The organism is Nocardioides sp. InS609-2, from assembly GCF_023208195.1.
In the GTDB taxonomy this organism is placed as follows: Bacteria; Actinomycetota; Actinomycetes; order Propionibacteriales; family Nocardioidaceae; genus Nocardioides.
In genome coordinates this window covers 3,300,449-3,412,759 of sequence record NZ_CP060034.1, presented here as the reverse complement: position 1 = coordinate 3,412,759, position 112,311 = coordinate 3,300,449, and the positions used below count along the sequence as shown (strand labels likewise).

112 protein-coding genes and 1 tRNA gene (2 of these 113 only partly in view) are annotated in these 112,311 nt (G+C 69.3%); 54 read left to right on the top strand and 59 right to left on the bottom strand.

Annotated elements, in window-relative coordinates:
- Positions 1 to 291, top strand: the 3' end of a protein-coding gene (locus H4Q84_RS17655) for an MFS transporter (protein ID WP_248580384.1). The gene continues 1,170 nt to the left of window position 1, outside the view; only the last 291 of its 1,461 coding nucleotides appear in the window; its start codon lies off the left edge, out of view; its stop codon occupies positions 289 to 291.
- Between the two features lie 319 nt (positions 292 to 610).
- Here H4Q84_RS17655 and H4Q84_RS17650 read toward each other — a convergent pair whose 3' ends face one another.
- The 6 genes from H4Q84_RS17650 to H4Q84_RS17625 form a co-directional block, all read right to left on the bottom strand.
- Positions 611 to 1,423 (bottom strand): hypothetical protein, encoded by an 813-nt coding sequence (locus tag H4Q84_RS17650; RefSeq protein WP_248580383.1) that lies wholly within the window; start codon positions 1,421 to 1,423, stop codon positions 611 to 613.
- A 157-nt stretch (positions 1,424 to 1,580) separates the two neighbouring features.
- A complete protein-coding gene (locus H4Q84_RS17645; protein ID WP_248580382.1) occupies positions 1,581 to 2,177 on the bottom strand; it encodes a GNAT family protein in 597 nt (198 codons plus the stop codon).
- Positions 2,178 to 2,180: 3 nt separating this feature from the next.
- Positions 2,181 to 2,669, bottom strand: coding sequence for a MogA/MoaB family molybdenum cofactor biosynthesis protein (locus H4Q84_RS17640; RefSeq protein ID WP_248580381.1), 489 nt, complete (start codon positions 2,667 to 2,669; stop codon positions 2,181 to 2,183).
- Positions 2,666 to 3,136: a cyclic pyranopterin monophosphate synthase MoaC gene (gene moaC, locus H4Q84_RS17635; protein ID WP_248580380.1), complete on the bottom strand. Its 471-nt coding sequence runs from the start codon at positions 3,134 to 3,136 to the stop codon at positions 2,666 to 2,668. The genes H4Q84_RS17640 and moaC overlap by 4 nt, the downstream gene beginning before the upstream one ends.
- Positions 3,136 to 4,365, bottom strand: coding sequence for a gephyrin-like molybdotransferase Glp (gene glp / locus H4Q84_RS17630; RefSeq protein WP_248580379.1), 1,230 nt, complete (start codon positions 4,363 to 4,365; stop codon positions 3,136 to 3,138). Before glp ends, moaC begins: the two co-directional genes overlap by 1 nt.
- Before the next feature lie 5 nt (positions 4,366 to 4,370).
- Positions 4,371 to 5,756 (bottom strand): UTP--glucose-1-phosphate uridylyltransferase, encoded by a 1,386-nt coding sequence (locus H4Q84_RS17625; protein ID WP_248580378.1) that lies wholly within the window; start codon positions 5,754 to 5,756, stop codon positions 4,371 to 4,373.
- Between the two features lie 23 nt (positions 5,757 to 5,779).
- Here H4Q84_RS17625 and H4Q84_RS17620 point away from each other — a divergent pair, with 23 nt between their 5' ends.
- A complete protein-coding gene (locus H4Q84_RS17620; protein WP_248580377.1) occupies positions 5,780 to 6,370 on the top strand; it encodes a 5-formyltetrahydrofolate cyclo-ligase in 591 nt (196 codons plus the stop codon).
- A gap of 10 nt (positions 6,371 to 6,380) precedes the next feature.
- Here the strand turns inward: H4Q84_RS17620 and H4Q84_RS17615 are convergent, their stop codons facing one another.
- Together H4Q84_RS17615 and H4Q84_RS17610 are read right to left on the bottom strand one after the other, a co-directional pair.
- Positions 6,381 to 6,779: a hypothetical protein gene (locus H4Q84_RS17615; RefSeq protein ID WP_248580376.1), complete on the bottom strand. Its 399-nt coding sequence runs from the start codon at positions 6,777 to 6,779 to the stop codon at positions 6,381 to 6,383.
- A 235-nt stretch (positions 6,780 to 7,014) separates the two neighbouring features.
- Complete coding sequence (locus tag H4Q84_RS17610; RefSeq protein WP_248583721.1) at positions 7,015 to 7,281, bottom strand: hypothetical protein; 267 nt, start codon at positions 7,279 to 7,281, stop codon at positions 7,015 to 7,017.
- Between H4Q84_RS17610 and H4Q84_RS17605 the strand changes: the two genes are divergently transcribed.
- Positions 7,195 to 7,437 carry a hypothetical protein gene (locus H4Q84_RS17605; RefSeq protein WP_248583679.1) on the top strand — a complete coding sequence of 81 codons (243 nt, stop codon included), beginning with the start codon at positions 7,195 to 7,197 and terminating at the stop codon, positions 7,435 to 7,437. The genes H4Q84_RS17610 and H4Q84_RS17605 overlap by 87 nt on opposite strands.
- On the opposite strand, the gene H4Q84_RS17600 is transcribed toward H4Q84_RS17605, so the two are convergent.
- A complete protein-coding gene (locus tag H4Q84_RS17600) occupies positions 7,343 to 7,807 on the bottom strand; it encodes a hypothetical protein (RefSeq protein WP_248580375.1) in 465 nt (154 codons plus the stop codon). The two genes, H4Q84_RS17605 and H4Q84_RS17600, sit on opposite strands and share 95 nt — an antisense overlap.
- Before the next feature lie 219 nt (positions 7,808 to 8,026).
- Between H4Q84_RS17600 and H4Q84_RS17595 the strand changes: the two genes are divergently transcribed.
- The gene (locus H4Q84_RS17595) at positions 8,027 to 8,452 is read left to right on the top strand and encodes a hypothetical protein (protein WP_248580374.1); all 426 of its coding nucleotides are present in this window, start codon (positions 8,027 to 8,029) and stop codon (positions 8,450 to 8,452) included.
- Between the two features lie 4 nt (positions 8,453 to 8,456).
- A complete protein-coding gene (locus H4Q84_RS17590; protein WP_248583720.1) occupies positions 8,457 to 9,812 on the top strand; it encodes a hypothetical protein in 1,356 nt (451 codons plus the stop codon).
- 12 nt (positions 9,813 to 9,824) lie between these two features.
- On the opposite strand, the gene H4Q84_RS17585 is transcribed toward H4Q84_RS17590, so the two are convergent.
- Positions 9,825 to 12,467 (bottom strand): penicillin acylase family protein, encoded by a 2,643-nt coding sequence (locus tag H4Q84_RS17585; protein WP_248580373.1) that lies wholly within the window; start codon positions 12,465 to 12,467, stop codon positions 9,825 to 9,827.
- A gap of 56 nt (positions 12,468 to 12,523) precedes the next feature.
- Between H4Q84_RS17585 and H4Q84_RS17580 the strand changes: the two genes are divergently transcribed.
- The 3 genes from H4Q84_RS17580 to H4Q84_RS17570 are packed head-to-tail and all read left to right on the top strand — an operon-like array spanning position 12,524 to position 13,934.
- Entirely contained in the window at positions 12,524 to 12,865 is a 342-nt protein-coding gene (locus H4Q84_RS17580) for an FmdB family zinc ribbon protein (protein WP_248580372.1), read from the top strand.
- Positions 12,866 to 12,917: 52 nt separating this feature from the next.
- Entirely contained in the window at positions 12,918 to 13,574 is a 657-nt protein-coding gene (locus H4Q84_RS17575) for an SAF domain-containing protein (RefSeq protein ID WP_248580371.1), read from the top strand.
- A gap of 9 nt (positions 13,575 to 13,583) precedes the next feature.
- Positions 13,584 to 13,934, top strand: a complete 351-nt coding sequence (locus H4Q84_RS17570) for an MscL family protein (protein ID WP_248580370.1) — start codon at positions 13,584 to 13,586, stop codon at positions 13,932 to 13,934.
- Between the two features lie 68 nt (positions 13,935 to 14,002).
- Here H4Q84_RS17570 and H4Q84_RS17565 read toward each other — a convergent pair whose 3' ends face one another.
- From H4Q84_RS17565 to H4Q84_RS17550, 4 genes are all read right to left on the bottom strand, one after another.
- Complete coding sequence (locus tag H4Q84_RS17565) at positions 14,003 to 14,176, bottom strand: hypothetical protein (RefSeq protein ID WP_248580369.1); 174 nt, start codon at positions 14,174 to 14,176, stop codon at positions 14,003 to 14,005.
- 10 nt (positions 14,177 to 14,186) lie between these two features.
- On the bottom strand, positions 14,187 to 15,428 hold the full coding sequence (locus H4Q84_RS17560) for an LCP family protein (protein ID WP_248580368.1): 1,242 nt from the start codon (positions 15,426 to 15,428) through the stop codon (positions 14,187 to 14,189).
- Positions 15,429 to 15,581: 153 nt separating this feature from the next.
- Positions 15,582 to 15,654 (bottom strand) — tRNA-Arg (locus H4Q84_RS17555).
- A 54-nt stretch (positions 15,655 to 15,708) separates the two neighbouring features.
- The gene (locus H4Q84_RS17550; RefSeq protein ID WP_248580367.1) at positions 15,709 to 16,881 is read right to left on the bottom strand and encodes a saccharopine dehydrogenase NADP-binding domain-containing protein; all 1,173 of its coding nucleotides are present in this window, start codon (positions 16,879 to 16,881) and stop codon (positions 15,709 to 15,711) included.
- Positions 16,882 to 16,936: 55 nt separating this feature from the next.
- On the opposite strand from H4Q84_RS17550, the gene H4Q84_RS17545 reads away from it, so the two are divergent.
- Genes H4Q84_RS17545 through H4Q84_RS17535 form a run of 3 tightly spaced genes read left to right on the top strand, consistent with a single transcriptional unit; the run spans position 16,937 to position 19,968 of the window.
- Positions 16,937 to 18,829 (top strand): beta-propeller domain-containing protein, encoded by a 1,893-nt coding sequence (locus H4Q84_RS17545; protein WP_248580366.1) that lies wholly within the window; start codon positions 16,937 to 16,939, stop codon positions 18,827 to 18,829.
- Between the two features lie 39 nt (positions 18,830 to 18,868).
- Positions 18,869 to 19,138 (top strand): DUF2277 domain-containing protein, encoded by a 270-nt coding sequence (locus H4Q84_RS17540; protein WP_248580365.1) that lies wholly within the window; start codon positions 18,869 to 18,871, stop codon positions 19,136 to 19,138.
- Entirely contained in the window at positions 19,135 to 19,968 is an 834-nt protein-coding gene (locus H4Q84_RS17535; RefSeq protein ID WP_248580364.1) for an NAD-dependent protein deacetylase, read from the top strand. Before H4Q84_RS17540 ends, H4Q84_RS17535 begins: the two co-directional genes overlap by 4 nt.
- A gap of 97 nt (positions 19,969 to 20,065) precedes the next feature.
- On the opposite strand, the gene H4Q84_RS17530 is transcribed toward H4Q84_RS17535, so the two are convergent.
- A complete protein-coding gene (locus H4Q84_RS17530) occupies positions 20,066 to 20,752 on the bottom strand; it encodes a metal-dependent transcriptional regulator (protein ID WP_248580363.1) in 687 nt (228 codons plus the stop codon).
- 60 nt (positions 20,753 to 20,812) lie between these two features.
- On the opposite strand from H4Q84_RS17530, the gene H4Q84_RS17525 reads away from it, so the two are divergent.
- Positions 20,813 to 21,586, top strand: a complete 774-nt coding sequence (locus H4Q84_RS17525; RefSeq protein ID WP_248580362.1) for a hypothetical protein — start codon at positions 20,813 to 20,815, stop codon at positions 21,584 to 21,586.
- On the top strand, positions 21,583 to 23,187 hold the full coding sequence (locus tag H4Q84_RS17520; protein WP_248580361.1) for a glycoside hydrolase family 13 protein: 1,605 nt from the start codon (positions 21,583 to 21,585) through the stop codon (positions 23,185 to 23,187). The genes H4Q84_RS17525 and H4Q84_RS17520 overlap by 4 nt, the downstream gene beginning before the upstream one ends.
- Here H4Q84_RS17520 and H4Q84_RS17515 read toward each other — a convergent pair.
- Positions 23,155 to 23,637, bottom strand: a complete 483-nt coding sequence (locus H4Q84_RS17515) for a MarR family transcriptional regulator (RefSeq protein WP_248580360.1) — start codon at positions 23,635 to 23,637, stop codon at positions 23,155 to 23,157. The two genes, H4Q84_RS17520 and H4Q84_RS17515, sit on opposite strands and share 33 nt — an antisense overlap.
- Complete coding sequence (locus tag H4Q84_RS17510; RefSeq protein WP_248580359.1) at positions 23,634 to 25,169, bottom strand: MDR family MFS transporter; 1,536 nt, start codon at positions 25,167 to 25,169, stop codon at positions 23,634 to 23,636. The genes H4Q84_RS17515 and H4Q84_RS17510 overlap by 4 nt, the downstream gene beginning before the upstream one ends.
- A gap of 155 nt (positions 25,170 to 25,324) precedes the next feature.
- Between H4Q84_RS17510 and H4Q84_RS17505 the strand changes: the two genes are divergently transcribed.
- Complete coding sequence (locus H4Q84_RS17505) at positions 25,325 to 25,981, top strand: response regulator transcription factor (RefSeq protein ID WP_248580358.1); 657 nt, start codon at positions 25,325 to 25,327, stop codon at positions 25,979 to 25,981.
- Between the two features lie 122 nt (positions 25,982 to 26,103).
- On the opposite strand, the gene csrA is transcribed toward H4Q84_RS17505, so the two are convergent.
- From csrA to flgN, 5 genes are read right to left on the bottom strand one after another with little or no spacing between them, the layout of a single operon-like run.
- Complete coding sequence (csrA, locus tag H4Q84_RS17500; RefSeq protein ID WP_248580357.1) at positions 26,104 to 26,343, bottom strand: carbon storage regulator CsrA; 240 nt, start codon at positions 26,341 to 26,343, stop codon at positions 26,104 to 26,106.
- 9 nt (positions 26,344 to 26,352) lie between these two features.
- Positions 26,353 to 26,796: a flagellar assembly protein FliW gene (locus tag H4Q84_RS17495; RefSeq protein WP_248580356.1), complete on the bottom strand. Its 444-nt coding sequence runs from the start codon at positions 26,794 to 26,796 to the stop codon at positions 26,353 to 26,355.
- An 11-nt stretch (positions 26,797 to 26,807) separates the two neighbouring features.
- Positions 26,808 to 27,683 (bottom strand): flagellar hook-associated protein FlgL, encoded by an 876-nt coding sequence (flgL, locus tag H4Q84_RS17490; RefSeq protein WP_248580355.1) that lies wholly within the window; start codon positions 27,681 to 27,683, stop codon positions 26,808 to 26,810.
- A gap of 8 nt (positions 27,684 to 27,691) precedes the next feature.
- A complete protein-coding gene (gene flgK, locus H4Q84_RS17485; protein ID WP_248580354.1) occupies positions 27,692 to 29,089 on the bottom strand; it encodes a flagellar hook-associated protein FlgK in 1,398 nt (465 codons plus the stop codon).
- 1 nt (position 29,090) lies between these two features.
- The gene (gene flgN / locus H4Q84_RS17480; protein ID WP_248580353.1) at positions 29,091 to 29,567 is read right to left on the bottom strand and encodes a flagellar export chaperone FlgN; all 477 of its coding nucleotides are present in this window, start codon (positions 29,565 to 29,567) and stop codon (positions 29,091 to 29,093) included.
- A 215-nt stretch (positions 29,568 to 29,782) separates the two neighbouring features.
- Between flgN and H4Q84_RS17475 the strand changes: the two genes are divergently transcribed.
- The 31 genes from H4Q84_RS17475 to H4Q84_RS17325 all read left to right on the top strand — a co-directional run bounded on the left by H4Q84_RS17475 (position 29,783) and on the right by H4Q84_RS17325 (position 54,623).
- Positions 29,783 to 30,655, top strand: coding sequence for a sigma-70 family RNA polymerase sigma factor (locus H4Q84_RS17475; protein ID WP_248580352.1), 873 nt, complete (start codon positions 29,783 to 29,785; stop codon positions 30,653 to 30,655).
- A 167-nt stretch (positions 30,656 to 30,822) separates the two neighbouring features.
- Complete coding sequence (locus H4Q84_RS17470; protein WP_248580351.1) at positions 30,823 to 31,605, top strand: flagellin; 783 nt, start codon at positions 30,823 to 30,825, stop codon at positions 31,603 to 31,605.
- 194 nt (positions 31,606 to 31,799) lie between these two features.
- On the top strand, positions 31,800 to 33,119 hold the full coding sequence (fliD, locus tag H4Q84_RS17465) for a flagellar filament capping protein FliD (RefSeq protein WP_248580350.1): 1,320 nt from the start codon (positions 31,800 to 31,802) through the stop codon (positions 33,117 to 33,119).
- Positions 33,120 to 33,132: 13 nt separating this feature from the next.
- Positions 33,133 to 33,516 carry a flagellar export chaperone FliS gene (fliS, locus tag H4Q84_RS17460; RefSeq protein ID WP_248580349.1) on the top strand — a complete coding sequence of 128 codons (384 nt, stop codon included), beginning with the start codon at positions 33,133 to 33,135 and terminating at the stop codon, positions 33,514 to 33,516.
- A complete protein-coding gene (locus H4Q84_RS17455; protein WP_248580348.1) occupies positions 33,513 to 33,854 on the top strand; it encodes a hypothetical protein in 342 nt (113 codons plus the stop codon). Before fliS ends, H4Q84_RS17455 begins: the two co-directional genes overlap by 4 nt.
- Positions 33,855 to 33,879: 25 nt before the next feature.
- Entirely contained in the window at positions 33,880 to 34,356 is a 477-nt protein-coding gene (locus H4Q84_RS17450; protein WP_248580347.1) for a hypothetical protein, read from the top strand.
- Between the two features lie 175 nt (positions 34,357 to 34,531).
- The gene (locus tag H4Q84_RS17445; protein ID WP_248580346.1) at positions 34,532 to 34,888 is read left to right on the top strand and encodes a flagellar basal body protein; all 357 of its coding nucleotides are present in this window, start codon (positions 34,532 to 34,534) and stop codon (positions 34,886 to 34,888) included.
- Positions 34,888 to 35,280: a flagellar basal body rod C-terminal domain-containing protein gene (locus tag H4Q84_RS17440; RefSeq protein WP_248583678.1), complete on the top strand. Its 393-nt coding sequence runs from the start codon at positions 34,888 to 34,890 to the stop codon at positions 35,278 to 35,280. The genes H4Q84_RS17445 and H4Q84_RS17440 overlap by 1 nt, the downstream gene beginning before the upstream one ends.
- A complete protein-coding gene (gene fliE / locus H4Q84_RS17435) occupies positions 35,280 to 35,609 on the top strand; it encodes a flagellar hook-basal body complex protein FliE (RefSeq protein WP_248580345.1) in 330 nt (109 codons plus the stop codon). The genes H4Q84_RS17440 and fliE overlap by 1 nt, the downstream gene beginning before the upstream one ends.
- Positions 35,609 to 37,201 carry a flagellar basal-body MS-ring/collar protein FliF gene (gene fliF / locus H4Q84_RS17430; protein WP_248580344.1) on the top strand — a complete coding sequence of 531 codons (1,593 nt, stop codon included), beginning with the start codon at positions 35,609 to 35,611 and terminating at the stop codon, positions 37,199 to 37,201. The genes fliE and fliF overlap by 1 nt, the downstream gene beginning before the upstream one ends.
- The gene (fliG, locus tag H4Q84_RS17425) at positions 37,201 to 38,223 is read left to right on the top strand and encodes a flagellar motor switch protein FliG (protein WP_248580343.1); all 1,023 of its coding nucleotides are present in this window, start codon (positions 37,201 to 37,203) and stop codon (positions 38,221 to 38,223) included. Before fliF ends, fliG begins: the two co-directional genes overlap by 1 nt.
- Positions 38,216 to 38,941 (top strand): FliH/SctL family protein, encoded by a 726-nt coding sequence (locus H4Q84_RS17420; RefSeq protein WP_248580342.1) that lies wholly within the window; start codon positions 38,216 to 38,218, stop codon positions 38,939 to 38,941. The genes fliG and H4Q84_RS17420 overlap by 8 nt, the downstream gene beginning before the upstream one ends.
- Positions 38,938 to 40,260, top strand: coding sequence for a FliI/YscN family ATPase (locus H4Q84_RS17415; protein WP_248580341.1), 1,323 nt, complete (start codon positions 38,938 to 38,940; stop codon positions 40,258 to 40,260). Before H4Q84_RS17420 ends, H4Q84_RS17415 begins: the two co-directional genes overlap by 4 nt.
- On the top strand, positions 40,257 to 40,712 hold the full coding sequence (locus H4Q84_RS17410) for a flagellar FliJ family protein (RefSeq protein WP_248580340.1): 456 nt from the start codon (positions 40,257 to 40,259) through the stop codon (positions 40,710 to 40,712). Before H4Q84_RS17415 ends, H4Q84_RS17410 begins: the two co-directional genes overlap by 4 nt.
- On the top strand, positions 40,709 to 41,689 hold the full coding sequence (locus tag H4Q84_RS17405) for a transglycosylase SLT domain-containing protein (protein ID WP_248580339.1): 981 nt from the start codon (positions 40,709 to 40,711) through the stop codon (positions 41,687 to 41,689). The genes H4Q84_RS17410 and H4Q84_RS17405 overlap by 4 nt, the downstream gene beginning before the upstream one ends.
- Positions 41,686 to 42,909 carry a flagellar hook-length control protein FliK gene (locus H4Q84_RS17400; protein ID WP_248580338.1) on the top strand — a complete coding sequence of 408 codons (1,224 nt, stop codon included), beginning with the start codon at positions 41,686 to 41,688 and terminating at the stop codon, positions 42,907 to 42,909. The genes H4Q84_RS17405 and H4Q84_RS17400 overlap by 4 nt, the downstream gene beginning before the upstream one ends.
- A gap of 9 nt (positions 42,910 to 42,918) precedes the next feature.
- Entirely contained in the window at positions 42,919 to 43,392 is a 474-nt protein-coding gene (locus H4Q84_RS17395) for a flagellar hook capping FlgD N-terminal domain-containing protein (RefSeq protein WP_248580337.1), read from the top strand.
- A gap of 21 nt (positions 43,393 to 43,413) precedes the next feature.
- Positions 43,414 to 44,268 carry a flagellar hook-basal body complex protein gene (locus H4Q84_RS17390; RefSeq protein ID WP_248580336.1) on the top strand — a complete coding sequence of 285 codons (855 nt, stop codon included), beginning with the start codon at positions 43,414 to 43,416 and terminating at the stop codon, positions 44,266 to 44,268.
- Positions 44,269 to 44,538: 270 nt separating this feature from the next.
- Positions 44,539 to 44,856, top strand: a complete 318-nt coding sequence (locus tag H4Q84_RS17385) for a flagellar FlbD family protein (RefSeq protein ID WP_248580335.1) — start codon at positions 44,539 to 44,541, stop codon at positions 44,854 to 44,856.
- Entirely contained in the window at positions 44,856 to 45,644 is a 789-nt protein-coding gene (locus tag H4Q84_RS17380) for a flagellar motor protein (RefSeq protein WP_248580334.1), read from the top strand. Before H4Q84_RS17385 ends, H4Q84_RS17380 begins: the two co-directional genes overlap by 1 nt.
- A 1-nt stretch (position 45,645) precedes the next feature.
- Positions 45,646 to 46,551, top strand: a complete 906-nt coding sequence (locus H4Q84_RS17375; protein ID WP_248580333.1) for a flagellar motor protein MotB — start codon at positions 45,646 to 45,648, stop codon at positions 46,549 to 46,551.
- Entirely contained in the window at positions 46,548 to 47,012 is a 465-nt protein-coding gene (locus H4Q84_RS17370) for a flagellar basal body-associated FliL family protein (protein ID WP_248580332.1), read from the top strand. Before H4Q84_RS17375 ends, H4Q84_RS17370 begins: the two co-directional genes overlap by 4 nt.
- Positions 47,013 to 47,037: 25 nt before the next feature.
- Positions 47,038 to 48,009 carry a flagellar motor switch protein FliM gene (locus tag H4Q84_RS17365; protein WP_248580331.1) on the top strand — a complete coding sequence of 324 codons (972 nt, stop codon included), beginning with the start codon at positions 47,038 to 47,040 and terminating at the stop codon, positions 48,007 to 48,009.
- Positions 48,009 to 48,749 (top strand): flagellar motor switch protein FliN, encoded by a 741-nt coding sequence (fliN, locus tag H4Q84_RS17360; RefSeq protein ID WP_248580330.1) that lies wholly within the window; start codon positions 48,009 to 48,011, stop codon positions 48,747 to 48,749. Before H4Q84_RS17365 ends, fliN begins: the two co-directional genes overlap by 1 nt.
- 3 nt (positions 48,750 to 48,752) lie before the next feature.
- Complete coding sequence (gene fliO, locus H4Q84_RS17355; protein WP_248580329.1) at positions 48,753 to 49,157, top strand: flagellar biosynthetic protein FliO; 405 nt, start codon at positions 48,753 to 48,755, stop codon at positions 49,155 to 49,157.
- A complete protein-coding gene (fliP, locus tag H4Q84_RS17350) occupies positions 49,154 to 50,029 on the top strand; it encodes a flagellar type III secretion system pore protein FliP (RefSeq protein ID WP_248580328.1) in 876 nt (291 codons plus the stop codon). Before fliO ends, fliP begins: the two co-directional genes overlap by 4 nt.
- An 8-nt stretch (positions 50,030 to 50,037) precedes the next feature.
- Positions 50,038 to 50,307, top strand: a complete 270-nt coding sequence (locus H4Q84_RS17345; RefSeq protein WP_248580327.1) for a flagellar biosynthetic protein FliQ — start codon at positions 50,038 to 50,040, stop codon at positions 50,305 to 50,307.
- A gap of 13 nt (positions 50,308 to 50,320) precedes the next feature.
- Positions 50,321 to 51,088 carry a flagellar biosynthetic protein FliR gene (locus H4Q84_RS17340; protein ID WP_248580326.1) on the top strand — a complete coding sequence of 256 codons (768 nt, stop codon included), beginning with the start codon at positions 50,321 to 50,323 and terminating at the stop codon, positions 51,086 to 51,088.
- Positions 51,088 to 52,236 carry an EscU/YscU/HrcU family type III secretion system export apparatus switch protein gene (locus H4Q84_RS17335; RefSeq protein ID WP_248580325.1) on the top strand — a complete coding sequence of 383 codons (1,149 nt, stop codon included), beginning with the start codon at positions 51,088 to 51,090 and terminating at the stop codon, positions 52,234 to 52,236. Before H4Q84_RS17340 ends, H4Q84_RS17335 begins: the two co-directional genes overlap by 1 nt.
- Positions 52,237 to 52,272: 36 nt before the next feature.
- Positions 52,273 to 54,363, top strand: a complete 2,091-nt coding sequence (gene flhA, locus H4Q84_RS17330; RefSeq protein ID WP_248580324.1) for a flagellar biosynthesis protein FlhA — start codon at positions 52,273 to 52,275, stop codon at positions 54,361 to 54,363.
- Positions 54,360 to 54,623, top strand: coding sequence for a hypothetical protein (locus H4Q84_RS17325; RefSeq protein WP_248580323.1), 264 nt, complete (start codon positions 54,360 to 54,362; stop codon positions 54,621 to 54,623). The genes flhA and H4Q84_RS17325 overlap by 4 nt, the downstream gene beginning before the upstream one ends.
- Positions 54,624 to 54,970: 347 nt before the next feature.
- On the opposite strand, the gene H4Q84_RS17320 is transcribed toward H4Q84_RS17325, so the two are convergent.
- The 4 genes from H4Q84_RS17320 to pdxH all read right to left on the bottom strand — a co-directional run bounded on the left by H4Q84_RS17320 (position 54,971) and on the right by pdxH (position 60,023).
- The gene (locus H4Q84_RS17320) at positions 54,971 to 56,950 is read right to left on the bottom strand and encodes an ABC transporter ATP-binding protein (RefSeq protein WP_282580256.1); all 1,980 of its coding nucleotides are present in this window, start codon (positions 56,948 to 56,950) and stop codon (positions 54,971 to 54,973) included.
- Positions 56,947 to 58,680 carry an ABC transporter ATP-binding protein gene (locus tag H4Q84_RS17315; RefSeq protein ID WP_248580322.1) on the bottom strand — a complete coding sequence of 578 codons (1,734 nt, stop codon included), beginning with the start codon at positions 58,678 to 58,680 and terminating at the stop codon, positions 56,947 to 56,949. The genes H4Q84_RS17320 and H4Q84_RS17315 overlap by 4 nt, the downstream gene beginning before the upstream one ends.
- 1 nt (position 58,681) lies before the next feature.
- A complete protein-coding gene (locus H4Q84_RS17310; RefSeq protein ID WP_248580321.1) occupies positions 58,682 to 59,260 on the bottom strand; it encodes a TetR/AcrR family transcriptional regulator in 579 nt (192 codons plus the stop codon).
- Between the two features lie 112 nt (positions 59,261 to 59,372).
- On the bottom strand, positions 59,373 to 60,023 hold the full coding sequence (pdxH, locus tag H4Q84_RS17305) for a pyridoxamine 5'-phosphate oxidase (protein WP_248580320.1): 651 nt from the start codon (positions 60,021 to 60,023) through the stop codon (positions 59,373 to 59,375).
- A gap of 22 nt (positions 60,024 to 60,045) precedes the next feature.
- On the opposite strand from pdxH, the gene H4Q84_RS17300 reads away from it, so the two are divergent.
- Both H4Q84_RS17300 and H4Q84_RS17295 read left to right on the top strand, forming a co-directional pair.
- Complete coding sequence (locus H4Q84_RS17300; RefSeq protein ID WP_248580319.1) at positions 60,046 to 61,155, top strand: citrate synthase 2; 1,110 nt, start codon at positions 60,046 to 60,048, stop codon at positions 61,153 to 61,155.
- A complete protein-coding gene (locus tag H4Q84_RS17295) occupies positions 61,152 to 61,742 on the top strand; it encodes a class I SAM-dependent methyltransferase (RefSeq protein WP_248580318.1) in 591 nt (196 codons plus the stop codon). Before H4Q84_RS17300 ends, H4Q84_RS17295 begins: the two co-directional genes overlap by 4 nt.
- Here the strand turns inward: H4Q84_RS17295 and H4Q84_RS17290 are convergent.
- Complete coding sequence (locus H4Q84_RS17290; RefSeq protein ID WP_248580317.1) at positions 61,723 to 62,304, bottom strand: hypothetical protein; 582 nt, start codon at positions 62,302 to 62,304, stop codon at positions 61,723 to 61,725. The two genes, H4Q84_RS17295 and H4Q84_RS17290, sit on opposite strands and share 20 nt — an antisense overlap.
- A 178-nt stretch (positions 62,305 to 62,482) precedes the next feature.
- On the opposite strand from H4Q84_RS17290, the gene serC reads away from it, so the two are divergent.
- Positions 62,483 to 63,613, top strand: a complete 1,131-nt coding sequence (serC, locus tag H4Q84_RS17285; protein ID WP_248580316.1) for a phosphoserine transaminase — start codon at positions 62,483 to 62,485, stop codon at positions 63,611 to 63,613.
- Here the strand turns inward: serC and H4Q84_RS17280 are convergent.
- The 8 genes from H4Q84_RS17280 to H4Q84_RS17245 form a co-directional block, all read right to left on the bottom strand.
- On the bottom strand, positions 63,583 to 64,077 hold the full coding sequence (locus tag H4Q84_RS17280) for an O-acetyl-ADP-ribose deacetylase (RefSeq protein ID WP_248580315.1): 495 nt from the start codon (positions 64,075 to 64,077) through the stop codon (positions 63,583 to 63,585). The genes serC and H4Q84_RS17280 overlap by 31 nt on opposite strands.
- Positions 64,074 to 65,075, bottom strand: a complete 1,002-nt coding sequence (locus H4Q84_RS17275) for a DNA topoisomerase IB (RefSeq protein WP_248580314.1) — start codon at positions 65,073 to 65,075, stop codon at positions 64,074 to 64,076. The genes H4Q84_RS17280 and H4Q84_RS17275 overlap by 4 nt, the downstream gene beginning before the upstream one ends.
- A 16-nt stretch (positions 65,076 to 65,091) precedes the next feature.
- A complete protein-coding gene (locus H4Q84_RS17270) occupies positions 65,092 to 66,066 on the bottom strand; it encodes an esterase-like activity of phytase family protein (protein ID WP_248580313.1) in 975 nt (324 codons plus the stop codon).
- On the bottom strand, positions 66,053 to 67,264 hold the full coding sequence (locus H4Q84_RS17265) for an SAM-dependent methyltransferase (protein WP_248580312.1): 1,212 nt from the start codon (positions 67,262 to 67,264) through the stop codon (positions 66,053 to 66,055). The genes H4Q84_RS17270 and H4Q84_RS17265 overlap by 14 nt, the downstream gene beginning before the upstream one ends.
- A gap of 399 nt (positions 67,265 to 67,663) precedes the next feature.
- Entirely contained in the window at positions 67,664 to 70,384 is a 2,721-nt protein-coding gene (locus H4Q84_RS17260; protein ID WP_248580311.1) for an FAD-binding and (Fe-S)-binding domain-containing protein, read from the bottom strand.
- Positions 70,381 to 70,875: a DUF1648 domain-containing protein gene (locus H4Q84_RS17255; protein WP_248580310.1), complete on the bottom strand. Its 495-nt coding sequence runs from the start codon at positions 70,873 to 70,875 to the stop codon at positions 70,381 to 70,383. Before H4Q84_RS17255 ends, H4Q84_RS17260 begins: the two co-directional genes overlap by 4 nt.
- Positions 70,872 to 72,143: a hydroxyacid-oxoacid transhydrogenase gene (locus H4Q84_RS17250; RefSeq protein ID WP_248580309.1), complete on the bottom strand. Its 1,272-nt coding sequence runs from the start codon at positions 72,141 to 72,143 to the stop codon at positions 70,872 to 70,874. Before H4Q84_RS17250 ends, H4Q84_RS17255 begins: the two co-directional genes overlap by 4 nt.
- Positions 72,140 to 73,039 (bottom strand): NUDIX domain-containing protein, encoded by a 900-nt coding sequence (locus tag H4Q84_RS17245; protein ID WP_248580308.1) that lies wholly within the window; start codon positions 73,037 to 73,039, stop codon positions 72,140 to 72,142. The genes H4Q84_RS17250 and H4Q84_RS17245 overlap by 4 nt, the downstream gene beginning before the upstream one ends.
- 34 nt (positions 73,040 to 73,073) lie before the next feature.
- On the opposite strand from H4Q84_RS17245, the gene H4Q84_RS17240 reads away from it, so the two are divergent.
- The gene (locus H4Q84_RS17240; RefSeq protein WP_248580307.1) at positions 73,074 to 74,156 is read left to right on the top strand and encodes an acyltransferase family protein; all 1,083 of its coding nucleotides are present in this window, start codon (positions 73,074 to 73,076) and stop codon (positions 74,154 to 74,156) included.
- Here H4Q84_RS17240 and H4Q84_RS17235 read toward each other — a convergent pair.
- Both H4Q84_RS17235 and H4Q84_RS17230 read right to left on the bottom strand, forming a co-directional pair.
- Complete coding sequence (locus H4Q84_RS17235) at positions 74,065 to 75,306, bottom strand: geranylgeranyl reductase family protein (RefSeq protein WP_248580306.1); 1,242 nt, start codon at positions 75,304 to 75,306, stop codon at positions 74,065 to 74,067. The two genes, H4Q84_RS17240 and H4Q84_RS17235, sit on opposite strands and share 92 nt — an antisense overlap.
- 93 nt (positions 75,307 to 75,399) lie before the next feature.
- Positions 75,400 to 76,005 (bottom strand): GrpB family protein, encoded by a 606-nt coding sequence (locus H4Q84_RS17230; protein WP_248580305.1) that lies wholly within the window; start codon positions 76,003 to 76,005, stop codon positions 75,400 to 75,402.
- Between the two features lie 95 nt (positions 76,006 to 76,100).
- On the opposite strand from H4Q84_RS17230, the gene H4Q84_RS17225 reads away from it, so the two are divergent.
- From H4Q84_RS17225 to H4Q84_RS17210, 4 genes are read left to right on the top strand one after another with little or no spacing between them, the layout of a single operon-like run.
- On the top strand, positions 76,101 to 77,042 hold the full coding sequence (locus H4Q84_RS17225) for an ABC transporter ATP-binding protein (protein ID WP_248580304.1): 942 nt from the start codon (positions 76,101 to 76,103) through the stop codon (positions 77,040 to 77,042).
- Entirely contained in the window at positions 77,039 to 77,800 is a 762-nt protein-coding gene (locus tag H4Q84_RS17220) for an ABC transporter permease (RefSeq protein ID WP_248580303.1), read from the top strand. Before H4Q84_RS17225 ends, H4Q84_RS17220 begins: the two co-directional genes overlap by 4 nt.
- Complete coding sequence (locus tag H4Q84_RS17215) at positions 77,793 to 78,959, top strand: histidine kinase (RefSeq protein WP_248580302.1); 1,167 nt, start codon at positions 77,793 to 77,795, stop codon at positions 78,957 to 78,959. Before H4Q84_RS17220 ends, H4Q84_RS17215 begins: the two co-directional genes overlap by 8 nt.
- A complete protein-coding gene (locus tag H4Q84_RS17210) occupies positions 78,956 to 79,561 on the top strand; it encodes a response regulator transcription factor (RefSeq protein WP_282580255.1) in 606 nt (201 codons plus the stop codon). The genes H4Q84_RS17215 and H4Q84_RS17210 overlap by 4 nt, the downstream gene beginning before the upstream one ends.
- A 263-nt stretch (positions 79,562 to 79,824) precedes the next feature.
- Here the strand turns inward: H4Q84_RS17210 and H4Q84_RS17205 are convergent, their stop codons facing one another.
- From H4Q84_RS17205 to H4Q84_RS17100, 22 genes are all read right to left on the bottom strand, one after another.
- On the bottom strand, positions 79,825 to 83,703 hold the full coding sequence (locus H4Q84_RS17205) for a DNA-directed RNA polymerase subunit beta' (RefSeq protein ID WP_282580254.1): 3,879 nt from the start codon (positions 83,701 to 83,703) through the stop codon (positions 79,825 to 79,827).
- Between the two features lie 81 nt (positions 83,704 to 83,784).
- Positions 83,785 to 87,291, bottom strand: coding sequence for a DNA-directed RNA polymerase subunit beta (gene rpoB / locus H4Q84_RS17200; RefSeq protein WP_248580301.1), 3,507 nt, complete (start codon positions 87,289 to 87,291; stop codon positions 83,785 to 83,787).
- A gap of 302 nt (positions 87,292 to 87,593) precedes the next feature.
- Positions 87,594 to 88,433 carry a DnaJ domain-containing protein gene (locus H4Q84_RS17195; protein ID WP_248580300.1) on the bottom strand — a complete coding sequence of 280 codons (840 nt, stop codon included), beginning with the start codon at positions 88,431 to 88,433 and terminating at the stop codon, positions 87,594 to 87,596.
- Complete coding sequence (locus H4Q84_RS17190) at positions 88,430 to 89,068, bottom strand: hypothetical protein (RefSeq protein WP_248580299.1); 639 nt, start codon at positions 89,066 to 89,068, stop codon at positions 88,430 to 88,432. The genes H4Q84_RS17195 and H4Q84_RS17190 overlap by 4 nt, the downstream gene beginning before the upstream one ends.
- The gene (locus H4Q84_RS17185; protein ID WP_248580298.1) at positions 89,032 to 90,318 is read right to left on the bottom strand and encodes an MlaD family protein; all 1,287 of its coding nucleotides are present in this window, start codon (positions 90,316 to 90,318) and stop codon (positions 89,032 to 89,034) included. Before H4Q84_RS17185 ends, H4Q84_RS17190 begins: the two co-directional genes overlap by 37 nt.
- Complete coding sequence (locus H4Q84_RS17180) at positions 90,315 to 91,760, bottom strand: MCE family protein (RefSeq protein ID WP_248580297.1); 1,446 nt, start codon at positions 91,758 to 91,760, stop codon at positions 90,315 to 90,317. Before H4Q84_RS17180 ends, H4Q84_RS17185 begins: the two co-directional genes overlap by 4 nt.
- Complete coding sequence (locus H4Q84_RS17175; protein ID WP_248580296.1) at positions 91,757 to 92,890, bottom strand: MCE family protein; 1,134 nt, start codon at positions 92,888 to 92,890, stop codon at positions 91,757 to 91,759. Before H4Q84_RS17175 ends, H4Q84_RS17180 begins: the two co-directional genes overlap by 4 nt.
- Before the next feature lies 1 nt (position 92,891).
- Positions 92,892 to 93,854: an MCE family protein gene (locus H4Q84_RS17170; RefSeq protein WP_248580295.1), complete on the bottom strand. Its 963-nt coding sequence runs from the start codon at positions 93,852 to 93,854 to the stop codon at positions 92,892 to 92,894.
- Positions 93,851 to 94,885 (bottom strand): MCE family protein, encoded by a 1,035-nt coding sequence (locus H4Q84_RS17165; protein ID WP_248580294.1) that lies wholly within the window; start codon positions 94,883 to 94,885, stop codon positions 93,851 to 93,853. The genes H4Q84_RS17170 and H4Q84_RS17165 overlap by 4 nt, the downstream gene beginning before the upstream one ends.
- Positions 94,885 to 96,186, bottom strand: coding sequence for an MCE family protein (locus tag H4Q84_RS17160; protein WP_248583674.1), 1,302 nt, complete (start codon positions 96,184 to 96,186; stop codon positions 94,885 to 94,887). The genes H4Q84_RS17165 and H4Q84_RS17160 overlap by 1 nt, the downstream gene beginning before the upstream one ends.
- A gap of 5 nt (positions 96,187 to 96,191) precedes the next feature.
- A complete protein-coding gene (locus tag H4Q84_RS17155; protein ID WP_248580293.1) occupies positions 96,192 to 97,019 on the bottom strand; it encodes an ABC transporter permease in 828 nt (275 codons plus the stop codon).
- A gap of 4 nt (positions 97,020 to 97,023) precedes the next feature.
- A complete protein-coding gene (locus H4Q84_RS17150) occupies positions 97,024 to 97,809 on the bottom strand; it encodes an ABC transporter permease (protein ID WP_248580292.1) in 786 nt (261 codons plus the stop codon).
- Positions 97,810 to 97,816: 7 nt separating this feature from the next.
- On the bottom strand, positions 97,817 to 98,773 hold the full coding sequence (locus tag H4Q84_RS17145; protein WP_248580291.1) for an ABC transporter ATP-binding protein: 957 nt from the start codon (positions 98,771 to 98,773) through the stop codon (positions 97,817 to 97,819).
- A gap of 196 nt (positions 98,774 to 98,969) precedes the next feature.
- The gene (locus H4Q84_RS17140) at positions 98,970 to 99,953 is read right to left on the bottom strand and encodes an FAD-binding protein (protein WP_248580290.1); all 984 of its coding nucleotides are present in this window, start codon (positions 99,951 to 99,953) and stop codon (positions 98,970 to 98,972) included.
- Entirely contained in the window at positions 99,950 to 100,726 is a 777-nt protein-coding gene (locus tag H4Q84_RS17135) for a hypothetical protein (protein ID WP_248580289.1), read from the bottom strand. Before H4Q84_RS17135 ends, H4Q84_RS17140 begins: the two co-directional genes overlap by 4 nt.
- Positions 100,723 to 103,260 (bottom strand): FAD-dependent oxidoreductase, encoded by a 2,538-nt coding sequence (locus H4Q84_RS17130; RefSeq protein WP_248580288.1) that lies wholly within the window; start codon positions 103,258 to 103,260, stop codon positions 100,723 to 100,725. The genes H4Q84_RS17135 and H4Q84_RS17130 overlap by 4 nt, the downstream gene beginning before the upstream one ends.
- A gap of 229 nt (positions 103,261 to 103,489) precedes the next feature.
- Entirely contained in the window at positions 103,490 to 104,473 is a 984-nt protein-coding gene (locus H4Q84_RS17125; RefSeq protein WP_248580287.1) for an ABC transporter substrate-binding protein, read from the bottom strand.
- A gap of 58 nt (positions 104,474 to 104,531) precedes the next feature.
- The gene (locus H4Q84_RS17120; RefSeq protein WP_248580286.1) at positions 104,532 to 106,568 is read right to left on the bottom strand and encodes an ABC transporter permease subunit; all 2,037 of its coding nucleotides are present in this window, start codon (positions 106,566 to 106,568) and stop codon (positions 104,532 to 104,534) included.
- A complete protein-coding gene (locus tag H4Q84_RS17115; protein WP_248580285.1) occupies positions 106,565 to 107,641 on the bottom strand; it encodes a betaine/proline/choline family ABC transporter ATP-binding protein in 1,077 nt (358 codons plus the stop codon). The genes H4Q84_RS17120 and H4Q84_RS17115 overlap by 4 nt, the downstream gene beginning before the upstream one ends.
- Positions 107,638 to 109,365, bottom strand: coding sequence for a choline dehydrogenase (gene betA / locus H4Q84_RS17110; RefSeq protein WP_248580284.1), 1,728 nt, complete (start codon positions 109,363 to 109,365; stop codon positions 107,638 to 107,640). Before betA ends, H4Q84_RS17115 begins: the two co-directional genes overlap by 4 nt.
- Before the next feature lie 9 nt (positions 109,366 to 109,374).
- Positions 109,375 to 110,844 carry an aldehyde dehydrogenase family protein gene (locus H4Q84_RS17105; RefSeq protein WP_248580283.1) on the bottom strand — a complete coding sequence of 490 codons (1,470 nt, stop codon included), beginning with the start codon at positions 110,842 to 110,844 and terminating at the stop codon, positions 109,375 to 109,377.
- Between the two features lie 130 nt (positions 110,845 to 110,974).
- Positions 110,975 to 111,781 (bottom strand): IclR family transcriptional regulator, encoded by an 807-nt coding sequence (locus H4Q84_RS17100; RefSeq protein WP_248580282.1) that lies wholly within the window; start codon positions 111,779 to 111,781, stop codon positions 110,975 to 110,977.
- A 99-nt stretch (positions 111,782 to 111,880) separates the two neighbouring features.
- Here H4Q84_RS17100 and purU point away from each other — a divergent pair, with 99 nt between their 5' ends.
- Positions 111,881 to 112,311, top strand: the start of a protein-coding gene (gene purU, locus H4Q84_RS17095; protein WP_248580281.1) for a formyltetrahydrofolate deformylase. 460 nt of this gene lie beyond the right edge of the window; 431 of the gene's 891 nt are visible here — the first part of the coding sequence; the start codon lies at positions 111,881 to 111,883; its stop codon lies off the right edge, out of view.

The window sequence follows — 112,311 nt, the reverse complement described above, 5'->3', positions numbered from 1 at the left end:
GCACTGTCCACGGTCGACGCCGAGGACGCCGGAGCGGCCTCCGGGACGTACAGCACCTTCCAGCAGCTCGGCGCCGCGCTGGGCATCGCTGTCATCGGCTTCGTGTTCTTCGACACCGTCGGCGACACCTTCACGTCGTCGGCGTTGCGCTCCGGATTCGGGGCGGCGGCCCGGTGGGCGGTCGGCGGCTACCTGATGTGCGCCGTCTCGACACTGTTCCTGCCTGACCGCAATGCGGTGCAGGAGCACGCTCGTGAGCAGGCCCAGCTGCTGGAGACAGAGACGGTCTGAGCCGAGGGCAGGGGTTCGAATCCTCCCTAGAGCAGTGGCATGCCGGTGCGCACGCTCGCTGGCAGTGCCGAAACAGCCACCAGTGCGATGACTCCACTGAGGACCTTGTCGGCCGACGAGATCAGCATGTTCGAGAAGCCGGACGGCAACGAACAGGGTGTTCGTCGAGCGGCTGCCCTGGGTCGAGGACTTCTCCGACGGCACGGAGGTTCATCGGCGTCGCGGAGAAACTCGGCGCCGTCGGCCTGATCCTGCCCACGTCACCGGCATCGCCGTGGTGCTGGCGCCTCTGGCCGGCACGGCACGGCCGTCCGCAGCTCTAGGAGCCGACGGCGCGCTGATCGTCGCCGGCAGCCTTCTCGCCCTCGGCCTGCTGCTCGGCGGAGCGGGCCAGGGCGGAGTCGATCTCGGAGCGCCCCGAGCTCCAGACTCCCGTCGACTCGAGGTCGATCGTCTGCACGCTGCGGCGTACGGCGGCGGGCTTGGACACATAGGTCGGCAGCGTCACCGGCACCATGTCCCACATCGAGGGGTCGGTGGCGACGAGCGCGGAGGCAGTGACGGCCTCCGCGGCGATGTCGGCGATGTCGGCAACCAGGTCGTCGGTGACCGGCGGAATGCCGGTGGAGGTGTCGTCGTCCTCGTCAGCGATCTCGGGCGAGCGTCGCGTTGCAGGCACGAAGGTGGCGCGCTCCTTCTTGACCATCAGCCGGCAGGCGACCAGCCAGGCCACGAGCAGGCCGGCGGGGATCGCGACGTACGCCCAGGCAATCACCGACGATGCGGCGCCAGCGATCACGGCGACGTTGGCGAGCAGGATCAGGCTGAGCACGTTGCGGCGACGACGGGCAGCACCATTGGCGGCCGCCCGTTGGGCGGCGACGGTGGCGACCTTCGGAGCCGGGCCCTTGGTCTCGACGACGGGCGCCGAGGTCGAGCGGCCCGGGCTGACCACCAGTCGGGCGTCGCGGCGGCTGACAGGCTCACGTCGCGCAAGTACGCGCATGGTCTTGGAGAAGCGGTCAACCGAACGGCTGCGCTGCACCTCGTCGTGATGCCGGAGCGCCTTGGGGACGAGATAGACGGCCCACGCAACGGCGAGTGCCACGAAGATCAGTGCGCTGAGGTCCACGGTCTGAGGTTATGAGCGCTAGCGCAGGATGGGACGGATGTCCACAGGTGTGTCGCAAGGGAACCTGTGTGACTGGTGTGATCGAGCACCGTTTTGCTGGGGTAGTCCGGGCCAAAATGTACGTTCCGGTGCGGTTCTAGGTGCGGATTGCCCCGGACTACCCCGCAGAGAGGCGCGTGAGAAGACCGTGCGGCACGTCCTCGACAGTGACGGCGTAGATGCGGTGGTCGCGCCAGTCGCCGTCGATGTGGAGGAACCGCGGCGCGTAGCCGACCTCGTGCATCTCGAGCTTCTCGACGACCCGCAGCGAGTTGGTGTTCTCGGGCCGGATGCAGATCTCGATGCGGTGCAGCCCGGCGGCGGAGAAACAGTGGTCGATCACCATCGCCACGGCCTGCGGCATCAGCCCACGGCCGGCAACGGCCTGGTCGATCCAGTAGCCGATCGACCCGAACTGCGCCGACCCGTGCACGATGTTGTTGACCGTCACCTGTCCCACGAACCGGCCTTCGACCTCGATCGCGAACGGCATCGCCTGCCCGTCACGGGCGAGCGTGCGCAGCCGCCGCACCAGCGCCCTGTACGACGACGGCCGGGCGCCGGTGACCGGGCCCGGTGGCACGGTGGCCTCCCAGTGCCTCAGCCAGTCGGCGTTGCGTTCGCGCACCTCGCGCCAGGCACTGCGGTCGCGGTTGGTCAGCGGCCGCAGGGTGATCGCGCCGTGCGTCAGCCGCGCCGGCCAGCCGGGAGCCACCGCTCACGCACCAGCTGCGTGGTCGCTGCCGACGACCTGCTCGGCGGCGTGCACCAGCACCGGCTCGAGCACGGCGAGGCCGTCCTTCACCCCGCCACGCGAGCCGGGCAGGTTCACCACGAGGCACTCCCCCGCGACACCGGCGAGGCCGCGCGACAGCATCGCCGTCGGCACCCCCGCCGCCTGCCCGTGCGCCCGGATCGCCTCAGCCATGCCGGGCACCTCGCGGTCGAGCAACGGCCGGGTGACCTCGGGCGTGCGGTCGGTGGGCGTGAGTCCGGTGCCGCCAGTGGTGAGTACGACGCGGGCGCCGCCTTCGATCGCGGCACGGATCGCGGCAGCCACCGGCTCACCGTCGGGCACGACCGCCGGGTCACCGCACGAGAAGCCGGCTGCCCGGAGGAAGTCGACGATCAGCGGCCCGGTCTCGTCGGCGTACACGCCGGCCGCGGCGCGGTTGGAGGCGACGATGACGGCAGCGGGCAGGCTCATCGCGACCAGTCTCCGGACTTCCCACCGGTCTTGGTCTCGACGCGCACGTCGGTGATGACCGCGCCCTTGTCGACGGCCTTGACCATGTCGATGACCGTGAGTGCGGAGACGGCGACGGCGGTGAGCGCCTCCATCTCCACGCCCGTCCGGTCAGTGGTCGAGACCGTGGCCACGATGTCGACCGACTCGTCGGTGACGACCAGGTCGACGCCGACCGACGACAGCGCCAGCGGGTGGCAGAGCGGGATCAGCGACGGGGTCTGCTTGGCGCCCATGATGCCGGCGAGCCGGGCCACCGCCAGGGTGTCGCCCTTGGGCACTCCGGCGCCGCGCAACAGCTCGATGACCGCGGCCGAGACGAGCACGCGTCCCGACGCCGAGGCCGTGCGGGCAGTGACGTGCTTGGCCGAAACGTCGACCATGTGAGCCGCGCCGGACTCGTCGATGTGGGTCAGCCGCTCAGCCATCAGAACTCCTCGTCGAGACGCAGGACCTGCACCATCTCACCGGCGGACATCGACGTGGTCTCCTCGGGTACGACGATCAGCGCGTTGCTCGCGGCCAGGTCACCGAGCAGGTGCGACCCGTGTCCGCCGACCGGGCTCACGAACGGGCCACCCCGATCGACGTCGTACGCCCCGCGAACGAACTGGCGGCGACCCGCCGGCGACGAGAACGGATGGGTGAGCCGGGCCCGGGTCGTCGGCCGCACGTAGGGGAGCTTGCCCATCATCCGGCGCAGTGCGGGCAGCACGAACGTCTCGAAGGAGATGTACGCCGACACGGGGTTGCCGGGCAGCGTGAAGATCGGCGTCCGGTCGTCGCCGATGACGCCGAAGCCCTGCGGCTTGCCGGGCTGCATGGCGACGCCGCCGAACCACACGGTGCCCAGCGACGACAGCGCCTCCTTGACGACGTCGAAGTCGCCCTCGCTGACCCCGCCGGAGGTCACCACCAGGTCGGCGCGCACCAGCTGGTCGGTGAGCGCATCGGTGAAGGTGCGCGGGTCGTCGGGCACGATGCCGACGCGGTAGGCGATCGCTCCCTCACGGCGCACGGCCGCGGCCAGCAGGTAGGAGTTTCCGTCGTAGATCGAGTCGTGGCCGAGCTGGGTGCCGGGCTCGCGCAGCTCGGAACCGGTGGAGATGACGACGACGCGGGGTCTCGGCCGCGAACGGACCGAGGACCGACCGACGGCGGCGAGCAGGCCGAGGTGACGCGGGCCGAGCACCGTGCCGTGCTCGACGAGTACGTCGCCCTCGGCGACATCCTCGCCGACCCGGCGGACGTGCTGCCCGAGCTTCGGCGCCTTGTTGATGACGACCCGGGCGACGCCTCGGTCGGTCCACTCGTAGGGCACCACGGTGTCGGCGCCGGCCGGCATGGGAGCGCCGGTCATGATCTTGACGGTCGTGCCGGGCGACATCGCCATCAGCTTGGCCTGGCCGGCGCCGATCTCGCCGACGACCGGCAGGTGCACCGGGCTCTCTGCGCTGGCCGTCGCGACATCCTGCAGGCACACGGCGTAGCCGTCCATGCCCGAGTTGTCGAAGCTCGGCAGCGAGATCCCCGCCACGACGTCCTCGGCAACCGCGAGGCCGAGCGCCTCCATCAACGGCTGCTGGAGGTCGGGCAGCGGCGAGACCGTGGACAGGATGCGCTCGAGGAACTCGGGGACCGGCGTGAGGTCAGCCATTGGGGTCACGTCGCGCCCTGTCGCAGCTGGGTGTCCGCGGCAATGCGCTGGGCAGACGTCGCATCGAGGCTGACGTCGCCGACCACCGTGACCCCGTGGCCGAACGTGAAGTCCCCGTCGACGGTGAACGACGAGGCCCGACGCAGCGACGGCGCGCCCTCGGGGAAGCGCTTGTCAAAGTCGCCGACCAGCTTGTAGAAGGCGCCGTCGAGCTCGACGTACGGCACGGCTTCGCTGGCCTGGTCGAGCACGAAGTCGCGGCCGATGTCGTAGATGTCGGAGCGCAGCACCAGCAGGTCGTTCGTCGTCTTCACCGGCACGAAGCGGTCGCGGCCGACCTCGATCGTGCGGGCGCCGTCGAAAACCTCGATCGCTGCGCCCATGGCGGTCTCGATCTGCACGACCTCGGGGGTGCGCGGGTCACCCGGGTCGAGGTGCTTCACGTTGCGGATCAGCGGCAGCCCGAGGATGCCGTCGCGCGCGTCGAGCGTCTCCTGCATGGCTTGAAGGTCGAACCACAGGTTGTTGGTCGACGTGTACTTGTGGCGGTCGAGGTCGGCCAACGCCTTCCGGTCACCCGGCGGGGTCTGTGCGCTCTCGCGGAGCACTACGCGACCGTCGCTGCGCCGCTTGGCGAAGTGACCGCCCTTGCGGTCCGAGGGAGTACGACGCACCGCCTCGATCGCGAACGGTGCACCCGACTGGGCGAACCACCCGGCCACCCGGGCGTCGGGCACCGCGCCGAGGTTGTCGGAGTTGGAGACGAAGACGTGCCGGTAGCCGGCATCGACGAGGCGACCGAGCAGGCCGGTGCCGCGCAGCGCGGTGTAAAGGTCGCCGTGCCCGGGCGGACACCACTCGAGGTCGGGATTCTTCGGGTAGCTCACCGGCAGCAGCCCGTCGAGCAGCAGCTTGGGCTCCTTGTTCTGCAGGAACTCCAGCGGCAGGTCGTCGACGGCGAGGCCGTCGTAGCGACTGAGGGCGGCCATCGTGTCGGCCGAGGTGCGGAAGCTGTTCATGAAGATCAGCGGCAGCGGCGCGTCGTACGCCTCACGCAGGTGCAGGACCTGCCGGGCGATGATGTCGAGGAACGACAACCCGCGGCGTACGCACAGCAACGACTTGGCGCGGTTCATGCCCATCGATGTGCCGAGTCCGCCGTTGAGCTTGATGACGACCGTCTTGCGGATCGCCTCTGCGGCGACCTCGTCGTCGACGTCGACGTCGGCGAGCGACTCCATGTCCAGCGGCTCGATCGACGACTCCGGGATCATCCCGGTCTCGCCGTGCTCGAGCAGCCGGTAGTAGTGCGCGAACGTGTCGATGGCGACCTTGTCGACGCCCTCGTCACGCATCTTCGTGCGCGCGACCTCCAGGCCAGTGCTACCCATGCACTCGATCGTAGGCTGAACAGATGAATGCGACACCCGGCCCCCCGTTGGCAGCCAAGGTGGCGCTCCGCGACCAGGTGCGCGCCTCCCGTCGGCGGCGCCCGTTGGCCGAGGCAGCCGAGGATGCGGCGGCGATCGCGGCGCACCTGCTGGCGGCTCCAGATGTACGCCGCGCGGCCACCGTCGCGGCGTACGTCGGCGTGGGCCCCGAACCCGGCACCGGCCTGCTCCTCGATGCGCTGACCGACGCGGGGAAGCGGGTGATCCTGCCGGTGGTCATGCCCGACCTCGACCTGGACTGGGCCGCCTACACCGGGTCCGCCGGCCTGGCCCCGGCCGGGCGCGGCCTCCTCGAGCCGGCGTCGGAGCGGCTCGGCCTCGACGCGATCGCGACCGCCGACGTGGTGCTCCTGCCGGGCCTCGCCGTCTCGTCCACGGGCATGCGGCTGGGCCGCGGCGGCGGGTGCTACGACTGGGTGCTGGCCCGGGTGCCGGTGGGCACGTTCACCTGCGTGGTCCTGTACGACGACGAGGTCGGTCGCGAGGTGCCGACCGAGCCGCACGACCGGCGGGTGGCTGCCGCGGTCTCGCCCGCGGGCATCGTGACCTTCTGAGCGACCTGCCCTACTTCCACTCCCACGAGGCGAGCACCGGGTCGACCAGCTCGGCCCGCTCCGCATCCGACTTACCAGCGAGCGTGAACCCCACCGTGTAGTTGAGGCCCCCGTAGTTGCCGCCGATCGAGATGGTCCAGTCACGTCGCGTGATCGAGTCACGACCGGACAGGTAGTAGAAGCGGGCGCCGGCCACATAGATGTCGGGCATCCGTTCGTAGCGAATGCGGCCCCTGGCCTGCCTGCGCACCTGCTTCACCTGCGTGTCGAGGTCGGTGAACGTCTCGGGGAACGCGACCACTCCCATGGTCTGCGGGTACACGTCGGTGACCGCGGCCACCAAGATGTCCTTTGTGTTGGTGGGGTCGGGCTCCCATCCTTCGGGCAGCCGCACGGTGGCCCCCCGCATCACCAGGGTCGGGCCGTCGGCCGGGAAAACTGTGGGTGTCGGTGTGGGTGTCGGTGTCGACGACGCCTGCGCCGAGGCGGCGGCCTCTGACGACGCAGAGGATGACGCCTGGGCCGACGAGCCCGGCTCGTTACCGGAGCCGCAACCCGCCAAACAACATGGAGGCCAACACGGCCGACACCAACCACGTACGCACAGCTTCCCCCTCGCCGAGATCCTGCGGGGAGCCTAGACCCTAGGGATCACGAGTTGGGGTGACACCTGGCCCGGCACCGGCCTGCTCCTCGACGCGCTGACCGACGCGGGCAAGCCGATGATCCTGCCGGTAGTCAGGCCCGACCTCGACCTCGACCGGGCCGTCTGTATCCGGTCCGCCGGCCTGCGGCTGGGCCGCGGCGGCGGGTGCTACGCCCGGGTGCTGGCCCGGGTGCCGGTGGGCACGTTCACCTGCGTGGTCCTGTACGACGACGAGGTCGGTCGCGAGGTGCCGAGCGAGCCGCATGACCGGCGGGTGGCTGCCGCCGTCTCGCCTGCGGGGGATCGTCCGCTTCCGAGCAGCCTGACTACTTCCACTCCCAGGACGCGAGCACGGAGTCGACGAGGGCCTCCCGCTCGGCCCGCGACTTGCCTTGGAGCGAGAAGCCGACCGTGTAGTTGAGGTCGCCGTAGGTCCCGCCGATTTCGATGTCCCACGTGTCCTTGAGCCGCTTGTCTCGTCCAACGAGGTAATAGACCTTGGAGCCGGCGAGGTAGGTGTCGGGCAGGCGCTCGTAGTCGATCTTCGCGTAGTTCTGGTCGAGGAGGGCCTTCACGTGCACGTCGGTCGTGACCCGCGGGCCCGGGAACGCCACCACGCCGAAGCCCTGGAGCCCGTCGTCGTCGGTAGCCGCCGCCGCGAGGATGTCCGGGGTGTTGGACGGGTCGAGGAACCATCCTTCGGGAGCCCGCACCGTGGCCTGCTTGAGCACCAGCTTCGGACCGGTCGCGGGGGCGACCGCAGGCTCCGCGGGAGTCGGTGAGCTGCTCACGCTCGCCGTTGGGGGCGACCCGCTCGATGCGCTGGGAGACGTCTCGCCCGGCCCGCTCGACGGTTCACCGGAGCCACAGCCCATGAGCAACGCGGCCAACGCAACGACCGTGACAGTCAACCTGCGCAACAACTTCCCCCTTGCCCGAGATCCTGGCGGCAGCCTAGACCAACCCGAATTCTCGAAATCGCGTGTTTGGAGGGGGAGGGACGCGGGAAGATGAAGGACATGCTGCCGATGGAAGACCGGGTCCTCCTCAACAACACCCTCGAGGGACTCCAGCTCGACGCCGACGTGATCGCCGACATCATGGGGATGCTCGACACCCGCGCCGAATCGCTCCAGGAGGCCCGTGGCCTCGCCCCCGTCCCGGCCGGGTGGTTCGGCGACTCGCACACCGGTGGCTACCGGCTGGCCACCAATGCCGGGATGGCCCGCGATGCCGCCGTCGAGGAGTTCGACAACCTGATCGCGGGTCTGCGCTCCTACGCACTGGAGATCAAGGCCATCCGCGACGACGTCGTCGGGACCGACGAGGCGATCAGCGACCACCTCGTGGCCGTGACGAACACGGCCGACTGCACCGCGGTGCCGACCATCGGCGCAGGTCAGTGCACCGTGCCGACCACGAACTCGGAGGGATGAGGCGATGACCACCAAGGGACCAGCCCGCCTCAAGTTCGAGGAGTACTACCTCGGAGCACGCGAGGAGACCCTCGCGACCAGCGCCACGGACTGGAAGCTCAAGGCCGAGACCCTGAGTCTGGTCGCGTCCGCGCTCCGGACCAACGCGCCCCTGGTGGAGGCGAACCTGGGCGGCAAGTCGAAGTCCGGTCCCGCCATCCGGGCTGCGTTCGAGAAGACCGCGAAGTCGATGACGGAGAAGTCCGGCCTCCTGAGCCAGGCCGGTCAGGCGCTCGAAGAGGTCTCCGGCACGATGGGCACCGGCCGAGGCGTGCTCGAGGGCATGGCCGACCTGCAGGAGCCGCCGCCGCACACGCCGCCCACCTACTCCCCCGGCATCCAGCCCACCGACGCCCAGATCAAGGCCGACGGCGAGTCGCGCGCTGCCTCCAACGCGCAGCACGAGCAGTTCGGCGACCAGTTCCAGGCACAGGAGGCGCAGGCCGCTGCCTGGACGAAGAAGCTCGACGAGGCCTACCTCGACGCCATCCCGCCGATGCAGGCGATCCACGGGCAGCCCGACCCCACCGAGCCGCCGCCACCACCGCCGCCCGGTCCCGGAGGCAACCAGTTCCCCCCGGCGCGTACGCCGTTCAACCCGACCGACACCCCGACCGACACCCCCGAGAAGCCGCCGCACCTGGGGCCCACCTGGGAGCCGCCGGTCATCAAGCACCCCGAGCCCCCCGAGCCTCCCGTCTGCTGGCCCCCCATGCCCCCGATCAACCACTCCCCGGTCATCGAGCCTCCGATCACCCATCCGCCGACAACGACCCACCCGCCGACGTACGTGCCCGGCCACCCCGGCGACGTCTCCACCGTCGGTGGTCAGACCCAGTCGAGCATCGGCGGCCTCTCGTCGACGACTGCTGGCACCCCGCACGGTTCGGTGAGCGGCACCTCGACCGGTTCCTCGAGTGCCGCCCTGGGCGGCCTCACGGCGGGTGCCGGCGGCGCGCTCGGTGGTGCCCTGCGCAGCGGGTCGCTTCGAGGCACCGGCTCCGCGGCCCAGGTGCGTCCCGTCGGGAGCACCAGTCGAAGCGGCAGCGCCGGGACGCTGGGCAAGTCCACGGCGGCCGGAGGCACCCGCGGCGCATCCGCGGGCGCAGGTGGCGCAGCCTCCCGCGGCGGCGCAAGTGGGCGCGGCGCGGCAGGTGGGCGCGGCTCAGCCGGCTCACGCGCCGGGGCCGCGGGAGCGGCGGGCTCCGGTCAGGGCAGGGGAAAGGGCAACAAGGACAAGACCGGCGAGCGGCCCGACGGCATGGAGTTCGAGCAGGACTGGATCGACGACGAGGGCGCAGAGTCCGGCCTGCTGCACTGACCCCGGTTGCTGTCAGTCGTCGGCGGACGCGGGGTTCAGCACCAGGGTGTCGTCCGCCGCCTCGTCCACGGCCTCACGCGTGAAGGACCACGGGAGCGTCTCGCCCTCGACGAAGAGGTCGGTCTGGTCGTCGTAGTGGTCGCTGGCCGGGTGCCCGGAGACCCCGGTCAGGTTGACCCAGCGTGAGTCGTCGAAGTCGGCCAGCGAGACGACCATCCGCATCGACGGGGAGCTGGTGACGGCGTACCCGTCGGTGGCGTCCCAGCTCGTCGCGTTGACGACGCTGGCGCCGCCCCCGATCTGGGCGCCGTCACGGTTGACCAGCCACTCGATCGGGCCGATGTCGCTCTCCCCCAGCGTCGCGTTGTGCAGGTTGAGCCGGTGGAGATGTCCCCAGCTCCAGTCGTCGGGGTTGCGCGCCTGCCGCGCCGTCATCTCGTCGCGACCCGCGATCATCGCCGCACGCAGGATGTCGTCACGCGTCTCCACCTCGTCGTCGGTGGTGCGGTCGTCCCACCACGGTCCGGCGGGCGCGGTGAGCAGTCCCTCCATCACCCCGAACCAGCGGTCGCCGCCGCTGGGCCAGACGCGCTCGCGCAGCTCGTCTTGGAAGGTCAGCCGCAGCAGGTTGCTCCAGACCACGTTGAAGTACGCCGCGGCGCCGCTGTCGACTCGGTCCTGGAAGTCCCACCCCCGCAGCAGGTTCTGGCCCCGGCGGTAGTAGCCGCGCGGCAGCTCGACGTCGAGGAGGTACGGCACCAGCGTCGGCGCGAGCGGGTTCTGCTCGTCGAGCTGGATCTGGGCCATCTCGGCCACCGACAGGTCTCCCTCGGACTCGATCAGGTCGCGGATCCGCTGCGACCGGTAGCCCCGGTCCCAGTCGGTCGTGAGGTAGTAGGGATAGTCCGGCCCGACCACGGCCTGGTTGGCCGTCGCCACGAAGCCCTCGTCGGGGTCGAGCACACTCGGCAGCGCGGTGAACGGCACGAAGTCGCCGGTCCAGTCGTTCTCGGGCTGCCATCCAGCCGCGGGCTGCCGGCCGTCGTTGCCCGACTTGCGAATGGGCACGCGACCCGGCGCCTGGTAGCCGATGTGACCCTCGCGGTCGGCATACACCATGTTCTGCGCGGGTACGTCGAACTTGCTCGCGGCCTCCCGGAACGACGGCCAGTCGCTGGCCCGGTTGAGTCCGAGGATCGCGTCAGCGGTGGGGCTGGGCTGGAGGGCGGTCCACTGGAGCGCGACGGCGTAGCCGTTGCCTCGGTCGGCGGTGGCCTCCGGGTCGTCGGGATCGGGCGGGGCGTTGGCGCCGACGCTGCTGATCTCGCTCGACACGTCGGAGAGCAGCGGCCCGTGGTCGGTCGACCGCACATGGAACGTGAAGTCGTCACCGCCATGCACCTTGATGGTCTCGGTGCGCTCCTCGAGCGGCAGCCAGTCGCCGTCGTACTTCCACTCGGTGCCGCGCACCTGCTCGAGATAGAGGTCGGACACGTCGGGCCCGAGGTTGGTGAAGCCCCAGGCGATGTCGGCGTTGTGGCCGATGATCACGCCGGGCACTCCGGAGAACGTGAACCCCGAGACGTCGAGCGAGCAGTCATCGTCGATGGTGCGGCAGTGCATGCCCATCTGCATCCAGATGCCCGGCTGGCTGATGCCCAGGTGCGGGTCGTTGGCCAGCAACGGCATGCCGGTGGCGGAGTGCTCGCCGTCGACGACCCAGCTGTTGGAGCCGATGCCGTCGCCCTTGCCGATCAGCGCGGGCAGCTTCGCGATGCGGTCGCTGAGGCGTTCGAGCTCGTCGACGGCAGCCGCGGGGTACGCCGGCCGCTGGGGCTTGCGGGTCGCGTTGCGGGTCGCGTCCTGCTCGTAGACACCGTCGACCACCGCGCCCTGCGTGACGATCGGGCGGTGCGCCCGGTCGTCGTACGCCGGGTAGAGCTGGTCGACCTCGGCGGCGTCGTGGTCGAGGCCGGCGATGACGCGGTCCATCTCCTCCTGCATGTTGCCGCGCAGGTCCCAGGCCATCGCCTTCAGCCAGGCCAGCGAGTCGACCGATGTCCAGGGCTCCGGGGTGTAGTCGAGGCCGCCGACGCGCAGGAGCGTGTACTCGACCGCGATGTCGGACGGCTCGTGCTGGGCGAGGAAGGCGTTGACACCCTCGGCGTACTGCTCGAGCGCCTCACGGGTCTCGGGCTCCAGTAGCGCGACCTCACGCTCGGCGACCGCGCGCCAGCCCATCGTGCGGATGAACTTGTCGGTCTCGAGCCCGGTCTCGCCGAACATCTCCGAGAGCCGGCCGGCCGTGATGTGGCGTCGTACGTCCATCTCGAAGAACCGCTCCTGTGCGTGCACGAAGCCCTGCGCGCGCATCAGGTCGTCGTCGGAGTCGGCGTAGATCTGCGGGATGCCCATGTCGTCGCGGATGACCTCGACCCGGGCGCTCAGGCCGGGGACGTCGATCTCGCCGTCGGTCTGGGGCAGCGGCTTGCAGTAGAAGACCCAGCCGACGACGAGAGCAGCGATCAGCACCAGGACCAGGCCGGTGGCGACATACACGCTCCAGCGCGCCGGCCGGGGCCAGCCGCGGAAGATTCGCCACCACGAGAGGGGGGTTGCCGGGTTCGGGGGCGGGGAGGCCGCGTGCTCGCTCATCGCCCGACATTGTGCCCGGTGATCGGGCCAGTTCTGGTCACGTACGATGGACCGCCGTGCCGACCTATCAGTATGCCTGCACCGCTTGCGGGCACGCGTTCGAACAGATCCAGAGCTTCAGCGACGACGCGCTGACCCATTGCCCGGAGTGCGACGGGCGCCTGCGCAAGGTGTTCAACGCCGTCGGTGTGGTCTTCAAGGGGTCGGGCTTCTACCGCAACGACAGCCGCACGGCAGACTCGAGCTCGGCACCCGCTTCGACCGCGGCATCGAGCTCGGGCTCGTCCGACTCCAAGAAGCCGGACAGCAAGCCGGCATCGACGTCATCGACCTCCTCGTCGAGCTCATCGTCGTCCGCGAGCTCGTCGTCCTCGTCAGGCTCTTCGTCCTCTGACTGAGGCCTGTGGATGACCGACGCCGGGCGATCGCGATTCCGCCTAGCGTCGGGGCATGGCTGCCACCTTCACCGACCTTCGTGACCGCGGGGGCGTCCGGGCCCGCCGGTTGCGCCGCCTGTACCGACGACGGGTGCTCGCCCACCGCCGGCTGCTCGCCTTCGGCTGTGCCGCAGCCGCAGTGCTGGTCGGCCTCCAGGCCGCCCGGCCGCCCGCGCCGCCGAGTGACGTCGTACTCGTCGCCGCCCGCGACCTGCCCTCCGGCACGGTGCTGGGCGCCGCTGACCTGACCGAGGTGAAGTACGCCGCGGGCACGGCCCCAGCCTCGCTCGACCCGCGACCGCTGGGCCGCACGCTCGCCGCGCCACTGCGTCGGGGAGAACCCGTCACCGACCTTCGGCTCGTCTCCCCGGCGCTGACCGAGGGCTACCCCGGCCTGGTCGCCTACCCGGTGCGCATCCCCGACCCAGGGGTGGTGGCCCTGCTGCGCGTGGGTGACCGGATCGACGTGATGGGGAGCGACCCGGAGACGGGTGGTGCGGAGGTCGTCCTCACCGACGCACCGGTGCTGGCGCTCCCGAGCGGCCAGGAGGCGACCGCGACCGAGGGGCTCCCGGGGCGCCTGGTGGTGCTGGGAGTGCCCGAGAGCCGCGTCACAGGTGTCGGCGCGGCGGCGGTGACACAGTTCCTGACCGTGGTCCTGAGCCGCTAGCGTGAAATCATGAGTGGATTCAAGAACTTCATCCTTCGAGGCAATCTTGTCGACCTCGCGGTGGCCGTCATCATCGGTGTCGCCTTCGGCGCCGTCGTCAAGACGTTCACCGCGTGGCTCACGGGGCTGATGCCCAACAGTGCCTCGGAGTACTTCAGCACGGAGGCCCAGTCCTTCGGAGCCTTCCTCAACGCGGTGATCTCGTTCGTGCTGCTGGCCGCGGTCGTCTACTTCTTCGTGGTCACGCCGTACGTCAAGGCCAAGGAGAGGTTCTTCCCGAGCGAGCCATCTGGCACGCCGGCCGACATCGCGCTCCTCGAGGAGATCCGCGACCTTCTGAAGAGCAGCCGCGCCGTCTGACGGCAGACATCACGAATGGCCCGTCCCTGCGGGGGCGGGCCGTTTCGCATGTCTGAGCAGGGTCGGTCTCAGCCGTGGTGGGGAGGCACTTGTGCGCGGAGCCAGGCATCCGACCCGACCTCGCTGGCTGCTTCGTCCGGGTCACGCTCGTCGTTCGTGGTGTCCGGGAGCACGTCGCCGAACACGGCGGCCAGCCGCTTGCGGCGTACCCACTCGGGCTCGGGAGCGTCGGGCCTGCTCATGAGCCGAGTGTCATGCGCAGAGCCCGTTGGCGGCGGCGTCCTCGGCGGCCTGCTCGGTCTCTTCGGCCGTGGGCGACTGGGGCGCGCTCGGCGAGGTCGTCTCGGAGGGCGACTCCGTCGACGACGGCGACTCCGTGTCCGAGGGCGACTCGCCCTGGCCGGGAGCATTGGCCGCATCGATGGCACCTGAAGTGAGGCGCTTGCTCAGCGGCTCGTCGTTGCGGAGCTTGCGCCACAACGAGTCGGCCTCGGGCAACCAGACGACGCGACCGGAGAACTCCTCGCGCTGGTCGTAGGCGAAGGGCACGGTCAGGAACTGGATGTTGTCGAGACCGATGCTCTGGAACTGGACACCCAGTCCACCGATCTTGCTGAGGTTCTTCAGGCCGGGATCGACGGTCAGCGACCTGGTGACCGCGCGCAGGAACCCGATCAACCGGTCGGGCCGAGTCAGGGTGCCGCCGGAGATGACCTTCTTGGCCATCGCGGCGATGAACGTCTGCTGACGCGAGATGCGGCTGATGTCCGAGCCGTCGCCTACGTCGTAGCGGACGCGCACGTAGCTGAGCGCCTCGGCGCCCTTGATGTCGCGCTTGCCCCTTGGGATTGAGATGTTGTGCTCGGGATCCTCGATGTCCTCGGGGATGCAGACCGGGACGCCGTCGATGGCGTCGACCATGTCACGGAAGCCGTTGAAGTCGAGCACGACGTAGTGATCGATGGCGATGTCGGTGAGTTCCTGGAACTGCTCGATCGTGCAGGCCTGCTCGCCCAGGCTGTAGGCGGCGTTCCACATCTGGTCGGTGCCACCCTCGATCTCGTTGTCCTTGCCGCAGTCGGGGCGGGTGACTAGCGAGTCGCGCGGGATACTGACGCCGTAGGCCCGGGTGCGGTCGGCGGAGAGGTGGAACAAGATGGTGGTGTCGGAGCCCGCCGCGCCGCTCTCGCCGTCGATCTGGTTACCCTCGCCCTCGCGGGTGTCGGAGCCCATGACCAGGACGTTGATCGGCTGCTTGGGTCCTTCGACCTTGACCTTGTCAGGACTGTTGTCGACCTCGCCCATGACGTCGACGACGTTGAGGTTGCCGTTGAGGCTGCGGTAGAGGAACACCACCGCGAGACCGGTGACCAGGGCCAGGACCACAAGCGAGCTGAGTAGGACGTACCCGACGGTGTGCTTCTTCTTGACACGGCCCCGTCTCTTGGGCGCAGCCGGGCGCTCCGATGACTCGTCGGTCTCTGTTTCGGACACGCTCGTGCACCTCGGGCTGCTGACGGGCCGGGGAAGACCGGCGGGGCTGAACTGGGTCGAACCTACGCGACCTGCGCAAATAGTGTGCTCGCCCCGCCGCCGTACCACCAACTCCGCTGCGTTACCGGCTGGTCGGCGGGACGTGCCGTCGAGTGCCCCAGGCAGGAGTCGAACCTGCGACCTTTCGCTTAGGAGGCGGCTGCTCTATCCACTGAGCTACTGGGGCGGGGCCGTCTCGGGACGGACGGCCGGGGCACATCTTGCCACGCAGCGTGTGCGCTCAGGCGACGACCTCGAACGTGATGCCCTCGGCCTGGAGCCGGTCGATCAGCGCCTGGCCCATGGCCTGGGCGGTGGTGACCTGGCCGGCGGTGGGCGGCAGGTCGTCGAAGGCGAGGCAGAGCGCGCTCTGGGCCAGCATCTTCGCGGTCTCCGTGTAGCCGGGGTCGCCGCCGGAGACCAAGGTGTGCACGGTCTGCCCACCGGCCTCGCCGACGAAGTGCACGGTGAACCACGACGCGTCGCGGCGGGCCTGATCGGGACCCTCACCCTGCGGCACCCGCTTGAGCAGCAGGTTCCTGACCGGCTTCACCTGGGCGGCGAGGCCCAGAGCGGTCACGCCGAGAGCGGCACCCCCGGCGTACCGAAGGGTGCGGGTGCCGGCGAAGTGTGAATAGCGGAACTTCGGTCCGTACACCGGCAGGGCAGCGCCGCTGCGGGCCACCACGATCGGGTCGATGGTCGGGAGCGGAAGCAGCCAGTAGCCGAGCACCGGGTCACGCTGCGGCTTCGCGCCGGCGGGCTTCGACGACCGGCCCTCGGGGCGGGGCTCGGCGGAGCGGCGGGCGCCACTGGCCTCCTTCATCTGCTTGGCCCGGGAGAAGGCGTTCATCGCCGAGTGGAAGGTGCCGCCGGAGAACATGCCCTTGGCGCGGACCACGCCGCGCAGGTTGATCGGCTGGTCGTCGGGCAGGTGCCTGACGGTGAACAGCGCGCCGAGGTCGTGCGGGATCGAGTCGAAGCCGCACGCGTGCACGATGCGGGCGCCGGACTCGACGGCCGTCGCGTGGTGGGCGGTCCACATCCGGTCGACGAACTCGGGCTCGCCGGTGAGGTCGACGTAGTCGGTGCCGGCAGCGGCACACGCGGCGACCAGCGGCTCGCCGTACTCGAGATAGGGGCCGACGGTGGTGATGACGACCTTGGCGCGCTCGGCGACCGCGGTGAGGGAGTCGGCGTCGTTGACTTCGGCGTGCAGGAGCGGCAGCTCCTCCCAGCGCTCGTCGAGGGAGGCCACGCGGTCGCGCACCCGCTGGAGCTTGTCGGGGTTGCGGCCGGCCAGCGCCCAGCGCAGCCCGGCGGGCGCGTGCGTGGCCAGGTAGTCAGCGGTCAGGCCGCCGGTGAAGCCGGTCGCTCCGAAGAGCACGATGTCGAACTCGCGGGCTGCAGCCATAGCGTCATCGTCGCAGTCGCGGAACCGTCACAACACCCCGCCCGTCCCAGTGCACATGCGAACAGTCCAGGCGCGACGACGGGTGATCACGGCAGTGGCGGGGGCAGCGGCGCTCGTCACGGCCTTCGGTGCGGGGGTGCTCGTCGCCGCCGACGGGACGGACGTGGCGACGCCGCCGCGCGCGCACACCACCCCCCTCCAGCTCGTGAACGCCGACCTCACCACGGGCGCGTCGTGCGACGACCTGCTCGACTCCTACATCCAGCGCGCCATCGACCTGGTTGGGCCGTGGGGCTGGGGCATGGGCGGCGATGTCATGTACGCCACCGGTGACGCCGAGCTGTCCACCGGCAAGGTCGAAGCCGCGTCACCGCCCACGACCCGGGTGACCAACAGCGAGACCGGCACCAACGTGCAGGAGGCCGGCGTCGACGAGCCCGACGTCGTGAAGACCGACGGCGAGCACGTCTACCGGATCGACGACGACGAGCTCACGACGTACGACGCGACGGGCGACGAGGTGACCGAGCTCGCCAGCCTCGACCTCGACGGCATCGCCGACGCCGAGATCCTGCTCGTCGGCGACCAGGTGGTCGCGTTCGGCGCCAGCCTGCCGCGCCGCGAGGGCGACACCCGGATGGTCGTCCTCGATGTCAGCGATCCGGCCGCCCCGATGGTGACGGGCGCCTGGGCGTACGACGCCACGCTGGTCACGACGCGGCAGAACGGCGACGTGCTGCGGCTGGTGCTGAGCAACGGGTTGCCGGAGCTCGACTTCGTGACGCCCGACGGTGACCTGGGTGAGCAGAGCGCGCAGCGGAAGAACGAGGAGCTCGTGCGCGCCAGCACCCTCGACGACTGGCTGCCGCACGCGGTGGAGGTGACCGACGACGACACTGTCGACCCGGCCAGCGGCGAGCTGGTCGCCGACTGCGGCGAGGTCGCCGTGCCGTCCGACGACGAAGCCGCGCTCGGCACCATGACCGTGGTCGGGCTCGACCCCTCACAGTCGGCCGACCGCACCGTCGCGTCGGTCGCGACGGAAGCGCAGACGACGTACTTCTCGACGGACCGGATGTACCTCGCGACCAGCGCCGGCTGGGGCTGGTGCTGCCAGTCCACGGACCTGCGGATCTTCCCTCCGGAGGGACAGCTGCCGGACGGAACGACGCAGCTCTACGCGTTCGCCCTCGACGGCGCCGCCACCGAGTACGTCGCTTCCGGCGAGGTCGACGGCATGATCCGGGACCGCTGGGCGATGGACTCCGCCGACGGGGTGCTGCGGCTGGCCCTCGGCGCGACACAGGCGACCGGCAACTTCAACTCGATCGTGACCCTGCGCGAGGACGACGGCGAGCTCGACGAGGTCGGCCGGCTGGACGGGCTCGGCCCCAACGAGGACATCAAGTCGGTGCGGTGGTTCGACGAGCTCGCGATCCTGGTGACGTTCCGCCAGGTCGACCCGCTGTACGCCGTCGACCTCACCGACGTCGAGGAGCCGGCCTCGCTCGGGGTGCTGAAGATCCCCGGCTACAGCGAGTATCTTCACCCGCTCGGCTCCGACCGGATGATCGGCATCGGCCAGGCCGGCGACCTGAGCGGCAGCATCACCGGCGCCCAGGCGGCCCTCTTCGACGTCACCGACCTGACCGACCCGCGCCGCCTCGACACGGTGGAGTACCCGCGCTACTCGCAGGCCGGTGCCGCCATCGACCCGCGCCAGTTCACCTGGCTGCCCGACCAGCGCATGGCGCTGACCGTCGTGTCGAAGGGCTGGCAGGGGCGCACCGGGTGGGTGTCCGTGCTTCGGCTCGCTGACGGCCGGATGGACGACGAGCTCGTGCCGGTGGAGTACGGCGAGGAGATCGAACAGGTCCGGCTGGTGCCACTGCCGTCGGGAAAGGTCGTGCTGGTCACCGGCGACGGGGTCTCGTTCCTGGACCTGTGAGGCATTTCCTGGCGTATCCGCTCCGCCTATTCTGGGGCCATGTGCCGCAACATCAGACCGCTCAACAACTTCGAGCCGCCGGCCACCAGGGACGAGGTCGCTGCCGCCGCGCTGCAGTTCGTCCGCAAGGTCAGCGGGACGACCAAGCCGTCGCAGGCCAACCAGGAGGCGTTCGACCACGCCGTGCACGAGATCACGCACATCACCCGGCACCTGCTCGACAACATGGTCACCAACGCGCCGCCGAAGGACCGTGACGTCGAGGCTGCGAAGGCGCGTGCCCGGGCGGAGCTGCGGTACGGCACGTGACGCTCGGCGTCGTCGAGTTCCTGGCCGACCGGCCACTCGTCGTACTCACCGGGGCTGGGCTGTCGACGGACTCGGGGATCCCCGACTACCGCGGTCCGGGGTCGGTGCCGCGGCAGCCGATGAACATTCAGGAGTTCCGCTCCGGTCCGGAGGCGAGACGGCACTACTGGGCCCGCAGCCATGTCGGGTGGGGGCGCATGGGCACGGCCACTCCCAATGCCGGGCACCGCGCGCTCGCGCGGCTGGACCCCGAGCTGCTGATCACCCAGAACGTCGACGGCCTGCACGAGCAGGCGGGGTCGCGCCAGGTGGTCGCGCTGCACGGGCGGGTCTCCGACGTGATCTGTCTGGACTGCCGCGAGACGTCGACACGGGTAGTTATGCAGCAGCGGATGAACGAGCTCAACCCGGGCTGGGCCGAGCGCCATGCCGACGTCGCCACCCGTCCGGACGGCGACGTGGAGCTCGACGAGACCGCCGACTTCGTGGTGCCTGCGTGCGACGGGTGCGGCGGGATGGTGAAGCCGGACGTGGTGTTCTTCGGCGAGAACGTGCCGGGCCCGCGGGTCGAGCGGTGCTACTCGGCCGTCGAGGCGCTGGGCGACGCCGACGGAGCGCTGCTCGTGGTGGGGTCGTCACTGACGGTGATGAGCGGGCTGCGGTTCGTAAAGCGGGCGGCGAGCCGGCGCACCCCGGTCGTGATCGTCAACCGGGGCGCGACCCGCGGCGACGCGCTGGCGTCGTACAAGCTCGACGCGGGGTGCAGCGAGTTCCTGACGTCGCTGGCGGCCAGCCGGGACGGCGTGCGACAGGCGTCGGCCAGCCGCTAGTCCCACGTCCTTTGTGGGCGTGTCGACAGGTTTGTGGGGTTTGCATGCCCCACGAAGTTGACGGTCCCCCGCCCAGGCGGGAGACCGTGCCGCGGCCTCAGAGCGCCGTGACGAAGATGTGGTCGGCCGCCTCGAGGTCGACCTCGGCGGTCTCGCCCCCGGAGCCGACGAGCACGCCGCTCTCGGTGGCGATGACGGTGACGGTGGTGTCGGGCAAGGCGCCGACGCGCCGCAGCGCGGTCATCAGCGACTTGTCCTTCTGCATCTCCTCGGAGATGCGGCGGATGTGCACGCGGGACTCGGCGTCGCCGGCGGCGTTGGCGAGCGGCTCGACGCCCTCCATGAACTCCTCGCCCATGCCGCTCTCGCCGAGCTCGTCGAGGCCCGGGATCGGATTGCCGTACGGCGACGACGTGGGGTGGTCGAGCAGATCGATGAGCCGGCGCTCGACCGTCTCGGACATGACGTGCTCCCAGCGACACGCCTCCACGTGCGCGAGCTCCCAGTCGAGCCCGATGACGTCGGTGAGCAGCCGCTCGGCGAGCCGGTGCTTTCGCATGACGCGGGTCGCGAGCCGGGTGCCCTCTCCGGTGAGCTGGAGGTGGCGGTCGCCCTCGACGGTGAGCAGGCCGTCGCGCTGCATGCGGGCCACCGTCTGCGACACCGTCGGTCCGCTCTGGTGCAGCCGCTCGGCGATGCGCGCGCGCAACGGGGTGATGCCCTCCTCCACCAGTTCATAGATGGTGCGGAGGTACATCTCGGTGGTGTCGATCAGGTCGCTCACCACCCCATTGTGTCCTATGCCATCGTGCCCACTGAGACGGCAGGTGGCAGGGTTGGGCCCGTGACCGAGCTGATCGTGCCCCGCCGCTTCTGCGGACCACCTTCGTCGGGCAACGGAGGCTGGACCGCCGGCGCCCTCGCGGCCCTGGTCGACCACGAGTCCCCCGACAACCGCGCCGACGCGTGGCCCGCGATCGAGGTGTCGCTGCGCCAGCCGCCGCCACTCGACACCGAGCTGACCGTCAGCACGACCGACGACCTCGCGGTTGCCGCGTTCGAGGGCGCAACCGTCGCCGAGGCGCGCACCGTCGACGCCACCCTCACGACGGTCGACCCGGTCGAGGCCGATGCGGCGCGCGCCGCCGAGGCGTCGTACCCGGGGCTGCGTCACTCACCGTTCCCGACCTGTTTCGTCTGCGGCACCGGGCGCGAGGAGGGCGACGGGCTGCGGATCTTCCCCGGCCCGGTCGCCTCCGCCGCCGACGGCGGCACCCGAGTCGCGGCCACCTGGACGCCGCACGAGAGCCTGGCCGAGGACTTCCACACCTACGTCGACGACGTACGGCGTACGTCGCTCGCCGTCACCTGGGCCGCCCTCGACTGCGTGGGCGGCTGGGCCAGCGATCTCGAGGAGCGGCCGATGGTGCTCGGCCGGATCACTGCGCAGGTGGACACTCTGCCGGTGGTCGGCGACGAGCACGTCGTGGTCGGACAGTTGCTCGGCGAGGATGGCCGCAAGACCTTCACCGCCGCCACGCTCTACGACCCCGACGGCCGCGTGGTCGCCCGGGCCGAGCACCTCTGGATCGCCATCAACCCTAAGGACTTTGCATGACGAGCTCGCCCGACCTCTGGTGGCGCGACGCTGTCATCTACCAGGTGTACGTCCGCAGCTTCGCCGACAGTGACGGCGATGGCGTCGGCGACCTGCCCGGCATCACCTCGCGGCTGCCGTACCTGCGCGACCTGGGCGTCGACGCGCTCTGGGTCACGCCGTTCTACACCTCGCCACAGAAGGACCACGGCTACGACGTCGCCGACTACCAGGACGTCGACCCGCTCTTCGGCTCGCTCGCCGACGCCGACGCCCTGCTCGCGCGTGCCCACGAGCTCGGGCTCAGGGTGATCGTCGACCTGGTGCCCAACCACACCTCCGACGAGCACGTCTGGTTCCGGGCCGCGCTGGCGTCCGCTCCCGGCTCGCCCGAGCGGGCGCGCTACCTGTTCCGCGAGGGCCGCGGCGAGGACGGCAGCGAGCCGCCGAACAACTGGGAGTCCGTCTTCGGCGGGGCGGCCTGGACCCGGGTGCACGACGGCGAGTGGTACCTCCACCTGTTCGACTCCACCCAGCCCGACCTCGACTGGCGCAACCCCGAGGTCGGCGACATGTTCGAGGGCGTGCTGCGCTTCTGGCTCGCCCGTGGAGCCGACGGGTTCCGGGTCGACGTCGCGCACGGACTCTTCAAGGAGGAGTCGCTGCGAGACCAGGTCATCACCGCCGGCGGCAAGGCCAGCTCGGGTCACGTCAACCCCGACCACTCGATGGTGAGGCGCGAGCTCAGCGACGAGCCGATGTGGGACCAGCCCGAGGTGCACGACGTCTACCGCCGCTGGCACAAGGTGCTCGACGAGGTCGGCGCCGACCGGATGGCCGTGGCCGAGGCCTGGACCCAGACCCCCGAGTCGATGGCCGCGTTCGTGCGCCCCGACGAGCTCGACCAGGCGTTCAACTTCTCCTGGCTGTTGACCGGCTGGTCCGCCGACGGCTTCCGCGAGGTCATCACCGGCACCCTCGCTGCCGTCGGGCCGGTCGGCGCCTCGCCGACCTGGGTGCTGTCCAACCATGACGTCGTACGCCACGCGACGAGGTACGGCGGCGGCCCGCAGGGCCTCGCCCGTGCCCGGGCGGCGACCCTGACGATGCTGGCGCTGCCCGGATCGTCGTACCTCTACCAGGGCGAGGAGCTCGGCCTCGAGCAGGCCGACGTGGCGCACGAGTTGCGGCAGGACCCGGCGTGGCTGCGTCGTCGCGAGGGCATCGACGACCCCGGTCGCGACGGCTGCCGGGTGCCGATCCCGTGGTCGGGCACGCAGCCGCCGTTCGGTTTCGGACCGAGCAAGGGCCAGCCGTGGATCCCGCAGCCCGCAGACTGGGCGGCGCTGACGGTCGAGGCGCAGACCGGCGTCGAGTGCTCGACGCTGGAGTTCTACCGGGCCGCGCTGGCGGCGCGGCGTACCTTCGCCGGCACGGCCGGGGACGAGGTCGAGATCATCGGCGAGGACCACGACGTGCTGATGTTCCGCCGCGGGCCGGTAACGGTCGTCGTCAACTGCGGCACGGCGCCCGTGCAGCTGCCCGCGGGCGAGGTGTTCGCCACATCGGGCGAGCTGCCGGGCGGGGTGCTACCTCCGGACACCGCGATCTGGCTGCGGTGACTCGATCAGCTCACCGGCCTCGAGCGACTCGTTGTAGCGACCGAGCATGTCGGCGAACTGCTGCAGCTCGCTGTCCTCCCACCCGCCGAGTCGGTCGTCGAGCCATTCACGACGGAGCACGTTGACCTCGTCGTAGCGCTTGCGGCCCCTGGCCGTGACCCTGAGGGAGCTGGCCCGCCCGTCGGCCGGGTCGGGCTTGCGCTCGAAGAGTCCGAGCTCGACGAGGTGCTGCACCTGCCGGCTGACGGCACCCTTGTCGATGTCGAACCTCTCGGCGATCGCCGACGACCGCTGCGGTCCTTCCTCCACGACGTAGGCGAGCATCAGGTAGGCCACCGACTGGAGGTCGGGGTGGATCATCGCGGCGCGGGCGCCGAGCGCGCGCCGTACCCGACGAAGGAGTACGCCGAGCTCACGCTCGAGTCCGGCGAGGGCATCGGTGCGCGTCATCGGTCCTGCAGCTCTGCCGTCGCCTCCGGGGCGATCTCGTCCGCCCGCAGCACCGTGGTGCGAAGCGGGACCTCCTTGATGAGCAGCACGCAGACGAACGCGAGGACGGCGAACGGCACGGACACCAGGAAGATTTGGCCGATCGCGGTGCCGAAGGCGTGCTCCCAGAGCTCGCGGATGGGCGCAGGCAGCTTGGTGAGGTCGGGGATCGACGAGCTCTGGCCCGCCTGGGCCTGGATGCCCATCCGGGCTAGCCCGGCCGAGAGAATGTCGGCCACCTGGTGGCTGACCACGGCGCCCAGCACCGCGACACCGACCGAGCCACCCATGGAGCGGAAGAACGCCACCACCGAGGAGGCGGCGCCCATGTCGGACTGGGCGGTGACGTTCTGCACGGCCAGCACGAGATTCTGCATGGTGGCGCCGAGGCCCAGGCCGAGCACGCCCATGAAGAGGCCGACGACGACGAGAGAGGTCGTCTCGTCGATGGTCGCGAGCATCGCGAGGCCGGCGACGACGAGCACCATGCCGCCGACGAGGTAGCGCTTCCACAGCCCGGTCTGGGAGATCAGACGGCCGGTGACGATGCTGGAGACGAGCAGGCCGCCGACCATGCAGATCGACATCAGGCCGGCGTGCGTGGGCGACATGCCGCGGGCGAACTGGAAGTACTGGGCGAGGAAGACGGTCGCGCCGAACATCGAAAGGCCGATGAGCACGGACGCAGCGGTCGCGAGCGCGGTGGTGCGGTCCTTGAAGAGTCGCAGCGGGATGATCGGCTCGACGGCGTACCGCGCCTCGACGAGGATCGCGAGCCCGAGGACGACGACGCCGGCGGTGACCAGGCCGATGCTGGTGGCCGACCCCCAGGCGAACTGCCGACCGGCGAGCGATACCCACACGAGCAGGAGCGAGACGCCACCGACGAGCAGCGTGGCGCCGGCGTAGTCGATGTGCACCTCACGCCGGACGACCGGCAGGTGCAGCGTCTTCTGGAGCACGGCGAACGCGACCAGCGCGACGGGCAGGCCCATGAAGAAGCACCAGCGCCAGCCCGCGGTGTCGACCAGCAGCCCACCGATGAGGGGGCCGGAGACGGTGGCGATCGCGAAGGTGGCGCCGATGTAGCCGGAGTAGCGGCCCCGCTCACGCGGGGTGACCATGCTCGCGATGACGACCTGGACCAGCGCGGTCAGGCCGCCGACACCGACACCCTGCACCGCGCGGGCGCCGATCAGCACCTCCATGTTGGGCGCGAAGCCGGCGATGAGCGAGCCGATCGAGAAGATGACGAGCGCGGACTGGACGAGCAGCTTCTTGCTGAACAGGTCGGCGAGCTTGCCCCAGATCGGCGTGGTCGCCGTCATGGTCAGCAGCGTCGCGACGACGACCCAGGTGTAGCCGGTCTGGCTGCCCTCCAGGTCGGTGATGATGCGCGGCAGGGCGTTGGACACCACGGTGCTCGACAGCATCGCGACGAACATGGCGAGGAGGAGGCCGGACAGGGCCTCGAGCACCTCGCGGTGGCTCATCTCGCCAGACTGCTCGGCAGATGCGGGTACGGCGTGGGACACAGGTTCTCGATTCGAGGACTCGGAGATGGGGGCTGACCCAGGTAGAAGGTTGCCAAAGGCAACTATATTCCCCACCGTCTGAGGCTCCAACTCGGGGCGTGTATACAAGGGCCATGTCAGTCATCTCGGTCTGCGTCGTCGACGACGCAGAGATCATGCGTTTCGGCATCAAGACCCTCATCGACGCTGCCGAGGATGTCGAGCTCACCGGTGAGGCGTCCAACGCCGCCGACGGGCTGGCCAAGATCCTGCGGGTGCGGCCCGACGTCGCGATCGTGGACGGCGACCTGCCCGACTTCCGGTCGGCCGATCTCGTGCGCGAGCTGCGCGAGAGAGTGCCTTCCGTGGCGACGCTGGTGCTGACCAACGACAGGGACGACAACGCCGTCGTCGACGCGATCCTCGCCGGCGCGGCCGGCTACGCGCTCAAGAACATCGGTGGCAACGCCCTGCTCGGCGGAGTGCGCGCACTCGCCGCGGGCCAGTCGATGCTCGACCCTCACGCCGTCACCCACCTGCTCAACCGGATGAAGGGCCCCGTGCACGCCACCGGCGAGCTGGCCGCGCTGAGTCCGCGCGAACGCCGCATCCTGTGGCAGATCGGTCAGGGCCTGACCAACCGACAGATCGGCGAGCAGCTGCACATCGCCGAGAAGACGGTCAAGAACAACGTCACCCAGATGCTGTCGAAGCTGGGTCTCGAGCGGCGCACCCAGGCCGCCGTACTCGCCTCGAGGATGTCCGACCAGCTGGGCGACAAGGGCGCCTGATTCCCGCGGGACCCCCGGTCGACCGGGGATTCCTGAACATGTCGGCCCGTGCAAGGGGTGCCAAGTTCAGGAAGTGCCTGTCAGGTTCGCCCCGACCCGTCAGCCCGGATCAGCGGCGTCCGTCAGGAGCGGTGGCGCTTCTCCATGGCCGCGCGCAGTGAGGCGACGATGTCCTCGGTGGGCGACGCGGCTTCCTTGTTGGTCTGCTCGAGCTCGGCGAGCAGCTCGGCGCGGTGCACCTTCACGTCGCGCGGGGCCTCGATGCCGACCCTGACGACGTCGCCGCGCACTTCGAGGATCGTGATGGCGATGTTGTCGCCCACGACGACGCTCTCACCAATCCGGCGGCTCAGAACCAGCATGGGTGCACGCTACGCCACGAGGGGCGCGGCGAGCTGCAGGGCCGGGTCGTCGAGGATGACCTGGGCTCCCCTGAGAGTGCGGGTGTTGACGAGAATGGGCGCCAGCAGGTTGGCCGTGGTCTCGGCGAGAGAGGTGCCGGCGCTGAGTACGACGAGCACGAGCACGTCCTCGACGGTCTCGATGCCGAGCTCGGCCACGGTGGCGTCGTCGACGACCGGGGCGTAGTCGGGGAAGAAGCTGACGGCCGAGACGACGAGGAAGCGCATCTCGGGATCGTCGAGGGAGCGCAGCGCGCACAGCACGCCGTCGTCGTCGAGCTGCACCAGGGCGAACCGGCTCAGCTGCGGGAACCCGGGCACGGGCCGGCTCATCTCGATCATCGGGATCTGCGACAGCTCGGACAGGGGAGACATCGCACTCCTCACCGGCTCGCGGACCTGCGTTTGCGTCATGGTGGCACCTTTCATCGGAGAAAGTCGAGGAGGCTCGGCTGCATCACGCGTGCGGTCGATGCGAGTGCTGCCTGGTACGCCGTCTCCTGGAGCTTCAGCTCCATGATCGCCTTCGGCAGGTCGGTGTTCTCGACCTCCGAGAGCGAGCCGGTGAGACGGAGGTCTGCGTCGAGGGCCGCCTGCTCGGCGGTCTCCACGCGAACCGTGCGGCTGCCCACGTCTGATAGCGAGGTGGTCACCCGCTTGAGTGCGGAGGCGAGCCCGTCGAGGCCGACCGCCGTGGCAGCGGAGTCGCCGGCACGCAGCGCGGCTGCCAGGTCGGTGAGCGTGTCGAAGACGGTGTCCCCTGCGGGACCAACGACCGCGGCGCCGTCGACGTTGACATCGATGCGTACGCCGGGAGCCACGGTGCGGGTGACCGCACCGGCCACGCCCACGAACGCACCGGAGGGGTCGAAGGCCTTGGAGCCGGCGGTGATGCCGCCGAAGATCGGGCGGCCGAGGTAGGCGGTGTTCGACAGCTGGATCAGGCCGTCGCGGATCTGTTCGAGCTCGGTCGCCACGGCGTTGCGGGAGTCGGCGCTCATGGCGCCGGTGTTGGCCCCCTGGAGACCGAGCTCGCGGGCCCGGCGAATCTGGCTGTTCATCTGGGAGAGGGTGCTGTCGGCGGTGTTGAGCCAGCCCAAGCCGTCCTGGGTGTTGCGGACGAACTGCTTCTGCTCGGCCACCCCCTTGCGCATGCTCATCGCCGAGGTGGCGTCGATCGGCGAGTCGGAGGGCCTGTTGATGATCCGGCCGGTCGTGAGCTGTTCCTGGACCCTGGCCAGCCTGGTCAGGCCCAGTTGCATGCCGGCGAGCGAACGCTCCGACATCATGGACGAGGTCACGCGCGAGATCATCTGCCCACCAGCCCGGTGCGGTTGATGAGCGTGTCCAGCACGGAGTCGACTGTGCTGATCACGCGGGACGCGGCCTCGTAGGCGCGTTGGGCTGAAAGCATGTTGACCATCTCCTCATCGAGGTTGACCCCGGAGAGCTGCTCGCGTGAGCCGTCGACCTGGGCGGTGAGCACCTGCTGGTTGGCGGCCAGGCGGTGCACGGAGGCGACACGCGCACCGAACCCACTCACCAGGGACTGGTAGGCCTTCTCGGCCGAGGTGGCCTCGGACAGCTTGTCGGCGTTGGAACCGTCGAGCACGCCGCCCGGCAGCCCGGACGCGGCGAGCGCGCCGGGGTTGGTGACGGCGAGGGTGAGCGATGCTGCCGCGTTGGCAGAGTTGTAGGAGAACAGAGGCTGCCCCGGGTTCCCCGCGGCGTCGTAGCCGGCGGCGTGTTGGGCGTTGATCTCGTCGGCGAAGGTCTTTGCCACGGCGTCGAGAGCGGCCAGGTAGCCGGGCAGGGTGACATTGAGCAGCTCGGTGACACCGCCCGCCTCACCGCGGACGGCACCGGTCACCGGGATGGTGGTGAGCCCGTCGGAGATGCGGAACGTGACGGGCGCGCCGTCGGCACTGCCGTCGGCCGCTACTCCCGAGGCGATCTCCAGCCGGCTGGCCTGCTGGCCGGTCACCAGCGCAACGCCGCCCACGGTCACGTCGACCCCGCCGTCGCTGCGGATCTTGGCGGTCGCGCCGGTGAGCTCGGACAGGCGCAGGGCCAGCGCGTCCCGCTGGTCGAGCAGCACGTTGCCGTCCGAGCCGGTCAGCTTGGCGGTAGCGATGCTCTCGTTGATGCTGGCCAGGTCGGAGGCGACGACGTTGACCTCCTCCACCGTGATCTGAAGGCGGAACCGCTGGTCGGAGGCTTCCTCGGTGATGTTGCCGGCCTGGTTGCGCAGCGCGTCGACTACGACCCCCGCACGGGCCAGCACCTGGTTGCGCGCGGAGTCCTCGCCCGGGTGGTTGGCCAGGTCGTGCCAGCCGGACCCGAACTGGGTCAGCGCGGCGGAGACGCCAGAGTCGCCGGGCTCGCCGATGCCCGCCTCGATGCGATCGAGTACGGCGCCGGTGAGGTTGAGATAGCTCTGGTTGGAGTGCTCAGTGCGTGCTCGCGCATCGAGCAGCGGGTCGACCAGTCGGTTGATGTCCATCACGGAGACGCCGTCGCCCGAGGCGGAGTAGCGCGACCACATGGACAGCTGGGGAGGCGCACCTACCGAACCTGCCTCCACGCGGCGCCGGGCGTAGCCCTCCGTGGCCGAGTTGGCGATGTTGCCGCTGGCCACGTCCATGGCCACCTGGTTGTAGCGCAGTGCGCTCAGACCGGTGTTGAAGGAGGAGAAGGAGCCAGACATGTCACAGGGCCCTGTCGAAGAGGCGGGGAGGAGTGCTGGCCACGACGGCCGTCCCCTCCTGGGTGTAGCCGTCGACCACCTCGCCGAGAGCGAGGATCGTCTCGTGCGCGGAGCGGTAGCCCACCGTGATCAGCTCGCGGTTGGAGTCCGCCAGCGCGGTGATCTCGCGTGTCAGCGACTCGAAGGCGTCGGCGTGCTCGTTGAGCAGCTCGTCCCAGGGCGCGTCAGCTGCGCGCGCCAGCGCGCGGAGGCTGGGGTTCGAGGCCAACGAGGCGGACGCGGCGGCCTCGTCGGAGGCCACAGCGCGCAGCACCTCGGTCTCGCGGATGATGGTGAGCACGTCCTCGACCTCACAGGTGGCGTGCATCAACCAGCGAGAGCTTCCCGTGGCCAGCACGAGTCGCTCGACCTCGAGCTTGTAGAGCAGTGTGTCCAGGAGCTCGCGCTCACGCCACAGGATCAGCGACAACTTCTCCACGGCGCCCCCCATCTCATCGGTGGCCCCACAAGGTTTGGGGCGGTTGCTCCCTTTCCATCGGGCGCCGATCGGGACTCCTGAGCACTTCTCGTCCCGATTCTGCTGCCCGACCGGGTCATGACCGGTCGGGACCTTGGGCCCGACCTTGCGACCAGACTCCCCATAATTGGGTATTGCGCTTCGCGGTGTCCCTTTGTCCGGCAGCGTCTCCGCTCGTGACCAAGACGACGATCCAGCCCGAGCAGGCCGGACCTTTCCCCACAGTGCTGTCCACCGACGAGCTGATCACCACCAACATGGCGGTCGTCGGGCACATCGTGCGCGAGACGATGGGACGCCTGCCGTCGTACGTCGACCGCGACGACCTCACCTCCGCCGGCTACGCCGCCCTCGTCACCGCGGCCCGGTCCTTCGAGCCCGAGCGCGGCGTACCTTTCGCCCGCTACGCCGCGACCCGCATCCGCGGGGCCGTCCTGGACGAGCTGCGCGGCATCGACTGGGCCTCGCGCACCGTACGCCGCCGGGCCCGTGAGCTCGATGCCACCCGCTCGGCACTGGCCGTCTCGCTCGGCCGCCCCGCGACCGCCGAGGAGGTCGCCAGCTCGACCGGTCTCACCACCCGCGAGGTCGCAGCCAACCAGGACGACATCACCCGCGCTCAGGTGCTCTCCCTCTCCGGCGCGGAGGACTCCTCCCTCGAGGACCTGATCCCCGGACACGGACCCAGCCCCGAAGCCCTCTTCGAGCACCGTGAGCGACTGACCTACATGGTGGGCGCCGTCTCCGAGCTCCCCGAGCGCCTCCGGGTGGTCGTCGAGGGCTATTTCCTCGCCGAGCGCCCGATGGCCGAGATCGCCGCCGAGCTCGGCGTCAGCGAGTCCCGCGTCTCCCAGCTGCGCGCCGAGGCGCTGGTGCTGCTTCGTGACGCGATGAACCACGGCCTCGAACCCGAGCTCGTCAACGTGAGCGAGCGTCCCGGCGGCTGTGTCGACCGCCGCCGGCACGCCTACTTCGACGCCGTGGCCAGCCGGCACGCCGTCACCTCGGGCCGCCGTGTCATGCCTGCCGTGCTCGACGCCACCGCCTGAGACCTGCTCCATTCCCCCCGGTGGCCTGAACTCAGGCGTCCGAACCGGGCCGGAAGAACTCGCAAGAAAAACTCAAAAAACTTCTCATGGCCCGCAACCCCGGGCCGATGAGGTAGCCGGAGCCCACGGACGGGCTCCGCGAAACCATTCCAGGAAGGAAACACATCATGTCTCTCCGAATCAACCAGAACACCGAAGCTTTCAACACCTACCGCAACCTGTCGGTGACCCAGGGCCAGATGGGCAAGTCGCTGGAGAAGCTGTCCAGCGGCTTCCGCATCAACCGTGCCGCCGACGACGCTGCCGGTCTCGCCATCTCCGAGGGTCTGCGCGCCCAGACCGGTGGCCTCAAGATGGCTGGCCGCAACGCCCAGGACGGCGTCTCGGTCGTCCAGACCGCTGAAGGTGCCCTCACCGAGGTCCACTCGATGCTGCAGCGGATGAACGAGCTCTCGGTGCAGTACAAGAACGGCACGCAGAACGCCGACTCGCAGGCAGCCCTGGGCTCGGAGTTCACCGCACTCAAGGACGAAATCGGTTCCATCCAGGACAAGGCCTCGTTCAACGGCGTCTCCCTGTTCCCGGGCGTGGCAGCCACCAAGACCTTCCAGGTCGGCTCCGAGAGCACCGACACGATCGACGTCTCGCTGGCGAAGATCGACGTTTCCGCCGCGGTCATCACCGACAGCGACACAGTCAAGGCTGCGGTCACCAGTGTCTCGACGGCGCGTGCCGACCTCGGTGCGCTGCAGAACCGGTTCGAGCACCGCATCAACAGCATCAACGTGGCCGTGGAGAACCTCTCCGCCTCGGAGAGCCGGATCCGCGACACCGACATGGCGTTGGAGATGATGAACTTCACCCGTTCGCAGATCCTCTCGCAGGCCGGCACCGCGATGCTCTCGCAGGCGAACCAGGCGCCCCAGGGCGTCCTGTCCCTGCTCCGCTGATCCTCGGCTGCCGCCACCCTCAGGTAGCGGCAGCTGACCGAGCGGCTGCGCACGCTTCATAGGAAGCGCTGTACACCAGCATCACCACGCGTTCCCGGCGAGGGGCCACTCGCCCCTCGCCGGGAACTCTGCATTCCAGGGCGCCACTCCGTGGGGCCAATGCCAGCCATGCCAGCCACAGCGAGGAGGACGACATGGCCACCTCGAGCATCAGCGGCCTGGCCAGTGGCCTGGACACCGCGGGCATAGTCAGCCAGCTCATGCAGCTGGAGGCGACCAGCCAGAACCGCCTCAAGACCAAGCTGACCACCGAGCAGTCCACGCTCAAGTCGATCCAGGACCTCAACGCGAAGTTCGCCGCGCTGGCCACCGCGGCGGGCGCGCTGAGCAAGCCCGGCGCCCTCTCCCCGCTCAAGGTCACCAGCTCGCACGAGGGCGTCACCGTCAACGCAGCGAACGGCTCGACAGCCGGCAGCCTGACGCTCCGGGTCGACCAGGTCGCCAGCGCCCACAACCTCCGCTTCGCCACGACAGCGGCCACCAGCGACGTCGTCGTCAGCGGCGGTACGACGGTCAGTCTCACGATCAACGGCGCGACGAAGACCCTCGACACCGGCGACGGCACTCTGGGCGGCCTGGTCAAGGCCCTCAACGCCTCCGGCACCGGCGTGCGTGCCAGCGCCCTCCGGCTCGACGACGGCAGCTTTCGGCTCAGCGTGCAGGCAGCCACCACCGGTGCCGCATCGGCCTTCACGCTCACCAACTCCGACGGCACCGCCCTGCTCGGAGGGGCCACCGTGGTCGCCGGGCAGGACGCCCAGATAGCCGTCGGCAGCGACACCATCCACTCGGCCACCAACACCTTCACCGGCCTGCTCCCCGGCATCGACGTCACCGTCGCGTCGAAGGCCGTCGGCGAGACGGTCACCCTCGACATCGCCAGCGACCCCACCGCCGCCCGCGACCGGGCCAAGGGCCTGGTCGACCAGGTCAACGAGCTGCTGACCCAGCTCGACAAGCTGACGTCGTACGACCCGATCACGAAGAAGTCGGGCGCCTTCGCCGGCAACAGCACCATCCGCGACCTGCGCAACCAGCTGCTGGGTGCGGTCTACCCGGGCGGCGGTACCACCATGGTCGGGGTCGGCGTACAGACCGATCGCTCCGGCAAGCTGGTCTTCGACGCCACCGCCTTCGACAAGTCCTACGCTGCCGACCCGGCCGCCACTTCGGCGGCCTTCTCCGGCACCTCCCCCGCCGGGCTCGCCAAGCGTCTCGAGAGCTTGGGCAAGGCCGCCAGCGACAGGACCGACGGCACCCTCACCTCCGTGGCCAACGGCTCCTCGGCCCAGATCGACCGTCTCAAGGACAGCATCGCCAGCTGGGACACCCGGCTCGATCTCCGCCGACAGAACCTCACCCGTCAGTTCACCGCCCTCGAAACCGCACTCTCTCGACTCAACAGCCAGTCCAACTGGCTGTCGGGACAGCTCGGTTCGCCGAGCTCGCAGTAGGGAAGAAGAGACCATGAACCCCAACGCACGCGCGGCCTACCTCGACGCCTCGATCGCGACCGCCAGCCCCGCCCGCCTGTTGATCATGCTGTTCGACCGGCTGCAGCTCGACATCGGACGTGCCCTGGAGGCTCAGGAGAGCGGCGACCACCAGGCCGCTCATAACCAGCTGCTGCACGCCCAGGCAATCGTGATGGAGCTGCGGGTCAGCCTCAAGCCCGAGCTGTTCGACGGCGGACCGGCGCTGGCCGGTCTCTACGACTTCCTGCACGACCAGCTGATCCAGGCCAACATCCGACGCGACCCGGCCGTCACCCGGGAATGCCAGATGCTTGCCGGTCAGCTGGGTGACACCTGGCGCGAGGCCGCCATGCAGCTGGCGGTGCGCGCCTCATGATCGAGTTCTCGGGCACCCCCGAGACCGAGCTGACGTGGGCCACCGAGCTCGACCGGCTCGAGCTCGAGCTGCACCAGATCGAGCGGCACCAGATCGACCGCACCACCGGCGCGTTCGACCTCCAGCCCGTCTTGTCGTGGGTGGAGCCGCGCGACCTCGGACCCATCCCTCCGTCGCTGATGCCCCGCGCCCGCGACATCCTGGCCCGCCAGCAGCAGGTGGCGGCCGGCCTGAGCGACGCCCTGGACCGCATCGCCCGCCAGCAGCGCTACACCGCCCGCGTCACCCAGGTCGTCAACGCGGCGCAGCTGCCCGTCTACCTCGACATCACGGCCTGAGGGCCGACGAACACCGTGTGCTGTCGTGGACTTCGGACTCCCGACGCCCCGCGCGCTGGTCACCACCCTCACTGACCTGCTCGACCGCGACGTCACGCTGACGCCGGCTCCACCGTTCATCCCCGGGCCGTTCCGACCGGCCACCCTCGGCGTCTACGTCGACGACAGCCTCCAGGTGGTCGCGGTGGGCGTACTCGACATCGCCCTGTCTGCGTACGCCTCCGCCAGCCTCGTCATGCTGCCCCGCAAGGCGGCCTGGGAGGCGGTCAGCTCGCACACCCTCACCACGCCGCTGCGCGACCAGCTGCACGTCGTACTCACGACCCTCGGTGAGCTGCTGACGATCCCCGGGGAACGGATCCACCTGTACGCCGTGCACGCCGCAGGTGACCGGCCGCCGGAGTTCGTGCTGCACAAGACCTGGGTGCTGGAACGACGGCTGGACGTGCGGATCACCGTGCCCGGCTACGGGTCAGGGCTGCTCGCGCTGGTGCGGGCCTGACCGTCTTCGGTCAATTTCGGACGGGACCTTGGTCCCCGCCTCGATGCGCCCCGGGCCATCTTCGAGTAAATACCCTCAATTGGGGATGAAGGCGGCCGATGATCCAACTCGAGCACGGATAGCTCACCACCGCCGAAGGACCGGCACCCCCCTCGATTACCTGGAAGGAACCTTCGTGTCCTTCGCCATCTCCGATGCCGTCAGTCACGTGCTCGACAGCGCGCTGGACGGCATCTCGATGCGGCAGAACGTCATCGCCGACAACATCGCCAATGTCGACACCCCTGACTTCCGCGCGAGCTCGGTCGACTTCGAAGACTCGCTGCGCTCGGCCATCGCGACCGGCGACCTCGAGTCCGGTGTGTCCCCGACCGAGACGCTGACCGACACCCCGGTGGGTGCTAACGGCAACAACGTCGACCTCCGCAAGGAGACGCTCGCGGCGATGCAGTCGCAGTTCCAGTACCAGATGATGACTCGCGCGGTCACCGACCGGCACAGCCTCCTGCGCTCCGCGATGGGCGGTCAGTGATGGGCGCCTTCGAGTCGCTGCGGATCGCCAACACCAGCCTCGGCATGCACCAGACCTGGCTGGACTCCCTGGCCAACAACATCGCGAACGCGAACACGGTCACCAGCACCAGCGAAGACGCGTTCCAGAGCCAGATGGTCATCGCCCGGGCCCGCCCCGACGGCGGCGTCGACGTGGCCGGCATCGCCGAGGGCGATCCCGAAGGCATTCTCGTCTACTCCCCCGAGCACCCGCTGGCCGACGCCGACGGCTACGTCCGGAACCCGGACGTCGACATGTCCTCGCAGATGTCCCAGCTCGTCATGGCCCAGCGCGGCTTCCAGGCCGCCGTACAGATCACGAAGAACGCCCAGGACGGCTACAACGCAGCCCTCTCGATTGGAAGGTCCTGATGAGTATCAGCGGCATCGAGAGCATCGGCTTCACGCCGTTCAGTGCTCCCGTCACCAGTAGCGACTCGGTCACGCTCGGCAAGTCGACATCCGGCGCGGAGGGCCCGAACAAGGCCTTCGGCGACATGCTTGTCGGCGGCCTGCAGAACCTCGAGAACGTCACTGACCGCGCCGACGGCCTGGCCGTCAAGGCCGCCACCGGCGATCTCTCGAACATCCACGACTACACCGTCGCCGCCTCCGAGGCCGCGATCACCACCCAGCTCACCGTCGCGGTGCGTAACCGCGCGGTCGAGGCCTTCAACGAGATCATGCGGATGCAGGTTTGATGCGCACCACGATCCAGCGGACGCTGAGCCGCTACCAGCAGACGTTCAACGCCTTCGCCCCCGGGCAGAAGGTCGTCGCTGTCGTCGGCACCCTGGGGCTGCTGCTCGCCGGCTTCATGGTGTTCAACTGGGCCTCTACCCCCGACTACAGCCCGCTCTTCAGCAACATGTCGTCCAAGGACGCCTCGGCCGTCATCGAGAAGCTCGACGCCGACGGTGTGCCGTACGAGATCAGCGGTGGCGGCGGGACCGTCATGGTGCCCCAGGACCAGGTCTACTCGACCCGGATCGCGCTGAGCGGCGAAGGACTGCCCACCAGCTCCGACGGCGGCTACTCACTGCTCGACGACCAGGGCATCTCGACGTCGAAGTTCCAGGAGCAGACCAGCTTCAAGCGCGCCATGGAGGGTGAGCTCTCGCGCACCATCGGCGCCATCGACGGGGTCGAGACCGCAGTGGTCCACCTGGCCCTGCCGGAGAAGCAGGTCTTCGCCGACGAGCAGGACCCGGCCACCGCGTCGGTCCTCGTGGCCACCCGTGCCGGCACCACGCTCCAGGCCAACCAGGTCCAGGCGATCGTGCACCTCATCGCCTCGTCCATCGACGGGCTCGACCCGGCCAAGGTCACCGTCGCCGACTCCACCGGCCAAGTGCTCTCGACCGACGACGGCTCGGGCAGCGCCGGCACGAGCAGCCGCACCCAGCAGGTCGACGACTACCAGAGCGAGATGTCGTCTCGTATCCAGCAGACCCTCGACCGGGTCCTCGGCCCGGGCAACTCCACCGTCACCGTCACCGCCAACCTCGACTTCGACAAGTCGGTGCAGGAGTCCAAGACATACACGACCAAGGAGGGCGCCAAGCCGCTCTCCCAGTCGACCCAGACCGAGGAGTACAACGGCCCCGGCAGCGGTAACGGCGTCGGCACGATCGGCGGCGTCGTGGGTCCGGACGGCCAGATGGACAGCCCCGTCGGTGGCACCGGTGCGGACTCGGCGTACAAGAAGGAGTCGAAGACCTCCGACAACGCGGTCGACACCGTCGTCGAGACCCGCGAGACCGCCCCCGGCGGCGTCGACACCCAGCACATCGGCGTCGTGGTCGACACCGCGGCAGCTCGCGACATCAGCACCGAGGACCTGGGTGCCCTGATCATCGCTGCCGCTGGCATCGACGAGGGCCGCGGAGACACGTTCGAGGTGCAGTCGATGCCGTTCGACCGGACCGCCGAGGAAGCCGCTGCTGCCGAGCTCAAGGCTGCGGCCGCCGCGGACAAGAAGGCCAACATGAACGAGGCCATCCGCAACGGCGTGCTGGGCGGCATCGTCGCCCTGATGCTGGCGCTGGCCTGGTTCAAGGGCCGCAAGCGCTCCAAGGCACGCGACCAGGCCACGACGTACGTCGTCGAGCAGCTCCGCAACGAGTCGGCTGCCCGGGCCGCCGTGCCTGTGGATCCCCCGGCCGCGGTGCTCGCCCTGGAGTCGAGCGAGCAGCTGAAGGCCGAGGAGATCCGCGCCGAGCTGGCCGCACTCGTCGAGCGTCAGCCCGAGGAAGTCGCCTCCCTGCTGCGCGGCTGGCTGGTGCAGAACTGATGGCCACCTCCACCCCAGTCGTCGCCAACGCGGGAGCCCGCAAGGCCGCGATCGTGCTCATCCAGCTCGGTCGCGACCGAGCCGCCTCCGTGATGGCACACATGTCGGAGACCGAGGTCGAGGCCCTGTCGGCCGAGATCGCGCGCCTCGACAACGTGACCGGCAACGAGAGCGGGCTGATCCTCGAAGAGTTCCGCGATCTGCTCACCGCCCAAGCGCACATCCAGCAGGGCGGCCTCGCGTTCGCCCAGCAGATCCTCGAGCAGTCGCTCGGTCCCGAGCGGGCGGGTGAGATCATCGAGCGCCTCAACGCTGCCGTCGTGCAGATGCCGTTCCAGTTCCTGCACCGCGCCGACCCGGCCCAGCTGCGCTCCTTCATCGCCGACGAGCACCCGCAGGTGATCGCGATGGTGCTGGCCCACATGACCGCCGAGAAGGCGTCGCTCCTGCTCTCCGGCCTGCCGCCGGAGCAGCAGGCGCAGGTCGCCCACCGGATCGCCGTGATGGACCGCACCTCACCCGAGATCATCCGCACCGTCGAGGCGACGCTCGAGCGCAAGCTCTCGTCGATGCTCCAGCCGACCGAGATGTCCCGCGTGGGCGGTCTCGACCCGCTCGTCAACATCATCAACCGCTCCGACCGGGCCACCGAGCGCCAGATCATCGACGGCCTCGAGGGCCTCGACCAGGTGCTCGCCGACGAGGTGCGCAGCCGGATGTTCATGTTCGAGGACATCGTCATGCTCGAGGACCGCTCCGTGCAGCAGATTCTGCGCGGCGTCGACACCGCCACCCTGGCGCTTGCTCTCAAGGGCGTGCCCGACGAGGTCAAGGCCAAGATCACCTCGAACCTCTCGCAGCGCGCTGCCGAGGGCATCGTCGAGGAGATCGAGCTGCTCGGTCCGGTCCGGCTGGTCCAGGTCGAGGAGGCGCAGCAGGCGGTCATCCGCACCATGCGCCAGCTCGAGGAGAAGGGCGAGATCTCGGTCCGCCGCTCGAACGAGGAGGAATACGTTGTCTGAGGCCCTGAAGGTGGCGGCGGCCGACTTCCGCACCTCCCCTATCTCACCCGCCGTCGCGACCGTGCACAGCACCGGCACCGCGACCGTCACCAGCCTGCCCGAGCTGCGCAGCGGCCAATGGACCAGGTACGGCGACTCCGGCGTGCTCGCCGACGGCGTCACCGAGCACGCGCTCGCCGCTCTCGCCGAGACCACCCGGTCGGCCGCCCGTTCGCAGGGCTACGCCATCGGCTGGACCGAGGGGCGTCGCGACGCCGAGGCCGCGGCGTACGTCGCCACGCGGCGGCACCGGGACGAGGCGGACGCCGACCGCCAGCGTCACGAGGCCGAGCACCGCGCGGCCATCGAGGCGCTGGAGAACGCGGCCGCCCAGCTGGTGGCCGCGATCGACACCAGCCGTCGTGACATCGACGAGCGCGCCACCGACCTCGCCTTCGAGCTCACCCGGACCCTCGTGGGTTCGGCCCAGGAGCGCGAGACCGATGACGACGTCGTACGCCGCGTGCTGGCCGCGACCCCGCAGCAGCCGGGTGTCACGGTGCGGCTCAACCCGCGCGCCGGCTCGCACGCCGACCTCTCCGGGCTGACCAGCCAGGGGCTCACCGTCGTCGTCGACCCCACGATGGACCACGGCGATGCCCTCGTCGAGACCGACTCCCGCATCATCGACCTGCGCGTGTCTGCCGCGCTGTCCCGGGTCAGGGAGAGCCTTCGATGAGCGTCCTGACCGAGACGGTCCGGCGCACCGCGCTGGACGCCGCCCAGCCGATGGCACTCGGGCGGGTGACGCGCGTGCTGGGCCTCCAGGTCCAGGTCAGCGGGCTGTCCGCCGCGATCGGTGACGTGGTCTCGATCGGCGAGCGCAGCCCCGTGCTGGCCGAGGTCGCCGCGAGCGGACCGGCCGGGCTCACCTGCCTGCCGCTCGGCTCGACCAACGGCCTCACCGCCGGTGTGTCGGTGCGGCACACCGGCGGACCGCTGGAGATCCACGTCGGCGAGCAGCTGCTCGGCCGCGTGGTCGACGGCATCGGCCGGCCGGTCGACGGCGGCCCCTCGCTCGCCGGCCTCGACAAGGTCGGCGTCAACCTGACCCCGCCGCAGGCCCTGCAGCGTCCCCGCATCAACCACCAGATCGGCACCGGCGTGCGCGCAGTCGACGCCCTCACCCCGCTCGGCCGCGGCCAGCGCCTCGGCATCATGGCCGGCTCGGGCGTCGGCAAGTCCAGCCTCCTCTCCATGGTCGCCCGCGGCACCGACGCCGACGTCTCGGTCATCGCTCTGGTCGGCGAGCGTGGCCGCGAGGTGCGCGAGTTCATCGAGAACGACCTGGGTCCCGAAGGCCTGGCCCGCTCCGTCGTCGTCGTCGCCACCTCCGACGCCCCGCCCGTCGAGCGACTGCGCGCGGCGTTCGTCGCGACCCGCATCGCCGAGTGGTTCCGCGACAGCGGCCGCCACGTCATGTTGATGATGGACAGCCTCACCCGCGTCGCCATGGCACAGCGCGAGATCGGCCTCTCTGCCGGCGAGCCGCCCGCCACCCGCGGCTACCCGCCCAGCGTCTTCGCCCTGCTCCCCCAGCTCCTCGAGCGCGCCGGCACCTCGCCGGACGGCAGCATCACCGGTCTCTACACCGTCCTCATCGAGGGCGACGACCTCCAGGACCCGGTCGGTGACACCGCACGCTCGATCCTCGACGGCCACATCGTGCTGTCCCGCCGGCTCGCCACGTCGGGCCACTTCCCGGCCATCGACGTGCTCGAGTCGATCAGCCGCGTCACCTCCGCCGTCACCACGGTCGACCAGCGTGCCGACGCGACCCGCATGCGCCGCCTGATGGCCGCACACCGCGACGTACGCGAGCTCGTCGAGATCGGCGCCTACGTCAACGGTGCCGACGTCGACGCCGACGCCGCCATCTCGGCGATGCCGGCGATGGACGCCTTCCTGCGCCAGGACATGGACGACGCCAGCCCGCTCGACACCACGTGGGCGCAGCTGCGCGACGTGGTGGGCACCGGTGCCGGGGTGGCCCGATGACCGCGAAGTACGACGCCGGCCTGCACGCCGTGGCGCGAGTGCGCGAGGTGCGCGAGCGCGACAGCCGTCACGGTCTGACCACCGCCATCTCGGACCACGCGACCGTCGAGACCGGCGTACGCACCCTCGAGACCCAGCTCGCCGCCCAGCCCGGCTTCGTGTCCGGCAGCTCGGTGACCTATCTCGCCGACCGCACGCACGCTCTCGCCATGGGCGAGGCGCTCATCGGCCGCCGCGAGGACCTCCGCGTCTCCGCGTCGGTCATGGCCGCCGCCACCGCGCACTGGCGCGCCGACCGGTCGCGCCTCGAAGCCGTCTCGATGCTGCTCGAGCGCCGCGCCGAGGAGCGTCGCGCCGAGCGCGCCCGCACCGAGGCCACCCATCTCGACGACATCGCCACCCAAGGCTGGCTGCGTCGCCGGCAGGGCATGGACGAGGCGGTGGACGCATGACCATCGGCGACGTCACCTCCCGGATCTCCGCGATCCAGGCCCAGCTCGACATGCTCGCCCCGGCGAGCAACCCCGTCTCCAGCGCGGCCTTCGCGAACGCCCTCAGCGCCAACTCGCTGACCGCGGCGAGCGGCATGCCATCCGTCGGCGCCGGCGCCACCGCTGACGGTCTCGCCGTCGTCGACGAGGCCAAGCAGTACCTCGGCGTCCCGTACGTCTGGGGCGGCACCAGCCCGACCGGCATGGACTGCTCCGGCCTCGTGCAGATGGTCTACGAGAAGTTCGGCTACGACCTGCCGCGCCTCTCCGCCGACCAGGCCCGCTCGGGTCAGCCCGTCGCGAGCATGGCCGAGGCACGCCCCGGCGACCTGATCGCGTGGGACAACTCCAGCCGCAACAACGGCGTCGACCACATCGCGATCTACATGGGCGACGGCAAGATGATCGAGGCCCCGCGCACCGGTCTGAACGTCCGCATCGTCGACGTACCCTCCACGCCCGACGTCATCCGCCGGATCCTTCCCGACACCGCGGCCGTCACCAGCGCGTCCTTCAGCCCGACCGCCGCGCCCACCCCCGGCGGAGCGGTGCCGTCCTTCGTGCCGTACGCCGACGCGTTCAACACCGCCGGCCGCACCTACGGCGTCAACCCGATGCTGCTCTCGGCCGTCGCCCGCCAGGAGTCGGGCTTCGACGCCAAGGCCGTCAGCGGCGCCGGCGCCCAGGGGATCATGCAGCTGATGCCGGGCACCGCGAAGGGGCTCGGCGTGACCGACCCGTTCAACCCGACCCAGGCCATCGACGGCGCCGCGCGCCTGCTCAAGGACCTGATGACGCGCTTCGGCAGCACCGAGCTCGGTCTGGCCGCCTACAACGCCGGGCCGGGTGCCGTCCTGAAGTACAACGGCATCCCGCCGTACGCCGAGACACAGAACTACGTCCGGTCGATCATGACGACCCTGGAGGCCACCACATGAGCGGGATCTCCCTGCCTGCCGTCCCCGTCGCCGTACCGGTGACTTCCGCCGGCGCCACTGCCACGACCGGTGACCCCGGCGAGGAGTCCGGCGAGTTCGCGAGCCTGATGGCCGGTCTCCTCGGCGAGGACGCCCCGGCCACCGACCCGGCTCTCGACGCTGCGACACCTCTCGACCCGGCTTTCGTCGATCCCGCGCTCCTGGTCGCTTCCGGCGCACCGGTGGCGACGCCGGCTCCGGCCGCGCCGGCCCTGCCGGGCATCGTGGACACGAAGAACCCGGTCCCGCCCCTACCGACGCCCGGACCCATCGAGCGGACCGGACCCATCGAGCGGACCGGGCCCGTCGGACCGGGCTCGCGCCCCGTCGACGACGAGGGCGAGGTCCCGCGCACCTACGGCTGCACCACCGGTGTCGTCATCAAGGGTCCGCGTGCGCCGGGTCTGCCGGGTGGGTCGGCCGCGCCCGCGCTCTCCACCGAGGTGCCGCCCAAGCTCGCCACGAACGGGCTCGTCGCGCCGGCCGCGCCCATTCCTGCCGTTGCCGCGACCACCGACACCGCCGCGGCCGCGCCGGGCATCGACCCGCTGGCAGGTACGACGCCCGCGGTCCCGCAGCCCGTCGTACCGACTGCCGGCACCCAGGTGCCTCCCACCGCCCCCATCGCTGCGGCCGCCCCGGCAGCGCCGGTGCACGCCGGACCGAGCCACATCCCCGACCAGGTCACCGCCCAGGTGTTCCCCGAGATCGGCCGGCTCGCGGTGCGGGCCAGCTCCGCCGGCGAAGGCATCCACCGGATCACGCTGAACCTCCACCCCGAGACCCTCGGCGACGTGCGCGTGACCCTCGTCGTCCGCGGCGGGGAGATGAAGATCAGCATCCACGCAGCGAACGAGGCCGGCCGGATCATGGCCGACAGCCTCCCCGAGCTCCGCCGCCTGCTGGGCAGCGCGGGCGCGGACGCAATCGTCGCCGTACGCGACACCGGCGCCGGAGGCGCCACCTTGAACACTGCCGACCAGCGGAGCAACCGCTCCGACCTGGACCGCAGCGGGTACGACGCGCACCAGCAGGGGCGCGACACCCACGGCCAAGACGCACGGACGCGCAACGGCCACCACGCCACGGATGGCTCGAACAGCGGAGCACGGGGCACCGAGCCCGGTCCGCCCGACCAGGTCCGCGCCATCCGCTCTGCGGGTGTCGACGTGACCGTGTGAGGAACCACCGTGTCAGTACCCGCCGTGGAAGCACCCACCACGACCGGCATGTTCGGTCCCAACGAGCCAGTCGGGACCGCCAACGCCGCAGGCGGTGACAAGGAGATGTTCCTGCAGCTCCTGGTCGCCCAGATGAAGTACCAGGACCCGATGAACCCGACAGACTCCAGCCAGTTCCTGGCGCAGTCGGCGCAGTTCACCGCCCTGGAGAAGATGCAGGAAGTCGCCGACAAGACGGCCCAGCTCGTGTCGGCCCAGGTGGCTTTCGGGGCCACCGGTCTCGTGGGCCGTCAGGTCACCTACCTCGACGAGGCGGGCGCCACCGTGGCCGGGCTCGTCTCCGGCGTCACGTTCGGTGCGGATGGGCCCGTCCTCGACGTCGCCGGCAAACAGGTGCTGCTCGGCGCCGTCCAGTCCGTCGCCACCGCCACCCCTGCTCCTGCTTCTGCTCCCACCACTCCCTCTTCCACCACCTCCGCCTGAGCGGACAAGAAAGGACCCACCATGCTTCGCTCTCTCTTCGCCGGCATCAGCGGCCTGCGTGTCAACCAGACCATGCTCGACGTCACGGGCAACAACATCGCCAACGCCAACACCACTGGCTACAAGGCCAGCAACACCGTCTTCAAGGACACCCTGAGCCAGATGCTCACCGGCGCCACGGGCCCGACCGCCGAGGCTGGCGGCACCAACCCGATCCAGATCGGTCTCGGCGTCCAGCTGGCCTCGACCAACACCAACTTCAACCAGGGCTCGGCTCAGATGACCGGCCGCGGCACCGATCTGATGATCAACGGCGACGGCTTCTTCGTCGTCAAGTCTGGCAACGAGCAGGTCTACACCCGCGCCGGCGCCTTCAACTTCGACCGGGACAACTTCCTGGTGGCGCCGAACGGCAGTCGTGTGCAGGGCTACGCCCTCGACGCCTCCGGCGCGCCCACCGGCGCCCTGACCGACGTCACGCTCGACGCGGCCGGCCTCACCCCGCCCGTGCCTGCGGGCGTCGAGCTGAAGTCGTACACGATCGGCAGCACGGGGATCGTCCGCGGCGTGTTCTCCGACGGCGTGCAGCGCGACATCATGCAGGTCGCCGTCGCCGACTTCAACAACCCGATGGGCCTCGAGAAGGTCGGCGACACGAGCTTCCGCGCGTCCGCCAACTCCGGAGCCCCCGAGTTCGGCATCTCGGGTCAGGGCAGCCGCGGCGAGCTGCAGGCCGGTGCCGTCGAGATGTCGAACGTCGACCTCGCGGCCGAGTTCACGAACCTGATCCTCGCCCAGCGCGGGTTCCAGGCGTCCAGCCGCGTCATCACCACCTCGGACCAGGTGCTCGAGGAGCTCGTCAACATCAAGCGCTGATCCACCCACCGCAGGCGCGGTCGACTCCTCCGGGCGTCGGCCGCGCCTGCTGTCGTTCCCCCGGTAGTCCAGTCGCAACTTGTCGTCAGGTCGGCGGCGGGACGACAGAAGGTGACTGGACTACCCCGGTACGACGGCGGCGGGGGTTGCCACGCCGGAGTAGAACCAGAACCCGGCCATTCCCCTCAAGTCGCCGCCAGGCCTGCCGATGGAAGCCGTGCGAAGGAACCACGGACGGTTCCTTGAACAGCACAAGGATGGTGCACCCCGATGATTACGCTCACGCGTCTCTCCGGTTCCGAGTTCGCCCTGAACTCCGACCTGATCGAGCGCGCAGACTGCACGCCGGACACGGTCATCACGATGATCGACGGCAAGAAGTACGTCGTCTCCGAGTCGCTCGCCGAGGTCGTGCACCGCATCCGAGCGCACCGGGCAGAGACGATCGCGCTCTCCGCGGTCGTGGCCGAGAACCCGCAACTGGTACTCGGCCGACTGGCACCGGCGCCCGCGCCCGGGTCGGGTCCCCCGCACCTCACGGCGGTCGCCGTACTGCCGCAGGCCGTTGACGAGGCTGGAGAGCTCTGATGGACCCGGCATCCCTGATCGGCATCGGCCTGGCCTTCGTCGTCATCATCACCGCCAACGTGCTCGAGGGTGGCAACCCGATGAGCCTGCTGCTACTGCCGCCGCTGCTGCTCGTCTTCGGCACCACGATGCTGATCTGCATGGCGGGCAGCACGATCCCCGACACCAAGCGCTCCTTCGCCGCGCTCAAGACCGCGTTCCTCAGCAAGGTCCAGCCGGCCCACGCGGTCGTCCCGACCGTCGTCGCGCTGGCCGACAAGGCACGCCGTGAGGGTCTGCTCGCACTCGAGGAGATGATCGCCGACATCGACGACCCGTTCCTCGTGCGTGGCGTCTCGATGGCCATCGACGGCACCGACCCCGAGGAGGTCCGCGAGATCCTGGAGTCGTCGGTCTACGCCAAGCGGGCTGCCGACAAGCAGGCCGCGAAGTTCTTCGGCGACGCCGGCGCCTACGCGCCCACCATCGGCATCATCGGCACCGTCATGGGCCTGGTTCACGTGCTCGAGAACCTCGCCCAGCCCGAAGAACTCGGCCACCTCATCGCGGCCGCGTTCATCGCGACCCTGTGGGGCGTCATGTCCGCCAACGTGATCTGGCTGCCCATCTCGAGCCGGCTCAAGCGCCTCAGCGAGCTCGAGGTCGCCCGGATGGAGCTGGTGATCGAGGGAGTCGCCGCCATCCAGTCCGGTTCCAACCCGCGTGTCGTCGCGGCCAAGCTGTACTCCCTCCTGCCTGCGGGCGCGGAGGAAGAGGCCGGCAAGGCGACCGCGAAGCAGGCGGCCTGACATGGCCGGGCGCAAGGGCAAGCGCGTTCCCGAGGAGGAGCACGAGAACCACGAGCGCTGGCTGGTCACGTACGCCGACATGGTCACGCTCCTGATGGTGCTGTTCATCGTGATGTTCGCGATGAGCTCGGTCGACCAGCGCAAGTTCCACGAGCTCAAGTCCGGCTTGTCTGCCGGCTTCGGCCAGCCCTCGGCGATGCTCGACGGCGGTACGTCGCTCCTCGAGGAGCCGGGCTCGGCCGTCGCCGACTCGATCGTGCCGCAGGCCCAGACCGCCGAGATGGCGCCCGAGACCCGCGACGAGGTCAGCCTGGCCGTGGCCGACAACGCCCGACTCGAGCAGCAGCGCAAGGTCGCCGAGGCGAAGAGCGAGGTCAACCGGCTCAAGGAGGTGCTCGAGCGTCTCTACAAGGCGCTGCGTGCCCACGGCCTCGAGGACGACGTCAAGGCGACCATCGACGACCGCGGGCTGGTCGTCAGCCTGGTCTCACGCCACGTCGTCTTCGCGCCCAACGTCGCCGACCTGACCGCACGCGGACAGCTCGTCATCGACACCCTGGCCCCGGTGCTCAAGGACCTCCCGGACAAGCTGCAGATCGACGGCCACACCAACCAGGTGAAGGTGAAGCCGGCGCTCTACCCCACCGACTGGGAGCTCTCCGCCGCCCGCGCCGTCACGGTGCTGCGCCGGCTGGGTGAGAAGTGGCGGATCCCCGGAGCGCGGATGACCGCCTCCGCCTTCGGCCACGAACGCCCGCTCATCGACCCGTCGAAGCCCGGCTCCCAGGCCGTCAACAAGCGCGTCGACATCGTCATCCTCACCGCCCTTCCCGCCGAGACCCGCGAGCTCATCAGCGAGGTCGTGGACAGCGACACCGCACCAGCCGCCCAAGGAGCATCGTCATGAGCGTCACCACCCTCCCTCCGAATGAGACGTCCGGGGCCGATGCCCCCGGGGGCGACGGCAAGAAGCCGAAGAAGGGCGGCAAGAAGAAGCTGCTGATCCTGCTGGTGCTGCTCGTCGTCGTCGTCGGGGCCGGCTGGTTCTTCTTCCTCAAGCCCACCGGACCTCCCCCCCAGCCCGTGCCGGGCGAGACGGTGGCGCTGGAGTCGATCCAGCTCAACCTCGAGGGTGGCCACTACCTCCGGCTCGGGATGGCCCTGGAGCTGAGCGCCGACGTGACGGAGGAGATCGACGGCAGCAAGGCGCTGGACTCCGCGATCGACCTGTTCAGCGGGCGCGAGATGTCGGAGGTCAACACCGGCAAGCAGCGCCAGGATCTCAAGGCCGAGCTGCTGAAGCGACTCGAGGAGGCCTACGAGCACGAGGTGCTGGACGTCTACTTCACCGAGTTCGTGACCCAGTAGGGAAAATTCTTCTCAGGTCTAGTCCATGGCGGCCGATACGGCCTTCGTGAATCCCTCTGCGCCCAGCTCAACGAGCACCCCGCTGGGCTCTCGTGCACGTCGGCGCGCCCGCACGTCGGCCGCGGTCGCCTACGACTTCAGTCGACCGATCCAGCTCTCGCGTGAGCACTCGCGCATCCTGCAGCTGGGCTTCGACGGCTTCGCCCGCCAGGCCACCACGGTCTTCACGTCCGCCCTCCGCACCGTGTGCCAGGTGACGCTGAAGTCCATCGACCAGCACAGCTACGCCGAGTACGTCGACTCGCTGCCGTCGTCGACGTACCTCACCCTCTTCTCCGCCGACCCGATGCCCGGGCTCGGTGTTCTCGAGATCCCGCTGCCCGCGACGATGGTCTCGATCGACCACATGCTCGGCGGCCCGGGTGGCGCCGTACAGCCGCAACGTCCGCTCACCGACATCGAGTCGGGCGTGATCCGCGGCCTCATCGAGCGGCTGCTGCGCGAGATGCGCTACTCGCTCGCCAGCATCGTGCCGCTGGAGCCGTCGATCAGCGGCATCGAGTACAGCCCCCAGTTCGCCCAGGTCGCCGGCGTCGCCGACGTCATGGTGGTGGCCACCCTCGACGTACGGATCAACGAGGAGTCCCACCAGACCACCGTGTGCCTGCCCTTCAACGGACTGCTCCCCCACCTCATCGCCGCCGCTGCGCCGTCGCCGGTCTCCGACCGTGAGCGAGCCCAGCGCGTGCGGGCCGCAGACCTGCTGGCCGAGGCCTTCAACGACGTCCCGGTCGACGTGGCGGTGCGCTTCCGCGGCACCCGCCTCGACCCCGACGCCCTCAGCAACGTCGCCGTCGGCGACGTCCTGCGCCTGACGCACCCCGCGTCGGCGCCGCTCGACGTGGCCGTCGACGACACGCCCTTCGCGCACGCCACCGCCGGCGCTACCCGCAACCGTCTCGCGGCGCTCATCGTCGCCACCCCCAAGGAGAACTGATGTCCGCGTCCATCACCGAAGCCCCCGGTACGGCGACCGCCGCGGCCGTCGACGCAGCGACCGCTGCCGCCGGCGTACTGCCGTCGGTGCACCCGCTCGTCGCCGGCGAGCCGCTCGTGGGTGACAGCTCGGTCGTGTCGTCCTTCGCTGGGGGTGCCGTGTGCGGCGTCTCCGGTGGCGGACGGATCGCCATCCTCGTGGGCGCCGACCTCGTCGACGCCCTCTCGTCGAGCCCGGTCGCGGGTCTCGACCTGGCCGCCGCCGTCCAGCCCGCGCTCGACGCTGCCGCCACCTCGCTCGGTCACCGCGCCGAGGTGGGTCGTCAGCTGTCGCCCGCCGAGATCGTGGCCGACCTGGGCGAGTCCTTCACCGTCATCACGCTGGCCGGAGCCGGCGAGGTCATCGCCGCCCTGCTCGTGCCGACCAGCCTGCTCAAGGGTGCCGCCGAGCCGGCACCGGCCGTGACCGCCGCGCCCGTCGCCATCGTGCCCCGCCGCGGCATCGAGCTGCTGCACGGAGTCGACATGGAGGTGACGGTCGAGCTGGGCCGCACCCGGATGACGGTGCGCGACCTGCTGGCGCTCGCGCCCGGCGCCGTACTCGAGCTCGACCGGGCCGCCGGCAGCCCCGCCGACCTGCTGGTCAACGGCCGCCTCATCGCCCGCGGCGAGGTCGTCGTCATCGACGAGGACTTCGGTCTGCGCGTCACCGAGATCGTCGACGAGAAGGCTGCGGTCTGAGGCGTGCTCGAGCTCGTTGTCCGACTCGTCTTCTCCTTGGCGGTCGTGGTCGGACTCCTCCTTCTGCTTGCCCGCTTCGGCGCCAAGAGGTTCAACAGCGGCACCAACGCGCCGATCAAGGTGCTGCACCGCCAGTCGCTGAGCCGCAACGGCTCGGTCGCTCTCATCTCCGTCGGCGGCCGGGTGCTCGTGCTCGGCACCACCGACCAGCAGGTCAGCCTGCTCACCGAGCTGGACCCCGACGAGATCGACGTCCCCGAGCCCACCAGCATCTTCCGGCCGAAGTCGGGCGAGGTGGACGTGGTCTCGACTTCGCTCGACCAGCCGAAGGCTGCCGTGAACGGGTCGATCCTCTCGCCGCAGACTTGGCGTCAGGCCTTCGACGCGGCCACCAAGCGAGTGTCATGACCCATGTGCAACGACTCGGGTTCCTGCTCCTGGTGGTGGTGGGCCTCTCGATCATCCCCATCGCCTTGACCTCCGTCTTCGGAGAGTCCGCGTCGGCGGCCACGCCCAAGACCGCTACCGTCAGCACCCACGCGATCGACACCGCCGCCTTCGACACCGTCGCGGCCTCACCCCAGGGCCCCAACGGCCCGAGCGGCCCGAAGAACGACACGTCGGTGCGTATCGACCTCGACGGCCTGACCGACAAGCCCAGCACGTCGGTGACGGTCATCGTCGCGATGACCCTGCTGTCGCTGCTGCCGGCGCTGCTCCTGACCTGCACCAGCTTCACCAAGATCCTCGTGGTGCTCGGCCTGACTCGCAACGCGCTCGGCCTCCAGCAGATCCCCAACAACCAGGTGCTGGCCGGGCTCGCCCTCTTCCTGAGCCTGTTCATCATGGGGCCGGTGCTCTCGCAGATGAACGACGTCGGGCTCCAGCCCTACCTCGACGGCGACAAGAGCACCATCCAGGCCTACGACGACGGCGTCGAGCCGCTGCGCGAGTTCATGCTCGACCAGTCGGGCGACGACGAGCTGATGCTGCTCACCAACGTGGCCGGCCGCGACCTGCCCGACGACCGCTCCGAGGTCGGGATGAGCACCCTGGTGCCGGCGTTCGTGCTCTCGGAGCTCAAGCAGGCGTTCATCATCGGGTTCATCATCTTCATCCCGTTCCTGGTGATCGACATCGTCGTCTCGGGGGCGCTGATGGCGCTCGGCATGATGATGATGCCGCCGGTGATGGTGTCGCTGCCCTTCAAGCTGCTGCTCTTCGTCCTCGTGGACGGCTGGGCGCTGGTCATCAAGTCCCTCGTCACTAGCTACGGGTAGGCGGGCTCATGACCGACACCGTCATCATCGAGTTGGCGCTCAAGACCATGCTGGTCGCGCTGAAGCTCTCCGCACCGATCCTCCTCACCTCGCTGGTCATCGGATTCACGATCTCGCTGTTCCAGTCGATGACGCAGATCCAGGAGTTCACGCTCTCCTTCGTCCCGAAGCTGATCGGCGTGGGCATCGCGCTGCTCATCTGCGGCAACTGGATGCTGCACACGCTCATCACCTTCACGCTGGACCTCTTCGAGGCGCTGCCCTCGATGCTGGCCTGAGCGCCGGCGCGTAATGACCCTCACCCTCGACGGCCAGCCCGTACTGGCCCTGCTGCTCGCCTCGGTGCGCATCATCGCCTGGTTGGCCGTCGTACCCCCGTTCTCGTCGCGGGCGGTGCCGGCGATGGCGAAGGTCGTGCTCTCGCTCGGCCTGGCCATGGCGGTCGCCCCCCGGCTGGCGGAATCGACGATCCCGGTCGACACCTTCGGGTTCCTCGTCGCCGTGATCACCCAGGTGGCGGTCGGGGTCTCGATGGGCTTCATCACCTACCTGATGTTCGCGGCGATCACCACGGCCGGGGCGATGATCGACGTGTTCGGTGGCTTCGCACTCGCTGCGGCGTACGACCCGTTGTCGATGAACATGAACACGGTCTTCGGCAAGTTCCATCAGATGCTCGCCACCATGCTGCTCTTCGCCACCAGCGGGCACCTCATCGTGATCGGCGGACTGCTGAGCACCTTCGAGTTCCTGCCGCTCGACGGAACCCCCGAGGTGTCCGGCGGGCTGGGCATGCTCCTCACCGCGATGCGGCTGTTCTTCGCGACCGCGGTGCAGATCGCGCTGCCGATGATCGCGGTGCTGTTCCTGGCCGACGTCGGACTGGCGCTGCTCACCAAGGTCGCGCCCCAGCTCAACGCCATCAACGTGATGTTCCCGGCCAAGATCGGCCTGACCCTGCTGCTCATCGGCCTGTCGTTCCCGGTGCTGCCGGGGGCCGTCGCCGAGCTGGTCGACCTCTCCAACGAGGCGATGGCCACGATCTCGGGGGCCACCTGATGGCAGGTGACGAGAAGACAGAGAAGCCCACCGAGCGCAAGCGCAAGGAGTCGCGCAAGGAAGGTCAGGTCCCGCGCACCCAGGAGCTCGGCGGCTGGGCTTCCATGCTGGCCGTCGGGATGGCCCTGCCTGCGCTGATGGGCCGCGAGATGACCGCGCTGAGCGAGCTGATGACCAGCGCCCTCACCGCGACCGCCGACGCCGACATCTCCATGGCCCTCCGGATCCTCGGCCAGGGCCTGTGGCACGTGCTGTTCACGCTGGTGCTGCTCGGCCTCGGCGTGATGATCATCGGCGTGGCGTCCGCGCTCGCCCAGGGCGGCTTCTTCCTGGCCACCAAGCAGGCGAAGCCGAAGTTCTCCAAGATCAACCCGTTGCAGGGCGCCAAGCGCATCTTCGGCCCGCAGTCCCTGTGGGAGGGCGCCAAGATGCTCATCAAGAGCGCCCTGGTCGGAGTGCTGGTGTACTCGGCGATCAAGAACCTCATCCCGCTGATCGGCGGCATGGTGCCGATGTCCGTGGTGATCGACCAGTTCTTCGGCACCGCGCTCGGGCTGATCCGCAACATCGCCGTCGCCGGCATCGTGATGGCCGCCGCCGACTACGCCATGTCGCGGCGCCGGATCGGCAAGCAGACCCGGATGACCAAGCAAGAGGTCAAGCAGGAGCACAAGAACACCGAGGGCGACCCACTCATCAAGAGCGCCATCCGCTCCCGCCAGCTCGCCGCCGCGCGCAACCGGATGATGTCCGACGTGCCCATGGCGGACGTCGTACTCGTCAACCCCACCCACGTCGCCATCGCCCTCAAGTACGACGCGGAGCGCGGCGCCCCCAGGGTGGTCGCCCGCGGCGCCGGGGAAGTGGCCGCGAAGATCCGGGCGAAAGCATCCGAGAGCGCGGTGCCCCTCGTGCGCGACATCCCGCTGACCCGGGCGCTCTACACCTCCACCAGGGTCGGCCAGGAAGTCCCGCCGGAGCTGTTCAACGCGGTCGCCCAGGTGCTCGCGTTCGTCATCAGCAGGCGCAACCACGGCCAGACCGGCGGCGAGCACAGCTCCCCGCGGATGGCGGGCAAGCTGCCCGACGTACCCCGGGTCAGACCCCGTCGACGGATTCCCTCAGATGGGACACCGACCGACCGATAGAACACGTGGACACATGGACGGTGTCCGGAACGTGCCATGGATGGCCGCCACTTCGGCGTCCTGAAAGGCAGCCACGTGCCCCGCAAAGGCTTGACCCAGCTGGCAGTCCCGGTCGGCATCGTCTTCATCGTCGTGATGCTGGTCGTGCCCCTTCCGGCCCTGGTGCTCGACCTCCTCATCGCGCTCAACATCACCGCAGCCCTGCTGGTGCTGCTCACCGCGATGTTCGTCCACCGCCCGCTCGACTTCGCGGCGTTCCCGGCCGTGATCCTCGTGCTCACCCTCTTCCGGCTCGCACTCAACGTCAGCGCCACGCGGCTGGTCCTGCTGGATGGCTTCGCCGGCAAGGTGATCGACACCTTCGGCCACTTCGTCGTCGGTGGGTCGCTGATCGTCGGCCTGATCGTCTTCGCGATCCTGCTCATCATCCAGTTCGTGGTCATCACCAACGGTGCCGGTCGCGTGGCCGAGGTCGGCGCCCGCTTCACCCTCGACGCCATGCCCGGCAAGCAGATGGCCATCGACGCCGATCTCAACTCCGGCCTGATCGACGAGAACGAGGCCCGCAAGCGTCGTACCGAGGTGCACCAGGAAGCCGACTTCTACGGCTCGATGGACGGTGCCTCGAAGTTCGTCAAGGGCGACGCAATAGCCGCCATCGTCATCACGATGGTCAACCTCATCGGTGGCTTCGCGGTCGGCATGATGCAGAAGGGCATGTCGTTCAGCGACGCGGTCCACACCTACAGCCTGCTGACGATCGGCGACGGCCTCGTCTCGCAGATCCCGGCCCTGCTTCTCTCCGTCGCCACCGGTCTCATCGTCACGCGCCAGTCCGGCGACAACGACATGGGCTCCGACATCATGCGCCAGATGGGCGCCAACAAGATGCCCCTGCGGGTGTCCGGCTTCGCGGCGTTCGCGCTGTGCCTGATCCCCGGTCTGCCCAAGATCCCGTTCCTCATCGCCGGCGGCATCATGCTGCTCGCCTCGACACGTGTGCCGGAGGTGCCGGACCCCGAGGCCGAGGCCGCCGCCGCGGCCGCCGAGCTCGCTCCCCCGTCCGACTCCCCCGAGATGCTCGCCTCCGAGATCCTCGTGGACCCGCTTGGTCTCGAGCTCGCCGCCGACATGATCGACCTCGTCGACCCGGCCGCCGGCGGCGACCTGCTCGACCGCGTCAAGGCGCTGCGCCGCAAGGTCGCCGGCGACATCGGCATCGTCCTACCCCCGGTGCGCACCCGCGACAACATCGAGCTGCCCATGCACCACTACGCGATCAAGCTCTTCGGGGTCGAGGTCGCCCGAGGCGAGGCTCCGGCCGGCACCGTGCTGGCGATCGGCGACATGCTCGGCGCACTGCCGGGCACCCCGACCGTCGAGCCGGTCTTCGGCCTCGAGGCCAAGTGGATCCCCGCGTCGATGCGGCACCAGGCCGAGCTCGGCGGCGCCACCGTCGTCGACCGCGCGTCGGTCATTACCACCCACCTGGCCGAGGTCGTTACCAGCCAGGCCGCGCGTCTCCTCGGCCGCGAGGACGTCAAGATCCTCACGGACATGGTCAAGCGCAGCCACCCCGTCGTCGTCGAGGAGCTCACGCCGGCGCAGCTCAGCCTCGGCGAGGTGCAGCGGGTGCTCCAGTCACTGCTCGACGAGAAGGTCTCGATCCGCGACCTGGTGCAGATCTTCGAGGCGCTCTCGCTCAAGGCGCCCGTGACTCACGATCTCGACGCACTCATCGAGTCCGCCCGCAACACCCTCGGCCCGGCGATCGTCGCGCCGTACGTCGTGGACAACACCGTGCACGTCATCAGCCTCGAGCCGGCGCTCGAGCAACGCATGCTCGAGGCCCTGCGCGGCACCGAGCACGGCCCCGTCATCGCCCTGGATCCCACTCTCGGACAGCAGGTGCTCATGGACATCACCCGACTCGCCACCGACGCGGAGAACCAGAACCTCCGCCCCGTGCTCACGTGTGCGCCGCAGATCAGGCCGGCCCTGCGCCGGATGATCCGTCCGACCTTCGACCGGCTGCCGGTGCTGTCCTACCCCGAGCTCCTCGGTGCCGGCAACGTCCGCTCCCTCGGCGTCATTCCCGCTGACGTGCACGTGGCGGTGATGGCATGAGCCCCCTCTCGCCGATGGTGCTCGGCTCTGCCGCGCTGGTCAGCTCGCAGGCGATCTGGGCCGCGGCGATCGACCAGACGCTGGCCCTCGACCAGGCCCTCATCCGCTACCTCGTGGCCGTCGCGGTCTGCTGGGCGCTGCTCAGTGTGCTGACCGAGCTCGCCTTCAAGCCGTCGCCCACCGCGAGGGCGAACGGGTCCGGCGACGCCGAGACCGCCGTACTGGATGTGTCGAAGCCCAGCGACCAGACCGCCAAATAGAAGCGACCCGCAGGCTGTCCCTGCCTGGCCCAGCTGACTGGGCGGGCGGAACCCCCCGGCGGATGAAGCTCCGGGGACCTGCGGGTCGGGCAACTGCTTGTGGATTCACCAGCGGCACCCTGCGAACGGGTCGCGCGCCTTCCACTGGCAGGCACTGCTAGCGAGCAGTCACCTCACGCATCCGAAAGTTCTTCATTTCTCGGACCACCTCCTTTCCCGTGTGCGCACAACGGTACGACGCGGCGTCGAGGTGGCCAAGGGGTTTATCGCGACCCCGGGTAGTCCAGTCGGAACTAGTCGCCTGCTGGGCCGCGGGACGACAGAAGGTGACTGGACTACCCCGGCGGTCAGGCGGTCGCGGCGGCGAACTGCGCGTTGTAGAGCCGGGCATAGGCACCGTCGGCGAGCAGCAGCGACTCGTGGCTGCCCTGCTCGACGATGGACCCGTCCTCCATCACCAGGATCAGGTCGGCGTCGCGGATCGTCGAGAGCCGGTGCGCGATGACGAACGACGTCCGGTCGCTGCGCAGGGCGGCCATCGCGTGCTGCAGCAGCAGCTCGGTGCGGGTGTCGACCGACGACGTGGCCTCGTCGAGGATCAGCAGGGCCGGGTCCGAGAGGAACGCCCGGGCGATGGTGACCAGCTGGCGCTCACCGGCCGAGAGGTTGGAGCCTTCCTCGTCGATGACGGTGTCGTAGCCGTCGGGCAGCGAGTGCACGAAGCGGTCGACGAACGTCGCCTCCGCGGCTTCGAGGATCTCGGCCTCCGACGCCCCGGGCCGGCCGTAGGCGATGTTGTCGCGGATCGTGCCCGCGAAGAGCCAGGTGTCCTGCAGCACCATGCCGATCTGGCTGCGCAGTGCGCCCCTCGGCATCGAGGCCACGTCGACGCCGTCGAGCAGGATCCGGCCGGACTGCGCGTCGTAGAACCGCATCACCAGGTTGACCAGCGTCGTCTTGCCGGCGCCGGTCGGCCCGACGATGGCGACGGTGGCGCCCGACTCGGCCACCAGCGACAGGTCGGTGATGAGCGGGGTCGCCGCGTCGTACGAGAAGGACACGTGCTCGAAGCGGACCTCGCCGTGCCGGTCGCTTGCCGCAGCAGCCGCACCCTGTGCGTCGGGCACCTGCTCGTCGGCGTCGAGCAGCTCGAAGACCCGCTCGGCCGACGCAACGCCTGACTGCAGCAGGTTGGTCATCGAGGCGAGCTGGGTGAGGGGCTGGGTGAACTGGCGGGAATACTGGATGAACGCCTGCACGTCGCCCAGCGACATCGTGCCGCTGGCGACGCGAAGTCCGCCGAGCACCGCGATCACGACGTAGTTGAGGTTCCCGATGAACATCATCATTGGCATGATCAGCCCACTGACGAATTGTGCTGCGAACGACGCCCGGTAGAGCGCGTCATTCTCCTCGTCGAAGGTGCGCTCGACCTCTTGTTGGCGACCGAAGACCTTCACCAGTGCGTGCCCTGAGAAGGTCTCCTCGACGTGCGCGTTGAGGGCCCCGGTGTGTCGCCACTGCGCGACGAACAGCCCCTGTGAGCGCTTCATCACCGCGCCAGTCACCAACATCGTGATCGGCACCGTCACCAGCGCGACCAGCGCCAGCAGCGGCGAGATCCAGAGCATCATCCCAAGAACGCCGACGACGGTGAGCAGCGACGTCAACAGCTGGCTCATCGTCTGGCTCAGCGTCTGCGAGACGTTGTCTATGTCGTTGGTGGCGCGGCTGAGCAGCTCGCCGCGGGGCTGTTTGTCGAAGTAGCCCAGGGGCAACCGGTTGACCTTGTCCTCGACGTCGCCGCGCATCCGTCGCACGGTGCCCTGCACGACATCGTTGAGCAGGTAGCCCTGCAACCACGCCAACAGCGACGCCACGACGTACAAGGCGAGGACGGCGAGCAGCACCTGGCCGACCGCGCCGAAGTCGACTCCTCGGCCGGGCACGAGGTCCTTCATCGAGGTGATCAGGTCGGCCTGCCGGTCGTTGCCCTGGGCGCGCAACGCCTCGGCGGCCTGCTCACGGGTGCCGCCGGCCGGCATCCGGCCGCCCAGCAGCCCGGCGAAGATCAGGTCGGTGGCACGGCCCAGCACCTTAGGGCCGATCGACATCAAGAAGACGCTGCCGACCGCGAGCACCACGACCGCGATGGCCTTGGCTCGCTCGGGCCGCATCTGCGCGATCAGGCGCTTCGCCGACGGCTTGAACGTCGACGCCTTGCCGCCGACCATGCCGCCACCGAACGGCCCGCGGCCCGGACCGGGACCGGCCTGGATGCGCTCGGTCTCCTTGAGCTTGCCGTCGTTCTGCGTCTCGGTGCTCATGCCGCCTCCTCCGCACTCAGCTGGGACGCGACGATCTCCTGGTACGTCGAGCAGTCGGCCAGCAGCTCCTCGTGGGTGCCTCGGCCTACCACCTCGCCGTCCTCCATCACGAGGATCAGGTCGGCGTCGCGGATGGTCGAGACACGCTGCGCGACGATCACCACCGTGGCGTCGCGGGTCTCGGGCTTCAACGCAGCGCGCAGCCGGGCGTCGGTCGCGAGGTCGAGCGCCGAGAACGAGTCATCGAACAGGTAGATCTCGGGCCGTCGTACGAGAGCTCGGGCGATGGCAAGGCGCTGCCGCTGACCACCGCTGACGTTGGTGCCCCCCTGAGCGATCGGGGCGTCGAGCCCCTCCGGCATCGCCTCTACGAAGTCGCGCCCCTGTGCGATCTCGAGCGCGCGCCAGAGCTCGAGATCGCTGGCGTCGGGCTTGCTGTGCAGGAGATTGCTGCGCACGGTGCCGGAGAAGAGATAGGCCTTCTGCGGCACGACGCCGAGGACGCTCCACAACATCTCGGGGTCGAGGTCGCGGACGTCGACGCCGTCTATGAGCACCCGCCCTCCGGTGACGTCAAAGAGGCGTGGCACGAGATTGAGCAGGGTGCTCTTGCCTGCGCCGGTGGAGCCGATGATGGCCACCGTCTGGCCGGGGGTGGCCGCAAACGACACGTCGCGTACGACGGGCACGTCGGCCCCCGGGTAGGTGAGCTCGACGTGGTCGAAATCGAGCCGGCCGCGAGGGCCCTCGAGCGTCACCGGGGAAGCCGACGAGACGACCGAGGACTCGGTGTCCAGCACCTCCACGATGCGTTCGGCGCACACCGCGGCTCGCGGGACCATCATCATCGTGAAGGTCGCCATCATCACCGAAATCAGGATCTGCACGAGGTAGGCGAGAAACGCGCTCAGCGACCCGATCGCCATCTGCCCGCTCTCGACACGGTGGCCGCCGAACCACAACACGGCCACCGACGAGGCGTTGAGGATCAAGATGACGACCGGGAACAGCAACGCCTGCCACCGGCCTGCGCGCAGTGCCACCGACACGAGATCACCGTTGGCCATGGCGAAACGCTCGGTCTCGTGCTCTTCGCGCACGAAGGCTCGGACCACGCGGACTCCGGTGATCTGCTCGCGCAGCAGGCGGTTGACCTCGTCGATCTTCTCCTGCATGACACGGAAGCTCGGCACCATGCGCACGACGATCAGTGACACCGAGACGAGCAGTGCCGGGATGCACACCGCCAGCAGCCACGAGAGACCGAAGTCCTCGCGCATCGCCATGAAGACGCCGCCCACCATCATGATCGGCGCACTCACCATGAGCGTGCACGACATCAACACGAGCATCTGTACCTGTTGCACGTCGTTGGTCTGGCGGGTGATCAGCGACGGCGCGCCGAACTGCTGGAGCTCGCGCTGGCTGAACGACCCCACCCGGTGGAAGATCGCCGCCCGCAGGTCACGGCCGAGACCCATCGCCGTACGCGCGGAGAGCCACACCGCGGCAACCGCGGACAAGATCTGCACCAGCGCGACCGCGAGCATGATGCCACCGGTCCGCACGATGTAACCGATGTCGCCGGTGGTGACGCCGCGGTCGATGATGTCGGCGTTGAGGCTGGGCAAGTACAGCGCCGCCACGGTGCCCACCAACTGGAGGCCGACGATGGTCAGCAACCAGGTCTTGTAGGGCTCGAGGTACTCGCGTACGAGGCGAATCAGCATGTCAGTTCTCCTCGAGGAGTACGCCGTGGAGCAGGGCATCCACGATCTGTTCAGGTGTCAGCGGGCGGCCGTCGGAGATGCCCGAGTGGCTGGCGCTGAAGGTCAGCAGGTTGACCAGGTGCACGACCTCGGCGACCGGCTGCCGCAGCTGGGCTGCCTCCGGCTCGAGCAGCGCTGCCAGCAGCGCACGCAGCTCGCGACGGCTGGCCTCGTGCTCCTCACGGTCGTGCTCGGGCGGCGACATCATGCCGACCGTGGCCATCAGGCCGAAGATCGCGAGGTAGCGCTGCTGCAACGCGCTGACGTAGGCCACCAGCTTCTGCCTCAGCGGCAACGCCGGGTCGATCTCCCGCACCCGCACCGGCAGATCACCGGCCTTGAAGGCGTCGGAGATGGCCGCCTCGACGAGTTCGTCCTTGGAGCCGAAGACACCGAAGATCGTGCCCTCCGCGACGCCCGCCGCCTCCGCGATCAACCGAGTGGTCACGTTGCGGCCGTGGACGTAGAGCAGCGACCGGGTCGCGGAGATCAACGCGGCGCGACGGTCTTCGGGCTGCATCCGGGGAGCTCGTGGGGTCACGCCGACATATTAAATGAGTGAGCGCTCACTCACAAGTGATATTGCGGGATAGTCCGGGGCACATTGCACCTCGCAGGGCGGTCTGAGGCGCATTTTGCCCCGGACTACCCCCTCATGGGGCGAGGCGGTGGGTGGTCCAGTCGGTGCCTTCGGGAGTACGCCGGTAGACGAGGCGGTCGTGCATCCGGCCCGGCCGGCCCTGCCAGAACTCGATTTCCGCCGGATGGACGGCGTACCCGCCCCACATCGGTGGCACCGGCACCACCTCGTCGTCGGCGAACCGCGCCGCCACCTCGTCGTACGCCGCGGCGAGCTCGGCGCGCGAGGCCACCTCCGACGACTGGTGCGAGGCCCAGGCGCCGAGCCGGGAGGCGCGTGGACGCGTCGCGAAGTAGGCGTTCACATCGGCCTCCGGGAGGTCCCACGCCTCGCCGGTGATGCGGACCTGCCGCTCCAGCGGGTGCCATGGGAAGAGCAGGGCGCAGCTCGAGTTGCCGGCCAGGTGGACGCCCTTGGCCGAGCTGCGGTTCGTGTAGAAGTGGAAGCCGCGTTCGTCGATCCCCTTGAGCAGCACCATCCGCGACGTCGGCCGTCCGTCCGCCGACACGGTGGAGACCACCATCGCGTTGGGCTCGTGCAAGCCGGCCTCGATCGACTCCTGCATCCACCGGTGGAACATGTCGTACGGGTCGGCGCTCAGGTCGGCCTCGGCCAACCCTCCGTCGGCGTACTCCTTGCGCAGCGAGGCAATGTCCAGGTCCATGCCGCAACACTAGGATGCCGCCATGACTGACGTTCACCACGGACTCGAGGGCATCGTCGCGTTCGAGACCGAGATCGCCGAGCCCGACAAGGAAGGCTCCGCGCTGCGCTACCGCGGCGTCGACATAGAGGAGATCGTCGGCCGGGTGCCGTTCGAGAAGGTCTGGGGGCTGCTGATCGACGGCAGCTACCACCCCGGCCTCCCGCCCGCCGAGCCGTTCAACCTGCCCGTCCACACCGGCGACGTGCGCGTCGACGTGCAGGCAGCGGTCGCCATGCTGGCTCCGGCGTTCGGGTTCGGCCAGACCTACGACATCTCCGACGAGCAGGCCCGCCTGGACCTATCCCGGGTGGCCGTGATGGTGCTGTCGTACGCCGCCCAGTCGGCACGCGGGCTCGCCCAGCCGGTCGTCTCCCAGCGCGAGGTCGACCAGGGCAAGACGCTCGCCGACCGCTTCATGATCCGCTGGAAGGGCGAGGCCGACCCGGCCCACGTCAAGGCGATCGACGCCTACTGGAGCTCGGCGGCCGAGCACGGCATGAACGCCTCCACCTTCACCGCCCGCGTCATCACCTCCACCGGCGCCGACGTGGCTGCCGCCTTCTCCGGCGCGATCGGCGCGATGTCCGGCCCGCTGCACGGCGGTGCCCCGTCGCGCGTGCTCGGCATGATCGAGGCCGTCGAGGAGTCCGGCGACGCCGAGGGCTACGTCAAGAAGCTCCTCGACGACGGCGAGCGGCTGATGGGCTTCGGGCACCGCGTCTACCGTGCCGAGGACCCGCGCGCCCGCGTGCTCCGTCGTACGGCGAAGGAGCTGGGCGCGCCGCGCTACGAGGTCGCCGAGGCCCTCGAGAGGGCGGCGCTCAAGGAGCTCAAGGAGCGCCGGCCCGACCGGGTGCTGGAGACCAACGTGGAGTTCTGGGCGGCGATCGTCCTCGACTTCGCGGAGGTGCCGGCGAACATGTTCACCGCAATGTTCACGTGCGCCCGCACGGGTGGCTGGTCGGCGCACATCCTCGAGCAGAAGCGCACCGGCCGACTGATCCGACCCTCCGCGATCTACACCGGTCCGGCGTCGCGGCCCGCCGACTCGGTCGAGGGCTGGCAGCCGGAGTGGGCGCCCACGGCTTGAGCGACATCAGCATGTGGGACGACGAGGCGACGACGTACGACGAGGCGCCCGACCACGGACTCCGTGACCCGCAGACGCGCGCGGCCTGGCGCGAGCTCCTGCTCGGGCTGCTCCCACCAGCGCCGGCCCGCATCGCCGACCTCGGCTGCGGCACCGGCACGCTCGCGACGCTGCTCGCTGTCGAGGGGTACGCCGTCGACGGGGTCGACTTCTCTCCCGAGATGGTCCAGCGGGCGCGCGCGAAGGCCGGCGAGACCGCGGGCGTGACGTTCGTCGAGGCCGATGCCGCCGCGCCACCACTCGAGCCCGCGTCGTACGACGTCGTGCTGAGTCGGCACGTGCTCTGGGCGATGCCCTCCCCCGCGGACGCCTTGCGGCGTTGGACCGACCTGCTCGCGCCGGGCGGTCGGCTGGTGCTCGTCGAGGGCTCCTGGCACACCGGCGCCGGCCTGACCGCAGACCAGACCGAGGCGCTGGTCGCGGCACTCGGCCGCACCACGACGACACGACATCTCACGGAACCGGTGTTCTGGGGCCGTGAGATCGACGACGAGCGCTACGTCGTGGTCAGCCCGCCGGCGCGGTGAGGTAGAAGCTCGTCAAGCCCCGGCCACCCTGCCTGCTGAGGGAGAAGTGCACGTGGTCGCGGTGCCTCAGCGTCGGCGAGCACAACCTGCGCTTCCGGCACGACGAGCTCTGGTAGCGCTTCGGCTCGAACGCGTCGTACGACGCGTACATCCGGTCGTTCCAGATGATGTACATGATGCCCATCTCGCGGGCGAGCGCGTGCGGGTTGCCCTCGAGGTCCGGCGCGAAGAGCTCGACGAGCGTGGCATCGACGAGCGCGACGTCGGCCGGGTTCTCCGCCGACAGCACCCAGTCGAAGGCCCGGCCCTCGGCGTGCTCCGAGACCCCGCCACCGCACGGCCGGCTGATGGCGCCCCACCCTCCGCCGTGCGCCGTGAGCCAGGTCGCGAGCGCGACGGCGCCGGGCTTGTCGTGGTGCGCGCAATTGCGTTGCGGCTGGTAGCGCGCGTAGTCGTCGATGAGGCCGGCATGGGCCGGCGCGGCGAGCCCAGTCGAGAGCAGCACCGTCACGAGTGCCATGACGGCGGCGCTCAGGGCGCGCGAAAACTTCCCCTGGTGCATGGTGGTTCCTCCTGATGCCGCTTCCCAACGGCACGCCAGAACCTACGAGACCGGGGTGGGCGCCGCCCCCCGAATGACGCAATTCGAACCGATCGGATGACTTCCCCCGCCGGATGACACAATGGACCTCCTGACAGCGTCGTCAGAGCACACCCGATCCCGACTGCAAGGAATCCCGGTGACCGACGCCATCACGATCCCCACCAGCCTCAAGCCCGCCGACGGCCGCTTCGGCGCTGGCCCCTCGAAGATCCATCCCGCACACCTCGACGCACTCGCCGCGACCGGCAGGTCCCTGATGGGTACGTCGCACCGCCAGGCCCCGGTCAAGGACACCGTCGGCCGGGTCCGCGAGGGCCTTGCCACCCTCTTCGGTCTGCCCGATGGCTACCAGATCGTCCTCGGCAACGGCGGCGCGACCGCCTTCTGGGACATCGCCGCGTTCGGCCTGATCCGCGAGAAGAGCCAGCACCTGGCGTTCGGCGAGTTCTCCTCGAAGTTCGCCAGCTCCACCAAGGCCGCTCCGTGGCTGGCCGACCCGTCGGTCATCAAGGCCGACCCGGGCTCGCTGCCCGAGCCGGTCGCTGAGGACGGCGTCGACGCCTACGCCTGGGCGCACAACGAGACCTCCACCGGCGTGATGGCGCCCGTACGCCGTCCGGTCGGGATCGCCGACGACGCACTCGTCCTGGTCGACGCGACCTCGGGCGCCGGCGGCCTGCCGGTCGACCTCGACGAGGTCGACGTCTACTACTTCGCGCCGCAGAAGTCGTTCGCCTCCGACGGCGGCCTGTGGCTCGCCGCCATGTCGCCGCGTGCGCTGGCCCGGGTCGACGAGATCGCGGCCACCGATCGCTACGTGCCGCCGTTCTTCGACCTGCCGACCGCGATCGACAACTCCGCGAAGAACCAGACCTACAACACCCCGTCGGTCGCCGCGCTGTTCCTGATGGCTGAGCAGCTCGACTGGATGAACGCCAACGGTGGCCTCCCCGGCATGGTCGAGCGCACCACCGCCTCGTCGAGCGCGCTCTACGACTGGGCAGAGAAGCAGGTCTACACGACGCCGTACGTCGCAGATCCGGCGCACCGCTCCCTCGTAGTCGGCACCATCGACTTCGACGACGCGATCTCTGCCGACGCGATCGCCGCGACGCTGCGGGCCAACGGCATCGTGGACACCGAGCCCTACCGCAAGCTGGGCCGCAACCAGCTGCGGGTCGCGATGTATCCCGCGGTCGACCCGGCCGACGTCGAGGCGCTGACCGCCTGCATCGACTACGTCGTCGAGCGCACCAGCAGCTCGTAGGCGTCGTTGCCGAACGCCACCATCCGGGCCAGCTCCAGGTCAGTGGGGGTGGCCCGGAGCGTTTCCACGGCAGCCGCGACCGCGTCGTCGAGGGGCCAGCCGTAGACGCCGGCGCTCACCAGAGGGAACGCGACGCTGCGGGCTCCGAGCTCGTCGGCCACCGCCAACGCACCCGAATAGCACGAGGTCAGCAGGCTCCGGTCGGTCTGGCCTGCCGTGCGGTCCGGCCCGACGACGTGGATGACCCAGCGCGCCGGCAGGTTGCCGGCGGTCGTCCAGCCGGCCTGGCCGGTCGGCAGCCCGTCGGGGAAGCGGCGTACGCAGTCCTCGAGTACGGCGGGTCCGCCGGCCCGGTGGATGGCCCCGTCGACTCCCCCGCCGCCGCGCATCCGCGAGTTCGCAGCGTTGACCACGGCATCGACGTCCTGCGCGGTGATGTCGCCCCGGACGACCTCGATCCTCATTTGAGGAGCCGGAGCACGGCACGCTCCAGCGCGGCCTGGCGTTCGTCGGGGTTGGCCTGCCTGCGGCGCGCCGTCGCGGCGATCGTGTTGCCCTCCTCGTAGGCCTCGACCACCCGCGGGTCGACGTACGACGATCGCGCCAGCGCCGGCGTGTTGCCGAGGAACTCCGAGACCTCGCGCATCGCGCCGGCCACGGCCCGCTTGCGGGACGCCTTCGTCTCCCCCGGCTCCTCGGTCTCTGCCAGCGCCACGGCCGCGAGCACGGTGGCGTGCCAGGTGCGGAAGTCCTTGGCGGTGGCCTCGGTGCCGGTCCGATCGCGGAGATAGTCGTTGACCTGGTCGGCGGTCAGGTCGCGCCAGGTCTTGCCGTCCTTCCAGCACATCAGCTCGACGTCACCGGCGGCCCGGCGCCTGCGCATCACCTCGACCGCGTCGACCGTCGCCCGGTCCTCGATGTCGATGGTGTGCTCGATGCCCGACTTGCCCACGAAGCAGAACCGCAACCCGTCAGCGGTCTTGCTGACATGTCGCCGTTGCAGCGTGGTGAGGCCGAAGCTGCCGTGCTCATCGGCGTACACGTCGTTACCGATCCGGAAGTAGCCGAGGTCGAGCAGCCGGCAGGCCACCGCGCACGCGCGTTCGAGGGTCATGCCGCTGGTGCCGAGGTCGGTGACGACCTGCTCGCGGCCCTTCGACAGCGCCCTGCCGAAGCCGAGCATCCGGCGGTGCTTCGCGGAGTCGCGCCGGGTCCGCCACTGCGGGTGGTAGAGGTACTGCCGCCGCCCGGCATCGTCCGTGCCGACCGCCTGCAGATGGCCGTTGTCGTACGGCGTGACCCAGACGTCATGCCATGCCGGCGGGATGACGAGGTCCTTGACCCGTTGCGCGCTTGCCACGGAGAGCCGCTTGCCGTGCTCGTCTAGGTAGGTGAAGCCCGCTCCCGCGCGACGACGGGTCCAGCCCGGCTGGTCGGGCGAGGTCCTGCGCAGCCGAGTCATGACTGCAGCGTAGGACTCAGCGCGGCGGTCGTGATGCCCTCACACCGATGAAGATCGCGAGCAGGAAGACCAGGAAGCCCATCACGAACGGCAGCACGGGCCGGGCTTCCGCCGCCTGCGCGAAGACGTCGCTCGCCGGCTCGTCGGGAGTTGCGGTCGGGGTCGGTGCTGATGACGGCGCCTCCATGCCACGGCGTACGTCGGCAGGCAGGGCCACGGTCAGCACCGGCGCGCGCAGGCCCTCCGAGCTCACGTACAACTCGCCCTCGGGTGACACGGCGATGCCCTCGCCCTGCTGCTGCTTGGGCAGCTCGAAGGCTCCCACCGACTCGAGGGACGGCCACGCGTAGACGACCGCCTGTGTGTAGGTGCGCACGATCAGATGGCGACCGTCGGGGAAGAATGCCGCGTCGGTGACGATCCCGGTGACATCGCCGAGCGCCACCAGCTGGTTCGGCTCGTCGGCCGACAGGTCACGCGGTGCGGCGTAGACCTGGCCGCCGAAGACGATCTTGCTGACGACGAGGAGCTGGCCGGTCAACGGGTGCGCGACCAGCGCCTCGGCGTCGCGCGCGCCGTCGGGGTAGGTCAGCTCGTACTCCTCGCCTGCCGACCCGTCGAGCGGCACCCGCCGCACCGAGACGCTCTCGCGGGAACGGGTGTTGTCGCCGAGGTCACCGACCCAGACCGCGTCGTCGCCGGCCGGGGCGAGAGCTTCCACGTCGTCGGCTTCGCCGGGCCAGGTGACCTCGTCGGTCGTGTCGCCGGTGCGCGGGTCGACGACGAAGACGCGCGCGGAGTCGCCGCTGTCGTTGACGGTGACGAAGCGCTTGTCCAGCGCTACCAGCCCGCTCGACTCGACGATCTCGGGGTCGGTGAACCTGAAGACGATGTCGTCGTCGGCCGCGACCGGAGGTCGGATCGTGGTGGTGAAGCCCATCAGGAAGGGCGTCACGACCGCCAGCGCCGCCAGGGCGTCACGGACGCGCATCGAGCAGTACGGCGAGGCGCGGCTCCAGCGCCCAGGTCGCCACCAGGTCGTCGTACTCCTTGACGACGCCGCCGCCCTTGACCGGCGACCCCGCCCGCACCGCGCGGAGCATCGTGTTGCGTGGGGTGTGCTGGCTCTCGACGAACTGCATGACATCGACGCGGTATCCCTGGATCCGCATCAGCGAGGCCCGGATGCCGTCGGTCAGGGTGTCGGCCAGCCGCTCACGCAGGATGCCGTGCCGGGTGAGGACGGCGTACGGCGACGGCGTGGGCGCCTTGCGCAGCTGCGCCGCGATGTCGTGGTGGCAGCAGGGAGCGGCGAGGACGAGCGAGGCCTGCCACTCGACTGCTCGGACCAGCGCCTCGTCGGTCGCGGTGTCGCAGGCGTGCAGCGCGAGGACGACCTCCGGAGCGGGGTCGAGCTGGGCACCGAGGATGCTGCCCACGACGAAGTCGGCGTCCACGCCGAGGCCGGTGGCGAGCCCCGCATTGTGGTCGCGCGACTGCTCACGCACGTCCACGCCGGTCAGCCGTACCGGCAGCCCGCGCACAGCGGCGAGGAATCGCTGGGCGGCAAAGGTCAGGTAGGCGTTGCCGCAGCCCAGATCGGCGATGCGCAGCGGGTCCTCGGGCGTCGGGCGACGCAGGTGGCCCTTGTCGATGGCGTCGGTGATCGAGGAGTCGAGGAGTCGCAGGAACTCCTCGACCTGGCGGTACTTCGCCTGCCGACTCGGCTTCATCCGGCCGTCCTCGTCGGAGAGCCCGAGTGCCACGAAGACCGGGTCGTCCTCGCGCAGCAGCCGGTCCTTGTCGCGGTCGTGACCGCGCTCCGGCGCCAACTCCTCGGCCCGGTCCGTGGTGTGCACAACCGCCTCGAGGCGCTTGGTCACCCGCACCTGATGCTGCTGTGTCGTGGTCTCGACGTGCCAGTTGGCGAACGGCTCGTCGAGGAGGTCGTCGACCGCGTCCCGCGCGGCGCCGCCGGCCAGGTGGTTGGCGGTGTGGGCCTGGGTGTCGTCGTACGACGTGACCTGGAGGTGCCGTCCGGCCTTGAGGTCGACGTAGCGGAACTCCACCCGCCGCCAGCGCGGGGTCAGGCCCTTCTGCCGACCAGAAGCGACCGCCTTGACGAGGTCGTCGGGTGCGAGGATGTGGCTGCGCATCCGCGAGAGCACCCGCAGCAGCGGCTCGCTCATCAGCCCATCACCGACGCGATGATGACGATGATCAGGAGGCCGGCCAGCGCCAGCGGGATGACGAGGCGGCGATGGCGGGGACTCACCCAGCGATTCTAGTGGCGGACGGGTCCGCATCGGGATTCCACCACTGCCACGTGCTGCCCGTGCCCGTGGTGAACCGGCGACCGCGCCACGTCTCGAGCCACTCGCTCGGCTCGTTCAGACGGAGCGCGGCTCCGCGACTGTCGTCCACGTCCACGCCGATCACGTCGGCGCCCAGTGCGACAAAGCCACTCACCGTCAGGGTCGTTCAGCCGCCTCGCGACCGGAGAGTTGGTGACCCGCCATGAGCAGGACGCTACGGCGCCGGGGCGACATTTGCCGGCTCGGTCAGCTGTGGCAACTGACACAACTGACCTAGGACTCGGGAAGGTGCCCCGCCAGCAGCTCGGCCAGGTGCACCGCCGGCACACCGGCCAGGTCATCGAGCTGGTGCCGGCACGACAGCCCGTCCGCCAACACGATCGCCATGGGCTGGGCGCGCACAGCGGGCAGAAGCTGGGTCTCCGCCACCGCGACCGAGACGTCATAGTGCCCCTGCTCCAGCCCGAAGTTGCCGGCCAGCCCGCAGCAGCCACCGAGCCGGGTCACGGTGGCGCCGGCCCGACGCAGCAGCTGTTCGTCGGCCTCCCAGCCCATCACCGACGCGTGGTGGCAGTGCGGCTGGGCCACGATCTCCACGCCGGTCAGGTCGGGCGGGGTCCAGTCAATTCGCGACAGCAGCTCGGCCAGGGTGAGTACCCCGGCAGCCACCCCTGCCGCTTCCGGACGCTTGTCGAGTTCGGTCAGCTCCGAGCGCAGGGTGGCCAGGCACGACGGCTCCAGGCCGATCACCGGCACGCCGCTCGCGACGTACGGCGCGAGGGCGTCGACCGCGCGAGCGGCGATCCTGGCAGCCTGGTCGAGCTGGCCCGTGGTGATCCAGGTCAGGCCGCAGCAGGCGTCCCGCTCGATCACGCCCACCCGCAAGCCCGCCGACTCGAGCAGCCGCACGGCAGCCCGCGCGGTCTGCGGCAGGAAGTGCCCGGTGAAGGTGTCGGCCCAGATCCACACGTCCGGCTGGTCGAGCACAGTGGAGACCACCCGATCCACGGTCAACCGCGGGACGGATCGTCGCGGATCGATGCCGGCCACCCGCTTGGCGACTCTGGCCGTGGGTCCGAAAGACATCAGAGCGTTGAACAACGGCGCCAGCCGACCGAGGCGTCGCACCAGCGCCGGCAGCCGACCCAGCGTGTAGTGCGTGCGGGGCCGGCGCCGGCCGGCGTACGTCTGGTGCAGCGCCTGGCTCTTGTACGTCGCCATGTCGACGCCCGTCGGGCAGTCACTGGCGCAGCCCTTGCACGACAGGCAGAGGTCGAGCGCCTCACCCACCGCAGGATCAGCCAGGCCGTGCACAAGCTCACCGTCGAGCGCCTCCTGCAACACCCGGGCCCGGCCACGGGTGGAGTCCTTCTCGTCACGCGTCGCCTGCCACGACGGGCACATCACCGCACCCGACGGCGCGGACACGCACTTGCCCACACCTGTGCATCGATGGACCTCTCGAGCCAGGCTCCGCCTGTGAAGAAGCAGATCGGTCACCGGCCGAGCCGGCCGCAGGTCGGCATCCATCGGAGCCGGGTCGACGAGCACACCGGGGTTGAGGATCGAGTCGGGGTCGCAGATCGCCTTGACCGCGGCGAACAGCCGCAGTGACTCCGCGTCGTACATCAGTGGGAGCAGCTCGGAGCGCGCGCGGCCGTCACCGTGCTCGCCCGAGAGCGAGCCTCCGTGCGCAGCCAATGCGGTGGCCGACGCGACCAGGAACTCCCGGAACGCCTTCTTGCCCGGCCCGTCGAACGTGAAGTCGATCCGCACGTGCACGCAGCCGTCGCCGAAGTGTCCGTAGGGCACGCCGTCCAGGCCGTGGTCACGCAACAGCGCGTCGAACTCCCGCAGCCACGCGCCAAGCCGTTCGGGAGGCACGGCTGCGTCCTCCCACCCGGAGTACGCCGGCCGGTCGAGGCTGATCGCCGCCAGCCCGGCCCCGTCCTCACGGATCCGCCACAGTGCGGCCGCCTCGGCAGCAGCGCTGACCAGCAGCGAGTCCAGCGCCTGCGCCGCGTCGACCACCCGCAGCGCCGCACTCTCGGCTGCACCGGCCGAGCCGCCGGCGCTCTCCACCAGCAGCCACCCAGCGCCCCGCGGGAGGTCCGGCACGCGGCCGCGGGAGGCCCGCACGATGTCGACGATCCGGGCGTCGAGACCCTCGCACGCGACCAGCGACCCGCACGCCAGGATCGCTGGCACCGCATCGGCTGCCTCCGCCATCGACGGGTAGCCGAGCACCACCAGCGAGGTAGCCGCCGGCTCCGGAACCAGCCGAACGGTCGCGTGCCTGACGACGGCGAGCGTGCCCTCCGAGCCGACCAGGAACCGGTCGACGTTGCCACCGTTCTCCGGCAGCAGGTGCTCCATCGCGTAGCCGCTCACCTGCCGCGAGAACCGCCCGAACCCGGTGCGGATGTGGCCGAGGTGCTGGCCCCCCAACGCTTGCAGCCGCGCCGGCACGTCGTCGTACCCCGAAGGGTGGAGGACGTCGAGTGCCACCACGTTGTCGCTGGTGCGGCCGTAGGCCAGCGCCCGCGAGCCGCACGCGTTGTTGCCGACCATGCCGCCGATCGTGCAGCGCGTGTGCGTGGACGGGTCCGGTCCGAAGCGCAGCCCGTGGCCAGCGGCGGCCGCCTGCAATGAGGCGTGCACGACACCCGGCTCGACGACGGCTGTGCGTTGCTCGGGGTCGATCGACACGATGCGATGCAGGTGCCGTGACGTGTCGACGACGATGCCGCTGCCGACGGCGTTGCCGGCGATCGACGTACCCGCACCGCGCATCGTCAGCGGCACCCCGGTCTCGCGGGCCACTCCCATGATCGCGGCGAGCTCGTCCACGTGCCGCGGCCGGGCCACCACCTGGGGTACGACGCGGTAGAGCGACGCATCGGAGGAGTAGAGCGCGCGCGTCAGCGTCGAGTCGGAGACGTCGTCGACGCCCTCGCGGCGCAGCGCGCCGATGAGGTCACTGGGCCCATTCATTCGCCGGGCAGGCGCCTGTAGAAGCGCATCCGGAGCGCGAGCGTGATCCCCAACCCGGCCACGAACGCCACGATCACCACCACACCCCACGGCCACAGCGAGGGCGTCGCGTCGTCGGCGACGAACACTGTGAAGGCCTGGATGCCGGTGAGGAACACCATCAGCGATCCGCCCACGTGGTACATGTCGTCCTGCAGCCGCCGACGGGCCACGCGCTGGTTCTCCGAGCGCTCCCAGAACTCCTTGTCCGGCAGGCTGACGAAGCTGAAGGGCAGCCGCCAGGCCGACATCGCGAGCGAGAGCATCGTCGCGCCGACGAGGAGCCCGACCCCACCCATCTCCGCGACCGCACGCACAGGGGTGCCCCAGCGGTCGGCCCGGCCGTCGGTGCCGAAGTGCAGCGGGACCCGGTCGGGAAGCACGATCCACGAGACGGAGAGCGCTGCGACGAACAGCCCGACGCCGAGCCAGAAGAAGCGACGACCCGTCACCAGTTCTCCATCGAGCCACGGAAGATGCCGGCCAGGTCGTCGGCCGCCGCCTCGCGAGGAGCGGTGGCCAGCAGCCGAGTCTGCTTGAGGCTGCCGCTCACCAGGTCGTCGACGTCGGCATCGAGGTAGCCCACCTCGGCCAGGCCGCTCGGGAACCCGATGTCGCGCATCAACGTGCGCAAGACCTCCGGCAGCGTGTGTGCGTCACCGTTCGAGACCGACGGGTCCAGCAGCTTCGCCGCATGCAGGTGGCGCTCGGGCGCGGCCTCGAACGTGAACCCGAACGCGGCTGGCGCTGTGAGCGACACCGCCATCCCGTGCGGCACGATCGCCTCCGCCTCGGGGTAGCCCTCCGGCCGGAAGTCGCGCACCCGCCCGGCCACCGGATAGGCGTTGGCGTGCGGGATGTGCACGCCGGCATTGCCGAAGCCGAGCCCGGCGAACGTCGCCGCCATCGCCATCTGCTCTCGTGCGGGCCGCGAGGATTCGAGACCGCCGTCGCGTACGGCGACGCGCATGGCCCCGGACAGCATGCTCAGTGCCTTCTCCGACCACATGTCGGCGATCGGGTTGGCGCCGCAGTACGGCACCCGCTGCTCCGGTGCCTTGGCGTCGAACTCGGAGTACCACCGAGCCGTGTAGCTCTCGAGCGCGTGGCACAAGATGTCCATGCCGGCCGCCGCGGTCACCATCGCCGGCTGCGTGAACGCGAGGTCGGGGTCGACGACCGCGAGCGTCGGCCGCAGCCGCGGATGACTGATGCCGGTCTTCACCTTCAGCGACAGCACGTCGAGCACGCAGATCGTCGTCGACTCGCTTCCGGTGCCGGTCGTGGTCGGCACGGCGACGAGCGGCAGGAGCGGCATCGTCGGCGCGCGGCCGTCGCCCACCGGGGCGTTGAGATACTCGAACAGCTCACCCTCGTTGGTCGTCAGCAGGTTGACCGCCTTGGCGGTGTCGATGCTGCTGCCACCACCCACCGCCACGATCGCGTCGAACGGCCCGGCCTCGCGCGCGGCCGCCACCGCCTCCTCGATCGAGGCGTCCGTCGGCTCCACGTGCACCCGGTCGTACGTCGTCACGTCGAGGCCCGCGGCAGACATCTGCTCCGCGATGCGGCCCGGATGACCGGTGACCGCAACGCCGGGGTCGGTCACCAGCAGCACCCGCCGGACGTCGTACTGACTGAGGTCGAAGGCGATCTCGGCGGAGGCGCCGGGCCCGAACTTCAGCGCCGGGGAGGCATAGGTGAAGACCGTTTCACTCATGGCGCCAGTATGCCCAGCGCGTGCCGGACCACGTCGAGCACCGGCACCCCGCCAGACTCGATGTCGGCGACAGGAACCCACGCAACCGCGTCAGTGGTGCCGTCGACCTCCACCACCCGCGGCTCGACACCGTCGACAACGCTGCCCGCGAAGATCAGGTGCACGCCGTGGAAGTCCTCGAACCGCCCCGACGGCGCGACACCGGAGAAGTGCAGGTCGTGCACGTCGAGCAGCTCACCCACCTCGCAATCGACGCCGCACTCCTCCTGCACCTCGCGCGCCAGCGCCGTCACCGGCCGCTCGCCGTGGTCGAGGCCGCCGCCGGGGAGCGCCCACTGGCCCGGGAACGCCGCCCGGTCGGACAGCCGGGTGAGGAGCACGTCGTCGCCCCGAAGGATGACTGCGTACGCCGCCACCCGCTGCAGCTGGAACGGCCGGTGATCGGTCAACGCCTCGTGCACCAACGGCACCACCGGCACGACTCCCGACGCCACGTCGGCCAACGGCACCCACGCGGCCTCGATCGTCGAACCGTCCACCTCGAGCACCTCCGGCTCGGGGGCATCGGCCGGCACCCATCCGTCGTACACGATGCGGATCGCCTGGGCGTCGACCACTCGGCCCTGGCGCCGGACACCCGGCATGTAGGCGGAGTAGACGCGTGACTTGTCGCTGACCGTGGCCCGGAGACCCGTCTCCTCGTGGATCTCGCGGAGCACCGCGTCGCGCGGGTCCTCGCCGTGCTCGAGGCCACCACCGGGCAGGGTCCACAGCTCGTCGGGCGTGACGCGCGCCGACAACCTGCTGAGCAGGATCTCCTGGGTGGTCGAGCCTGTCGAGACTCGAAGGATCACGGCGTACGCCGCGACCCGTTGCACCTGCGGAAGATCCTCCATGCCCGTGACCCTATGCCGCGACTAGGCTGACCACGTGGCACCCGGCGGCAAGCGAGACCCCTGGCTCGACAACGTCAAGATGGTCCTGGTCACCATCGTCGTCGTCGGGCACGCGGTGGTGCTGATGCCGTTCAGCGACCTGAAGTCGCAGGTCTACGACTTCATCTACTACGTCCACATCCCTGCCTTCGTGCTGATCACCGGCTACCTCTCGCGGTCGTTCCGGTGGAGCAAGCGGCACCTGATCTCGCTCGTGACGACGCTGCTCATCCCGTACGTCATCTACGAGTGGCTGATGGTGAACTTCCGCGTCCACGTCACCCACGAGGTCGACAGCCTCGACCGGATGTGGCTCAACCCGCACTGGCCCATGTGGTACCTCATCGTGCTTCTGATGTGGCGGCTGCTGACGCCAATCCTCAAGCTGCACTGGGTTTTCGTGCCCATCGCCATCGGCGTCAGCCTGCTCGCCGGGCTGCGCAACAACGAGCTCTTCGACATCAACCGGATGCTCGGCCTGCTCCCGTTCTTCGTCATCGGGCTGCACCTGCCGAAGGTGTCGCTCGACGCTGCCCGCGCGCGCTGGAGCGGCCTCGCCGGCGGCGCCGTACTCCTGCTCATCTGGCGGCTCGCAGCCCACACCGACGACCACTGGGGCACCCAGTGGCTGTACTACCGCGCGTCGTACGACGAGCTCGGCGCCACCCCCGGCGACGGCATGTGGATCCGGCTGCGACTCATGATCATCGCGGTGGTGGGCGTCTTCGCGGTCCTGTCACTGATCCCTAGGCGGCGCTCGTTCCTGACCGCCATGGGCGCCGGGACGATGGTCGTCTACCTGTTGCACGGCTTCGTCATCAGGTACGTCGAGGCGCAGGGCTACGAGGACTGGATGCCCGCCAACGAGTGGCTGACGCTGGCCACGACGGTGACGCTCGCGGTGTTGCTCGCGCTGCTGCTGGCCTCGCCACCGGTGGCCGGGCGGCTCAACGTGCTCGTCGACCCGGTCAACAGCCTGCTCGCGCTTAGGCGAACGGCGGACGAGCGTCGCGCGCCAGCGAACGCCGACCAGCCCAGCGCCACACCCGAGCGGCCCGGTCGCGATCCTCGTCGGTGACGAGGTTGCCCATCCAGCGCAGCGCCAGGGTCATCAGCCAGTCGGAGCGCATGCCCGCCGGGCCGAGCGCGGGCAGCAGCTTCGGCACGGTCACGAGCCCAGCCAGCCGCCGGGCAATGGAGAACGACTCGCCATAGTGCTCCCTCAGCAGCGCCGGCCACACCTCGCCCAGCTCGCCGCCCGACACCATCACGTCGGCGACCAGACGACCGGTCTCGAGGCCGTAGTCGATGCCCTCACCGTTGAGCGGGTTGACGCAGCCGGCGGCGTCGCCGATCAGCGCCCAGTTGCGGCCGGCGACCTGGGACACGGCGCCACCCATCGGCAGCAGGGCCGACGTCGGCATCCGGAGGTCACCCGACAGCTCGAACTCCTCGCGGCGCTCGTCTGCGTAGAACTTCATCAGCGGCTTGATCGCGATGTTCGCGGGCCGCTTGGCGGTGGCGAGCGTGCCGACGCCGATGTTCACCTCGCCGCTGCCCAGCGGGAAGATCCAGCCGTAACCCGAGAGGATGTCGCCGTCCTCGCCACGCAGCTCGAGGTGCGAGCTGATCCACGGGTCGTCGGACATGCCGGAGTCGACATAGGCCCGGCCAGCCACGCCGTAGACGGTGTCGCGGTGCCACTCCCGACCCAGCAACTTGCCGAGCGGTGACCGCACGCCGTCGGCGACAACGAGCCGCTCGCACTGCACCTCGACGACCTCGCCGCCGCGCTCGATCTCGACCGAGCGGACCCGGTCGCCATCCATGTGTACGCCGACCGCGCGGGCGCCGTCGACAGCCGTCGCGCCCGACTTGATCGCGGTCGTGCGGAGGTGGTCGTCGAGCTCGGTGCGGGCGACGGCCGAGCCCCAGTCGGGCAACGACCCACCCGGCCACGGCAGCAGCAGAGTCTGGCCGAAGCCATGGGCGCGAAGCCCTTGGTTGACAGTGTGTGCGCGCAGCCAGTCGCCGAGGCCGAGCCGCTCGAGCTCACCGATCGCACGTGGGGTGAGCCCGTCACCGCAGGTCTTGTCACGCGGGAAGACCGCCGCGTCGAGCAGCAACGTGTCGAGCCCCGCACGCGCCGACCACGCGGCCGCGGCGGAGCCGGCCGGGCCGGCGCCGACGACGAGCACATCGGTGCGCAGTGGCAGGGTCTCGGTCACCCGCCGATTCTCTCAGCCCCCGCCCAACCCGCCGAATTGTTGTTGGTTGGTCGAGTACCCCGCGAGGAAAGAGCGGGCGTATCGAGACCCCCGTCAAAGCAGCCCCTCACCCCGGAACACCCGGCCGTAGATCTCGTGGATCACTGACTCCTTGCGGGCGTTGTACTCCATGACGTGCTCCCCCGCTGCGTTCGACGCAGCAGCCGCTGCCACCTTGGTGTCGCGATACATCGCGAGATCCTCGGGATGCTCGATGAGCCAGTCACGGAACAGCCGGTGTCGCACCACCTCCGGGCTGCCCGGCGAGAAGACGTGCACGTTGGTGGCCGGGTCGTCGCCCCGCAGGCAGCGGTGCTCGTGCCACCAGGGCTCACGCACCGTCAGCACCAGCCCCAGTGCTTCCAGCTCCGGCAGCCACGCCGCCTCGTCGCCGGCATCGGGCACCGTCACGTCGATGTCGATGATCGGCTTGGCCGGTAGCCCGGGTACAGCGGTCGAGCCGACGTGCTCGACCGCAACGGCCAGGTCGCCCAGCGCCGTACGAATCTGCTGCTCCAGCGACGTGAACACGGCCAGCCACGACGGGTCGGCGTCCACCATGTCGATGTGGGCACGCGGTCCCTGTCCCGGCACCCAGCCCGACTTCCCCGGCGGCGGGTCGAACGGTGTCAGGTCGACGATCTCGGCAGGTGTGGGCACCCAGGCACCCTACGAGGGTCGACATGACAAATGTCAGTACGACCGATGACACGCGGCACTACTGCCACCCTCACAGCACCGGTTGGCTGGTGGACATGAACATCGCCATCGACGTACACGACCTGCGCCGGGTCTACGGCAGCGGCAGCCAGGCCTTCGAAGCCGTCCGTGGGGTCGACCTGCGGGTCGAGCCTGGCACCATCCACTCCCTGCTGGGAGTCAACGGAGCCGGCAAGACCTCGCTGCTCGAGGTCATCGAAGGACTCGCCACCCCGTCCGGCGGCACCGTGCGCGTGCTTGGGCTCGACCCGGTCGCCGACCGCCCGGAAGTACGCCGCCGCACCGGTGTCCTGCTGCAGCGCAGCGGGTTCTCGGGTGACCTCACGGTGCGCGAGACCCTCGCGATGTGGGCCGCCACTGTGAGCGATCCCCGGCCGGTCGACGAGTCGCTCGAGCTGCTCGACCTGAGTCGGCGTGCCGACGTACGCATGCGCGCCCTGTCCGGCGGAGAGCAGCGCCGCGTCGACCTGGCCTGCACCCTCACCGGCCGCCCGGAGGTGCTGATGCTCGACGAGCCGACCACCGGCCTCGACCCTGAGAGCCGGCACCGCGTCTGGGAGCTGATCCGGTCGCTGCGCGAGGACGGCGTCGCGGTGCTGGTCACCACGCACTACCTCGAGGAGGCCGAGGCGCTCGCCGACCGGATCTCGATCATGCGCGCCGGTCGCATCGTCCTGTCGGGCACCCGCGAGGAGATCGTGGCGGGGCAGCCCTCGGTCATCTCGTTCCGCACTCCGGACCGGGACCTCCCGCCACTCGCCGGAGCGAAGGTCGAGTGCACCGCCGACCGCACCGTCGTGGCGGCCGACGACCTCCAGCAGACCCTGACCATGCTGCTCGGCTGGGCCGACGAGTACGACGTCCGGCTGGCCGATCTCTCCGCACGCACCGCCTCGCTGGAGTCGATCTTCCTCGACGTCGCCGAGGGCCGCGGCGCAGACCACGACACCCACCCCGCCGAGGAGATGGCCCGATGACGACTCGCGTGTTCGGGCTCGCCCAGTCCAACGCCCTGCTGATGCGCCGCAACCTGCTGACCGTGGTCTACGCGGTCGGCGTGCCGCTGGTGCCACTCTTCATGCTGGCGGCCACTCCCGAGAGCACCGGCAAGGCCGGCGCCGTACCCCTGAGCCTGTGCCTCCTGATGGCCCTGCTCTTCCCCGTCTACTACAACCTGTTGTCGATGTTCGTGACCCGCCGGGACGAGCTGGTGCTCAAGCGGCTGCGCTCGGGCGAGGCGACCGACGCGGAGATCATCGTCTCGATGGCCCTTCCCGGTGTGGCGATCGTCTTCGTCGTGGCCGTGATCGTGGCGGTCGTCGCAGCGGTGCTCGGGTTCGGCCTGCCCATCAACCCGATCCTGCTCGTGGTCGGCCTGCTGCTCAGCTGTGCCACCTTCGCCGCGCTGGCCCTCTGGACGGCGGCATGGACGCGGAACGCCGAGGCTGCCCAGCTCACCAGCGCCCCGGTGCTGCTGCTCGCCACGATGGGCAGCACCCGCGCCGCGTTCCCCGAGGGGGCGCAGCCGTGGCTCGACCTGCTTCCCGGTGCCGCGTTGGAGGACGTGGTCCGGGTGGCCTGGTTCGGGCTCGAGCCGGGCATCCTCGGCACCGAAGCAGTCACGTGGTCGGCGACCTGGGGCGAGGCGATGCCTGCCCTGGGCTACCTCCTGGGGTGGACGGTCATCGGCGTACTGCTCGCGCGTCGCGCGATGACCTGGGAGCCGCGTGACTGACAGGATGGACGTCGTGGTGACCTGGGACTGGTGGACGCGTCGTACCCAGGTGGAGCGCGTCGTCGTCTACACGCTGGTCTCCCTCTACGCCCTCTACTGGTTCCTGCTCGTCCTCGCGTGGTTCAGTCTCGCGGCGCCGGCGTCGTCCCTGCGCGTCACGGTCCTCAGCGGGCTGGCCACGCTTGCGCTGGGGGCCGCAGGCACGCTGGTGCTGCGCGACGCCGTCCGGCTGCACCCGGCAAAGGGGCCGCTCCCCTGGCGCTCGCTGTCGGTGCTCGTCGCCCTCGTCGTCGTGCTGGCACCCATGACTCTCCTGCTCCCCGCGGACCTGCAGTTCGGCGGCGCCCTGGTCGTCATCGCCACCGTGGCCTGGGGAGCGGGTGGCCTGCTCGACACGCGGGTCCGCAACGCGGTCCTCGTCGTGTGTGTAGGCCTCGCAGCCCTGTTGGGCGGCTCTCTCGGGCTTGCCGCCTACGGCCTGGCCGTCTCCGCGTTCCTGGTCTTCACGGTGCAGAGCTCGCTCTGGCTGATGGGCGTCGTCACGTCGCTCGAGCGAGCGCGTGACAGCGAGGCGGCGCTGGCCGTGGCCCGCGAACGGCTGCGCTTCTCCCAGGACGTCCACGACGTGATGGGCCGCCGGCTCTCGACGATCGCGGTGCAGGCCGAGCTCGCGGCCACCCTCGCCGCCCGCGGCGACAGCCGAGCCACCGAGCAGGTGCTCGAGATCCGCGCCACGGCGCACGAAGCCCTGCGCGAAGCCCGCGAGCTGGCCCGCGGCTACCGCCCGCTCGACCTGCCGACCGAGGTCGACGGCGCGGTGTCCCTGCTCGCCTCGGCCGGCATCTCCGCCGACGCCGACGTGGACGACGTACCTCCCCAGCGTCACGAGCTCGTCGCCCGCGTCATCCGCGAGGCCGTCACCAACGTGCTCCGCCACTCGCGCGCCAGCATTGTCGACATGACGTACGACGCGGACGAACTCGTCGTCTCCAACGACGGCGTGGTCTTCGATCAGCCCGCGGCCGGTGACGGCAGCGGGCTCACCACCCTCGCCGACCAGCTGGCTGACCACGGTGCCCGCGTGGCCTCCGGCGTCGAGGGCGACCGATTCGTCGTGCGCGTCGACTTCGCACCCGCCGTCAGCGAGGTCGAGTCGTGATCCGCGTGCTGTTGGCCGACGACGAGCACCTGATCCGGGTGGCCCTCGCCCAGATGCTCGACCTCGAGGACGACATCGAGATCGTCGGCCAGGCCGCCACCGGCCCGGAAGCCGTCGCCCAGGCCCAGGCTCTCGGCCCCGACGTCGCCGTACTCGACCTCCAGATGCCCGGGCTCGACGGCATCGCCGTCGCCGCCCGGATCGCCGAGATCCTCCCCGCCTGCGGCTGCCTCGTCGTCACCAGCCACGGCCGCCCCGGACTGCTCAAGAAGGCCCTCTCCACCGGTGTCCGCGGCTTCCTCCCCAAGACCACCTCCGCGCAGACCCTCGCCGCGGCGGTCCGCGCCGTCTCCTCCGGCGGCCGGTACGTCGACCCCGGCCTCGCCGCCGAAGCCATGGCCCTCGGCGACTCCCCCCTCACCCCCCGCGAGACCGCCGTCCTCGAAGCCGCCGCCGACGGCGCCCCCGTGGACGAGATCGCCCGCCGCACCCACCTCGCCGGCGGCACCGTCCGCAACTACCTCTCCAGCGCCGCCACCAAGCTCGCCGCCGCCAACCGCCATGAAGCCGTCAGCACCGCCCAGCGCATGGGCTGGATCTGACCGACCCGCATGGGGGACGGTCGGAGCACGGGCCCCTCGCGGGGGCTAAAAGCGCCAGCGGTCGCTGGTTGAGGTGCGAGGAGCGCCAGCGCTTGTCCTGAGGTGCGAGCTTGCGAGCCTCGAAGGGACGAGCCTCGAAACCAAGACAGCTCGAGGACCTGCGCTACCTGACTCGATCTCGACGCACCAACGCCCGCCCACGCAAGCGTGGACGGGCGTTGGCTTGCTCGATCTGGTTCTTCTCTATCAGTCCTTCGCTTCGCTCAGTTCTGATACGAACCAAAGTCGAAGTCGTCCAGAGCCACGGCCTGACCGGTGCCGGCACCGAAGTCGTAGTCGTAGTTGTCGTAGCCGGTGACGGAGTACGCCGCAGCGCGGGCCTCCTCGGTCGGCTCCACCCGGATGTTGCGGTACCGCTCGAGGCCGGTACCAGCCGGGATCAGCTTTCCGATGATCACGTTCTCCTTGAGACCGCGCAGCGAGTCGCTGCGCCCGTGGATCGCCGCGTCGGTGAGCACCCGGGTGGTCTCCTGGAAGGAGGCCGCGGACAGCCACGACTCGGTCGCCAGCGAGGCCTTGGTGATACCCATCAGCTCGGCACGACCCGAGGCCGGCTTGCCGCCCTCGGAGACCACGCGACGGTTCTCCTCCTCGAAGCGGGCACGGTCGACCAGGTCGGACGGCAGCAGGTTGGTGTCACCCGACTCGATGACCGTCACGCGACGCAGCATCTGCCGCACGATGATCTCGATGTGCTTGTCGTGGATCGACACACCCTGGCTGCGGTAGACCTGCTGGACCTCGTCGACGAGGTGCTGCTGGGCCCGGCGGATGCCGAGGATGCGCAGCACCTCCTTCGGGTCCGGCGTACCGACCGTCAGCTGCTGCCCGACCTCGATGTGGTCGCCATCGGCAACCGAGAGGCGCGAGCGCTTGGAGACGGGGTACTCGATCGGCTCGCCACCGTCGTCGGGAGTGATGATGACCTTGCGGGTCTTGTCGGTCTCCTCGATCTCGACCCGGCCGGCGGCCTCGGAGATCGGGGACAGACCCTTGGGCTGGCGGGCCTCGAAGAGCTCGACCACGCGGGGCAGACCCTGCGTGATGTCGTCTGCGGAGGCCACACCACCGGTGTGGAAGGTACGCATGGTCAGCTGCGTGCCGGGCTCACCGATCGACTGGGCCGCGATGATGCCGACGGCCTCCCCGATGTCGACGAGCTTGCCGGTGGCCAGCGAACGGCCGTAGCACTTGGCACACGTGCCGGTCTTGGCGTCACAGGTCAGCACGGAGCGGACCTTGACCTCCTCGATGCCGGCAGCCACGAGCTCACCGATCTTGACGTCGCCGAGGTCGTCTCCCGGTCCAGCGAGCACGTCGCCGGTGTCGGGGTGGGTGACCTCGCCCGCAGAGGATCGGGCGTACGCCGCGGTCTCGGCGTTGTCGTCCTTGCGGACCACACCGTCCTCGCCGCGGACACCGATCACCTTGGGCAGACCGCGCTCGGTGCCACAGTCGTCCTCACGGATGATGACGTCCTGCGACACGTCGACCAGACGGCGGGTCAGGTAACCCGAGTCGGCCGTGCGCAGCGCGGTGTCGGCCAGACCCTTACGGGCACCGTGGGTGGAGATGAAGTACTCGAGGACCGACAGACCCTCACGGAAGTTGGCCTTGATCGGACGCGGGATGATCTCGCCCTTCGGGTTCGCCACCAGACCGCGCATGGCCGCAACCTGACGGATCTGCATCATGTTTCCAGAGGCGCCGGAGTCGACCATCATGAAGATCGGGTTGGTGCGGTCGAAGTTCTTCTCCATGGCCTTGGCCACTTCGTTCGACGCCTGGGTCCAGATCTCGATGAGCTCCTGGCGGCGCTCCTCGTCGGTGACCAGACCACGCTCGAACTGGGTCTGCACCTTCGCGGCCTGTGTCTCGTAGCCCTCGAGGATCTGCTTCTTGTCGGCCGGCGTGGTCACGTCGTCGATGGAGACCGTGACACCCGAGTGGGTCGCCCAGTAGAAGCCGGCGTCCTTGAGTGCGTCGAGCGAGGCAGCGACCTCGACCTTGGTGTAGCGCTCGGCGAGGTCGTTGACGATCGCGCCGAGGGCCTTCTTGCCCACCTCGTAGTTCACGAAGGGGTAGTCGGCAGGCAGGGCCTCGTTGAAGAGCGCGCGGCCCAGCGTCGTGTCGACGGTGATGGACGTGCCCTCTTCCCAGGCGGCGCCGAGCTCGAGGTCGAGCGGGGGCACGATGCCGTCGAGACGGATCTTGACCTTGCTCTGCAGCGAGATCTCGGCCAGGTCGAACGCCATGAACGCCTCGGCGGGCGACGAGAACGCGCGGCCCTCGCCCTTCTCGCCGTCACGGTCGGTGGTGAGGAAGAACAGGCCGATGATCATGTCCTGGGTGGGCATGGTGACCGGGCGGCCGTCGGACGGCTTGAGGATGTTGTTGGTCGAGAGCATCAGGATCCGTGCCTCGGCCTGGGCCTCGGCCGACAGCGGCAGGTGCACCGCCATCTGGTCGCCGTCGAAGTCGGCGTTGAACGCCGTACAGACGAGCGGGTGGATCTGGATGGCCTTGCCCTCGATCAGCTGGGGCTCGAACGCCTGGATGCCGAGCCGGTGCAGAGTGGGCGCACGGTTGAGCAGCACGGGGTGCTCGGTGATGACCTCTTCGAGGACGTCCCACACGACCGGGCGTGCGCGCTCGACCATCCGCTTGGCGGACTTGATGTTCTGCGCGTGCGACAGGTCGACCAGGCGCTTCATCACGAAGGGCTTGAACAGCTCGAGCGCCATCTGCTTGGGCAGACCGCACTGGTGGAGCTTGAGCTGCGGGCCCGACACGATGACCGAACGGCCGGAGTAGTCGACGCGCTTGCCGAGCAGGTTCTGACGGAAACGACCCTGCTTGCCCTTGAGCATGTCGGACAGCGACTTCAGCGGCCGGTTGCCCGGGCCGGTGACGGGGCGACCACGGCGACCGTTGTCGAACAGCGAGTCGACGGCCTCCTGCAGCATCCGCTTCTCGTTGTTGACGATGATCTCGGGCGCGCCCAGGTCGAGCAGCCGCTTGAGGCGGTTGTTCCGGTTGATGACGCGGCGGTACAGGTCGTTGAGGTCGGAGGTCGCGAAGCGGCCACCGTCGAGCTGCACCATCGGACGCAGGTCCGGCGGGATGACGGGTACGGCGTCGAGGACCATGCCGATCGGCTGGTTGCCGGTCTTGCGGAACGCGTCGACGACCTTGAGGCGCTTGAGGGCGCGGACCTTGCGCTGGCCCTTGCCGTTCTCGATGGTGTCGCGCAGCGACTCCACCTCGCCGTCGATGTCGAAGTCCTGCAGGCGCTTCTGGATCGCCGTGGCGCCCATGAAGCCCTCGAAGTACTTGCCGAACCAGTTCTTCATCTCGCGGTAGAGGAGCTCGTCGCCGAGCAGGTCCTGCACCTTGAGCGCCTTGAACGTGCTCCACACCTCGTCGAGGCGGGCGATCTCGATCTCCGAGCGCTTGCGGATGGCGGCCATCTCGCGCTCGGCGCCGTCCTTGGTCTTGCGACGCTGGTCGGCCTTGGCGCCTTCGGCCTCGAGGGCCGCGAGGTCCTCCTCGAGCTTCTTGGCGCGCTCGTCGATCATCGAGTCGCGACGCTTCTCGAGACGCTCGCGCTCGAGGCCGACCTTGTTCTCGAGGGTCGACATGTCCTTGTGGCGCGCATCCTCGTCGACCGAGGTGATCATGTACGCAGCGAAGTAGATGACCTTCTCGAGGTCCTTCGGGGCGAGGTCGAGGAGGTACCCCAGACGCGACGGGACACCCTTGAAGTACCAGATGTGGGTGACGGGCGCGGCGAGCTCGATGTGGCCCATCCGCTCACGACGGACCTTGGAGCGGGTCACCTCGACGCCGCAGCGCTCGCAGATGATGCCCTTGAAGCGCACGCGCTTGTACTTGCCGCAGTAGCACTCCCAGTCCCGGGTGGGACCGAAGATCTTCTCGCAGAAGAGCCCGTCACGCTCGGGCTTGAGCGTGCGGTAGTTGATGGTCTCCGGCTTCTTGACCTCGCCGTGGCTCCACCCGCGGATGTCCTCCGCGGTGGCCAGGCCGATCTGAATCTGCTCGAAGAAGTTCACGTCCAGCAAGGTTTGTTCCTTTGGTTGCTGTTTGAGTCAGTGGCTTGGGACTGGGGGCCCGGGCGGTGTCTCCACCGCCCGGGACGCACCTCAGACTTCTTCGACGCTGCTGGGCTCGCGCCGTGACAGGTCGATGCCGAGCTCCTCGGCCGCCCGGAAGACGTCTTCCTCGGCGTCCTTCAGCTGGATGGGGCTGCCGTCTTGCGAAAGCACCTCCACGTTGAGGCACAGGGACTGCATCTCCTTGACGAGAACCTTGAACGACTCGGGGATACCGGAGTCGGGGATGTTCTCGCCCTTGACGATGGCCTCGTAGACCTTCACACGTCCTGGCACGTCGTCCGACTTGATCGTCAGCAGCTCCTGGAGCGCGTAGGCAGCGCCGTACGCCTCCATCGCCCAGACCTCCATCTCACCGAAGCGCTGGCCACCGAACTGGGCCTTACCGCCGAGCGGCTGCTGGGTGATCATGGAGTACGGGCCGGTGCTGCGGGCGTGGATCTTGTCGTCCACCAGGTGGTGGAGCTTCAAGATGTACATGTAGCCGACCGAGACCGGGTCCGGGAACGGCTCGCCGGAGCGGCCGTCGAACAGGTCGGCCTTGCCCGTCGCGTCGATCATCCGCACGCCGTCGCGGGTGGGGTACGTCGCACCGAGCAGGCCGGTGATCTCGTCCTCACGCGCGCCGTCGAAGACCGGGGTGGCCAGCTTGGTGCCGGGCTCCGCCTTGTCTGCGTGGATCGAGACGAGGCGGTCCTTCCACTCGGCCGAGCCCTGGTCGTCGTGCAGGTTGAGGTCCCAGCCCTGCTTGGCCAGCCAGCCCAGGTGCAGCTCGAGGATCTGGCCGATGTTCATCCGTCGCGGCACACCCAGCGGGTTCAGCACGACGTCGACCGGGGTGCCGTCCTCCATGAACGGCATGTCCTCGATCGGCAGGATCTTCGCGATGACGCCCTTGTTGCCGTGACGACCGGCGAGCTTGTCGCCCACCGAGATCTTGCGCTTCTGCGCGACGTACACGCGCACCAGCTCGTTGACGCCCGGGGGCAGCTCGTCGCCCTCTTCGCGGTTGAAGACGCGGACGCCGATGATCGTGCCGGACTCACCGTGCGGCACCTTCATGGACGTGTCGCGGACCTCGCGGGCCTTCTCACCGAAGATGGCGCGCAGCAGGCGCTCCTCCGGGGTGAGCTCGGTCTCGCCCTTGGGCGTGACCTTGCCGACGAGGATGTCACCGGTGGTGACCTCGGCGCCGATGCGGATGATGCCCCGCTCGTCGAGGTCGGCCAGGCCTTCCTCGGAGACGTTCGGGATGTCCCGGGTGATCTCCTCGGGGCCGAGCTTGGTGTCGCGGGCGTCGACCTCGTGCTCCTCGATGTGGATCGAGGTGAGGACGTCCTCCTGGACCAGGCGCTGGCTCAGGATGATCGCGTCTTCGTAGTTGTGGCCCTGCCACGGCATGAAGGCGACGAGCAGGTTGGTGCCCAGCGCCATCTCGGCCTTGTCGGTGCACGGACCGTCGGCGATCGGCGTACCGACCTCGAGGCGTGCGCCCTCCTTGACCAGGGGACGCTGGTTGATGCAGGTGCCCTGGTTGGAGCGCTTGAACTTGGCCAGCTTGTAGGTCTCGTAGGTGCCGTCGTCGTTCATCGTCTCGATGAAGTCGGCCGACACCTGCTTGACCACGCCCGCCTTGCCGGCCACGACCACGTCACCGGCGTCGACAGCGGCACGGAACTCCATGCCGGTGCCCACGAGCGGCGAGTCGCTGACGATCAGCGGCACGGCCTGACGCTGCATGTTGGCGCCCATGAGCGCGCGGTTGGCGTCGTCGTGCTCGAGGAACGGGATCAGCGCGGTGGCGACAGACACCATCTGGCGCGGCGAGACGTCCATGTAGTCGACGTCGCCGGCCAGGATCTCGGAGACCTCTCCACGCTTCTGGCGGACCAGCACGCGCTCCTCGACGAACTTGCCGACCTTGTCGAGCGGCGCGTTCGCCTGCGCGATGACGTAGCGGTCCTCGTCGTCGGCGGTGAGGTAGTGGATCTCGTCGGTGACCTTGCCCTTGACGACCTTGCGGTACGGCGTCTCGACGAAGCCGAACGGGTTGATCCGTCCGTACGACGCGAGGGAGCCGATCAGGCCGATGTTCGGGCCTTCCGGAGTCTCGATGGGGCACATGCGGCCGTAGTGCGACGGGTGGACGTCACGGACCTCCATGCCGGCGCGATCACGGGAGAGACCACCCGGGCCGAGCGCGGACAGGCGACGCTTGTGCGTCAGGCCGGCGATCGGGTTGGTCTGGTCCATGAACTGGCTCAGCTGTGAGGTGCCGAAGAACTCCTTCAGCGCCGCGACGACCGGGCGGATGTTGATCAGGGACTGCGGCGTGATGGCCTCGACGTCCTGGGTCGTCATCCGCTCGCGGACCACCCGCTCCATGCGCGCCAGACCGGTGCGGAGCTGGTTCTGGATCAGCTCGCCCACGGTGCGCATGCGGCGGTTGCCGAAGTGGTCGATGTCGTCGGCGGAGACCTTGATGGCCTTGCCGTCGGGACCCATGACGACCTTGCCGGACGGGTCGACCATGTCGACCGGCTCGGCGGGCGCTCCGCTGGCGTGCAGCTGCACGATGAAGCGGATGGCCGCGACGACGTCGTTGATCGTCAGCGTCTGCTTGTCGAAGGCCTCGGCGACGCCGAGCTTCTTGTTGATCTTGTAGCGACCGACCTTGGCCAGGTCGTAGCGCTTCGGGTTGAAGTAGTAGTTCTTCAACAGCGTCAGCGCCGCCTCACGCGTGGGCGGTTCGCCCGGGCGCAGCTTGCGGTAGATGTCGAGGAGGGCGTCGTCCGGGCCCTGGGTGTTGTCCTTCTCCTCGGTCAGCTGGATCGACTCGTACTGACGCAGCTCGGCCATCGTGGCCTCGTAGTCGTACGGGTCGCCCTCGTAGCCCTCTTCGTTGGCGAGAGCCTGGAGCGCCTTGAGCAGCACGGTGACGTTCTGCTTGCGCTTGCGATCCAGGCGTACGCCGACCAGGTCGCGCTTGTCGATCTCGAACTCGAGCCACGCACCGCGCGACGGGATCATCTTCGCGGTGTAGATGTCCTTGTCGGACGTCTTGTCGGGGCTGCGCTCGAAGTAGGAGCCCGGCGACCGGACCAGCTGGGAGACCACGACACGCTCGGTGCCGTTGATGATGAAGGTGCCCTTGCGGGTCATCATCGGGAACTCGCCCATGAAGACCGTCTGGGCCTTGATCTCACCGGTGGTGTTGTTGGTGAACTCAGCCGAGGTGTAGAGCGGGCGGGAGAAGGTGAAGTCCTTCTCCTTGCACTCCTCTTCGGTGTACTTGGGGTCCACGAAGACCGGGTTCTCGAACGAGAGAGACATCGAGTCGTTGAAGTCCTCGATGGGAGAGATCTCCTCGAAGATCTCCTGGAGACCGGACTTCGACGAGACGTCTTCGCCGTTCGCCTTGCGGCTGGCGACGGTCTCTTCCCACTGCTCGTCGCCGATCAGCCAGTGAAAGCTGTCGGTCTGGAGAGCCAGGAGAGACGGAACCTCGAGAGATTCCTTGATCTTCGCGAAAGACATGCGGTTCGTCGAGAAAGAGGTACCAGCGGAGCTGCGCGCGGCCAAGAGTCGTCCTTCAAACAAACTGGAAGGGTGAATGGCGCCTACGAACCACAACGACACCCCTCCGGACAGGGTGAAGCGCATTTGAGAGCAGGCGCAACTATGGAGAATAGCGCAATCGCGCGCGCTCTACAAACCCCGATTCCGGCCGGGAACTGGGCGACACCGAGGTGCTGCCCGCTCAACCGTCAGTCTCGCGTTGCCGACGATGATGAACCGCGGACGCGGTCAGGTCAAGCACATCGGGAAATCCCGGCCTGTCAGCCCTGCGTGTCGAGCTGGTCGACGAGCCATTCCCCGTCGACCTTCTGCATCGTCACGGTGACGTAGTTCTGGTAGACCACGGGCTCGGTGGTCTGCTTGTTCGTCGTCTCCTGGTCGACGAACAGGACCACCTTGACCCGGTCGGCGCCCGACCGCTCGAGGCCGCTGCTGACCAGCTTGGCCACCACCACGGGCCGCACTGCCTCGGAGTTCTGCTCGACCAGCGTGAACGTCTTGTCGTACTGCAACTTGTAGTCGGCGGTCAGGTAGGACTGGGCGGCGGCGCGGTCCTGGTCGAGGTGGCGGTAGTCGTAGGACAGGATCGGCACGATCGCCTGTTCGGCCGCGGTCTGCGCAGCGGCGGAGGACTCCTCGCTGTCTCCGTCACCACTCAGCGCGAACACGACGCCTGCCGCGCCGGCCACGATCAGCACCGCCACAGCGAGAGCCGCGAGCAACCACGCCGGCATGCTCGACGGTGATGAAGAGAGCTCGGTGACGGCCTGGCCACCGCCAGCAATCTTCTCCTCGCGCCGACGCTGGCGCGCCTGCTCCTTCGAGACCTCCCGTTCGATCCTCGTCCGCTCCCGCGACAGCTCCCTGGCGGTCAACACCGGGCTCGCAGGTGCGAGGACTCGGCCACCGTCCAGCTCCGCGTCGTACGCCGCCCGACGGGCGGGGTCCAGCAGCACCTCGGCGGCCTTGTTCAACGACGCGAAGCGTCGGTCGCCGGGCTCGAGGCCCTCGATGGAGGACTTCCAGGCAGCGCGGATCTCGTCGACGGGGGCCGCGCGGTCGACGCCGAGCAGGTCGTACCAGGTCGGGTTGTCGCTCACGGCGTGGCTCCCGTCCCCGGGTCGGCCGGCTGCCCGGACCCGGGCTCCTGACCGGCGCGGCTGGCGGTGTCCCAGTCGTCGACGAGCCATTCGCCGTCGATGCGCACCAGGTCGACGACGTAGCGGAACGGGACCGGGTCGGAGTCGACCCGGTCGTCGCCCTTGGCCAGCGACTGATCGATGCGGCCGGCGACCAGCGCCTGGGCCGAGTCGGAGTCGATGTCGGACACGCCGATCGCGAACACCTCGCCCTTGCGGGCAATGCCCGCCTGGACGACGGTCTGCTCGGCGATCGAGACGTTCTTGTCGAAGTCGGCGGCGAACTTGGGGGTGAGCAGCTCGCTGACGCCCGTGCGGTAGTCGGGCATCTGCTCCTTGTTGTCGAGCAGGTCCGGGCCGTAGGTGTTGATGCGCAGCGCAAACTGCTGCGCGGTCGACATCACCTGCTCGCGCTCGGCCTGGGTGTCGTCGGCGTCACCACCACGCACCAGCAGCCAGACGAGCACGCCGGCGCTCACGACGAGCAGCACTCCGAGGACGCCCGCGAGCAGCCAGCGGAACGCGGATGCCGTGGGGCGGTCGTCGGAAGCGGGGGTCGTCAGTCCTGAGCCAGCAGGGGCTGGAGGAACAACCACTTCCACGACTCCTCTCCGAATGACTGCGGAGCCACGTTACCGGTGGACTGCAACCGGCTGGCTGTCTGCTCGCCCCACGTGAGATGACCCGTTTGCGGGTCGTAGGCCGCCATCGCAGGTGCGCGGTAGGAGGCCCCGGCCCGCGGGGCGTTCTGGGCACCACGGGCGTTGGACTGGGTGGCCGGCTCGGCGCAGTGCGCGTCCGTGTTCATGGCCCGGTTCTCGCCGTCCTGGGGCGGGCGCCGGTCGGTGCCCTCGTAGCCCTTGTGGCAGACCGCCGGCTTGTCGGTGAGCACCATGCCGAAGTGTGCGTCGTAGTTGCCGGTGTTGGCGTCGCGAGACACGACCGTGAAGCCACCCTCGACGACGTACGGGTAGACCACCAGGAGCTGCTCGACGCCGTCGAGGTGCTTGACGACGACCTCGCCGGTGGTGACCAGGTTGTTGATCAGCTCGGCCAGGTCGACGCGGTTCTCCTCGAGGAAGGTGCGCAGCTGGTTGGCGGTGGCGCTGCCGTTGTCGATCACCGCGCGCAGATCCTTGTCGGAGCCGGCGAGCGCGCCGCTGAAGAGTGAGAGGTCCTTGGCGAACGACCGGATCGCGCTCTCGGAGGCGATCTGGCCCTTGAGCACGGTGTTGCTGTCACGGATCAGCGCGGTCGTGACATCGAAGTTCTCGTTGGCGGCCTCGATGAACGCGCCGCCTGAGTCGATGATCGTCTGGAGGTCCTGGCCGGTGCCACCGAAGGCGGTGCCGAACTCGGTGACGACCGTCTGCAGCGACTCCTTGTCGACGCTCTCGACGGTGTTGGTGATGTCGGTCAGGAGAGTGTCGGTGGCGATCGGGATGGCCGTGTCGGCCAGCGCGATCTCGGACTTGTCCGAGAGGAACGGCTTGCCGTCGACCTTGGGCTGCAGCTCGACGTACTGCTCCCCCACGGCCGACCGGTTGCCCACGAGCGCCTCGGTGTCGGCCGGGATGCGGTCGAAGTCCTTGTCGATGGAGAGGTGGATGTCGACACCCTGCTTGGTCAGCACCATCTTGGAGACCTGGCCGACCCGGACACCGCGGTAGGAGACCTCGGCCCCGGCGAACGCGCCGCCGGAGTCGGGGAAGTGCGCTACCACGGTGTAGGTGTCGTCGTAGAAGACCCGGTCGAGGCGGGCATAGCGCGCCCCGACGAAGGTGACGCCGAGCAACGTGATGACGACGAAGATGACGAGCTGGATCTTGGTACGGCGCGAGATCATCGCTTCCCCGCCTTTCCGGTCGACGTCATAGCCGGCACGAGCAGGCGCACCAGCGACGGGTCGTACATCTCCATCAGCTCACCGAACGTCGGCCCGGCGCCGGCCGGGCGTTCCTTGCCTGCAGGCGCACGCCCGAGACCGGGCAGGCCCGGCAAGCTCGGCAGGCCCGTGGGGCCGGGCGGCAGGGTGGTCGGCAGCACGGTCGGGACCGGAGCATCGGTGGGCAGGACCTGGTTGAGCTCCTTGCACACGTCCTTGTCCCTGTTCTCTGGCTTCTGGCACTCCTCGCGCAGCTTCAGCAGGTCCTTCAGGTTGCTGAGCACCTTCTGGCACGCGGGGCTGCTCAGGCTGCCGCTCTTGATGCACTCGAGCACGTTGTCGATGACGATCGTCGGGTCGATGATCGTCGGCAGGTTGGTCGGCAGGGTGGGCGGGTCGCCGATCTTCGGCAGCTCGAGATCGAGCTGGATCGCCAGATTCGTGTAGTCGCCCATGTGGAGGTTGCGGGCGACCTGCGGGTCGCGGCCGACGACCTCGTCTACGAACGGGTAGGTCAGGAACACGTTGAACGCGTTAGCGAAGTTGTCGCCCGACGCGGCGAACTGCGACAGCACCGGCGTCAGCTGCTCGAGGGCGTTGATGGTCGACGCCTTCGACTCGGAGATGACCTTCACGCCCACGGAGCTGAGCTCGTCGAGCGCCTGCAGCATCTTGACCAGGTCGGCCCGCTGCTTGTCGATCGAGTTCAGCGCCGACGGTAGCTCCTCGAGCGCGGCGTCGATGGTCGGCTGTTCCCTCTGCACCGAGAGGGCCAGTCGGTTGAGGCTCTCGATGGCGTTGAGGATGTCGATCTTGTTGTCGTCGAGCTGGGTGACCAGGGTGCGGACCTGCGTCAGCACCGACTTGGCCGAGCCCTCGCGTCCCTCGAGCGCATTGTTGAGCTCGGAGGTGATGGTCTTCAGCTGGGCGACGCCGCCGCCGTTGAGGATCAGGCTCAGCGCGCCGAGCACCTCCTCGACCTCCGGGTTGCGGCCGGTGCGGTCGAGCGGGATGGTGTCGCCGTTGCCCAGTGGGTTGGCGCTGGCACCGGTGGCAGGCGGTTCGAGGCTGACGAACTTCTCGCCCAGCAGGCTGGTCTGGCGGATCTGGGCCGTGGCATTGGCGGGGAGCTTCACGTCGTTGCGGACCTTCAGCGTCACCTCGGCGACGAATCCGTCGAGCTTGATGTCGGTGACCTTGCCGACGCTGACGTCGTTGACCTTGACCGTCGACTGCGGCACCAGGTCGAGCACGTCGGCGAACTTCACGGTGACGGAGATCGGGTTGTCGCCGACGTCGGGTCCGCCGGGCAACGGCAGCTTGTAGACGTCGAATTCGCACGCCGAGGTGGTGAGCACCAGGGCCAGCAGCAGCAGTAGGGCCTTGACCGGTCGAATGCTCATGGCTTCACCTCCACGAGTCCGCCGAGGGTGGGGTCGCTCAGCGGCTGCGGTCCCTTGACCCCACCACCTAGCGCGGCAGACCGCGGCAGCGCGTCCTTGATCAGGTCACAGACCTTGCCGCTCTTGTCGGCCTGACCGGTGAGCCCGCAGAGCAGGGTCGCGGGGTCGGTCTGGATCTGGTTGATCAGCTCGCCGATGTTGGCGCGGGTGTCGAGCGTGCCGGCCTGCGGGTTGTAGGTGAGCGCCAGGTTGTTGAGCGCCAGCGGAGCAGTGCCGAGCACCTCGTCGAGGGCGTCGCGCTGCTTGACCAGCACCTTGGAGACCCGGTTGAGGCCCGAGATGTTGCGCCCCAGGATGTCGCGATTCTCCTGCACGAACGACGACACCTCGGTCAGCGCGCCGGCGAGGTTCTTCAGCGACGCCTGCAGCTCCTGGCGCTCGCCGGCCAGCATCGTGGAGACCTGGGAGAGCGACGTGTTGAAGTCGCGCACGGTCTGATCGTTGTCGGCGAGCGTCTTGATGAAGGCCTCGAGCTGCGCGGCGCTGCCGAACAGCTCTTCCTTGTTGTTGTCGAGGGTCTCACTGAGCTTGCCGAAGTTCTTGATAGTGGTGTTGAACGCGGCACCCTGCCCGCCGAAGTTCTCGGCGGTGACGTCGAGGAGGTCGGACAGCGCGCCCTGGCGGTTGGCGCCGGTCGGACCGAGGGCCACCGTCAGGGTGTCGATGCTGCCGTAGATCTCGTCGAGCTCGAGAGGTACGGCGGTGCGCTCGGCGTCCAGCTCGACGTTGTCGGCCAGCACGTCACCCCCGGTGTAGACGGGCGTGATCTGCACGAAGCGGTCGCCCACGATGCTGGGCGAGATGACGGCCGCCTTGGCGTCCGCGGGCAACTTGGTGTCGGCGTCGTACTCCATGGTGACGACGACGTCGGTGCCGTCGGGCTTGACCTCCGTGACCGTGCCGACCGAGACGCCGAGCACGCGCACGTCGCTGCCCTCGTAGACCGAGATGACGCGCGGGAAGTGCGCCACCAGCGTCTTCTGCTTCGCGCCGCCGAACATCGTCAGCGCGGCCGCGACGACCAGCGCCACGATGACGGCGGGGACCAGGAACCTCTTCAGACCATCCATGTCAGCCCACCTCCGGGACGGGAGGAAGGTTCTGGATGTAGGTGTCGAACCAGGGTCCGGTGCCGAGCGTGTTGGCGAAGACGCGGTAGAACGGCGCCATCAGGCGGAGGCTATTGTCGAGGTTGTCCTCGTTCTTGTTCAGCACCGCGACGACACTCTCCAAGTGGGTGAGGGCGGGCTTGAGGTCGGCCCGGCTCTGCTGGACGAGCAGGGTGAGCTCCTTCGAGAGCGTCGAGGTCGAGGTCAGCAGGTTGTGCACCGACTCGCGCCTCGCCACCAGCGCCTGGAAGAGCACGTCGGCGTCCTTCATCAGGCCGATGATGTCCTCGTCGCGTGCGTCGAGGACGGTTGCGACGCGGTCGAGGTTGGTGAGCAGACCGTTGATCTGGGTGTCCTTGGCGGCGATGTTGCTCGAGAGCCGCGAGACGCCGTCGAGGGCCGCCTTGAACTCCTCGGGCGTGTTGCGCGTCAGGTCGGCCAGCGTCGAGAGGGACTCGGCGAGCTGGTCGGTGTCGATCTCCTCGGCGGTGTCGGCCAGGCCCGAGAAGGCGTCGACGACGTCGTACGGCGAGGTCGTGCGGTCGATCGGGATCTCGGACTCCGCCTTCAGCTGGCTGCCACCGGCGGGCTCGATGGCGAGGAACATCGCGCCGAGCAGGGTCTTGACCTTGATGGCGGCGCGGGAGTCGGCGCCGAACTCGGCGGCGCTGTCGACCTTGAACGTGACCTGGACGTGGTCGCCGTCGAGCTCGACGCTCTTGACCTTGCCGACGCGGACACCGGCAATGCGGACCTCGTCGTTGGGCTTGAGGCCACCGGACTCGGAGAAGGCGGCGTAGTAGGTGTCACCGCCGCCGATGACCGGGAGGTCGTCGGCGCGGAAGGCAGACATGATCAGCGCCGCGATGACGGCCAGGCTGGCCGCACCGATGATCACCGGGTTGCGTTCGCGGAAGGGAATCATCGCAGCGAACACCTGTCCGATCCGGTGCTGTACTGGACGGGCAGCTCCTGGCCGGCCGGCAGCTTGATGCTGCCCTTGAACTCGCACAGGTAGAAGTTGAACCACGATCCGTAGATCGCCGTACGGCCGACCTTCTCGAGCTTGATCGGGAGCACCTGCAACGCGCGGTCGATCTCGCCCTTGTTCTTGTCGAGGTTGCCGGCGAACGCGCGCAGCTGCTTGATGTCCTCAACGAGTGGCGGGCGGATGCCGGAGACCAGGCCGGCAGTCTGCACCGACAGGTCGGAGATCGAGTCGAGGGAGCCGAGGATGGCCTGGCGGTCGCTCTTGAGGCCACCGACGAGCTGGCGGAACGAGACGATCAGCTGGGAGAGCTGCTTGTCACGGTCGCCGAGGTGGTCGAGCACCTCGTTGAGGTTGTCGATGAGCGCCGAGATGACCTCGTCGCGGTCGGCGAGCGTCGAGGTGACCGACGCGGTGTGCTGGAGCAGGCCCTCGAGCGTGCCCCCCTCGCCCTGGAAGACCTGCACGACCTCGTACGACAGCTTGTTGAGGTCGGAGGGTGACAGCGCCTGGAAGAGCGGCTTGAAGCCGTTGAACAGCACGGTCAGGTCGAGCGCCGGTGAAGTCTTCGACACCGGGATCGTCGCACCCTGCTTGAGCCGGGTGGTCTCACCGACCTCCTGGCGCAGGGCGATGTAGCGCTGGCCGACGAGGTTGCGGTAGCGGATCGCGGCGTTGGTGGCCGCGGTGATCGAGGTGTCCTTCTCGACCTTGAAGGTCACCAGTGCTCGCGTGCGGTCGACGATCTCGACGTCCTTGACGACGCCGACCTTGACGCCGGCGATGCGGACGTCGTCGCCCTTGACGACACCGGTGGCGTCGGTGAACTCGGCCTTGAACTCCTTGCTGCCGGCGAAGGAGACGTTGCCGATGACCACCACGAGCACTCCGGTGGCCACGGTGGTGACCAGGATGAAGATCAGCAGCTTGGTGAGGTCACCAGCAGTGCGCTTGTCGAGAATGGGCATCACTGACCGCCTTCCGCGAGACCGACTTCGGCGCCACGAGCCATCGGCCCCAGGAGCAGCACTCCGAGGTCAGGCACGTCGGCGGCGCTCGACCCGAGGGCCGGCCCCATCAGTTCCTTGAGCACTGCTGACTCCTCGGGGCTCCCCGCGTAGCCGTAGCCACCGGACCACGCCTGGCCGTAGCCGGGCGCGACTCGGGAGATGCCCTTTCCGGTCGGCTCGTCGACGCCGTCGTCGAAGTTGGGCTGGCTGCGCACGGGGTTGGACTGGTTGAACGGCGGATTGGGGAGCTGTCCGCAGTAGGGGCCGTTCCTGGCGCCGTACCGGGGCTTGTCCGCGGCGGTGTAGCCGCGCGGCTGGTGGGGCAGCAGCTCCAGGTTGATGTGGAGGGTGAAGTCGCGGAAGGCCGCCGCCTGCAGCTTTCCGGCACGCACCATGCCGTCGAGGAGGCAGGGGTACTCCGGCGCGTACTTCGCCAGCACCGTCAGCTGCTGCTCGCTGACCTGGCCGAGGCGGATGATGTTGTCGCCGTTCTCGTCGAGGAACGTGCGCGCGGTGTCGGAGAAGGCGCCGACGTCCTTGAAGAGCGCGTTCAGCTTGACCTCGCGACCCTCGAGCGTGCCGGTGGTCTTGATGGTGTCGCGCAGGATCCTCGCAACCTGCGGCAGCACGTCGCTGTAGGTGTCGGCCACATCGACGGTCAGCTTGAGGTCGTCGACCAGCGCCGGGATCTGCGGGTTCATCCGCTTGAGGTAGAGGTCGACGGTCTCGAGGTTCTCGCCGAGCTGATCACCACGGCCCTCGAGCGCGGTCGCCAGTGCGTTGAGGGTGGTGTTGATCTCGGCCGGCTGCACCGCACGCAGCAACGGGTACAGGTCGGAGAGCACCTCCTCGACCTCGGTGGAGACGTGGGTCCGCGGGATCGTCTGGTCGACCTTGATGGTGCCGTTGGGCTGGTCGGGCACGATCAGGGAGACGTACTTCTCGCCGAACAGCGTCTTGGGCACGATCGAGCCGGACACGTTGGCAGGGATGGTGTCGCGTTGGTCGGGGTAGATGCCGAGGGTGAGGCGGGCACCGTCGTCGGTGACGTCGTAATCGAGCACCTCGCCCACCTGGACGCCGCGGATCTTGACGTCGGCCCGGGACGGCATCTGCAGGCCGATCTTGGAGGTCTGGAGGTAGACCTCGTCGTAGTCGGTGAACTTCTTGTTGAAGATCGAGGTGGTCAGCCACACGCTGGCCAGCAGCAGGCACAGGAAGACGATGCCGAGCACCTTGTGGTTGCGCAACGGGTTCATGGTCGTCACCCGGCCAGTCGCACGGTCGTGGTGGTGCCCCAGATGGCCATCGACAGGAACAGGTCGATCACGTTGATCGCGACGATGCTCGTGCGCACCGCGCGGCCCACGGCCAGACCCACGCCGGCAGGGCCGCCGGAGGCGGTGTAGCCGTGGTAGCAGTGGATCAGGATGACCGTCACCGCGAACACCAGCACCTTGCCGAACGACCACAGCACGTCACCGGGCGGCAGGAACTGGTTGAAGTAGTGGTCGTAGGTGCCTGCGCTCTGCCCGAAGAACTTTGTGAGCGTCAGCCGGGTCGCGAAGTACGACGACAGCAGGCCGACGACATACAGGGGGATGATCGCGATCAGGCCACCGATGATGCGGGTGGTCACCAGGAACGGCAGCGACGGGATGGCCATCACCTCGAGGGCGTCGACCTCCTCGGAGATGCGCATGGCGCCGAGCTGGGCGGTGAAGCCACAGCCCACGGTGGCGGCCAGGGCGATGCCGGCGACCAGGGGCGCGATCTCGCGGGTGTTGAAGTAGGCGGAGAGGAAGCCGGAGAAGGCGGCGGTGCCGATCTGGTTGAGGGCGGCGTAGCCCTGCAGCCCGACCTCGGTGCCGGTGAAGAAGCACATCGCGGTGATGACACCGACGGTGCCGCCGATGACCGCGAGCGACCCCGACCCCAGGGTGACCTCGGCCAGGATGCGCAGGATCTCCTTCTTGTAGCGGGTGATCGTGCGCGGGGTCCACGCCAGGGCACGGATGTAGAACGCCAGCTGGCCACCCAGGGTGTCGACCATCTGGATGGGGCGCTCATAGACGGACTTCAACGAGGCCATCGCGTCAACCCGTCTTCGGTGGAACGAGCTGGAGGTAGATCGCGCTCATCACGAAGTTGACGACGAACAGCAGCATGAAGCTGATGACCACGGACTCGTTCACGGCGTCGCCGACGCCCTTCGGGCCACCTGCGGCGTTCATGCCCTTGTACGACGCGACGATGGCCGCGATGAGACCGAAGACCAGTGCCTTGGCCATGCCCTGCCAGAGGTCGGGTAGCTGTGCGAGCGCGGTGAAGCTCGCTAAATAGGCCCCTGGCGTGCCGTCTTGCAGCACGACGTTGAAGACGTAGCCACCGGCGACACCGACGACACTCACGAGGCCGTTGAGGAAGAACGCGACGAGCATGCAGGCCAGCACGCGGGGCACGACCAGGCGCTGGATGGGGTCGATGCCGAGCACCATCATCGCGTCGAGCTCTTCGCGGATCTTGCGGGCGCCGAGGTCGGCGGCGATGGCCGAGCCGCCCGCGCCGGCGATCAGGAGCGAGGTGGCGATCGGTCCCGCCTCGCGTACGACGGCGAGCACGGCCGCGGAGCCGGTGAACGACTGCGCGCCGAACTGCTTGATCAGGCCGCCGACCTGGAGCGCGATGACCGCACCGAACGGGATTGCCACCAGGGCGGTCGGGACGATCGTCACCGACGCGATGAACCACGCCTGCTGGAGGAACTCGCGCAGCTGGAAGGGCCGCCTGAAGAGTCCGCGGCCGACGTCGAGACCGAAGGCGAACAGCTTGCCGGCGGTCCCGATGGGCGCAAGGACGCGCGAGGAGGTCATGGAGGACATGTGTGGATCAGGCCCCCGCCGTCAGGCCGGCGTTGGTGCTCTCGAACGAGCCGGGAGGGGGCGTCACGTTGTTGTCGCGGCACCACCCGCCGGGCTCACGCTGGCTGCGCCGCGGGATGCCGTTGGACGGCTCGAGCTGCATCGGGATCGGCGGGAGCGGCGGCATCTCGAAGCCCTTCTCGGCTTCTAGCTCGTCGGCGTCCTTCTCCTCGGACATGCCGATCGGGCCGACCGTCTGGGCGTTGAGGAACTGGCGGACGACCGGCTCCTCCGACGACAGCAGCATCTCGCGCGGGCCGAACATGGCCAGGTGCTTGTGGTAGAGCAGGCCGATGTTGTCGGGCACCGTACGGGCGGTGTTGATGTCGTGGGTGACGATCAGGAACGTCGCGTCGATCTGCGCGTTGAGGTCGATGAACAGTTGGTTGATGAACGACGTGCGCACCGGGTCGAGGCCGGAGTCGGGCTCGTCGATCAGCAGGATCTCGGGGTCCAGCACCAGGGCCCGGGCCAGGCCGGCGCGCTTGCGCATGCCGCCCGAGATCTCGCCGGGCAGCTTGTCCTCGGCGCCGAGCAGGCCGACGAGGTCCATCTTCTCCATGACTACGTCGCGGACCTCGGACTCCGACTTGCGGGTGTGCTCACGCAGCGGGAAGGCGACGTTGTCGTAAAGGTTCATCGAGCCGAACATGGCGCCGTCCTGGAAGAGCACGCCGAACAGCTTGCGGATCTCGTAGAGCTCCTTCTCGGGGCAGCTCGCGATGTCGGTGCCCTCGATGAGGATGGAGCCCTTGTCGGGCTTGAGCAGGCCGATCAGGGTCTTCAGGAACACCGACTTCCCGGTGCCGGAGGGGCCGAGCATGACCGAGACCTCGCCCGCGGGGATGTTCAGCGTGACGTCGCCCCAGATGAGCTGCTTGCCGAACGACTTCGTGAGGCCGTCGACCTTGATCTCAACGCCCATGGCGTCAAACTCCCTCTCGACTCGAGCGTCGGCGTACGACGCTGCCGTGGCACAGCGCACCCACGCCGATCCCTTGCCGAGTCAACGTGGGTGTCGCCGCGAGGTTACGCGGGATCAGGCTCCCGGTGTTGCTTACGACACACTGCGGCACTCCACGAAACAGAGGTTCTACTCGAAAGTAGCTCTTTTGCTCCGGTCAGCCGGCGCGCCGCCGCCGGATCTCCGCGTTGACGGCCGGCACGATCTCGTGGAGGTCACCGATCACCGCGTAGGTCGCCTTGGTGACCATGGGTGCGTCGGGGTCGGAGTTGATCGCCAGGATGTTCTTCGCACTGCTGCACCCGGCCCAGTGCTGGATCGCGCCGCTGATGCCGCACGGGATGTAGAGGTCGGGCGAGATCCGGCTGCCCGTCTGCCCTACCTGCTCGTGGTGCGGCCGCCAGCCCAGCGAGGTGACCACCCGCGAGACGCCCAGGGACGCGTCGAGCAGGTCGGCCAGGTCGAGCAGGTCGTCGAAGCCGGCGGCGCTGCCTGCGCCACGTCCGGCACCGACCACGACGCGCGCTGACTTGAGGCCACCGGACAGGTCCGGCTCGGGCTCCTCGAAGGAGACCACCCGGGCCACCAGGTCGGCATCAGCCACGTCCGGGATGTGCTCGACCGGGGTCGCCGCGGCCGCGGTCTCGGCCGGCACGGCTTCCACCGCGTGACCGGCGATCGTGAACACCGTCGGGCGTTCGGACAGCTGCATCTCCTCCAGCACCTGTCCACCGACCACCTGCCGGGTGACCACGAACGGCGACAGCCCACCGAACGACAGCACGTTGGCGGCCATCGCAACTCCGGCGCGCGCCGCCAGGTGCGCGAGCACCTCACCGCCGCGTGGGGTCCCGGCCGCCGTCACCACGACCGAGCGGGTCGCTGTGAGCACGGTCTCGATCCCGGACGCCCACGCTGCGCCCGAGAACGTGGCGAAGGCCTCGCCGGACAACAGGTGCACGTCACGGACGCCGTACGCCGCGAGCTGCGCCTGCAGGTCGGGGGACATCTCGCCGACGACGACCGCGTCGATCGGCACCCCGCCCCCGGCGCCTGCGAGCGAACGGGCGAACGTGAGCGCCTCCAGCGACACCTCGACGGGAGCGCCGGAGAGATCCTTCTCGACCAGCACGAGGATCATCGGGCCAGCACCCCCAGCCGCTCGAGGAGATCGACCACGACGGGCGCGGCGTCTGGACCCTTGCCGAGGATCTGTACGTCGCTCGGCGCCGGCGGTGGCAAGGACAGCCGGACACGCCGGGGGCCGGACGGCTCGGCCGAGGGGGTGCGCTCCTCGATCGGGACCTTCTTCGCCTTCATGCGCCCGGGGACGGTGGGGTACCTCGGCTCCACGCCGCCCTCGAGCACCGTGACCACGGCCGGCAGCGGCACGCGGTAGGTCTCGTGCCCGTCGGGCCCGGCGCCGCTCGCCGTCACGACTCCGTCGGCCACCGACACGTTCGTGACCCCGTTGACGACGGGCCGGCCCAGCTCGTAGGCCAGCCGGATGCCGACCTGGAAGTCGCCGCTGTCGGCGGCGTCGTTGCCGAGGAGCACGAGGTCGTGCGTGCGGCCAGCGGCCTCGTGGTCGCGCACGACCGCCGCTATCTCGCGGGCCACGTCGGCCGGGCCGAAACCCTGCGAATCGGCCACGACATGGGTGGCCGACGTACAGCCGACGGCCAGCGCCGAGCGCAGTTGCTCGGTCGCGTCCGCGTCACCGAGCGTGAGGACGGTCGCCTCCCCCGCATCGGCCGACGCCACCTGTACGGCGAGCTCGACGGCGCACTGCTCGTGGGCGCTCATCGTGAAGCCGGCGAAGCGGCCGTCGACGGACTGCCCGTCGTCGGTCAGCACGACCTCGCTGGTCGAGTCGGGGACCCGCTTCACGCAGACGAGGACCGACACCATCATCGGATCCGCTCATTGGTCGGGTCGAGCAGGGGCGTGGCGTCGACCGAGCCGACGGTCACGGGGTAGAGCTCCTCCATGTACGACACCGCCAGCTGGTTGCCGAGGACCGCCTGGTCCGCGGGCAGGTAGGCGAGCAGCACGTGCTTGCCCAGCGTGGGCGCCGACCCTGCCGAGGTGACGTAGGGGTGGTGGCCGTGGCCGTCGGTGAGAACCCCGCCGTCCCGGGTCAGGACCGGCTCGCCACCGAGCATGTAGCGCATGGTGCCGTCGGCCGAGGTGTGGTCGTCGACGGTGAGGGTGCAGAGCACCGTGGCGGGCTCCCGCTCGCGCTGCGCGAGGTAGGCCTCCTTGCCGACGAAGTCCGCCTGCTTCACCTTAGGCCGCTGCATCCCGGCCTCGATGATCGTCCGCTCACCGTCGAGCTCGAACCCGTAGGCGCGGTAGCCCTTCTCGATCCGGCCGGTCGTGCCGTAGACGCCGATGCCGGCCGGCACGGCACCATGCGGGGCTCCCGCTTCGAGCAGCACCTCCCACACGTCGGCGGCCGAGTCCATCGGCACGTACAGCTCCCAGCCCAGCTCGCCGACGTAGGAGATTCGGGATGCCAGGACGGCCTCGCCCTTGACCTGGATCTCGCGGCAAGACAGGAACCCGAAGCCGGCGTCGGAGACGTCGTCGGCGGTGAGCGCCGAGAGGATGTCGCGCGCTCGGGGACCCCAGATGCCGATCGTGGAGACGTCGTTGGTCACGTCGGACAAGGTCGTTTCTCCGTCCGCCGGCAGCTGGTCGGAGAACGTCTTGCGGTCGGCCATCCCGTGCGCGCCACCGGTGACGACGCGGAAGTGGTCGTCGCCGAGCCGCATCACGGTGAGATCGGACAGGAACCCGCCCTTCGCGTCGAGCACCGGGGTGTAGATGACCTTGCCCACCGCCACGTCGCACTGGGCCACGCAGGTGCGCTGCACCGTGTCGAGCGCGCCCGGCCCGGTGATGTCGAGGATCTGGAAGGCGCTCAGGTCGATCACGGCCGCTGCCTCGCGCATGCGCAGGTGCTCGGCGTTGATGATCGGGCTCCACCAGCGCGAGTCCCACTCGTGCCCGCGCGGCATGACGGCGTCGCCGTACTGCTCCAGCAACCCGGCATTGGACTCGTACCAGTGCGGCCGCTCCCAGCCCGCCGTCTCGAAGAACACCGCGCCGAGCTTCTGCTGGGACGCGTGCATCGGGGCGAGGCGCTGGTCTCGGTCCGACTCGTACTGCTCGGCCGGGTGGACGATGCCGTAGGTCTTGATGAACGACTCGGTGGTGCGCAGGCGGGTGTGCTCGCGACGCATCTGGTGCGGGTGGAACCGGGCGATGTCGCTGTGGTGCACGTCGATCTCGGAGTGGCCGTGCGTCATCCACTCGGCGACGGCCCGGCCGACGCCCGGTCCTTCCTTGATCCAGACAGCGGCCGCGGTCCACAGTCCCTTGACCGGGCTCTCGCCGAGGATCGGGTTGCCGTCACAGGTCAGCGACAGCAGGCCGTTGATGGCGTAGCGCATCTCCGCACCCTCGGCGCCGAGCAACTCGGGCATCAGCTCGTAGGCCTGCTCGAGCTGCGGGTCGAAGTCGTCCTCGGTGAACGGCATCTCGGTCGGGGAGAGCCTGGCCTGCTCGATCGAGGGGATGTCCTCGGGCTCGTGCAGGATCGCGCGGTGGGCGTAGGAGCCGACTTCCATGTCGGCGCCGTGCTGGCGCTCGTAGCAGAACGTGTCCATGTCGCGGACGATCGGAAAATTGATCTCGCCGGTGATCTCTCCGTGTTCTCCGGCCAGCTGCGGGCACGGGCCGACGCTGATCATCTGGTGCACGGCGGGGGTCAGCGGGATGCTGATGCCGGCCATGTCGCCGAGCTTGGGGCTCCAGACGCCGGCCGCGATGACGACGGTGCCGGCCTCGATGTCGCCGCCCGTCGTACGCACCCGGGTGATGCGGCGCTGTGCGTGCGGGCCGTCCTCGGTGTCGAGGCCGACGACCTCGACGGTGGGTACGACGGTCAGCTCGCCGGTCGCCAGCGCCCGCTCACGCATGATCGTGCCGGCGCGCAGCGAGTCGACCACGCCGACGCCTGGGGTCCAGAAGGCGCCGATGAACTGGTCGGCCTCGATGAACGGCACCTTCTCCTTGACGAACGCAGGAGTGACCAGCTCGGACTCGATGCCCCACGCCTTCGCGCTCGACATGCGCCGGCGCAGCTCCTCCATGCGCTCCTCGGTCCGGGCGATCTCGAAGCCGCCCGACTGGGTGAACACACCCATCTCCTGGTACTGCCGCACCGAGTCGAGGGTCAGGTCGGTGATCTCGCGGGAGTGGTCGACGGTGAAGATGAAGTTGGAGGCGTGCCCGGTGGACCCACCCGGGTTGGGCAGCGGCCCCTTGTCGATCTGGACGACGTTCTTCCACCCCAGCCGGGTGAGGTGGTCGACGAGGCTGTTGCCGACGATGCCGGCGCCGATGACGACGACATCTGCGGTGGTGGGGACCTGGGCCATGGCTTGCCTCCTGTTGCGTGATGCGCAACACGTTGCGCTATATGAAACAACTCAAATGTACGCCGACGTCCCCGGCCACTGTCAAGGAGACCGGGGACGCGCACGCAGTTGCGCAGGCACGGGCCGCTCAGGATCAGCATGAACGGCCCGGCGACCAGGATCACCAGGGCCTTCAGGAGTGGCGTTGGCCCGGCCAGGGCATCCCGTCCGGGCCAAGGACCAGTCGCGATCAGGACATCCAGGCGTCGACCTTGTCCGGGTTCTCCTCGACCCACTTCGCGGCGGCGTCCGCGGGCTCCATGCCGTCCTCGGAGATGTACTTCGCCACGAGGTTCTGGTCGTCGTTGGTCCACTCGAAGCCCTTGACCAGGTCGACGGCCGCCGAACCCTCATCCATCCACTCGGTGGAGACGACCTTCTTCAGCACGGTCTCTGGGTAGTCACAGGACACCTTGGCCGGGTCGTCCTGGCACCCCTCCTCGTAGGGAGGAAGCTTGACTTGCGCCAGCGGGAGGTCGGCGAACAGCCACTGCGGCGCGTAGAAGTAGCCGATCAGGAACTCCTTGTTCTTCTCCGCCTGCTGGAAGGCCGTGATGCTGGCTGCCTCGCTGCCGGAGAAGACGACCTTGAAGTCGAGGTCGAGGTTGCTGACGATCGCCTCGTCGAACTGGACGTACGACGGGTCGGCCCCGAGGAACTGGCCCTTGCCGCCCGACTCGGATGTGGCGAACTGGTCGGCGTACTTGTTGAGGTTCTTGTAGTCGAGGATGTCGGGGTACTTGTCCGCGAGCCACGGCGGGACGTACCAGCCGATGATTCCTACGTTGCCCGTCGGTCCCATGTCGGTGGCACTACCGTCACCGGATTCCATGAACTTCTTCTCCAGGTCTGGGTGGCCCCAGTCCTCCATGACCACGTCGACCTCGCCGGTCCCGAACCCCTGCCAGGAGACGTCCTCCTTGAGGTTCTTGTAGTTGACCTTGCAGCCGAGCTGCTCCTGCGCGATCTGGCCCACGACGTAGGCGTCGGCCTCGAAGCCGACCCATGGATTGACCGCCAGGTTCAGCTCGCCACAGTCACCGGTCTCCGCCGCCTGGCTCTTGTTGGCCGACGTCTCGTCGTCGATCGTGCTCCCGCCACAGCCCGCGAGCGCAAGCGCCACGCACGCCGCAACCGAGAGGAGGCCCCCGGCCCGTTTCTTTGAGTGTCGCAATTTCTTCTCCTTGGTTGGTGGTGCGTGTTCGGTGCAGTCTGTTGGAGATCGCAGGCGCTCACCTGGCGGCCTTCCACCACGGGCGCTTCGTCGGGTCCTTGGTGGCCTTGTCCTCGTGCGCCGACGCGCGTGCGATCCGGTCGATCATGATCCCCAGCAGCACGATGCTGAGACCGCCCGCCGCCCCCTTCCCCCACTCCTCCGAGCGGGAGAAACCGAGTACGACGTCGTAGCCGAGCGCTCCGGCGCCGACCAGGCCGCCGATGACCACCATCGCCAGGACGTAGAGCAGTCCCTGGTTAGCGGCGAGCACGATCGACCCTCGGGACATCGGCAGCTGGACCTTGGTGATCTCCTGCCAGGTGGTGCAGCCCGTCGAGCGGGAGGCCTCGAGGGTGGTGGGCGCGACCGCCTTGACACCGTCCGCGACGAGCTTGATGGCCACCGGGGCGGCGTAGACGACACCCGCGACGATCGCGGTGAACCGCGACGGACCGAAAAGGGCGAGCACCGGGATCAGGTAGACGAACGGCGGGATGGTCTGCCCGGCGTCCAGCAAGGGCCGCAGCAGCAGGTCGACGGACTTGCGCCGAGCCATCCACACCCCGAAGACCAGCGCCAGGACCATCACGAGCAGCGTGCCGACCAGGGTCATGTTGAGGGTGATCATCGTGTCGTGCCACAGGCCGAACAGCCGGACGCCCGCCAGGCAGATCACCGTCGGCACCATCGCGCGCCAGCCACCGAAAACGGCGGCCAGGGCCAGGATGCCCGCAGCGGCAAGCCACCAGGGCGACTCCGCCATCAGCGACTGGAGGGGGTTCAGCAGTCCCTCCGTGATCGCGTCGGCCACGCCCTGCGTCACACCACCGAACGTGTCGGTGAACCAGGTGAAGAAGCGGTCCACCTGGTCGGAGACGCGCGGGCCCCAGGACGTCTCGGGGAACTTGGCTGCCGACGGGTAGTAGCGCGAGGCCCAGATCGCGACGAGGACTCCGGCGCCGGCCACGGCAAGCATGATCCGCCTCAGCCGGGCGTCCCCGCCGCCACGGGCGAGCAGCTCGGCGCGCTCGCTGGCCGCGGTCGTGGTGCGGTCGAGCATCACGGCCATCACCACGATCAGCATGCCCGGCACGAAGGCCCCGCCGACGTCGTTCTTGATCAGCGCGGAGAGCACCGGCTGGCCGAGCCCGGGACCGTCGACGAAGGAGGCGATCGTCGCCATCGAGAGCGCCGCCATGATGGTCTGGTTGAGCCCGACCACGATGGTCGCGCGTGCCATCGGAAGCTGCACCTTGGTCAACCGCTGCCTGCTGGTCTGGCCCGCGGAGTCGGTGGCCTCGATGGTGGTCGCCGACACCGAGCGGATGCCGTAGCCAGCGATCCGGATGATCGGGGGCAGCGCGTAGATCAGGGTGCACACCACCGCTGCCGAGGCACCGATGCCGAAGAACAGCACGATCGGCAGCAGGTACACGAACGTCGGCAGCGTCTGCATGATGTCGAGCACGGTGTTGATGGCCGAGGTCACGGTCCTGCCGGCAGTCCCGAGCAGTACGGCGAGCGGCATCCCGATCAGCACCGCGATCACGACCGCGACGAACGTGATGATCAGCAGGTCGATCGCGTCGCTCCAGAAGCCGAAGACGCCGAACGAGACGAACGACAATGCGACGAGGATCGCGATCCGCCAGCCAGCCAGGGCGGCGCCGACCCAGGTGGCGATCGCGGTCACGCCCAGCCACCCGATCTGCGGCACCGGTCGTGGGAAGTCGGGGATCGAGACCATCCGCTGGAGCCAGTCGACGACCGAGACGAACCACTCGCCCAGGTTGTACGTGAACTGGATGAGCGGGTTGGTGTCGCGGCTGGCCAGCACGGAGTCGCGGAACCCCGTCAGCGAGTCCTGGAGATCGGTGTGCTCGCGGACCGGGAGCTCCAGGGTGTGCTCGCCCTTGGTGAAGGACCACATGACCAGCCACGCGCCCACGACGCCGAGCGCCCAGGCCCAGCGGGGGATGCCGCGGCCTTTGACGGCGGGCGGCTCCTCGCGTTTTGGATCGGCGGGCCGGGGAGGTGCGAGCGTTGCGGTCATCCCCTCGCCTCCTCCTCGGCCACCACGACCCGCAGGATCGCGTCGTCGTCGACGATGCCCACGAGCACGCCGTCGTCGACCACCCGCACCGGATGGTCCGAGGCGAGCGCGGCCTGGGCGGCACGACGTACGACGGTGTCGGAGGTCATCACCGGACCCTCGGAGGAGTCGTCGGGCCGGGGCTCGCGCATGACCCACTTGAGAGTAAGCACGTGCGAGCGGGGCACCTCGGAGGTGAAGTCACGCACGTAGTCGTCAGCGGGGGCGCCCACGACCTCGTCCGGTGCGCCGATCTGGACGACCTCGCCGTCCCGCATGATCAGGATCCGGTCACCGAGCTTGAGCGCCTCCTGCAGGTCGTGGGTGACGAAGACCATGGTCTTGCCGAGCTCGTGGTGCAGGCGGATGACCTCGTTCTGCATGTCGCGGCGGATCAGCGGGTCGAGCGCCGAGAACGGCTCGTCGAACAACAAGATGTTGGGGTCTCCGGCAAGGGCCCGGGCCAGGCCGACCCGCTGCTGCATGCCACCGGACAGCTGGTCGGGGTAGGAGCGCTCGTATCCGTCGAGGCCGACCAGCTCGATGATCTCCGTGGCCTTGGCCCGGCGCTCCTTCTTGCCCATCCCCCGGATCTCCAGCCCGTAGCCGACGTTGTCGATCACCTGTCGGTGCGGGAGGAGGCCGAAGTGCTGGAACACCATGGACACCTGGTTGCGGCGCAGGTCGCGCAGCTCGCTCTCCGAGGCATGCGTGACGTCCTGATCGCCGATGTCGACCGTGCCCGAGGTCGGTTCGATCAGGCGGGTCAGGCAGCGCACCAGGGTGGACTTGCCGGAGCCCGACAGGCCCATCACGACGAAGACCTCGCCGGGCGCGACGTCGAAGGACACGTCCTTGACCCCCACGACGCAGCCGGTCTTCTTCTTCAGGTCGGCTCGCGACAGATCGGCATCGGGCGTACCGATCACCTTGTCGGCGCGGGGTCCGAAGATCTTCCACAGGTTGCGTACCGACAGCGCGGCGTCGGTGCTCGCCGGGACCACGGGCGACTGCTGGTCGGTGATGGCACTCATGGGTTCTCCTCGTGGTCGGCGAAGGCGTTGCGGCGGTCGCCGGGCGGATGGAGCGGGGTGCCGTCGCGATAGCGGTAGTAGGGCACGTCCGCCGGCGGGAGCGGGGTGTTGCCGGCGATGAGATCGGCGGCCTTCTCGGCCACCATCATCACCGGCGCGTAGATGTTGCCGTTCGGAACGTACGGGAAGACCGACGCGTCGACGACGCGTAACCCCTGGGTCCCGTGCACACCCATGGTGGTCGGGTCGACGACCGCCATGTCGTCGACGCCCATCTTGGCGGTGCAGGACGGGTGCAGGGCGGTCTCGGCATCGGCTCGGACCCAGTCGAGGATCTCCTCGTCGGTCTCGACCGTTGGCCCCGGCGACAGCTCGCCGGCGTTGTACTGCGTGAACGCCGGCTGGTTGAGGATGTGGCGGGCAACGCGGACCGCCTCGACCCACTCCTTCTTGTCGGTCGGCGTCGAGAGGTAGTTGAACTGGATGGACGGGTGCACCTTCGGGTCCCGCGACCTGATCCGGACCCAACCCCTCGTGTCGGCGTACATCGGGCCGATGTGCACCTGGTAGCCGTGCCCCTCGGTCGGCGCGGTGCCGTCGTACCGGATGGCGACGGGCAGGAAGTGGAACATCAGGTTCGGGTAGTCGACCTCGTCGTTGCTGCGGGCGAAACCGCCACCCTCGAAGTGGTTGGTGGCGCCGAGGCCGCGGCGGTGGAACAGCCACTGGTAGGCGATACCGGGACGCGCGCGCCAGCGGAGGCCGGGCGCGATCGAGACGGGCTGCTTGGAGGCGTACTGGATGTAGACCTCGAGGTGGTCCTGGAGGTTCTCGCCCACACCAGGCAGGTGGTGGACCAGGTCGACGCCCTGCTGCCGGAGCAGCGACTCGTCACCGACACCGGAGAGCTGGAGCAGCTGGGGACTGTTGATGGCACCGCCGCACAGGATCACCTGACCGGCGTCGACCGTCCGGCGCAGCCGGCCACCGCGCAGGTAGTCGACGCCAACCGCGCGCTTGCCCCGGAACCGCACCTTGGTCGCCGTCGCCATCGTCTCGACCCTGAGGTTCTTGCGGTCGCGGACCGGGTGCAGGTAGGCGCGGGCGGCGGAGAGCCGGCGGCCACGGTGGACGTTACGGTCGAACCTCGCGAACCCCTCCTGCCGGTAGCCGTTGACGTCGTCGGTCAGCGGGTAGCCAGCCTCCTGCGCAGCCTGGAAGAACGCGCCGAAGAGCGGGTTGGTGGCCGGCCCCCGCTCGAGCACCAGCGGTCCGTCACCACCGCGCCAGTCGTCGGGGGCGGGCGTGCCGTTGTCCAGGAGCCGGGTCTCCATCCGCTTGAAGTACGGCAGGCAGTGGAGGTAGTCCCACTCCTTCATCCCTGGGTCGGCGCCCCAACGCTCGTAGTCGAGCGGGTTGCCGCGCTGGAAGATCATCCCGTTGATGCTCGACGAGCCGCCGAGGATCTTGCCGCGGGCGTGGGACACCCTGCGTCCGTTCATGTGCGGCTCGGGGTCGGTCTCGTACTTCCAGTCGTAGAGCCGGTTCCCGATCGGGATCGGCAGCGCCGCCGGCATGTGGATGAACGGGTCGATCCGGTGGTCGGAGCGTCCGGCCTCCAGGACCAGGACGCTCGTGCCCGGGTCGGCAGAGAGCCGGTTGGCCAGCGCGCACCCTGCCGAGCCACCCCCCACGATGACGACGTCGTACCGGTCCGCGCTCATGTCTACGTCCTACTCCTCGAACCAGTGCTGCACGGCCGGGCGGATGTTGTGCCAGACGTGCTTGGTCTCGCGGTACTCGTCGAGCCCCGCCGCCCCGAGCTCTCGTCCGATCCCGGACTGCTTGTAGCCGCCCCACTCCGCCTGGGGCACGTACGGGTGGTAGTCGTTGATCCAGACCGTGCCCATCCGCAGCCTGTGTGCCACCCGCTGCCCCTTGCCGGCGTCCTGGGTCCAGACCGCACCCGCCAGGCCGTAGATGCTGTCGTTGGCGATGGCCACAGCGTCGTCCTCGTCGCGGAACGTCTCGATGGTCAGCACCGGGCCGAACGACTCGTCCTGGGTCACCGACATCGAGCTCGTGCAGCTGTCGAGGATCGTAGGCAGGTAGTAGAAGCCGTCGGCCAGACCGGGATCGGCCGGCCGCGATCCACCACATCGGAGTACGGCGCCTTCGGCGAGGCCGCGGGCGACGTAGGCCTCGACCTTCTCGCGGTGCGCGGCGCTGGTGAGCGGGCCAGTCTCGGCCTTGTCGTCGAAGGGTCCGCCGAGCCGGATGCGTTCCGCCCGGGCGACGAGGGCGTCGACGAACTCGTCGTGAATCGACTCCTCGACGAGGAGCCGGGCCCCCGCCGAGCACACCTGGCCGGAGTGGAGGAAGACCGCGGTCAGCGCGAAGTCGAGGGCGACCTCGAGGTCGGCATCGGCGAAGACGACGTTCGGGTTCTTGCCACCGAGCTCCAGCGCCACCTTCTTCACCGTCGCCGCGGCGGCCGCCATGATGTTGCGTCCGGTCTGGAGGCCACCGGTGAACGACACCAGGTCGACGCGCGGGTCCGTGGACAGCGGCGCACCCGCAGTGGCACCTGCCCCGAGGACCAGGTTGCCGACGCCCGCTGGCAGGCCGGCCTCCTCGAGCAGCCGCATCAGATGGATGGCGGAGTGAGGCGTGAGCTCGCTCGGCTTGAGCACGAACGTGCTGCCGGCGGCCAGGCACGGCGCGACCTTCCACGAGACCTGGAGGAGGGGGTAGTTCCACGGGGTGATCAGGCCGCAGACGCCGACCGGCTCGTGGACGATCCGGCTAACGACGTCGGGGTTTCCCGTGTCGACGACCCGCCCGGCCTCCTCGGCTGCCACCCGGCCGTAGTGGCGGAAGACCGAGACCACGTCGGCGACGTCGTACTCGCTCTCGACGAGTCGCTTCCCGGTGTCCAGCGACTCCATCCGTGCGACCTGGTCGGTGTCGCGCTCGAGCAGGTCGGCGACCCTCAACAGAAGGTCGCCGCGCCCGCGGCTCGAGGTGGCCGGCCAGCTGCCCTCATGGAACGCGCGATGGGCGGCCCCGATCGCCGCCTCGGTGTCCTCGGCGTCGGCTTCGTCGACCTGCGCGACGAGCGTGCCGTCGGCCGGGCAGCGGATCTCGCGGCGCGCTGAGGCGCGTGCGCTCGTCCACGCACCGTCGAGGTAGAGCTCAGGCACAGCAGACTCACTCTCCGCATCCCCACTGTTGCGTATGTCGCAACCGGAATGCTGTCAGCGCAACCAGACCGAACATTCTGAGGATGCTGTCAGGCCACCCTCACGTCAAGGGGATACGGACCGGCGTGACCTAACGTTGACCCCAGCCCAGCCTATGAGAGACCTCGGCGGCGGCCTCCATGAGCAACTCCACCACCTCGTCCACGCGATCTTGGGGCAGTCGGAACGACGGACCGGAGACGCTCATCGACGCCACCACGTCACCGTGCGCGTTGCGGATCGGGGCGGCGACAGCGGTGAGTCCGATCTCCAGCTCGTCGACGGCGACGGCGTAGCCGCGCTCCCTGACCCGGTCGAGCTCCTCGCGCAGCCTGGGCCGGCGGGTGATGGTGTGCGGGGTGTACGTCGACAGCTTGCCGAGCACCGCATCGAGCGCGGCGTCGTCCAGACCACTGAGCAGCACCTTGCCGTTGCTCGTGGCGTGCAGGGGGATGTGCTGCCCGACCCAGTTGTGCGGCTGGAGCGCCGACGAGCCGGCGGTCTGGTCGAGATAGAGAGCGGAGCTCTCCGAAAGCACGGCCACGTTCACGGTCTCACCGGTGTCGGCCGCGAGCTTGCGGCAGATCGGCCGGGCTTCCTGCACCAGGTCGAGGCGTGCAGTCGTGGCGCCCGCGAGGCGCAGGATGCCCACGCCCAACCGGTAGCGGCCACGCTCGGTCGTCTGCTCGACGAGGCGGTGGGCCTCGAGCGTCGCCATCAGCCGGAAGGCGGTGCTCTTGTGGACGCCGAGCTCCGCGGCGATCTCGGTGACCCCGGCCTCGCCGAACCGCGCGAGGACCTCGAGAATGGCCAGGGCCCGGTCGACCGACTGGACGCCGGCGCCGGTGACGGCGCTCGACTCGGCACGGGTCGGATCGACCTCGGCCATCTTGGTCATGGCGCGAGACTAGCGTATGCACTGTTGCGTATCGCAGACTGCGTTCCGCTGAGCGCAACGTCGCACCTCGTCCTCGACCCACCGCACACAGGAGCATTCATGGCGCAGTCCTCGATCGGATCCGGTCCGGCCACTGCGCCGGCCGGCGACTTCGTACTCATCCTCTCGTGCCCCGACCAGCCGGGCATCGTGCACGCCGTCTCCGGCTTCCTGGTTGCGCACGGCGGCAACATCGTGGAGAGCCAGCAGTACGGCGACAGGCTCACGCGCCGCTTCTTCATGCGGATCGACTTCGAGATCGCCGAAGCTGCGTCGGCCGACCACCTGCGCGACGAGTTCACCTCCGTGGCCACGCGTTTCGGCATGGATTTCGAGCTGTGGGGCGCGAAGGCGCCGTACAAGACGCTGATCATGGTGTCCAAGCAGCTGCACTGCCTCAACGACCTGCTGTTCCGGGCCAGCACCGGATCGCTGCAGATCGAGACCACGGCGGTCGTGTCGAACCATCCCGACGCCGGGCCGCTCGCCCG

Excerpts from the sequence above, each read along its gene's own strand:
- H4Q84_RS17145 (WP_248580291.1), bottom strand. The coding sequence starts at position 98,773 with ATGGGCGTTGAGATCAAGGTCGACGGCCTCACGAAGTCGTTCGGCAAG.
- H4Q84_RS17100 (WP_248580282.1), bottom strand. The coding sequence starts at position 111,781 with ATGACCAAGATGGCCGAGGTCGATCCGACCCGTGCCGAGTCGAGCGCC.
- H4Q84_RS17175 (WP_248580296.1), bottom strand. The coding sequence starts at position 92,890 with ATGGATGGTCTGAAGAGGTTCCTGGTCCCCGCCGTCATCGTGGCGCTG.
- H4Q84_RS17280 (WP_248580315.1), bottom strand. The coding sequence starts at position 64,077 with ATGAGGATCGAGGTCGTCCGGGGCGACATCACCGCGCAGGACGTCGAT.
- H4Q84_RS17120 (WP_248580286.1), bottom strand. The coding sequence starts at position 106,568 with ATGACCGCAACGCTCGCACCTCCCCGGCCCGCCGATCCAAAACGCGAG.
- H4Q84_RS17625 (WP_248580378.1), bottom strand. The coding sequence starts at position 5,756 with ATGGGTAGCACTGGCCTGGAGGTCGCGCGCACGAAGATGCGTGACGAG.
- H4Q84_RS17550 (WP_248580367.1), bottom strand. The coding sequence starts at position 16,881 with ATGGCTGCAGCCCGCGAGTTCGACATCGTGCTCTTCGGAGCGACCGGC.
- H4Q84_RS17620 (WP_248580377.1), top strand. The coding sequence starts at position 5,780 with ATGAATGCGACACCCGGCCCCCCGTTGGCAGCCAAGGTGGCGCTCCGC.
- H4Q84_RS17495 (WP_248580356.1), bottom strand. The coding sequence starts at position 26,796 with ATGACGCAAACGCAGGTCCGCGAGCCGGTGAGGAGTGCGATGTCTCCC.
- H4Q84_RS17135 (WP_248580289.1), bottom strand. The coding sequence starts at position 100,726 with ATGATGGTGTCGGTCCTCGTCTGCGTGAAGCGGGTCCCCGACTCGACC.
- H4Q84_RS17345 (WP_248580327.1), top strand. The coding sequence starts at position 50,038 with ATGACCGACACCGTCATCATCGAGTTGGCGCTCAAGACCATGCTGGTC.
- H4Q84_RS17590 (WP_248583720.1), top strand. The coding sequence starts at position 8,457 with ATGACCACCAAGGGACCAGCCCGCCTCAAGTTCGAGGAGTACTACCTC.
- H4Q84_RS17155 (WP_248580293.1), bottom strand. The coding sequence starts at position 97,019 with ATGGCCTCGTTGAAGTCCGTCTATGAGCGCCCCATCCAGATGGTCGAC.
- H4Q84_RS17290 (WP_248580317.1), bottom strand. The coding sequence starts at position 62,304 with ATGCACCAGGGGAAGTTTTCGCGCGCCCTGAGCGCCGCCGTCATGGCA.
- H4Q84_RS17585 (WP_248580373.1), bottom strand. The coding sequence starts at position 12,467 with ATGAGCGAGCACGCGGCCTCCCCGCCCCCGAACCCGGCAACCCCCCTC.
- H4Q84_RS17410 (WP_248580340.1), top strand. The coding sequence starts at position 40,257 with ATGACCGCGAAGTACGACGCCGGCCTGCACGCCGTGGCGCGAGTGCGC.
- H4Q84_RS17390 (WP_248580336.1), top strand. The coding sequence starts at position 43,414 with ATGCTTCGCTCTCTCTTCGCCGGCATCAGCGGCCTGCGTGTCAACCAG.
- H4Q84_RS17140 (WP_248580290.1), bottom strand. The coding sequence starts at position 99,953 with ATGATCCTCGTGCTGGTCGAGAAGGATCTCTCCGGCGCTCCCGTCGAG.
- H4Q84_RS17545 (WP_248580366.1), top strand. The coding sequence starts at position 16,937 with ATGCGAACAGTCCAGGCGCGACGACGGGTGATCACGGCAGTGGCGGGG.
- glp (WP_248580379.1), bottom strand. The coding sequence starts at position 4,365 with ATGGCTGACCTCACGCCGGTCCCCGAGTTCCTCGAGCGCATCCTGTCC.
- H4Q84_RS17415 (WP_248580341.1), top strand. The coding sequence starts at position 38,938 with ATGAGCGTCCTGACCGAGACGGTCCGGCGCACCGCGCTGGACGCCGCC.
- rpoB (WP_248580301.1), bottom strand. The coding sequence starts at position 87,291 with ATGTCTTTCGCGAAGATCAAGGAATCTCTCGAGGTTCCGTCTCTCCTG.
- H4Q84_RS17610 (WP_248583721.1), bottom strand. The coding sequence starts at position 7,281 with ATGCGGCTCGCTCGGCACCTCGCGACCGACCTCGTCGTCGTACAGGAC.
- H4Q84_RS17365 (WP_248580331.1), top strand. The coding sequence starts at position 47,038 with ATGGCGGCCGATACGGCCTTCGTGAATCCCTCTGCGCCCAGCTCAACG.
- H4Q84_RS17385 (WP_248580335.1), top strand. The coding sequence starts at position 44,539 with ATGATTACGCTCACGCGTCTCTCCGGTTCCGAGTTCGCCCTGAACTCC.
- H4Q84_RS17400 (WP_248580338.1), top strand. The coding sequence starts at position 41,686 with ATGAGCGGGATCTCCCTGCCTGCCGTCCCCGTCGCCGTACCGGTGACT.
- H4Q84_RS17570 (WP_248580370.1), top strand. The coding sequence starts at position 13,584 with ATGAGTGGATTCAAGAACTTCATCCTTCGAGGCAATCTTGTCGACCTC.
- fliE (WP_248580345.1), top strand. The coding sequence starts at position 35,280 with ATGAGTATCAGCGGCATCGAGAGCATCGGCTTCACGCCGTTCAGTGCT.
- fliF (WP_248580344.1), top strand. The coding sequence starts at position 35,609 with ATGCGCACCACGATCCAGCGGACGCTGAGCCGCTACCAGCAGACGTTC.
- H4Q84_RS17275 (WP_248580314.1), bottom strand. The coding sequence starts at position 65,075 with ATGACTCGGCTGCGCAGGACCTCGCCCGACCAGCCGGGCTGGACCCGT.
- H4Q84_RS17220 (WP_248580303.1), top strand. The coding sequence starts at position 77,039 with ATGACGACTCGCGTGTTCGGGCTCGCCCAGTCCAACGCCCTGCTGATG.
- H4Q84_RS17265 (WP_248580312.1), bottom strand. The coding sequence starts at position 67,264 with ATGAGCGAGCCGCTGCTGCGGGTGCTCTCGCGGATGCGCAGCCACATC.
- H4Q84_RS17225 (WP_248580304.1), top strand. The coding sequence starts at position 76,101 with ATGAACATCGCCATCGACGTACACGACCTGCGCCGGGTCTACGGCAGC.
- H4Q84_RS17315 (WP_248580322.1), bottom strand. The coding sequence starts at position 58,680 with ATGCTGATTCGCCTCGTACGCGAGTACCTCGAGCCCTACAAGACCTGG.
- H4Q84_RS17325 (WP_248580323.1), top strand. The coding sequence starts at position 54,360 with ATGAGCCCCCTCTCGCCGATGGTGCTCGGCTCTGCCGCGCTGGTCAGC.
- csrA (WP_248580357.1), bottom strand. The coding sequence starts at position 26,343 with ATGCTGGTTCTGAGCCGCCGGATTGGTGAGAGCGTCGTCGTGGGCGAC.
- H4Q84_RS17270 (WP_248580313.1), bottom strand. The coding sequence starts at position 66,066 with ATGCGCGTCCGTGACGCCCTGGCGGCGCTGGCGGTCGTGACGCCCTTC.
- H4Q84_RS17510 (WP_248580359.1), bottom strand. The coding sequence starts at position 25,169 with ATGAGCCACCGCGAGGTGCTCGAGGCCCTGTCCGGCCTCCTCCTCGCC.
- H4Q84_RS17515 (WP_248580360.1), bottom strand. The coding sequence starts at position 23,637 with ATGACGCGCACCGATGCCCTCGCCGGACTCGAGCGTGAGCTCGGCGTA.
- fliG (WP_248580343.1), top strand. The coding sequence starts at position 37,201 with ATGGCCACCTCCACCCCAGTCGTCGCCAACGCGGGAGCCCGCAAGGCC.
- H4Q84_RS17505 (WP_248580358.1), top strand. The coding sequence starts at position 25,325 with ATGTCAGTCATCTCGGTCTGCGTCGTCGACGACGCAGAGATCATGCGT.
- fliD (WP_248580350.1), top strand. The coding sequence starts at position 31,800 with ATGGCCACCTCGAGCATCAGCGGCCTGGCCAGTGGCCTGGACACCGCG.
- flhA (WP_248580324.1), top strand. The coding sequence starts at position 52,273 with ATGGATGGCCGCCACTTCGGCGTCCTGAAAGGCAGCCACGTGCCCCGC.
- H4Q84_RS17615 (WP_248580376.1), bottom strand. The coding sequence starts at position 6,779 with ATGCGGGGGGCCACCGTGCGGCTGCCCGAAGGATGGGAGCCCGACCCC.
- H4Q84_RS17375 (WP_248580333.1), top strand. The coding sequence starts at position 45,646 with ATGGCCGGGCGCAAGGGCAAGCGCGTTCCCGAGGAGGAGCACGAGAAC.
- H4Q84_RS17595 (WP_248580374.1), top strand. The coding sequence starts at position 8,027 with ATGAAGGACATGCTGCCGATGGAAGACCGGGTCCTCCTCAACAACACC.
- H4Q84_RS17340 (WP_248580326.1), top strand. The coding sequence starts at position 50,321 with ATGACCCTCACCCTCGACGGCCAGCCCGTACTGGCCCTGCTGCTCGCC.
- H4Q84_RS17250 (WP_248580309.1), bottom strand. The coding sequence starts at position 72,143 with ATGAGTGAAACGGTCTTCACCTATGCCTCCCCGGCGCTGAAGTTCGGG.
- H4Q84_RS17150 (WP_248580292.1), bottom strand. The coding sequence starts at position 97,809 with ATGTCCTCCATGACCTCCTCGCGCGTCCTTGCGCCCATCGGGACCGCC.
- betA (WP_248580284.1), bottom strand. The coding sequence starts at position 109,365 with ATGAGCGCGGACCGGTACGACGTCGTCATCGTGGGGGGTGGCTCGGCA.
- H4Q84_RS17160 (WP_248583674.1), bottom strand. The coding sequence starts at position 96,186 with ATGAACCCGTTGCGCAACCACAAGGTGCTCGGCATCGTCTTCCTGTGC.
- H4Q84_RS17470 (WP_248580351.1), top strand. The coding sequence starts at position 30,823 with ATGTCTCTCCGAATCAACCAGAACACCGAAGCTTTCAACACCTACCGC.
- moaC (WP_248580380.1), bottom strand. The coding sequence starts at position 3,136 with ATGGCTGAGCGGCTGACCCACATCGACGAGTCCGGCGCGGCTCACATG.
- fliN (WP_248580330.1), top strand. The coding sequence starts at position 48,009 with ATGTCCGCGTCCATCACCGAAGCCCCCGGTACGGCGACCGCCGCGGCC.
- fliP (WP_248580328.1), top strand. The coding sequence starts at position 49,154 with ATGACCCATGTGCAACGACTCGGGTTCCTGCTCCTGGTGGTGGTGGGC.
- H4Q84_RS17370 (WP_248580332.1), top strand. The coding sequence starts at position 46,548 with ATGAGCGTCACCACCCTCCCTCCGAATGAGACGTCCGGGGCCGATGCC.
- fliS (WP_248580349.1), top strand. The coding sequence starts at position 33,133 with ATGAACCCCAACGCACGCGCGGCCTACCTCGACGCCTCGATCGCGACC.
- H4Q84_RS17540 (WP_248580365.1), top strand. The coding sequence starts at position 18,869 with ATGTGCCGCAACATCAGACCGCTCAACAACTTCGAGCCGCCGGCCACC.
- H4Q84_RS17170 (WP_248580295.1), bottom strand. The coding sequence starts at position 93,854 with ATGATTCCCTTCCGCGAACGCAACCCGGTGATCATCGGTGCGGCCAGC.
- H4Q84_RS17335 (WP_248580325.1), top strand. The coding sequence starts at position 51,088 with ATGGCAGGTGACGAGAAGACAGAGAAGCCCACCGAGCGCAAGCGCAAG.
- H4Q84_RS17455 (WP_248580348.1), top strand. The coding sequence starts at position 33,513 with ATGATCGAGTTCTCGGGCACCCCCGAGACCGAGCTGACGTGGGCCACC.
- H4Q84_RS17380 (WP_248580334.1), top strand. The coding sequence starts at position 44,856 with ATGGACCCGGCATCCCTGATCGGCATCGGCCTGGCCTTCGTCGTCATC.
- H4Q84_RS17115 (WP_248580285.1), bottom strand. The coding sequence starts at position 107,641 with ATGAGTGCCATCACCGACCAGCAGTCGCCCGTGGTCCCGGCGAGCACC.
- H4Q84_RS17185 (WP_248580298.1), bottom strand. The coding sequence starts at position 90,318 with ATGATCTCGCGCCGTACCAAGATCCAGCTCGTCATCTTCGTCGTCATC.
- H4Q84_RS17440 (WP_248583678.1), top strand. The coding sequence starts at position 34,888 with ATGGGCGCCTTCGAGTCGCTGCGGATCGCCAACACCAGCCTCGGCATG.
- flgK (WP_248580354.1), bottom strand. The coding sequence starts at position 29,089 with ATGTCTGGCTCCTTCTCCTCCTTCAACACCGGTCTGAGCGCACTGCGC.
- H4Q84_RS17300 (WP_248580319.1), top strand. The coding sequence starts at position 60,046 with ATGACTGACGTTCACCACGGACTCGAGGGCATCGTCGCGTTCGAGACC.
- H4Q84_RS17180 (WP_248580297.1), bottom strand. The coding sequence starts at position 91,760 with ATGAGCATTCGACCGGTCAAGGCCCTACTGCTGCTGCTGGCCCTGGTG.
- H4Q84_RS17320 (WP_282580256.1), bottom strand. The coding sequence starts at position 56,950 with ATGAGCACCGAGACGCAGAACGACGGCAAGCTCAAGGAGACCGAGCGC.
- H4Q84_RS17640 (WP_248580381.1), bottom strand. The coding sequence starts at position 2,669 with ATGAGCCTGCCCGCTGCCGTCATCGTCGCCTCCAACCGCGCCGCGGCC.
- H4Q84_RS17245 (WP_248580308.1), bottom strand. The coding sequence starts at position 73,039 with ATGGAGGATCTTCCGCAGGTGCAACGGGTCGCGGCGTACGCCGTGATC.
- H4Q84_RS17520 (WP_248580361.1), top strand. The coding sequence starts at position 21,583 with ATGACGAGCTCGCCCGACCTCTGGTGGCGCGACGCTGTCATCTACCAG.
- H4Q84_RS17405 (WP_248580339.1), top strand. The coding sequence starts at position 40,709 with ATGACCATCGGCGACGTCACCTCCCGGATCTCCGCGATCCAGGCCCAG.
- H4Q84_RS17165 (WP_248580294.1), bottom strand. The coding sequence starts at position 94,885 with ATGCCCATTCTCGACAAGCGCACTGCTGGTGACCTCACCAAGCTGCTG.
- pdxH (WP_248580320.1), bottom strand. The coding sequence starts at position 60,023 with ATGGACCTGGACATTGCCTCGCTGCGCAAGGAGTACGCCGACGGAGGG.
- H4Q84_RS17260 (WP_248580311.1), bottom strand. The coding sequence starts at position 70,384 with ATGAATGGGCCCAGTGACCTCATCGGCGCGCTGCGCCGCGAGGGCGTC.
- H4Q84_RS17565 (WP_248580369.1), bottom strand. The coding sequence starts at position 14,176 with ATGAGCAGGCCCGACGCTCCCGAGCCCGAGTGGGTACGCCGCAAGCGG.
- H4Q84_RS17575 (WP_248580371.1), top strand. The coding sequence starts at position 12,918 with ATGGCTGCCACCTTCACCGACCTTCGTGACCGCGGGGGCGTCCGGGCC.
- H4Q84_RS17130 (WP_248580288.1), bottom strand. The coding sequence starts at position 103,260 with ATGGCCCAGGTCCCCACCACCGCAGATGTCGTCGTCATCGGCGCCGGC.